Source organism: Rhodococcus sp. ACS1 (genome assembly GCF_002300155.1).
In the GTDB taxonomy this organism is placed as follows: domain Bacteria; phylum Actinomycetota; class Actinomycetes; order Mycobacteriales; family Mycobacteriaceae; genus Rhodococcus_F; species Rhodococcus_F koreensis.
Genome location: NZ_NSDZ01000007.1, coordinates 225,031 through 335,164, shown reverse-complemented (window position 1 = coordinate 335,164; position 110,134 = coordinate 225,031). Strand labels below are relative to the sequence as shown.

115 protein-coding genes and 6 pseudogenes (2 of these 121 running past the window's edge) are annotated in these 110,134 nt (G+C 67.5%); 51 read left to right on the top strand and 70 right to left on the bottom strand.

Annotation, left to right across the window (positions count from 1 at the left end; genetic code table 11):
* The 3 genes and pseudogenes from CJ179_RS32920 to CJ179_RS32910 all read left to right on the top strand — a co-directional run.
* Nucleotides 1–71: the final stretch of a site-specific integrase gene (locus CJ179_RS32920; protein ID WP_237724009.1), read on the top strand. 2,368 nt of this gene lie to the left of the window's left edge; only the last 71 of its 2,439 coding nucleotides appear in the window; the start codon falls outside the window, past its left edge; it ends in the stop codon at nucleotides 69–71.
* Between the two features lie 40 nt (nucleotides 72–111).
* Nucleotides 112–1,041 (top strand): annotated as a pseudogene (locus CJ179_RS32915) (IS21 family transposase); the annotation flags it as partial.
* 89 nt (nucleotides 1,042–1,130) lie between these two features.
* Nucleotides 1,131–1,721 carry an ATP-binding protein gene (locus tag CJ179_RS32910; RefSeq protein ID WP_095864206.1) on the top strand — a complete coding sequence of 197 codons (591 nt, stop codon included), beginning with the start codon at nucleotides 1,131–1,133 and terminating at the stop codon, nucleotides 1,719–1,721.
* A 542-nt stretch (nucleotides 1,722–2,263) separates the two neighbouring features.
* On the opposite strand, the gene CJ179_RS53040 is transcribed toward CJ179_RS32910, so the two are convergent.
* From CJ179_RS53040 to CJ179_RS54125, 10 genes and pseudogenes are all read right to left on the bottom strand, one after another.
* Nucleotides 2,264–2,542 carry a hypothetical protein gene (locus CJ179_RS53040; RefSeq protein WP_095864205.1) on the bottom strand — a complete coding sequence of 93 codons (279 nt, stop codon included), beginning with the start codon at nucleotides 2,540–2,542 and terminating at the stop codon, nucleotides 2,264–2,266.
* A 134-nt stretch (nucleotides 2,543–2,676) separates the two neighbouring features.
* Nucleotides 2,677–3,342: a ScbR family autoregulator-binding transcription factor gene (locus CJ179_RS32900; protein ID WP_095864204.1), complete on the bottom strand. Its 666-nt coding sequence runs from the start codon at nucleotides 3,340–3,342 to the stop codon at nucleotides 2,677–2,679.
* 425 nt (nucleotides 3,343–3,767) lie between these two features.
* Nucleotides 3,768–5,006: an IS110 family transposase gene (locus CJ179_RS32895; RefSeq protein ID WP_095864203.1), complete on the bottom strand. Its 1,239-nt coding sequence runs from the start codon at nucleotides 5,004–5,006 to the stop codon at nucleotides 3,768–3,770.
* Nucleotides 5,007–5,642: 636 nt separating this feature from the next.
* Complete coding sequence (gene ltrA / locus CJ179_RS32890; RefSeq protein WP_095864202.1) at nucleotides 5,643–6,908, bottom strand: group II intron reverse transcriptase/maturase; 1,266 nt, start codon at nucleotides 6,906–6,908, stop codon at nucleotides 5,643–5,645.
* Nucleotides 6,909–7,289: 381 nt separating this feature from the next.
* Entirely contained in the window at nucleotides 7,290–7,463 is a 174-nt protein-coding gene (locus CJ179_RS51540) for a hypothetical protein (protein ID WP_179377709.1), read from the bottom strand.
* Between the two features lie 251 nt (nucleotides 7,464–7,714).
* On the bottom strand, nucleotides 7,715–8,920 hold the full coding sequence (locus CJ179_RS32885; protein ID WP_095864201.1) for an IS4 family transposase: 1,206 nt from the start codon (nucleotides 8,918–8,920) through the stop codon (nucleotides 7,715–7,717).
* Nucleotides 8,921–9,533: 613 nt separating this feature from the next.
* Nucleotides 9,534–9,814, bottom strand: a pseudogene (locus CJ179_RS53035) (hypothetical protein).
* Nucleotides 9,815–9,980: 166 nt separating this feature from the next.
* Nucleotides 9,981–10,121 (bottom strand): hypothetical protein, encoded by a 141-nt coding sequence (locus tag CJ179_RS51535; protein ID WP_179377708.1) that lies wholly within the window; start codon nucleotides 10,119–10,121, stop codon nucleotides 9,981–9,983.
* A gap of 466 nt (nucleotides 10,122–10,587) precedes the next feature.
* Nucleotides 10,588–11,253, bottom strand: a pseudogene (locus CJ179_RS32875) (IS3 family transposase); the annotation flags it as partial.
* Nucleotides 11,254–11,373: 120 nt separating this feature from the next.
* The gene (locus CJ179_RS54125) at nucleotides 11,374–11,739 is read right to left on the bottom strand and encodes a monooxygenase family protein (RefSeq protein WP_072947482.1); all 366 of its coding nucleotides are present in this window, start codon (nucleotides 11,737–11,739) and stop codon (nucleotides 11,374–11,376) included.
* Between the two features lie 477 nt (nucleotides 11,740–12,216).
* On the opposite strand from CJ179_RS54125, the gene CJ179_RS50740 reads away from it, so the two are divergent.
* Entirely contained in the window at nucleotides 12,217–12,438 is a 222-nt protein-coding gene (locus tag CJ179_RS50740) for a hypothetical protein (RefSeq protein WP_143548936.1), read from the top strand.
* Nucleotides 12,439–12,930: 492 nt separating this feature from the next.
* The gene (locus CJ179_RS32870; RefSeq protein WP_095864200.1) at nucleotides 12,931–13,920 is read left to right on the top strand and encodes a hypothetical protein; all 990 of its coding nucleotides are present in this window, start codon (nucleotides 12,931–12,933) and stop codon (nucleotides 13,918–13,920) included.
* A 23-nt stretch (nucleotides 13,921–13,943) separates the two neighbouring features.
* Here CJ179_RS32870 and CJ179_RS32865 read toward each other — a convergent pair whose 3' ends face one another.
* Nucleotides 13,944–14,225: a DUF1876 domain-containing protein gene (locus CJ179_RS32865; RefSeq protein WP_072951674.1), complete on the bottom strand. Its 282-nt coding sequence runs from the start codon at nucleotides 14,223–14,225 to the stop codon at nucleotides 13,944–13,946.
* Between the two features lie 267 nt (nucleotides 14,226–14,492).
* On the opposite strand from CJ179_RS32865, the gene rox reads away from it, so the two are divergent.
* The 4 genes from rox to CJ179_RS32845 all read left to right on the top strand — a co-directional run bounded on the left by rox (nucleotide 14,493) and on the right by CJ179_RS32845 (nucleotide 18,810).
* The gene (gene rox / locus CJ179_RS32860; protein WP_095864199.1) at nucleotides 14,493–15,926 is read left to right on the top strand and encodes a rifampin monooxygenase; all 1,434 of its coding nucleotides are present in this window, start codon (nucleotides 14,493–14,495) and stop codon (nucleotides 15,924–15,926) included.
* A 104-nt stretch (nucleotides 15,927–16,030) separates the two neighbouring features.
* On the top strand, nucleotides 16,031–16,315 hold the full coding sequence (locus tag CJ179_RS32855; protein ID WP_179377707.1) for a hypothetical protein: 285 nt from the start codon (nucleotides 16,031–16,033) through the stop codon (nucleotides 16,313–16,315).
* Nucleotides 16,316–16,383: 68 nt separating this feature from the next.
* Nucleotides 16,384–17,031, top strand: a complete 648-nt coding sequence (locus tag CJ179_RS32850) for a response regulator transcription factor (RefSeq protein ID WP_072951667.1) — start codon at nucleotides 16,384–16,386, stop codon at nucleotides 17,029–17,031.
* Between the two features lie 48 nt (nucleotides 17,032–17,079).
* A complete protein-coding gene (locus CJ179_RS32845) occupies nucleotides 17,080–18,810 on the top strand; it encodes a GAF domain-containing sensor histidine kinase (protein WP_095864197.1) in 1,731 nt (576 codons plus the stop codon).
* Nucleotides 18,811–18,823: 13 nt separating this feature from the next.
* Here the strand turns inward: CJ179_RS32845 and CJ179_RS32840 are convergent, their stop codons facing one another.
* A complete protein-coding gene (locus CJ179_RS32840) occupies nucleotides 18,824–19,363 on the bottom strand; it encodes a TetR/AcrR family transcriptional regulator (RefSeq protein WP_095864196.1) in 540 nt (179 codons plus the stop codon).
* Between the two features lie 53 nt (nucleotides 19,364–19,416).
* On the opposite strand from CJ179_RS32840, the gene CJ179_RS32835 reads away from it, so the two are divergent.
* Nucleotides 19,417–20,352 carry an alpha/beta fold hydrolase gene (locus CJ179_RS32835; RefSeq protein WP_095864195.1) on the top strand — a complete coding sequence of 312 codons (936 nt, stop codon included), beginning with the start codon at nucleotides 19,417–19,419 and terminating at the stop codon, nucleotides 20,350–20,352.
* A gap of 97 nt (nucleotides 20,353–20,449) precedes the next feature.
* On the opposite strand, the gene CJ179_RS32830 is transcribed toward CJ179_RS32835, so the two are convergent.
* Nucleotides 20,450–21,196 carry a response regulator transcription factor gene (locus CJ179_RS32830; protein ID WP_095864194.1) on the bottom strand — a complete coding sequence of 249 codons (747 nt, stop codon included), beginning with the start codon at nucleotides 21,194–21,196 and terminating at the stop codon, nucleotides 20,450–20,452.
* 158 nt (nucleotides 21,197–21,354) lie between these two features.
* Between CJ179_RS32830 and CJ179_RS32825 the strand changes: the two genes are divergently transcribed.
* Entirely contained in the window at nucleotides 21,355–22,203 is an 849-nt protein-coding gene (locus CJ179_RS32825) for an alpha/beta fold hydrolase (RefSeq protein ID WP_095864193.1), read from the top strand.
* A gap of 22 nt (nucleotides 22,204–22,225) precedes the next feature.
* Here the strand turns inward: CJ179_RS32825 and CJ179_RS32820 are convergent, their stop codons facing one another.
* On the bottom strand, nucleotides 22,226–22,909 hold the full coding sequence (locus tag CJ179_RS32820; protein ID WP_095864192.1) for a hypothetical protein: 684 nt from the start codon (nucleotides 22,907–22,909) through the stop codon (nucleotides 22,226–22,228).
* A 334-nt stretch (nucleotides 22,910–23,243) separates the two neighbouring features.
* Between CJ179_RS32820 and CJ179_RS32815 the strand changes: the two genes are divergently transcribed.
* Together CJ179_RS32815 and CJ179_RS32810 are read left to right on the top strand one after the other, a co-directional pair.
* Entirely contained in the window at nucleotides 23,244–24,749 is a 1,506-nt protein-coding gene (locus CJ179_RS32815) for an MFS transporter (RefSeq protein WP_095864350.1), read from the top strand.
* A 156-nt stretch (nucleotides 24,750–24,905) separates the two neighbouring features.
* On the top strand, nucleotides 24,906–25,331 hold the full coding sequence (locus CJ179_RS32810; protein ID WP_072946288.1) for a hypothetical protein: 426 nt from the start codon (nucleotides 24,906–24,908) through the stop codon (nucleotides 25,329–25,331).
* 28 nt (nucleotides 25,332–25,359) lie between these two features.
* Here the strand turns inward: CJ179_RS32810 and CJ179_RS32805 are convergent, their stop codons facing one another.
* Nucleotides 25,360–25,896, bottom strand: coding sequence for a carboxymuconolactone decarboxylase family protein (locus CJ179_RS32805; protein WP_072946287.1), 537 nt, complete (start codon nucleotides 25,894–25,896; stop codon nucleotides 25,360–25,362).
* A gap of 128 nt (nucleotides 25,897–26,024) precedes the next feature.
* On the opposite strand from CJ179_RS32805, the gene CJ179_RS32800 reads away from it, so the two are divergent.
* Both CJ179_RS32800 and CJ179_RS32795 read left to right on the top strand, forming a co-directional pair.
* Nucleotides 26,025–27,185, top strand: a complete 1,161-nt coding sequence (locus tag CJ179_RS32800; RefSeq protein WP_095864191.1) for a zinc-binding dehydrogenase — start codon at nucleotides 26,025–26,027, stop codon at nucleotides 27,183–27,185.
* Nucleotides 27,186–27,198: 13 nt separating this feature from the next.
* Complete coding sequence (locus tag CJ179_RS32795; RefSeq protein WP_072946285.1) at nucleotides 27,199–28,071, top strand: DUF4436 family protein; 873 nt, start codon at nucleotides 27,199–27,201, stop codon at nucleotides 28,069–28,071.
* Between the two features lie 37 nt (nucleotides 28,072–28,108).
* Here the strand turns inward: CJ179_RS32795 and CJ179_RS32790 are convergent, their stop codons facing one another.
* The 7 genes from CJ179_RS32790 to CJ179_RS32760 all read right to left on the bottom strand — a co-directional run bounded on the left by CJ179_RS32790 (nucleotide 28,109) and on the right by CJ179_RS32760 (nucleotide 33,978).
* Entirely contained in the window at nucleotides 28,109–28,516 is a 408-nt protein-coding gene (locus CJ179_RS32790) for a DUF302 domain-containing protein (RefSeq protein WP_072946302.1), read from the bottom strand.
* A 109-nt stretch (nucleotides 28,517–28,625) separates the two neighbouring features.
* On the bottom strand, nucleotides 28,626–28,895 hold the full coding sequence (locus CJ179_RS32785; RefSeq protein WP_095864190.1) for a metal-sensitive transcriptional regulator: 270 nt from the start codon (nucleotides 28,893–28,895) through the stop codon (nucleotides 28,626–28,628).
* 132 nt (nucleotides 28,896–29,027) lie between these two features.
* Nucleotides 29,028–29,669, bottom strand: a complete 642-nt coding sequence (locus CJ179_RS32780) for a hypothetical protein (protein WP_143548935.1) — start codon at nucleotides 29,667–29,669, stop codon at nucleotides 29,028–29,030.
* Complete coding sequence (locus CJ179_RS32775) at nucleotides 29,669–30,673, bottom strand: inorganic phosphate transporter (protein WP_072946282.1); 1,005 nt, start codon at nucleotides 30,671–30,673, stop codon at nucleotides 29,669–29,671. The genes CJ179_RS32780 and CJ179_RS32775 overlap by 1 nt, the downstream gene beginning before the upstream one ends.
* 125 nt (nucleotides 30,674–30,798) lie before the next feature.
* Complete coding sequence (locus CJ179_RS32770; protein WP_095864188.1) at nucleotides 30,799–31,791, bottom strand: nitroreductase family protein; 993 nt, start codon at nucleotides 31,789–31,791, stop codon at nucleotides 30,799–30,801.
* Between the two features lie 169 nt (nucleotides 31,792–31,960).
* Complete coding sequence (locus CJ179_RS32765) at nucleotides 31,961–33,373, bottom strand: wax ester/triacylglycerol synthase family O-acyltransferase (protein WP_095864187.1); 1,413 nt, start codon at nucleotides 33,371–33,373, stop codon at nucleotides 31,961–31,963.
* Between the two features lie 62 nt (nucleotides 33,374–33,435).
* A complete protein-coding gene (locus CJ179_RS32760) occupies nucleotides 33,436–33,978 on the bottom strand; it encodes a hypothetical protein (RefSeq protein ID WP_241031206.1) in 543 nt (180 codons plus the stop codon).
* Nucleotides 33,979–34,265: 287 nt separating this feature from the next.
* Between CJ179_RS32760 and CJ179_RS32755 the strand changes: the two genes are divergently transcribed.
* The gene (locus tag CJ179_RS32755; protein ID WP_095864186.1) at nucleotides 34,266–35,150 is read left to right on the top strand and encodes a universal stress protein; all 885 of its coding nucleotides are present in this window, start codon (nucleotides 34,266–34,268) and stop codon (nucleotides 35,148–35,150) included.
* An 86-nt stretch (nucleotides 35,151–35,236) separates the two neighbouring features.
* Here the strand turns inward: CJ179_RS32755 and CJ179_RS32750 are convergent, their stop codons facing one another.
* Genes CJ179_RS32750 through CJ179_RS32735 form a run of 4 tightly spaced genes read right to left on the bottom strand, consistent with a single transcriptional unit; the run spans nucleotide 35,237 to nucleotide 37,528 of the window.
* The gene (locus CJ179_RS32750) at nucleotides 35,237–35,485 is read right to left on the bottom strand and encodes a PLD nuclease N-terminal domain-containing protein (RefSeq protein ID WP_072946278.1); all 249 of its coding nucleotides are present in this window, start codon (nucleotides 35,483–35,485) and stop codon (nucleotides 35,237–35,239) included.
* Nucleotides 35,486–35,538: 53 nt separating this feature from the next.
* The gene (locus tag CJ179_RS32745) at nucleotides 35,539–36,405 is read right to left on the bottom strand and encodes a universal stress protein (protein ID WP_095864185.1); all 867 of its coding nucleotides are present in this window, start codon (nucleotides 36,403–36,405) and stop codon (nucleotides 35,539–35,541) included.
* On the bottom strand, nucleotides 36,402–37,340 hold the full coding sequence (locus CJ179_RS32740) for a universal stress protein (RefSeq protein WP_072946276.1): 939 nt from the start codon (nucleotides 37,338–37,340) through the stop codon (nucleotides 36,402–36,404). The genes CJ179_RS32745 and CJ179_RS32740 overlap by 4 nt, the downstream gene beginning before the upstream one ends.
* A gap of 2 nt (nucleotides 37,341–37,342) precedes the next feature.
* A complete protein-coding gene (locus CJ179_RS32735) occupies nucleotides 37,343–37,528 on the bottom strand; it encodes a hypothetical protein (protein ID WP_095864184.1) in 186 nt (61 codons plus the stop codon).
* Nucleotides 37,529–37,683: 155 nt separating this feature from the next.
* On the opposite strand from CJ179_RS32735, the gene CJ179_RS32730 reads away from it, so the two are divergent.
* From CJ179_RS32730 to CJ179_RS32720, 3 genes are all read left to right on the top strand, one after another.
* Entirely contained in the window at nucleotides 37,684–38,724 is a 1,041-nt protein-coding gene (locus CJ179_RS32730; protein ID WP_095864348.1) for a hypothetical protein, read from the top strand.
* Between the two features lie 94 nt (nucleotides 38,725–38,818).
* Nucleotides 38,819–39,460, top strand: a complete 642-nt coding sequence (locus CJ179_RS32725; protein ID WP_095864183.1) for a response regulator transcription factor — start codon at nucleotides 38,819–38,821, stop codon at nucleotides 39,458–39,460.
* A gap of 345 nt (nucleotides 39,461–39,805) precedes the next feature.
* The gene (locus CJ179_RS32720) at nucleotides 39,806–40,681 is read left to right on the top strand and encodes a universal stress protein (RefSeq protein ID WP_095864182.1); all 876 of its coding nucleotides are present in this window, start codon (nucleotides 39,806–39,808) and stop codon (nucleotides 40,679–40,681) included.
* On the opposite strand, the gene CJ179_RS32715 is transcribed toward CJ179_RS32720, so the two are convergent.
* The 6 genes from CJ179_RS32715 to CJ179_RS32690 are packed head-to-tail and all read right to left on the bottom strand — an operon-like array spanning nucleotide 40,605 to nucleotide 45,636.
* The gene (locus CJ179_RS32715) at nucleotides 40,605–41,129 is read right to left on the bottom strand and encodes a hydrogenase maturation protease (RefSeq protein WP_095864181.1); all 525 of its coding nucleotides are present in this window, start codon (nucleotides 41,127–41,129) and stop codon (nucleotides 40,605–40,607) included. The two genes, CJ179_RS32720 and CJ179_RS32715, sit on opposite strands and share 77 nt — an antisense overlap.
* On the bottom strand, nucleotides 41,126–42,418 hold the full coding sequence (locus CJ179_RS32710) for a Ni/Fe hydrogenase subunit alpha (RefSeq protein WP_072946269.1): 1,293 nt from the start codon (nucleotides 42,416–42,418) through the stop codon (nucleotides 41,126–41,128). The genes CJ179_RS32715 and CJ179_RS32710 overlap by 4 nt, the downstream gene beginning before the upstream one ends.
* Nucleotides 42,415–43,194, bottom strand: a complete 780-nt coding sequence (locus tag CJ179_RS32705; RefSeq protein ID WP_095864180.1) for an oxidoreductase — start codon at nucleotides 43,192–43,194, stop codon at nucleotides 42,415–42,417. The genes CJ179_RS32710 and CJ179_RS32705 overlap by 4 nt, the downstream gene beginning before the upstream one ends.
* Nucleotides 43,194–44,036, bottom strand: a complete 843-nt coding sequence (locus CJ179_RS32700) for an FAD/NAD(P)-binding protein (RefSeq protein ID WP_095864179.1) — start codon at nucleotides 44,034–44,036, stop codon at nucleotides 43,194–43,196. The genes CJ179_RS32705 and CJ179_RS32700 overlap by 1 nt, the downstream gene beginning before the upstream one ends.
* Complete coding sequence (locus tag CJ179_RS32695; RefSeq protein ID WP_241031207.1) at nucleotides 44,033–44,494, bottom strand: cyclic nucleotide-binding domain-containing protein; 462 nt, start codon at nucleotides 44,492–44,494, stop codon at nucleotides 44,033–44,035. The genes CJ179_RS32700 and CJ179_RS32695 overlap by 4 nt, the downstream gene beginning before the upstream one ends.
* Nucleotides 44,491–45,636 carry a 4Fe-4S dicluster domain-containing protein gene (locus tag CJ179_RS32690; protein WP_095864177.1) on the bottom strand — a complete coding sequence of 382 codons (1,146 nt, stop codon included), beginning with the start codon at nucleotides 45,634–45,636 and terminating at the stop codon, nucleotides 44,491–44,493. The genes CJ179_RS32695 and CJ179_RS32690 overlap by 4 nt, the downstream gene beginning before the upstream one ends.
* A gap of 294 nt (nucleotides 45,637–45,930) precedes the next feature.
* Between CJ179_RS32690 and CJ179_RS32685 the strand changes: the two genes are divergently transcribed.
* A complete protein-coding gene (locus CJ179_RS32685) occupies nucleotides 45,931–46,242 on the top strand; it encodes a dsRBD fold-containing protein (RefSeq protein ID WP_095864176.1) in 312 nt (103 codons plus the stop codon).
* Here the strand turns inward: CJ179_RS32685 and CJ179_RS53030 are convergent.
* The 3 genes from CJ179_RS53030 to CJ179_RS32670 all read right to left on the bottom strand — a co-directional run bounded on the left by CJ179_RS53030 (nucleotide 46,216) and on the right by CJ179_RS32670 (nucleotide 47,359).
* Complete coding sequence (locus tag CJ179_RS53030) at nucleotides 46,216–46,503, bottom strand: acyl carrier protein (protein WP_072946264.1); 288 nt, start codon at nucleotides 46,501–46,503, stop codon at nucleotides 46,216–46,218. The genes CJ179_RS32685 and CJ179_RS53030 overlap by 27 nt on opposite strands.
* A gap of 210 nt (nucleotides 46,504–46,713) precedes the next feature.
* Complete coding sequence (locus tag CJ179_RS32675; protein WP_072946263.1) at nucleotides 46,714–47,001, bottom strand: DUF1876 domain-containing protein; 288 nt, start codon at nucleotides 46,999–47,001, stop codon at nucleotides 46,714–46,716.
* A gap of 94 nt (nucleotides 47,002–47,095) precedes the next feature.
* Entirely contained in the window at nucleotides 47,096–47,359 is a 264-nt protein-coding gene (locus CJ179_RS32670) for a three-helix bundle dimerization domain-containing protein (RefSeq protein ID WP_072946262.1), read from the bottom strand.
* Nucleotides 47,360–47,564: 205 nt separating this feature from the next.
* On the opposite strand from CJ179_RS32670, the gene CJ179_RS32665 reads away from it, so the two are divergent.
* Genes CJ179_RS32665 through CJ179_RS32655 form a run of 3 tightly spaced genes read left to right on the top strand, consistent with a single transcriptional unit; the run spans nucleotide 47,565 to nucleotide 49,308 of the window.
* Entirely contained in the window at nucleotides 47,565–48,056 is a 492-nt protein-coding gene (locus CJ179_RS32665) for a GNAT family N-acetyltransferase (RefSeq protein ID WP_241031208.1), read from the top strand.
* A complete protein-coding gene (locus tag CJ179_RS50735; protein ID WP_143548934.1) occupies nucleotides 48,053–48,358 on the top strand; it encodes a hypothetical protein in 306 nt (101 codons plus the stop codon). The genes CJ179_RS32665 and CJ179_RS50735 overlap by 4 nt, the downstream gene beginning before the upstream one ends.
* A complete protein-coding gene (locus tag CJ179_RS32655) occupies nucleotides 48,355–49,308 on the top strand; it encodes a 1-phosphofructokinase family hexose kinase (RefSeq protein ID WP_095864174.1) in 954 nt (317 codons plus the stop codon). The genes CJ179_RS50735 and CJ179_RS32655 overlap by 4 nt, the downstream gene beginning before the upstream one ends.
* A gap of 131 nt (nucleotides 49,309–49,439) precedes the next feature.
* On the opposite strand, the gene ppsA is transcribed toward CJ179_RS32655, so the two are convergent.
* Nucleotides 49,440–51,779, bottom strand: coding sequence for a phosphoenolpyruvate synthase (gene ppsA, locus CJ179_RS32650; RefSeq protein WP_095864173.1), 2,340 nt, complete (start codon nucleotides 51,777–51,779; stop codon nucleotides 49,440–49,442).
* A gap of 138 nt (nucleotides 51,780–51,917) precedes the next feature.
* Between ppsA and CJ179_RS32645 the strand changes: the two genes are divergently transcribed.
* Nucleotides 51,918–52,604 carry a hypothetical protein gene (locus CJ179_RS32645; protein ID WP_241031209.1) on the top strand — a complete coding sequence of 229 codons (687 nt, stop codon included), beginning with the start codon at nucleotides 51,918–51,920 and terminating at the stop codon, nucleotides 52,602–52,604.
* Nucleotides 52,605–52,642: 38 nt separating this feature from the next.
* Here CJ179_RS32645 and CJ179_RS32640 read toward each other — a convergent pair whose 3' ends face one another.
* Nucleotides 52,643–53,545, bottom strand: coding sequence for a 3-oxoacyl-[acyl-carrier-protein] synthase III C-terminal domain-containing protein (locus tag CJ179_RS32640; RefSeq protein WP_095864172.1), 903 nt, complete (start codon nucleotides 53,543–53,545; stop codon nucleotides 52,643–52,645).
* A complete protein-coding gene (locus CJ179_RS32635; RefSeq protein WP_095864171.1) occupies nucleotides 53,529–54,632 on the bottom strand; it encodes a 3-oxoacyl-ACP synthase III family protein in 1,104 nt (367 codons plus the stop codon). Before CJ179_RS32635 ends, CJ179_RS32640 begins: the two co-directional genes overlap by 17 nt.
* A 199-nt stretch (nucleotides 54,633–54,831) precedes the next feature.
* On the opposite strand from CJ179_RS32635, the gene CJ179_RS32630 reads away from it, so the two are divergent.
* Nucleotides 54,832–55,395, top strand: coding sequence for an HPP family protein (locus CJ179_RS32630; RefSeq protein WP_072946254.1), 564 nt, complete (start codon nucleotides 54,832–54,834; stop codon nucleotides 55,393–55,395).
* Here CJ179_RS32630 and CJ179_RS32625 read toward each other — a convergent pair.
* From CJ179_RS32625 to CJ179_RS32610, 4 genes are all read right to left on the bottom strand, one after another.
* Nucleotides 55,377–56,768 carry a wax ester/triacylglycerol synthase domain-containing protein gene (locus tag CJ179_RS32625; RefSeq protein WP_095864170.1) on the bottom strand — a complete coding sequence of 464 codons (1,392 nt, stop codon included), beginning with the start codon at nucleotides 56,766–56,768 and terminating at the stop codon, nucleotides 55,377–55,379. The two genes, CJ179_RS32630 and CJ179_RS32625, sit on opposite strands and share 19 nt — an antisense overlap.
* A gap of 534 nt (nucleotides 56,769–57,302) precedes the next feature.
* Nucleotides 57,303–57,563: an SHOCT domain-containing protein gene (locus tag CJ179_RS32620; RefSeq protein ID WP_095864169.1), complete on the bottom strand. Its 261-nt coding sequence runs from the start codon at nucleotides 57,561–57,563 to the stop codon at nucleotides 57,303–57,305.
* Nucleotides 57,564–57,900: 337 nt separating this feature from the next.
* The gene (locus tag CJ179_RS32615) at nucleotides 57,901–58,797 is read right to left on the bottom strand and encodes a universal stress protein (RefSeq protein WP_095864168.1); all 897 of its coding nucleotides are present in this window, start codon (nucleotides 58,795–58,797) and stop codon (nucleotides 57,901–57,903) included.
* A gap of 28 nt (nucleotides 58,798–58,825) precedes the next feature.
* Complete coding sequence (locus CJ179_RS32610) at nucleotides 58,826–59,101, bottom strand: DUF1918 domain-containing protein (protein ID WP_072946300.1); 276 nt, start codon at nucleotides 59,099–59,101, stop codon at nucleotides 58,826–58,828.
* Nucleotides 59,102–59,324: 223 nt separating this feature from the next.
* Between CJ179_RS32610 and CJ179_RS50730 the strand changes: the two genes are divergently transcribed.
* The 5 genes from CJ179_RS50730 to CJ179_RS54110 all read left to right on the top strand — a co-directional run bounded on the left by CJ179_RS50730 (nucleotide 59,325) and on the right by CJ179_RS54110 (nucleotide 61,645).
* Nucleotides 59,325–59,513 (top strand): hypothetical protein, encoded by a 189-nt coding sequence (locus CJ179_RS50730; protein ID WP_143548933.1) that lies wholly within the window; start codon nucleotides 59,325–59,327, stop codon nucleotides 59,511–59,513.
* A gap of 170 nt (nucleotides 59,514–59,683) precedes the next feature.
* On the top strand, nucleotides 59,684–60,202 hold the full coding sequence (locus CJ179_RS32605; protein WP_072946250.1) for a flavodoxin domain-containing protein: 519 nt from the start codon (nucleotides 59,684–59,686) through the stop codon (nucleotides 60,200–60,202).
* 129 nt (nucleotides 60,203–60,331) lie between these two features.
* Nucleotides 60,332–60,637, top strand: coding sequence for an MBL fold metallo-hydrolase (locus CJ179_RS54120; protein ID WP_373560167.1), 306 nt, complete (start codon nucleotides 60,332–60,334; stop codon nucleotides 60,635–60,637).
* A gap of 13 nt (nucleotides 60,638–60,650) precedes the next feature.
* Nucleotides 60,651–61,268, top strand: coding sequence for a hypothetical protein (locus tag CJ179_RS54115; RefSeq protein ID WP_373560166.1), 618 nt, complete (start codon nucleotides 60,651–60,653; stop codon nucleotides 61,266–61,268).
* Nucleotides 61,178–61,645, top strand: coding sequence for an MBL fold metallo-hydrolase RNA specificity domain-containing protein (locus CJ179_RS54110; RefSeq protein ID WP_373560165.1), 468 nt, complete (start codon nucleotides 61,178–61,180; stop codon nucleotides 61,643–61,645). Before CJ179_RS54115 ends, CJ179_RS54110 begins: the two co-directional genes overlap by 91 nt.
* A gap of 97 nt (nucleotides 61,646–61,742) precedes the next feature.
* On the opposite strand, the pseudogene CJ179_RS32595 reads toward CJ179_RS54110, so the two are convergent.
* Nucleotides 61,743–62,323: pseudogene (locus tag CJ179_RS32595) on the bottom strand (phosphoribosyltransferase); the annotation flags it as partial.
* A 533-nt stretch (nucleotides 62,324–62,856) separates the two neighbouring features.
* Between CJ179_RS32595 and otsB the strand changes: the two are divergent.
* A complete protein-coding gene (otsB, locus tag CJ179_RS32590) occupies nucleotides 62,857–66,786 on the top strand; it encodes a trehalose-phosphatase (protein ID WP_095864167.1) in 3,930 nt (1,309 codons plus the stop codon).
* 330 nt (nucleotides 66,787–67,116) lie between these two features.
* Here otsB and CJ179_RS53025 read toward each other — a convergent pair whose 3' ends face one another.
* Nucleotides 67,117–67,536 carry a hypothetical protein gene (locus tag CJ179_RS53025; RefSeq protein WP_257015897.1) on the bottom strand — a complete coding sequence of 140 codons (420 nt, stop codon included), beginning with the start codon at nucleotides 67,534–67,536 and terminating at the stop codon, nucleotides 67,117–67,119.
* A gap of 35 nt (nucleotides 67,537–67,571) precedes the next feature.
* Nucleotides 67,572–68,036: a GyrI-like domain-containing protein gene (locus CJ179_RS32580; protein WP_095864166.1), complete on the bottom strand. Its 465-nt coding sequence runs from the start codon at nucleotides 68,034–68,036 to the stop codon at nucleotides 67,572–67,574.
* Nucleotides 68,037–68,233: 197 nt separating this feature from the next.
* On the opposite strand from CJ179_RS32580, the gene CJ179_RS32575 reads away from it, so the two are divergent.
* Nucleotides 68,234–68,686 (top strand): nitroreductase/quinone reductase family protein, encoded by a 453-nt coding sequence (locus tag CJ179_RS32575; protein ID WP_072946245.1) that lies wholly within the window; start codon nucleotides 68,234–68,236, stop codon nucleotides 68,684–68,686.
* Between the two features lie 6 nt (nucleotides 68,687–68,692).
* Here CJ179_RS32575 and CJ179_RS32570 read toward each other — a convergent pair whose 3' ends face one another.
* Nucleotides 68,693–69,103, bottom strand: coding sequence for a cupredoxin domain-containing protein (locus tag CJ179_RS32570; protein WP_072946244.1), 411 nt, complete (start codon nucleotides 69,101–69,103; stop codon nucleotides 68,693–68,695).
* 108 nt (nucleotides 69,104–69,211) lie between these two features.
* Entirely contained in the window at nucleotides 69,212–69,922 is a 711-nt protein-coding gene (locus CJ179_RS32565) for an enoyl-CoA hydratase/isomerase family protein (RefSeq protein ID WP_072946243.1), read from the bottom strand.
* Between the two features lie 117 nt (nucleotides 69,923–70,039).
* Here CJ179_RS32565 and CJ179_RS32560 point away from each other — a divergent pair, with 117 nt between their 5' ends.
* From CJ179_RS32560 to CJ179_RS32550, 3 genes are all read left to right on the top strand, one after another.
* Entirely contained in the window at nucleotides 70,040–70,489 is a 450-nt protein-coding gene (locus tag CJ179_RS32560; protein ID WP_095864346.1) for a DUF6292 family protein, read from the top strand.
* On the top strand, nucleotides 70,486–71,652 hold the full coding sequence (locus tag CJ179_RS32555; protein ID WP_095864165.1) for an AI-2E family transporter: 1,167 nt from the start codon (nucleotides 70,486–70,488) through the stop codon (nucleotides 71,650–71,652). Before CJ179_RS32560 ends, CJ179_RS32555 begins: the two co-directional genes overlap by 4 nt.
* Nucleotides 71,653–71,772: 120 nt before the next feature.
* On the top strand, nucleotides 71,773–73,158 hold the full coding sequence (locus CJ179_RS32550) for a wax ester/triacylglycerol synthase family O-acyltransferase (protein WP_095864164.1): 1,386 nt from the start codon (nucleotides 71,773–71,775) through the stop codon (nucleotides 73,156–73,158).
* 3 nt (nucleotides 73,159–73,161) lie between these two features.
* On the opposite strand, the gene CJ179_RS32545 is transcribed toward CJ179_RS32550, so the two are convergent.
* Complete coding sequence (locus tag CJ179_RS32545; protein ID WP_095864163.1) at nucleotides 73,162–74,232, bottom strand: iron-containing redox enzyme family protein; 1,071 nt, start codon at nucleotides 74,230–74,232, stop codon at nucleotides 73,162–73,164.
* On the opposite strand from CJ179_RS32545, the gene CJ179_RS32540 reads away from it, so the two are divergent.
* The 3 genes from CJ179_RS32540 (at nucleotide 74,233) to CJ179_RS32530 (ending at nucleotide 76,560) form a co-directional block, all read left to right on the top strand.
* The gene (locus CJ179_RS32540) at nucleotides 74,233–74,451 is read left to right on the top strand and encodes a CDGSH iron-sulfur domain-containing protein (protein ID WP_072946239.1); all 219 of its coding nucleotides are present in this window, start codon (nucleotides 74,233–74,235) and stop codon (nucleotides 74,449–74,451) included.
* 214 nt (nucleotides 74,452–74,665) lie between these two features.
* Nucleotides 74,666–75,121: an STAS domain-containing protein gene (locus CJ179_RS32535; RefSeq protein WP_072946238.1), complete on the top strand. Its 456-nt coding sequence runs from the start codon at nucleotides 74,666–74,668 to the stop codon at nucleotides 75,119–75,121.
* On the top strand, nucleotides 75,118–76,560 hold the full coding sequence (locus CJ179_RS32530; RefSeq protein ID WP_095864162.1) for a trehalose-6-phosphate synthase: 1,443 nt from the start codon (nucleotides 75,118–75,120) through the stop codon (nucleotides 76,558–76,560). The genes CJ179_RS32535 and CJ179_RS32530 overlap by 4 nt, the downstream gene beginning before the upstream one ends.
* A 17-nt stretch (nucleotides 76,561–76,577) precedes the next feature.
* Here the strand turns inward: CJ179_RS32530 and CJ179_RS32525 are convergent, their stop codons facing one another.
* The 4 genes from CJ179_RS32525 to CJ179_RS32510 all read right to left on the bottom strand — a co-directional run bounded on the left by CJ179_RS32525 (nucleotide 76,578) and on the right by CJ179_RS32510 (nucleotide 79,146).
* Complete coding sequence (locus CJ179_RS32525) at nucleotides 76,578–77,348, bottom strand: GAF and ANTAR domain-containing protein (RefSeq protein ID WP_072946236.1); 771 nt, start codon at nucleotides 77,346–77,348, stop codon at nucleotides 76,578–76,580.
* 177 nt (nucleotides 77,349–77,525) lie between these two features.
* Nucleotides 77,526–78,323, bottom strand: coding sequence for a SigB/SigF/SigG family RNA polymerase sigma factor (locus tag CJ179_RS32520; RefSeq protein ID WP_072946235.1), 798 nt, complete (start codon nucleotides 78,321–78,323; stop codon nucleotides 77,526–77,528).
* Complete coding sequence (locus CJ179_RS32515) at nucleotides 78,323–78,754, bottom strand: ATP-binding protein (RefSeq protein ID WP_072946234.1); 432 nt, start codon at nucleotides 78,752–78,754, stop codon at nucleotides 78,323–78,325. The genes CJ179_RS32520 and CJ179_RS32515 overlap by 1 nt, the downstream gene beginning before the upstream one ends.
* Nucleotides 78,755–78,900: 146 nt before the next feature.
* Nucleotides 78,901–79,146, bottom strand: coding sequence for a cold shock domain-containing protein (locus CJ179_RS32510; RefSeq protein WP_072946233.1), 246 nt, complete (start codon nucleotides 79,144–79,146; stop codon nucleotides 78,901–78,903).
* Between the two features lie 481 nt (nucleotides 79,147–79,627).
* Between CJ179_RS32510 and CJ179_RS32505 the strand changes: the two genes are divergently transcribed.
* From CJ179_RS32505 to CJ179_RS32490, 5 genes are all read left to right on the top strand, one after another.
* The gene (locus tag CJ179_RS32505) at nucleotides 79,628–80,167 is read left to right on the top strand and encodes a Dps family protein (protein ID WP_095864161.1); all 540 of its coding nucleotides are present in this window, start codon (nucleotides 79,628–79,630) and stop codon (nucleotides 80,165–80,167) included.
* A gap of 38 nt (nucleotides 80,168–80,205) precedes the next feature.
* Nucleotides 80,206–80,442 (top strand): hypothetical protein, encoded by a 237-nt coding sequence (locus tag CJ179_RS32500; RefSeq protein ID WP_005570747.1) that lies wholly within the window; start codon nucleotides 80,206–80,208, stop codon nucleotides 80,440–80,442.
* 100 nt (nucleotides 80,443–80,542) lie between these two features.
* The gene (locus tag CJ179_RS32495; protein WP_095864160.1) at nucleotides 80,543–80,806 is read left to right on the top strand and encodes a GlsB/YeaQ/YmgE family stress response membrane protein; all 264 of its coding nucleotides are present in this window, start codon (nucleotides 80,543–80,545) and stop codon (nucleotides 80,804–80,806) included.
* 204 nt (nucleotides 80,807–81,010) lie between these two features.
* A complete protein-coding gene (locus CJ179_RS51525; protein WP_179377704.1) occupies nucleotides 81,011–81,154 on the top strand; it encodes a hypothetical protein in 144 nt (47 codons plus the stop codon).
* Between the two features lie 36 nt (nucleotides 81,155–81,190).
* Nucleotides 81,191–81,772, top strand: coding sequence for a DinB family protein (locus CJ179_RS32490; RefSeq protein ID WP_072946229.1), 582 nt, complete (start codon nucleotides 81,191–81,193; stop codon nucleotides 81,770–81,772).
* Nucleotides 81,773–81,778: 6 nt separating this feature from the next.
* Here the strand turns inward: CJ179_RS32490 and CJ179_RS32485 are convergent, their stop codons facing one another.
* Both CJ179_RS32485 and CJ179_RS53020 read right to left on the bottom strand, forming a co-directional pair.
* Nucleotides 81,779–83,497 (bottom strand): cutinase family protein, encoded by a 1,719-nt coding sequence (locus CJ179_RS32485; RefSeq protein WP_072946228.1) that lies wholly within the window; start codon nucleotides 83,495–83,497, stop codon nucleotides 81,779–81,781.
* A 114-nt stretch (nucleotides 83,498–83,611) separates the two neighbouring features.
* Nucleotides 83,612–84,876, bottom strand: a pseudogene (locus tag CJ179_RS53020) (HNH endonuclease).
* 209 nt (nucleotides 84,877–85,085) lie between these two features.
* Here CJ179_RS53020 and CJ179_RS32475 point away from each other — a divergent pair.
* Together CJ179_RS32475 and CJ179_RS32470 are read left to right on the top strand one after the other, a co-directional pair.
* Nucleotides 85,086–85,811, top strand: coding sequence for a GAF and ANTAR domain-containing protein (locus CJ179_RS32475; RefSeq protein WP_095864345.1), 726 nt, complete (start codon nucleotides 85,086–85,088; stop codon nucleotides 85,809–85,811).
* Between the two features lie 289 nt (nucleotides 85,812–86,100).
* Nucleotides 86,101–86,478 carry an STAS domain-containing protein gene (locus tag CJ179_RS32470; protein ID WP_241031212.1) on the top strand — a complete coding sequence of 126 codons (378 nt, stop codon included), beginning with the start codon at nucleotides 86,101–86,103 and terminating at the stop codon, nucleotides 86,476–86,478.
* Between the two features lie 212 nt (nucleotides 86,479–86,690).
* Here the strand turns inward: CJ179_RS32470 and CJ179_RS51520 are convergent, their stop codons facing one another.
* The 3 genes from CJ179_RS51520 to CJ179_RS32455 form a co-directional block, all read right to left on the bottom strand.
* Nucleotides 86,691–86,837 carry a hypothetical protein gene (locus CJ179_RS51520; RefSeq protein WP_179377706.1) on the bottom strand — a complete coding sequence of 49 codons (147 nt, stop codon included), beginning with the start codon at nucleotides 86,835–86,837 and terminating at the stop codon, nucleotides 86,691–86,693.
* 76 nt (nucleotides 86,838–86,913) lie between these two features.
* Complete coding sequence (locus CJ179_RS32460; protein ID WP_095864159.1) at nucleotides 86,914–87,138, bottom strand: hypothetical protein; 225 nt, start codon at nucleotides 87,136–87,138, stop codon at nucleotides 86,914–86,916.
* Between the two features lie 335 nt (nucleotides 87,139–87,473).
* Complete coding sequence (locus CJ179_RS32455; RefSeq protein WP_095864344.1) at nucleotides 87,474–88,457, bottom strand: magnesium transporter CorA family protein; 984 nt, start codon at nucleotides 88,455–88,457, stop codon at nucleotides 87,474–87,476.
* A 106-nt stretch (nucleotides 88,458–88,563) separates the two neighbouring features.
* Between CJ179_RS32455 and CJ179_RS32450 the strand changes: the two genes are divergently transcribed.
* Nucleotides 88,564–88,977 (top strand): NYN domain-containing protein, encoded by a 414-nt coding sequence (locus tag CJ179_RS32450; RefSeq protein ID WP_095864343.1) that lies wholly within the window; start codon nucleotides 88,564–88,566, stop codon nucleotides 88,975–88,977.
* Here CJ179_RS32450 and CJ179_RS53015 read toward each other — a convergent pair.
* From CJ179_RS53015 to CJ179_RS32435, 3 genes and pseudogenes are all read right to left on the bottom strand, one after another.
* A pseudogene (locus CJ179_RS53015) lies at nucleotides 88,974–89,633 on the bottom strand (phytoene desaturase family protein); the annotation flags it as partial. The gene CJ179_RS32450 and the pseudogene CJ179_RS53015 overlap by 4 nt on opposite strands.
* Before the next feature lie 6 nt (nucleotides 89,634–89,639).
* Nucleotides 89,640–90,083, bottom strand: a complete 444-nt coding sequence (locus CJ179_RS32440; protein WP_072946225.1) for an SRPBCC family protein — start codon at nucleotides 90,081–90,083, stop codon at nucleotides 89,640–89,642.
* Between the two features lie 90 nt (nucleotides 90,084–90,173).
* Nucleotides 90,174–91,496, bottom strand: coding sequence for an NAD(P)/FAD-dependent oxidoreductase (locus CJ179_RS32435; protein WP_095864342.1), 1,323 nt, complete (start codon nucleotides 91,494–91,496; stop codon nucleotides 90,174–90,176).
* A gap of 133 nt (nucleotides 91,497–91,629) precedes the next feature.
* On the opposite strand from CJ179_RS32435, the gene CJ179_RS32430 reads away from it, so the two are divergent.
* Complete coding sequence (locus tag CJ179_RS32430) at nucleotides 91,630–91,899, top strand: DUF4235 domain-containing protein (RefSeq protein ID WP_095864158.1); 270 nt, start codon at nucleotides 91,630–91,632, stop codon at nucleotides 91,897–91,899.
* Nucleotides 91,900–91,938: 39 nt separating this feature from the next.
* Nucleotides 91,939–92,586: a phosphate signaling complex protein PhoU gene (gene phoU, locus CJ179_RS32425; protein ID WP_072946223.1), complete on the top strand. Its 648-nt coding sequence runs from the start codon at nucleotides 91,939–91,941 to the stop codon at nucleotides 92,584–92,586.
* A 13-nt stretch (nucleotides 92,587–92,599) separates the two neighbouring features.
* On the opposite strand, the gene CJ179_RS32420 is transcribed toward phoU, so the two are convergent.
* From CJ179_RS32420 to CJ179_RS32405, 4 genes are read right to left on the bottom strand one after another with little or no spacing between them, the layout of a single operon-like run.
* Nucleotides 92,600–93,217, bottom strand: a complete 618-nt coding sequence (locus CJ179_RS32420; protein WP_095864157.1) for a trans-aconitate 2-methyltransferase — start codon at nucleotides 93,215–93,217, stop codon at nucleotides 92,600–92,602.
* The gene (locus tag CJ179_RS32415; protein WP_095864156.1) at nucleotides 93,211–93,984 is read right to left on the bottom strand and encodes a PIG-L deacetylase family protein; all 774 of its coding nucleotides are present in this window, start codon (nucleotides 93,982–93,984) and stop codon (nucleotides 93,211–93,213) included. Before CJ179_RS32415 ends, CJ179_RS32420 begins: the two co-directional genes overlap by 7 nt.
* Nucleotides 93,985–93,986: 2 nt before the next feature.
* Nucleotides 93,987–94,952, bottom strand: a complete 966-nt coding sequence (locus CJ179_RS32410) for an acyl-CoA dehydrogenase family protein (RefSeq protein WP_095864155.1) — start codon at nucleotides 94,950–94,952, stop codon at nucleotides 93,987–93,989.
* The gene (locus tag CJ179_RS32405; protein WP_095864154.1) at nucleotides 94,949–95,614 is read right to left on the bottom strand and encodes a glycosyltransferase family 2 protein; all 666 of its coding nucleotides are present in this window, start codon (nucleotides 95,612–95,614) and stop codon (nucleotides 94,949–94,951) included. Before CJ179_RS32405 ends, CJ179_RS32410 begins: the two co-directional genes overlap by 4 nt.
* Nucleotides 95,615–95,728: 114 nt before the next feature.
* On the opposite strand from CJ179_RS32405, the gene CJ179_RS32400 reads away from it, so the two are divergent.
* Genes CJ179_RS32400 through CJ179_RS32390 form a run of 3 tightly spaced genes read left to right on the top strand, consistent with a single transcriptional unit; the run spans nucleotide 95,729 to nucleotide 99,338 of the window.
* Nucleotides 95,729–96,256 carry a 2Fe-2S iron-sulfur cluster-binding protein gene (locus tag CJ179_RS32400; protein WP_012687505.1) on the top strand — a complete coding sequence of 176 codons (528 nt, stop codon included), beginning with the start codon at nucleotides 95,729–95,731 and terminating at the stop codon, nucleotides 96,254–96,256.
* A complete protein-coding gene (locus CJ179_RS32395) occupies nucleotides 96,253–97,245 on the top strand; it encodes a xanthine dehydrogenase family protein subunit M (RefSeq protein ID WP_095864153.1) in 993 nt (330 codons plus the stop codon). The genes CJ179_RS32400 and CJ179_RS32395 overlap by 4 nt, the downstream gene beginning before the upstream one ends.
* Nucleotides 97,242–99,338: a xanthine dehydrogenase family protein molybdopterin-binding subunit gene (locus CJ179_RS32390; protein WP_095864152.1), complete on the top strand. Its 2,097-nt coding sequence runs from the start codon at nucleotides 97,242–97,244 to the stop codon at nucleotides 99,336–99,338. Before CJ179_RS32395 ends, CJ179_RS32390 begins: the two co-directional genes overlap by 4 nt.
* Before the next feature lie 10 nt (nucleotides 99,339–99,348).
* Here CJ179_RS32390 and CJ179_RS32385 read toward each other — a convergent pair whose 3' ends face one another.
* The 6 genes from CJ179_RS32385 to CJ179_RS32360 all read right to left on the bottom strand — a co-directional run.
* Nucleotides 99,349–99,678: a hypothetical protein gene (locus tag CJ179_RS32385; protein ID WP_072946216.1), complete on the bottom strand. Its 330-nt coding sequence runs from the start codon at nucleotides 99,676–99,678 to the stop codon at nucleotides 99,349–99,351.
* The gene (locus CJ179_RS32380; protein ID WP_072946215.1) at nucleotides 99,675–100,064 is read right to left on the bottom strand and encodes a Zn-ribbon domain-containing OB-fold protein; all 390 of its coding nucleotides are present in this window, start codon (nucleotides 100,062–100,064) and stop codon (nucleotides 99,675–99,677) included. The genes CJ179_RS32385 and CJ179_RS32380 overlap by 4 nt, the downstream gene beginning before the upstream one ends.
* A 276-nt stretch (nucleotides 100,065–100,340) precedes the next feature.
* A complete protein-coding gene (locus CJ179_RS32375) occupies nucleotides 100,341–102,698 on the bottom strand; it encodes a LuxR C-terminal-related transcriptional regulator (RefSeq protein WP_072946214.1) in 2,358 nt (785 codons plus the stop codon).
* Nucleotides 102,699–102,795: 97 nt separating this feature from the next.
* Entirely contained in the window at nucleotides 102,796–103,482 is a 687-nt protein-coding gene (locus CJ179_RS32370; protein ID WP_072946213.1) for an SDR family NAD(P)-dependent oxidoreductase, read from the bottom strand.
* Between the two features lie 119 nt (nucleotides 103,483–103,601).
* Complete coding sequence (locus tag CJ179_RS32365; protein WP_095864151.1) at nucleotides 103,602–104,822, bottom strand: lipase family protein; 1,221 nt, start codon at nucleotides 104,820–104,822, stop codon at nucleotides 103,602–103,604.
* Between the two features lie 118 nt (nucleotides 104,823–104,940).
* Nucleotides 104,941–110,134, bottom strand: partial view of a non-ribosomal peptide synthase/polyketide synthase gene (locus CJ179_RS32360; RefSeq protein WP_095864150.1) — the 3' portion only. Its footprint extends 21,590 nt past the window's final position; the window shows 5,194 of its 26,784 coding nt (coding positions 21,591–26,784); the start codon falls outside the window, past its right edge; the stop codon is at nucleotides 104,941–104,943.

The following is a 110,134-nucleotide window of genomic DNA, read 5'->3' as shown; positions in this document are numbered from 1 at the left end:
AAATCGACAAACGCACCCTCAACACCGGGACCGTCGAACTCGGAAACCCGACCCTCCCCAAGGATTCCTGACTCAGGGCGAGACGGCCAACTAGCCGTCCCCGTCAAGTTCAGAGAATACGGCCTGGTCGTCAAGACCTGCCTGCCCGCCGACCCGGCCACCAAGGGCGGGGTGGAGAACACCGTCAAACTCGCCAAGGCCGACCTGGTGCCCACCGACCACAATCTCGCCGCCCAGTACGACAGTTTCGACGACCTCGAGGCCGCCTGCACGCAGTTCTGCCACCAGGTCAACACCCGCATCCACCGCACCACCCGCCGCATCCCGGCGGAGATGCTCGCCGAAGAACGGCTTCACCTGCACCCGGTCCCGGCCGCCCCGCACACCGCGACCTGGGGTGTGACCCGCACGGTCCCGGACAACACACCGATGGTGTCCTTCGAGAACGGCCAGTACTCGGTGCCGCACACCCTGCGCGGGCAGACGGTGTGGGTCCGCGCGCACGGCGCCGGTGTCTCCGAGCGGATCGTCTTCGTCCACCACGGCGAGGGTGGCCCGGTCGAGGTCGCCCGTCACCGGCGGGCCCGCCCCGGCTCCCCGCAGATCTGCGACGAGCACTTCCCGCCGCCTCCTGCCGGGGTCCTCGACCGTCACCCGATCCCACGGACCGACGCCGAACGCGCCTTCTGCGACATCGGTGCCGGTGCCCGGCTGTGGTTGTGTGAGGCCGCCGAGGCCGGCACCGGGAAGATCCGCGTGAAGATGGGCAACGCGGTCACCCTGGCCAAGCTGCTCGGCGCCGAACGGGTCGACTGGGCGCTCGGACACGCCGCCGCCTACGGCCGCTTCGCCGAAGGCGACCTGATGGCGATCCTCGACGCCCACCCCACCGGCGCCGCCTCGGACACCACCCACCGCGCCGACGAATCGCGGTCCCTGGCCCAGGGCACCGCCGGGTGGGCCCGGTTCGGCGCTGCCCCGATCCTGACCGAACTCGCCGACCCCGACGGCACCGGCGACACCGGCGACACCGAACCCTAACGCCGACCACACGCAGGGCTATCTAAATCCACTGTGCTGCAACAGCATCAGAACGTCATGCAAACACCGACCACAGGAAGGTTGTTCTCGTGAGCACTGCACCACCGTCGGCGCCGCCGTTGCCGGCCGACCTGGAAACACTGCTGCACCGGCTGCGGCTGCCGCACATCCGCCGCGCCGCCCCCGACGTGCTGGCCACCGCCAGCGCCCAACGGTGGGAACCGGCCGAGGTCCTCAAGGCGTTGCTCACCGAGGAGGCCGCCGGGCGGGAACGCTCGGCGCTGGCCACCCGCCGCGCCGCCGCGGCGTTTCCCACCGGCAAGACCTTCGACGCGTGGAAACCGGAACTGTCGTCCATCCCGGCGCCGACCCAGCAGGCGCTACGGACCCTGGAATGGATCGACCGGCGGGAGAACCTCGTGGTCTGCGGCCCGTCCGGCACGGGCAAGACATTCTTCCTCGAGGCCCTCGGCCAACACGCCGTCGAACACGGACGAAAGGTGTTGTGGTTCACCCTCGAAGACCTAGCATTCCTTCGTGTGGGAGCCGATTTCCATCGTCGGCGCGCCCGGACGTGGGCGTTGGCCGCCTGCGAGGCGTGGTCGAGTTCGGCGACCTTGTCGATCGTGACCGCGAGACCCTTCGCCGCCACGAGGCACGGGTCGCTACGTCGGGCGTGAGGCCGCCGCGTTCGGCGTCGCGACACCTTTGGCGAGCAGCCACGCGCCGAGATGCACCTCCCGCTGGGGGCGGACCCTTGTTTCCCCAACTCGACGACACACATAATTCGGCTCTCAAAGTTTCGAGTTACCGAATCGAGATAGGTCAGCATCCAGACCAGCAAATGATCTTGAACTGTCAGACCATCCACGCGGAAAATGACATTCACGGCACTGCCAGTGAGGAACCGACGCGGCGCAGACACGACCGGAAGATCCAAGTACAGCGAGAAGGGTCCGCAGGTAAAGGACGGGCCCCCTCTCTGCCGCCACAGAGCCAGTTCAGTTACTGGCCAGCGTTACTAGCCGCTGAGCGACCCAGCAGAACCCGAGAAGAAATCGAGAACGCCGAGAAGAGTGGAGACGTTCGAGAAAAAGTCGGCCAAGAAAGCGAGGTCCATCGTTGCAACTCCAGTTCGATTGTTCAGAGAATCGTGACACACAGCACACGATGTGAATATTTATACCGGCCAGATAACAATTCCGCAACGACAAATTTGCGGTCAACCAGCAAGAGTGAAATCTGGCCCCGCACCGAGAAGAGGGCACATCGCAGTCCGGGTCCGCGATGGGGTGGTGGAACTCGGATCGATGGTCAAGACCTCGGTGTCGGCAAAGACCAGCCGCCCATCATCGACCGCGACCGCCCACCGATGCACCGGCGCCCACTGGTGACCACCACCCCCGGTCCGGCTCACTGCCGCGTTGTCCTCGATGATCTCCCCGATGACATCGGCCGCGGCGCTCCCGCGGACCAGCACCCGGCACCCGGCACCCGGCACGCTAGCGGACCTGCACGAACACCGGCCCCGGCGATCATCCCATCGTTGTTCCGATCGCGTCGCCGGCGGAGTGCGGATGGCGCACTTATCGGTCTGCAGCAAGCATGCGCGATCGTCCCGGTAGGTTGAGCGCACTAATCCTTACGGTCGGGCGGTCCGGTGACGGGAACGTCGGTGCGGGCCGCCCGGATCCGCATCATGCCGGAGTGCCGGGTGGTCGGCATAATCCCCGGCAGCAGGAACCCCCACATCTCGTCGACCCGCTGCTCGAGATCCACGCGATGGGTCAGAACCTGGGACACGGTCTGGACCCCGGTGAACGCGCCGATGACGAACCGCGCGAACGTCGGCGGGTCGATGGTCTCGACAAGATCGCCCTCGGCGACCGCACGGGCCGCCAACCCTTGACAGGCGGCGATCCAATCCAGATACGGGCCCGCGGGGCCACGGTCGTCGGCGCTGAGCTCGAGGGTGATGCGGATCCCGGCCCGCACAATCGGGTCCTGCACGATCTGCCGGGCCATCTCATGACACAGCATCACGATCTGCTCGATCGCCGACGCCTCCTGCGCGGCGATCGCCTGCACCGCGGAGATCGAGATCCGGTGCTGCTCGGCGATGATGTGCCGGGCCAAATCCTTCTTGGACCGGAAATGAAAATACAACGCCCCCTTCGTCATGCCCGCCGCCTCGAGGATCTCGACGAGACTGGCACCCTCGAACCCGGACCTGTCGAACATTTCCGCCGCCCCGCGGACGATCTGCGCGCGGGTCACCGCCGCCCGTTGCTGTTGAACCATCTACCGCACCTTCCGTGCCATTCGCCACTGCAGCCCGGTACCTTTCGCTCGCACCCCTGCAGCCTGCGCGACGCTACCACCGGCACCGGTGCGCCTCACCTCAGGAAAAACCCGCGTCCACACGCGCGGGCGCCGACACCGGCTCACACGAAAACAGACCACCGGGGCGCTTTTTCGGTGAACTCCGCCCGCCCTCTCGGGGCGTCGCAGCTCCCACGTGTCGTCATCGGTGGTCGCGGCACTGCCCGGCGATCTCGTCAACTCCCCACCGACGTATCCCCGGGCAAGAGCAGATCCGCCCACCGGCACTGCGGCCCAAGGACACACACACCAACGCCAACCCGGAATCGGACAACGTCTGCCACAGCTGCTCACCCACAGGCGACCCCATACCACACCCTCTGTGTCAACCTCAGCGCCTGAATTCAGGCCGCTTCGACGGTGTCACGGTGTCGTTGCGCGCCGGCATGCAGAGCTGAGTCGTAAGGCGTGCCGCTTTGCCAGCAGCGCCAGATGACGCGGACCCAGGCGCGAGCGAGGATCCGCACCGCATGCGGGTGGTCCTTGCCGGACGCGCGGGCACGGCGGTAGATCTCGGCGGCCCAATCGCTTTGGTGGCGACTGTTGTCGGCGAAGGTCGTCAGTGCGACACGGAAGCGTTTGTTGCAGGCCCAGCGGAAACCGACGCCGCGGTGTTTGCCGGAAGCGCGGGTGACCGGCACCAATCCGGCGAGCGCGGCGACGGCCTCGGGACCGTCGTAGGCGTCGCGGGCGTCGCCCCACTCAGCGAGGATCTGGGCGGCGTTGACGACCCCGGCGCGGGGCAGCGACGCGAACACCTGCCCGTCGGGATGGTCGGTCAGGTGCGCGGCCACGGACCGGTCGAGGTCTCTGATCGCCGTGTTGAGCGCGGTCAACACCCGGATGTGTGCGGTCACCGCGTCGCGCAGCGCCTCGGTCTGTGCCGGGCCGGTGATGCCGGCCGGAGCGGCCCGCAGCCGCTCGAGCAACTCCTCGGGGCTGCGCCGTCCGCTGTAGCGGTGCTTGGTGCAGAATGCGGCCATCCGCTTGACGCCGAGGTGCGCCGCCGAGGCCGGGGTCGGGTACCGGGTCAAGAAGGCCAGGCTGCTCTGGGAGGCGACGTCGGAGAAGACCTCTTTGGCGCCGGGCCATTGTGCATCGAGCAACGCGGCGAGCTGGTTACTCGCGGCCACCCGCGCCTCGACCAGATCGGTGCGGGTCCGCGAGACCGTGCGCACCGCCCTCGTGTCGTCGCTGTAGGGCACCGCCGGACGCAGCCGATGTGCCCGCAAGCGCAGGTACTCCGCGATCACCTCCGCGTCGCCGGCGTCGGACTTCGCCCCGGAGATGACCTCGCCCTCGCGCCAGGCCTTGATCGCGTTCGGCTTGACCGGCACCATCGGGTGCCCTGCCTCCAACAGCGCGTCGACCAGCCGACCGTCCGGCCGCTCGATCGCGATCGGCACCGACTCTGGGTCATCGGCGAGCCGGGCCAGTCGAGCCGCCAACCGCGCGAACCCTGCCGCGGTGTGCTCGACGGTGAACGCGGCGACCCCACGTCCCGCGGCGTCCAGGATGCAAACCGCGTGTGTCTTTGCAGCCCAATCGATCCCGACAAAGAACATCGCTTCGGTCAATGCCATACAACCATCCTTCCTACCTCGCCTCCTGGGCAGGGTCATCGGGTGAAGGGACCGGCCGCCGAGTGGTCACTCACCGGCGCTTTGCCAGCGGCATCCCTCTGTCGTCGGTCAGCGGGTCCCGAGGGAGCCGGGGGCGGCTGTGTGATATTGGCCCTCGAAGGGCGACCAAACAGGGCCGTCACCCCGACTCCAACCTCCTCCCTACCACGGACGGCGTCTGCTGTCCGTGACAGGAAGGGTGCACGAGTGACCCATTCAACCGCACCACACCGCACCACACCGCACTGACACGAGGTCCATACCAACCAGTCCGACCTCAAACACCCGCACCCACCACCGGGCGCCGTGCACCACACGCCGACCATCTCTCTACGTCCGGACGAGCGGAGTTCGGGGATCGCTGCCGGCCAAATCGATCGGTCAGGCACCAAATCCGCCCCGTTAGAACCAACGCCCACACTTGAATGCGTCATTTCGAATCGGCGATTCTGCGCCGACGGCCGCCAGCCGTGTATCGGACAACCCGAGAAATCTATGTGGCGTGGATCACACTTAGGCCGCCGGGTGGCCCGGGGGAATCTCACCCCCGGGCTCCCACAGAACCGTGCTTAACAGTCTCCCGTTACACGGCTCGTCTCATCTGATCCGTTCGAACTCGGTCATCCATGCCCAGTGAGCGAACAGTCGGGGTTGCCGTTTCAGCAGCCCGTTCCACCACCGTAGAGCCCGTTTGAACGACCTCAACCGTTTGAACTTCCGTCGCGCCCATCGCACCAGGTAGGTGTTGATACGTCGCAGCAGAGGATAGAGCGCGGTCCGGTAGAACTTGCCGTAGTAGGTCATCCACCCACGAACGATGGGGTTGATCCACCCGGCCAGTTCCGCCAGATCCGTCGTGTTGCGCAGGTGTATGCGCCAGTCCCGGATCGTGTCGCCCATCTTCTTGAGCGCGTCCCGACTGACCGCGGGGAGGAACGCATTGAACGCGCTCGTCCCGTCCCTGGTCGGGGCTTGTCTGACACGGAACGTGTACCCCAGAAACGTGAACGACGTGTTCTCACACTCTCCACGCCGATTACGATCCTTGCAATACACAATTTTGGTCTTGGCCGGATGCAGCCGCAACCCGACCTCCTCCATCCGCATCTCCAATGCGGACAACACCTTCCGAGCCTGATACTCACTCACACAATGCACAACAGCATCATCGGCATAACGCTCGAATTCCACCGTCGGGAACTCTCGAGTCAGCCACGAATCGAACGCGTAATGCATGAACAGATTCGCCAACACCGGCGACACCGCAGAACCCTGCGGCGTTCCCCGATCCCGGTCCACCATGACCCCGGCGGTAAGAATAGGCGCGGCCAACCAGCGCTTCACATACAGCATAATCCAGCGCTGCTCGTGAGTCGTATTGACCTCCACAGCCTTGACCATGAGGTCGTGGTCAACTGAATCGAAGAACTTTTCGACATCGAGGTCGATGACCCAGCTCTTGCTCCAGCACCGCTCCCGACATGCCGCCACCGCGTCCAACGCGCCACGCTTGGGTCGATACCCATAGGAGTCATCGTGAAAGATCGCCTCCGTCCGAGGTTCCAACGCCAGCGCGGCCACCGTCTGCGCCACCCGATCCGCCACAGTAGGAACCCCTAAAATCCGGGTCCCACCAGCAGATTTGGGTATCTCAACCGCCCGCACCGGAGGCGGAAAGTACGTCCCGGACGACATCCGATTCCAAATCTTGTAGAGATTGTTCCCCACATCGGCATCGAAATCGTCGATGGACTGCCCATCCACTCCGGCGGCACCCTTGTTCGCCTTGACCCGCTCCCACGCCCGCCACACCAAACGCTTCGGTATGTCGAACGGTTTCCTGTTTGGACCTGTCTGATCCACACGTCTCCTCCCAAAGCTCGCGCTCCGGTTGCTCGATGAACTTCGACGAGATGAGCCGGCCCCTTCGCTCCACCCCCATTACAGGGACTTCAACGCTCCTACGGGCCGGTCCGCCGGCGCGCGCCGCCCCGGTACTCAGCACCTCCGGTTTCAGCCGTTCGGTGCGCTCCCTCTCGCCCCACCCGCCGGGGAACCCGACATCGGGGCAGTATCGACACGCGCCTTCCCCAGTTCCACACAGCAGCCGCAGACCGGGCTCACGCCACCTGCACGCCGGACACCACCTGGCCAATACTCGGGCACCCGCCAGACTCATCCCGGGATTGTATTGAGACCCCGGTTTCGATGCCGTTTCCTAAATCTCGACGCTTCAGCAGTGGTTCACTCGCGTTCGTCTTCCCGGTCCCCACCTGACGACTCACCGGCCGCCTTTTCCTCGACGCTCACCACGACGGTCTTCAGCCAACGCAGCTCGAGGTGGTTTGACGCCATCCCCCGAAGGACGACGCCGAAGGGCCACAAAACCTTCATCTCCTGTGCAGCATTACTTTTCACGAGTCGCTCCTACCGATACGACTCCTTTCCGTGGTCTGGGCGCAACAATACCGTTCAGTTAGTGAACAAGGATGGTGCATTTCGGCGGCTGGGTGGGTTGTGGATGGTGTTGATGGTGTGCGCGTTTGGCTGCCCACTTGAGGACTTTGCGTTTGACGACCCGGGGGTTGGCGCGGTGGCGGCGTGCGGGGTTGATTCGGCGCAATAGTTTGTCGATGCCGTGGTTCCACAATCTCGTGGCAGCGTTGTGGTTATGAGGGGGAAAAAGAGCTGTGGGACAGGGATCGTCGGGCGATCCGCAAGGCGGCGACGAAGGAGACCCGGTCGGGGTCGTGACCGCCGGCGGTCGCGGCATCGAGCATGAGCGTGCGGATGGCGTAGTGGCAGCACAGGTGCCCCCAGATTTCCTGCTGCACCAATGGTGGGGATTTCGACCGCAGCACGGCGCGTGGTCCGCGCTGATGGGTTTTCAGTTCGTCGAGGGTGTTCTCGATTTCCCAGCGTTGGGCGTAGGCGAGGGCCAACTCTTCGGCAGGTGCATCGGAGGGGTCGAGGATCGTGGTCAGCAGCCGGTACTGCTCGGGGTTCTCCCGCCCGTCGTCGAGGGTGTAGTCGATGACGCGCACCGTGAGCGGTGTTCGTTGCCGCCGATTCTTTCCGGAGGTGGGGATGATCTGCGCCAGCCAGGATCCGTCGTCGAGGGTCTCGAGGTGCCGAGGCGAGAGGGTCGATTTGACCCTCCACAGCAGGTCGGCGCCGGTGGCGGCGGCCCGGGTCCACATGTCGAATCCGTACAGGCCGCGGTCGGCGAGCAGCAGCATCCCGGGTTCGAGGGTGTCCATCAGATCGTGCGCCAGCTCCCGCTCGGAGGTGCGGCACGATCCGATCGCGGCGTCGAAGACCGCGTGGGTGCCGCACTCGGCGACCGCCACCAACCGCGCCTGCGGGAACGCGGACTGCTCGCCGCGACTCGATCCCGGCCGCCCGAAATGCTCGGCGTTGGCCGGGGTGTCGGGCAGGTCGAGGCAGGTCCCGTCGAGGGCCACCAACCGGCGCCCGGCGAGCCAGGATCCTGGTGTACCCGTGTCGGCGAGAGGTCGTGCGACACGGCGGAACAGCTCCCGCACCGGTTCGTATCCCAGACGTGAACGGGCCTGAAATATGGCCGATTTCGTCGGCGACGACCAGGACTGTGACCATCCCGACGACCACGACAAACCGTCGGTGAGCTGCTCGAAGACCTCCTCGTAGGAGCCTTGCGAATTCAATGCCATGCCGATCGAGAAGTACGCCGTCACGCGAGCGGTCAACGTGCGACTTCGCTGCTCCCTGCGACCGCATTCCGCGATCACCTCATCGACCAAGGACGCGGGAAACACCCTGGTCAGCAACCCCACCGACACCACATCCGACAACCGCCGATCCGAGACCGGCTTCACCCATCCACTCCGAGGCACACCTCATCGTATCGCAACCATCACTAACTGAACGGTATTGCACTTAGGCCACCGGGACAGACGGCGGATCTACCATTTCCTCGCACCGGAACACGAAGCAGCAGGTGAACAAACGGATACCGCGGCCGCCAAACCCCCACTGGCTAGCAGGGATTGATGCACTGCGCCGCCGAAAACGTCCCTTGCCGCCAGACGATATGCCTTCCTGTAGATCCGGTCGAAAACCTCACACCCAGCAAACGTCCGAGGAGACATCAGCGACGCCAATCATCCAGGTACACCGACGCGGAACCCCCGCCGCTCCAACGGAGCGGGTCGCCTCACGGACGCACACTGCGTGACGAGCGCGGTCAGGATTGATGCGGCGGGTACCTGTTACATGTCCCGGCGAGGCCCGGTCGGAGCGGACGATACTCCGACCGGGTCGCTTCGGCTCACCTGGATGCCATCGCATCTCGGGCGACCACTGATGCGCGTATACCATTGGGGCCGAAATAGTTTCATGTTCCGGTGATTACTCTATCCGCGCGGGGGCAATTTCGTTTGTGCAGCCGGCCCCCGGCGGCAGGTGCGAACCGCCAAAATTGCACACTTTCGGCACATGCCGTCACCGTCACCCGACACAGATCAGTACACCCACGACCGCTACTGCGACCAGCGAGTCGCCGCCGCAGATCAGCACGCTCGGGTTGCCAACTGCCGCCACCGATCACACCGCACATTTACATCCGCAACAGCGACCGCGCCCACCGGATTCGGATACGATGCCCGGGACTCCGCAGGGCGGCGGACCTTCGCGTCCGCTCGTGCCGCCACACCAAACGAGACGGGCACCACCAGAAGCGCCACCACCAGCAGACCAACCATGAGAGCTACGCCCGTCCCGAACAACATCGCCCCTTCCCCAGCATCAGGGCCCGTCACGGGTATCGCGCGCTGATTTGCCGGCCACGCTGAGCCACGGGCAGAACCACGCCCCTGTCGCTCTATCGCCGAACTGCCACCACGTGTTTCACTCTGCAACGCCAGGCGCCGGCGCAGGACCACAGACGCCGCGGGCCTACACGCCGGGCATCGGGAACTTCCACACAGCCACCACAACGACGCCCATGATCAGACCGGCGTACAGAACAGTGCCAACCACACCGACCCGCAACGTATTCAGCACACTTGCACCCATGCTCTCGGTATTTCGTGCCATGACAACTCTTCTCTCACGTGCAGATATTCTCGATTGCCACGTCGACGGCGGCGTACCAGCTACCTTGGACCGACGTCGACACCTGCACATCGGCCGAACTACGTACACCCATACCCGAAATCGGGTCCGAAGGATTGGGTCTGGGCACAGCACAAGACCACTCGAGATCCCACTTACTGGTCGGTTATTGAGTGATGCGAAAATAGTGCAATGGCGTGGATCACACTCTCTGGACTTCCAGGCTCCGGCTCACGAAGATCAGTGATGCGCTGCTCGTTACGACGTTCAGGTTGTCCGTGTAGCGCCCCTGCCAGCTGATGTACATCGTTGGCGGGGGCTGCGCTTGGCCGCTAAACCACACATAAACCGGTGCCGCCGCCCCATGGGCCCTTCGACGTGGCACCCTCGGCTGACGTGTCACCCACGAAGCGAGTCACTCCTCCCCCATCCCCTTCGCCTCCTTCTGTGCACGCTGGTCCGCGATGGTCGTGCGCTTGGTGCGGCGCAGGTGCCGGCCGACGACGTGGTTGATCCGCGTCAGCCGGGTCACCCGCTTGCGGTTGATCCTGCGTCCGCGGGACCGGAGTTCGGCCTGCGCGCGCGGGGCCGCCGTAGGCGCTGCGGTGCTCGGCATGGATCGCGCGGATCTCGGCGACCGTCGTGGCCTCCTCGGCCTGGCGCTCGACCCGGGCCGGCTCGGTGGCCGGGTGCTTGTAGTAGCCGGAGCGGGAGGTCCCGAGCACCCGGCACAGCCGCTGCACGCCGAACTTGGCGCGATGAGCGGAGATGAAGTCCCAGCGGCGGGTCTTCACTTCACCTCCTTGGCGAAATACGCTGCTGCCCGACGCAGAATCTCGCGTTCGAGCTGCCATTCCTTCTCCGCACCGCGCAGCCGAGCATTCTCCGCGCGCAGCCGCGCGAGCTCGTCCGCCTCGGTCCCGTCGGCGCCGGTACTGCGGTCCTGCGACCGCCCGTTCCGGGCGGTGTCCTTACGGACCCACGTCCGTAGCGTCTCGCCGCTGATGCCCACATCCGCGGCCACCGCCGCGTACGTGCGTTTGCCGTCGGCCGCGCGGTACAGCGCGACCGCGTCTTTCCGGAATTCCTCCGTGTACAGAGACTGGCGTCCCACCTCGACATCCCTCCTGGCTCTCCTGGAACCATTGTCCGGGGTGTCCACTCCCAGGGGCCACCTCAGACTGCCCGCGATGGCATCTTCCGTCGTGCCGACCTCCACGGTCCGCCGCAGTTCTTACCGAGCGGGGTCAACAACCCCTCGAACGGTGTCCGGTAGCGCGGTGTCAGGATGGTGGCTTGGCTCGGTGGCAGTGCGTCCGATCCGGACGGCGGCCAAGTCATGTCGCGAAGCGGGTCGGGTCTTCGAACGAACGCCAGTACTGCACGATGATCGGCGACGGCAAAAGGGCCTGCTCGTATCCCAACAACCCGTTCTCCGGGTGGGCAAGTATGTCAGTATCTTCGGCATCGCGGCGAAGACCGGCCACCAGGTCCGGAACTTCCAGGGCTTGTTGATTCGCGCTCCGATCAGATACACGACAATCTCGTCGCCGAGGACGGAAACGTCGGCCGTGAAGCGGCCGCGGTGGATGTCGGCCATGGGCGGTACCTCCTGCGGGTGCGAGCGACATGGTCGGTCGCGGGTGCGTTGCCGGTTCGGGATCGTCTCCGCCCGCGTTGTGTCGCGAAGCGATCGGGTGTTCCCCGCCATCCCGAGGTCCCGGCGACGGAAAGGGGGCTCCCACGGTTCAGGCCGTGGTGGGGCATGTGCCCTCCGGTGAATGCGTGGACCCGAGCTGAGAGTGGGCTGCTTCCGTCCGGTCCTGTAGTGAGTATGCGACGGCAGACCGTGGTCCCGATATCCCCCCGAGTGTGGGATGGTTTCCGGCCCGGCCCAAGGCTGACACTGGCGGTAATCACCAGTCATGCCGACACGGGCGCGACGGGCACGGCAATCGCAGTCACGCCGGTGCCGCAGCGCCGCGCCGGCCCGGAATCGCTCACGCCGACACGGCAAGGGCCAAGCGCATCTCGGCGTGTCGCATCCGACACCAACCTCGGAAGAAGGGGCCAGAACATGCGAGATCACCGTTTGCGCCGCGCCGTGGGACTGATACTCGCGGTCTGTGTGACCGTGGCCGGGTGCAGCGCCGCCGCCGCCGGACCGGAGGGCAGCCGCACATATTTCGAGTCGGCTGCGCGCGTCGGCGAGGGGGCGATGCGGACGTTCGACAACAAAGCACGAGTGGGTATGACGTGGCAGGCACGCCAGAGAGTACTGCTGACTTCACCAGCGTAAATGTCACACTGCCGACCATCGGCAAAGGTGGCGTCCTATCGCCGCAGTTCAGAGACCCGGATTTGGCTCGCCCCTCTACACCCAGTCGGTCCTGCGCCCGCCGGCATCCACGGCCGTCGCCCCTCGATCTCGTACCCGCCGGTTCGGTGCGTCGTTGTCGAACGTCGCGGCGCAATGCGTTCGTTCGCGCGTGCTGAATAATATTCACGCCACCGGATGTGCCGCGCCGGGCCGGTGAGGCCACTTCGGCGTCGACCCCGGAGTGGCCCGGACACCCGCCGTTTCCGAATGAACGTTCAGTGTCCCCCGCCCCGGCCATGACCTCATGTTTCGTCACTCTGACGTAATAGGGTGCCCGACCCGCACGTGAATCGTCGCCCGGGCGGTGACCATCGGCCCTTATCTCGCGCCGATGGACGGCGAACACTGGGATACAGGCACCGGCGTTCCGCGCCGGGTGGGGGCGGAACGCGATTCACCGAGGAGGCGATCGTGAACAGCACCATTCCCGACGAGAACGTTGTTCGCATTGCCGTGGACCTTGCCTGCCGGGCGCCGTCGGTACACAACAGCCAGCCGTGGCAGTGGACGTACGCCGACGGCCAACTCGACCTCTACACCGAACACGGCCGCGTCCTGGCGTCGACCGACCCGACGGGCCGGCAGTTGGTCGTCAGTTGTGGTGCGGCGCTGAATCATCTTCAGACGGCGCTGACCGCACTCAGATGGGCGGCGGACGTCCAGCGTGTCCCGGACGGGCCCCGATCCGGTCACCTGGCGACGATTCGGTTCCGTCACGACGCCCGGCCGCAGTCGCACGACTTCGATCTGCTCGCGGCGATCCGGCACCGGCACTCCGACCGCAGGCCCTTCGGTCCCGTCAGCTTGAAGACGCCGCTGCCCGCCGCGTTGGACGACGTGGTGCGCCGTCAGGACGTCCACCTGACCGTGCTGAGGCAGGAGGCGCGTCCGGCACTCGCGAGGGCAACCGAAACGACCGCGGCCGCGAGGAAATACGACTCCGCCTATCAGGCCGAGCTGCACTGGTGGGCCGGTCATTCCACCGCGCAGGGCGGAATCCCCGCCGAGGCGCTGGCCACCGCGGACAACCGGGACCGCGTCGACATCGGGCGCCGCTTCCCCGCCGGCCGGGACGCCGGCGCGACCACGGAGACGGACCGCTCGACGGTGCTGGTGTTGAGCACCGCCACCGACGGTCGCGGTGAGTGGCTCCGCGCCGGTGAGGCCCTGTCCGCGGTGCTGCTGGAGGCCACCGTCGGCGGATTGTCGACGTGTCCGCTGACCCACATGACCGAACTCCGCCAGGGCCGGGAGATCATCCGCGAACTGCTTCCCGACCGCGGGTTCCCGCAGGCGCTGATCAGGGTGGGCACCACCGAGAAGAAGTCGGCGCCGCGGCAGACTCCGAGACGGCCGGTCGAATCGGTCTTCTCGGTCGGCCGGCGTCGTATCCCCCGCTGACGGGTTCGCGTCGGCGAGGGCAATTATCCGGTGAGATGGACGCGGCTGTGCGTGGCCGTCTCCACGTCGGCCGCGGTGGCCTCGATCAGTTGGTGGGCGAGGTCGGACAACGCGCGTGCGGTGGCCAGTTCCTCTCCGATCTCGGGGATTTCGGTGTCGTCCGGGTTTCGGCGGGCGAGTCCGGACCCGACGAACGTGCGGGTGTCGCGGGTGCGGAGCCGGGCCTGTGCGCGGGTTCTGGAGCCGCCTTCGTCCGAGTCGTGTTCGTCGATGACGATCTCCACCAACCATGTCGTCTCGTTCATGTCCGGTGGCCTCCGTTCGGTGTGAGTGCGGGACCGAGGTGGTCCTATTACCCAGTGTCCTACGGTGCCGGCGATCAATGAACCGTGAGAATGACGGAACGGCATAGGAAAGGGCAGGGAGTCGTCCGCTCCGTGCCCCTTTCAACGTATAGCGCACCGGGGGCCTTGCGGCAAGACCCTGGTCGTGCCGCAGAATCTCCCGTCGAAGCCAGAACCTGCAGAAAGCGCAGCAGCTGGCCGAACGCAACCGTGTCGAATGGGGTTTTCATGATCGACGTGATCGTTGCCGGCGGCGGACCGACCGGCTTGATGCTCGCCGCCGAGTTGCGGCTGCACGGCGTGGACGTGCTCATGCTGGACAGGGAACCGGAGCCGACGAAAGTGGTCCGCTCGCTCGGCCTGCACGTGCGCAGCATCGAACTGATGGATCAGCGCGGCCTCCTGGACCGCTTCCTCGCGGAGGGCACACGATACGAGGTCGGTGGCTTCTTCGCCGGCATCGACACACCGTGGCCCGACCGGATGGACACCGCACACGGGTACGTCCTCGGCATCCCACAGACCGTCACCGAGCGCCTGCTGGCCGAGCACGCCACAGAACTCGGTGTCGAGATCCGGCGCGGCTGTGAACTGGTCGGGCTGAGTCAGGACGAGGACGGGGTGAGCGTCGAACTGGCAGCGGCGGGAGACACCCGGTTGCGCGCCCGGTATCTCGTCGGCTGCGACGGCGGCCGCAGCACGGTCCGCAAGCTGCTCGGCGTCGGCTTCCCCGGCGAGCCGTCGAGGGTCGAGACGCTGCTGGCGGAGGTGGAGCTGACGGCGCCGCCGGAGGAACTGGCCGCCGTGGTGGCCGAGGTCCGCAAGACGCAGAAGCGGTTCGGCGCCATGCCCCTCGGGGACGGGGTGTACCGCCTGGTCGCGCCCGCCGACGGGGTCGCCGAGGACCGGATGGTCCCGCCGACCCTGGACGAACTCAAGCGGCAGGTGCGGGCTCTCGCAGGCACCGACTTCGGCGCGCACTCGGCGCGCTGGCTGTCCCGCTTCGGCGACGCCACCCGGCTGGCGGACCGCTACCGGACCGGACGTGTGCTGCTGGCCGGCGACGCGGCGCACATCCACCCGCCGACCGGTGGGCAGGGCCTCAACCTCGGCCTCCAGGACGCGTTCAACCTCGGATGGAAACTGGCCGCCCAGATCGGCGGCTGGGCCCCGGGCGGGCTGCTGGACAGCTACCAGACCGAACGGCGCCCGGTGGCCGCCGACGTGCTGGACAACACCCGCGCGCAGATGGAGTTGATGTCCACCGAGCCGGGTCCCCAGGCGGTGCGCAGGCTGCTGTCGGAGCTGATGGACTTCGAGGAGGTGAACCGGTATCTGATCGAGAAGATCACCGCGGTCGGCGTCCGCTACGACTTCGGCGCCGGCCACGCACTGCTCGGCCGACGGATGCGGGACGTCGCACTGAAACGCGGTCGCCTGTACGGGCTGATGCACGACGGCCGCGGACTGCTGCTCGACCAGACGGGCAGGCTGTCCGTGGCGGGCTGGGCGGATCGGATCGACCACGTCGTCGACGTCAGCGAAGAACTGGACGTGCCCGCGGCGTTGCTGCGTCCGGACGGTCACGTGGCGTGGGTCGGTGACGATCAGCGGGATCTGCTCGAGGTGCTGCCCACGTGGTTCGGCGCCGCCGACGCCTGAGGACGGACGTGTGACCTTCGGCCCTGTCATTGTGCTCGCCGTTATCGCACCGTTGTACGAGGGCCGGCGCACGACATCGGAGCCGGCGAAGGAACGAGGACACCATGTTCGAACACTCCACCGCATCGCCGCGCGAGGATCGTCACCGGCGGGAGGACGAGCCCGGCGAGTTCCTGTACGTGCATCCCGCGGGGTTCGCGCTTGCGGTGGTGGCGGGAGCGGTGACCGCGGGCCTGATGGTCCTGCTCGGTGCCTGGCTCGCGACTCCCCTCGTCGGAGTCGGCGCCGCGGCGACGCTCGTCGCGACCGTGGGGTTGGCGGCGGCGATGTTGATGCCGCACCGGCCGCGGCGTCGCGGATCCGGGCCGTTTCGTCCGGCCGCGCGCTGACCGGCCCGGTGCTCACCGGCGTAATCTGAATTCTCCGAGGGTGACGCGGCCAGGTCTGGAGGGTGCCCATGATCAGGGTTTTCCTGGTGGACGACCATGAGGTCGTCCGGCGAGGGATCGCGGATCTCCTCACCTCCGATCCCGCTCTGACGGTGGTCGGTGAGGCCGCCTCCTACGCGCAGGCGATGGCGCGGGTGCCTGCCCTGAAACCGGATGTCGCCGTCCTGGACGTGCGTTTGCCCGACGGCAACGGAATCGAGCTGTGCCGGGAACTGCACTCGCTGATGCCGGAGTTGCATTGCCTCATCCTGACGTCGTTCACGGACGAGCAGGCGATGCTCGACGCGATTCTCGCCGGGGCCAGCGGATACGTCGTGAAGGACATCCGGGGCATGGAGCTGGCTCAGGCAGTCCACGACGTGGGGGCGGGCAAATCGCTGCTCGACAGTCGTGCCGCCGGCGTTCTGATGGACAAGGTGCGTGCGGACGCCGATGGGAAGGACGGCATCTTCGCGCACCTGACCAATCAGGAGCGGACCTTGCTCGCCCTGCTCGGTGAGGGGCTCACCAACCGGCAGATCGCCGCACGCATGTTCCTCGCGGAGAAGACCGTCAAGAATTACGTGTCCCGGCTGCTGACCAAACTGGGTGTGGAGCGAAGGACGCAGGCGGCGGTGCTGGCCACGAAGTTGCCGTCGAAACCGCCCGGCACCTGACGGGACCTATGGTTGTTCCGGCTCCTCGTGAGGTCACCGGGTGGGACAATGCGTCGTGTGACCCGTCAACCGGACGAACACGACCGTGGGCCCCTCCTCGGTAGCCTGTCCGAGCTGAGGCTGCGTGAGCTCCTGACCGAGGTGCAGGACCGCATCGCGCAGATCGTCGATGCGCGCGATCACGTCGACGGCCTTCTCGAGGCGATGCTCGCCGTCACGTCGGGACTCGACCTCGACAACACGCTCCGCACCATCGTGCACGCGGCGATCGATCTCGTCGACGCCCGGTACGGTGCGCTGGGGGTGCTCGCTCCGACCGAGGGGCTGAGCGAGTTCGTCTACGAGGGCATCGACGAGGAGACGCGGGAGCGTATCGGCGACCTGCCTCGTGGTCGCGGCGTCCTCGGTTTCCTCATCACGGATCCGAAGCCGGTCCGGTTGGAGGACCTGTCTCATCACGCGGCGTCGGTGGGGTTCCCGGACCACCATCCGCCGATGAAAACCTTTCTGGGAGTTCCCATTCAGATCCGAGATAAGGTGTTCGGGAATCTGTATCTCACGGAGAAGGCCAACGGTGCGCAGTTCACCGAGGACGACGAGGTGCTTCTCCGTGCGCTGGCGGCGGCCGCCGGTATCGCGATCGAGAACGCCCGCCTGTACGAGGAGTCCCGGACGCGGCAGGCGTGGCTGGAGGCGACACGGGAGATCGCGACCGAGTTGCTCGCCGGCAGTGACACCGCGGAGGTGCTGCAGGTGATCGCCGACGACGCGCTGGCCCTGACCGCCGCCGACAGTGCCTTTCTCGCGGTGCCGGACGATCCTGACCTCCCGTCGGACGAGGTGACCGAGCTCGTGGTCACCGCGTCGGCCGGGACGGTGCCGGATCGGATCATCGGCCGGGCGATCCCGGTCGAGCGGTCGACGTCCGGTGAGGCGTTCCGGGAGCGGACCCCGCTTCGTGTCACCGCGCTGGCGTTCGATCCCGGGTTCGAGACGGGGGCCCGGTTCGGTCCTGCGCTGGCGCTGCCCCTGCGTGCCGCGCAATCGGTGTCCGGGGTGCTGGTGACACTCCGCACCGCCGACGCGCCGCCGTTCACGGACGACCAGCTGGCGTTGATGTCGGGATTCGCGGATCAGGCGGCCGTCGCGTTGCAGCTGGCCAACAGTCAACGCCGGATGCGTGAGCTCGACGTCCTGTCCGATCGCGACCGGATCGCGCGTGACCTCCACGACCACGTCATCCAACGGCTGTTCGCGGTCGGCCTGTCGCTGCAGAGCACCCTGCAGCGGGCGAAGGCTCCCGTCGTCAAGGACCGGCTCGAACAGTCGATCGACGACCTGCACGACATCGTGCGGGACATCCGCACGGCCATCTTCGACCTGCACGGCGGTTCGGGCGGCATGACGCAGTTCCGGCGGCGTCTGCACGAGATCGTGGCCGAGACCACCGCGGATTCCGGGTTGCGCACGACGGTGCACATGTCGGGGCCACTGTCCGTCATCGACGCCTCGCTCGCCGAGCATGCCGAGGCGGTTCTGCGTGAGGCGTTGAGCAACGCGGTCCGGCACGCCGGAGCCGAGACGGTGACGGTGAGCATCTCGGTCTACGACGATCTCGCGATCGAGGTCGCGGACGACGGCAAGGGATTCGAGGAGAACGTCGCCACCAGCGGGCTGGACAATCTGGCCGCCCGGGCGCGGGAAGTCAACGGGCACTGCGCCGTCGACTCGACTCTCGGCGGTGGAACCACGCTCCGGTGGTCCGCTCCCCTTCCGTGAGTCCGGGTGCGCGTCAGCTCAACGCCGCCCGCACCACCAGTTCGAAGGCCGGCCGCGGATCGGTGGTGTCCTCGCGGGCGATGCGGTGCAGGATCAGTCCCTCCGCGCAGGCCATGAGTGCGGTGGCGGCGGTCCGCGGGTCCCGCGCACCGAGGTGGGCGAATGCCGAGACGACGGACGCCTCCATGGCGGTGCGCCCGCGTGCCAGCGCATCCCGGAGAACGGGGTCGTGGCTGGCCTCGAGGAACAGGACCAGCCGCGCCGCGGTGACGGTTCGGTTGGCGACGGTCGTGTAGTCGATCAGGCCGCAGACCGCGTCGACGAGGTCTGCGGCAGACGCCGGTGCCAGCATGCCGACCTCGGACAGTTCGCGGTCCACGATCGCGTCGACCGTCCCGGTGAGCAGCGCGGCCCGGGTGCGGAAGTAGTTGGACGTCGACCCCTTCGGGAGGCCGGCGCGGTCGTCGACCCGGGCGTGGGTGAGCGATCGCAGACCCTCGGTTCCGAGCAGGTCGATCGCCGCGTCGAGTGCACTCGTTCTCGTGGACGTCACCTGGCTACTATAAACATAGTGACGTAGCACTATGATCGTAGTAACGTGAGGTCATGAGACGCGAGGCTCCCGGCGACGCCAGAACATCCGGCCCGAACGGTGCGCCGGACAACACCTTTCCCGCACTGGGCGAGGTCCGGCACCGCTACGTCCGGCTCCCCGGCCTGCGCGTCCACGTGGCCGAGGCCGGTCACGGCGAACCGGTGGTGCTGCTCCACGGCTTCCCCCAGCACTGGTGGGAGTGGCGCGGGGTCGTCCCGGGACTCGCCGAGCACTACCGGGTGATCTGCCCGGATCTGCGCGGCGCCGGCTGGACCGACGCCCCGCCCACCGGATACACCCGCGCGCAGTTGCTCGCCGACGTCGAGGCACTGCTGGACGCGCTCGAACTCGACCGGGTCTGCCTGATCGCGCACGACTGGGGCGCACTTCTCGGATACGAGCTGTGCCTGAGCGCACCCCCCCGGGTCCGGAAGCAGATCAGCCTCGGTGTCCCCCACCCCTTCATCCGGTTCGACCCACGGTTGCTGACGACGATCGCACGGCACGGCTGGTTCCAGCCCGTGATCGCCGCGCCGTTCCTCGGTCCGTTCCTGCTCGGCCGCGGGCGTCAACGGCTGACGGACCACCTGCTGCGAGGCTTCACGACGGACCGGAACACGTGGTCGGAGCGCGACGTCGAACTGTTCGCCGGACGGCTGCGCGAACCGGCCCGCGCCCATGCGGCGTCGGCCCTGTACCGCTGCTTCATCATGCGTCAGGCGGCGCGGATCATGACGGGCGCGTACCGGCACACCCGTCTCGCCACTCCCACCCGGGTGCTCGTCGGCGCCGAGGACGCCATCGTGCGCAAGGAATTCCTCGGCGGCTTCGAGGGGCACACCGACGACTTCGGTGTGGAGTTCGTCGACGGCGCCTCGCATTTCCTCGTCGACGAACGGCCCGATGTGGTGCTCGAACGCGCGCTCGCATTCTTCGCAGCGGCCTGACGGGGCCGGGCATCACGGGGTTCCCCGGTCAGGCAGTGCCCAGCGGGTGTGCGCCGGCGTCGGGGTGGATGTAGGTGACCATTCCCGCGGGCCGGTGTCACGACACGGCGACGGACACCTGACGGGCGGGGTCGATGGTCCCCGGGCGTACGTCCTCGCCGAGGGCGAAACCCACACCGCGCACGGTGTGGACGACATACGGCGATCCGACGGCCACCAGCTTCCGCCGGAGGGAGCAGACGTAGGCGTTGAGGACGTTCGTCTTCGATTCGACGGTCACACCCCACACCATCAGCATGAGGTCGCGGCGGGTGACGACCCTGCCGACGTTCTGCGCGAGCACGGTGAAGAGGACGAATTCCGTCCTGGTCAGCGTGGTGCGCAACCCGTCGTAGTCGGTGTCGTGCCGCTCCTCGCACAGGCACAGGTCCTGGCTGCCCGCGGGCGCCGGCGCGGTCACCTCGGGTTTCACACGGCGGAGGATCGCACGGAGCCGGGCGACGAGTTCGTCCGCGCCGACTGGCATCTCCAGCACGTCGTCGGCGCCGGCCTCGAGGAGGTCGCTGCGACGGTTGCCGGAACGGAAGGTGCCGATCACCACGATGGCGAGGGCGAATCGCATCGCCTTCAATCCCCGCACGGTGGTGTCGGCGTCGAGGTGGGGTGATCGCGCGTCGACGATCACCACGTCGGGGGGTTCGATCCGCGACCGCACCGGTTCCGCGTAGGTTCGGGTGACGAAGAATCCTCCGTCCCGGAGGCGTTCGACGAGGGAGCTTGCCACGTCGGCGTCGATGAGCAGGACACGCGGCCGGGCGGCGGCCGGGCTCGACACAGAGTTCATGCGGATTCCTCCTGTTTTCGAGCCTCACGTCGGTGTGCCGTGTAGATCAACCCGGCGCCGAAGATCAAGTTCCCACGCCGCAGTTGATGACGATATCGAGCGGAACTCCCCTATCGTTACCGTGAGACCGCTGCATCACCCGATCGGGAGGTCGCTGTATGTCGGAACTGCGACACATCGCACTGCACGGGGACGACGTCGCCTACCGGCTGAGCGGTGAGGGCGAGACGCTTCTGCTCGTGCATGGGATGGCCGGAAGTTCGGCGACGTGGCGCGCGGTCCTCCCGCAGTTGGCGCAGCGCTACCGGGTGCTGGCCCCGGATCTGCCCGGTCACGGCGATTCGGCCAAACCGCGCGGCGACTACTCGCTGGGCGCGTTCGCCGCGTGGCTGCGCGACCTGTTGCACGAGCTGGACATCGAACGGGTGACCGTGGTCGGGCAATCCCTCGGCGGCGGGGTGGCGATGCAGTTCAGCTATCAGCATCCCGAACGGTGTGAGCGCCTGGTCCTCATCGGCAGCGGCGGACTGGGACCGGACGTGAACTGGACCCTGCGGTTGCTGGCGGCGCCCGGGTCCGAGTTCCTGCTTCCCCTGATGGCGCCCGCCGCGATACGCGACGCCGGCAACAAGGTTCGCAGCTGGCTGGCGGCGATCGGGGTTCAGTCGGTTCGCGGCGACGAGATGTGGCACGCCTATTCGTCGCTGTCCGATCCGGAGACCCGGCAGGCGTTCCTGCGGACTCTCCGCGCGGTCGTCGACCATCGGGGGCAGGCGGTGAGCGCGCTGAGCCGGCTGTACCTGAACGCGGGTCTGCCCACCCAACTGATCTGGGGCGATTCCGACGGCATCATCCCGGTCTCGCACGGTTACGCGGCGCACGAGGCGATGCCCGGCAGCCGGCTCGCCGTCCTCGACGGTATCGGCCACTACCCGCACCTCGAGGATCCGGCCGCGGTGGTCGGCATCATCGACGACTTCGTTTCCACCACGCCCGCACGCAGGTGAACTCTTGGGTGGTGTCGACGCATCACGCCTGACGCAGGGGAGACTCGGATCGGGCGGCGCGCATGCGTCGTCCGGTGACCAGGATGTAGATGCTGACCAGCAGCACCCAGGCGGGGAACGCCAGCGTCGTCCACAGGCTGACGCTGACCACCAGCAGCAGGGCCAGGGCGAGCAGGTACGTCGTCACGACGAGGAATCGCGGCATCAGTCCGGTCCGGAGCCAGATCGTTCCCAGCGAGATCATGAACACCGCTGCCATGCGCAGCGCGTAGACGTGGTTGATCTGCAGCATGATCTCGCGGCCGAAGTAGACGATCTCGTCCGCGGAACTGCCCGAGTGCCGGGCAATCGCGAGGACGCCGCCCGCCACGCCCATCGAGATGAAGCCCATCGCGAGGAACAGCAGGCCACTGCCCAGGAATACCGTCGCGAAGAAACGGTCCTCGAGGTCGCCGAGACGGTCGCGGATGACGCCGATGAACCAGAGGAACGCGATGCCCGCGAACGGGGCGAGCACGAGGGCCGTCTTGATCCGTGTCTCACCGCTTCCCACCCAGGGGGTTTCGTCGAACGGGTCGGCAGGCAGCGCGGTGTGCAGCAGGACGAGGCTGGCGGAGAAGAACGCGGCGAACACGATTCCCGCGACGGCCGCCGAGCGTGGCGTTCTCAGCCGGCGGAACTGTTTCTCGCGCTGCATGGCGGCCATGGGTCAATCCTCGCTCGAGCGGTGAGCGGGAATCACCGATTCGCGCCAACCGGCCCCGTGCCCGACGAAGAAACCGACCGCCGCGCCTGCTACGCCCGATTCGGCGGCGCGAACTGGCCTTTCCCGGGCGATGGTGCAGACCGGGCGTGTCGGCCTCCCGCTGGGCGGAACGCCGCATGGCGTGCCGCATTCCCGAGAACTGTGATGTCAATTACACATTCGCGAGACTTCGACCACCGAATGTGACCACCCACCCCTACCGCCCGGCTCGGGCGCGCCGCACTGCCGCGGCACCGCCACGAGTTCCCGTGCAGGTATTCGAAAGGACCCGATGATGGTCACCCATGCGCCAGACGGCGGATCGGCTCGGACGCGACAGCAGGACGCGACCGACGAGCGATGGACGCCCCAACTGATCTTCTCGCTCGCCTCGATCGTGTTGCTGCTGGAGATGCTCGCGGTCAGCTACATGATGATCTCGATCGCGTTGCCGCAGATCGTCACCCACTACCGGACGACGCAGGGTGCGTGGTTGCTCACGTCGTTCCTGCTGGTGGGGGCGATCACCTGCCCGCTGATCGGCAAGCTCGCCGACACCCACGGCAAGCGCAAGATGCTGCTGACGGCCGTCGGCCTGTCGGCGCTCGGGTCGCTGATCTCGGCGATCGCACCGACGTACGCGGTGCTGATCGCCGGCCGCTCCCTGACCGGGCTGCTCGTGCCGTGCCTGTTCCTCAGCTATTCGCTGATCCGCGACGTCTTCCCCGCCCGGACGGTGGCGTTGGCGGTCAGCATCGCCACGAGCGGTATGGGGCTCATCGCGATCCCCGCGCCGTTCTTCACCGGCTGGCTGATCGACAATTTCGGCTTCCGGAGCATCTTCTGGTTCTTCCTGGCCGGTCTCGTGGTCCTCAGCATTCTGATCCGGGCGACGACCGGCGAATCGACCGTCCGTCTGCGGTCGCGCATCGACCTGATCGGCGCCGCGCTCCTCGGCGCGGGACTCGCCGGCATCCTCGTCGGAGTGAGCTTCGGGCCGTCGTGGGGCTGGACGTCGGGGTCGACCCTCGGGTTCATCGCCGGCGGTGTCGCCCTGCTGGTGGCGTGGATCGTGTCCGCACTTCTGCTGCCGGACCCGCTGATCGACATCCGGTTCTTCGGTAAGCGGCCCGTATTCCTGACGGCACTCGGCGCCGGATTCTGCTACGGCACGTCCTCGGTCTTCACGATCATGCTCCCGATGATGTGCATGACCCCGGCGATCCTGGGGCTCGGCTACGGATTCGGCATCAGCGCAGAGGGATTCGCGATCTTCCAGGCTCCGTTGGGTGGTGCGGTGGTGATCGGCGGACTGATCGTCGGAACCCTGGTTCCCCGGAACGTGAGGCCGCGGATCCTGATGGTCGTGGGCATGCTGCTGATGGCCGCGGCCTGCCTGCTCACGGCGACGATCCACGACGACAAGGCGCTGCTGATCGGCTTCGCCGCCCTCCTGGGAGTGGGAATGGGCATGGGGTACGCCTCCATCCCGAACCTGCTCATCGCCACGGTGCCGCCGCAATTGCAGGCGACGACGGCGAGCATGGTGGCGGTGTTCCAGAGCATTCTGCCCGCCATCCTTCCGGTCATCGCGTTCACCGTGTTGAACTCGCACATCGCGACCGTCGTGCAGGGCGCCGTCTTCTACACGGACACCGGCATCACCATCGCATTCGTGATCGGCGCGATCTCGGCGCTGCTGGGCGCGGTGGTGGCCGTCGCGCTGCCCCGCAGGATTTCGCAGCTGAGCGCACCCGGTGCCGAGTCCACCTCGGCGACCGACGTGGTTCTCGCCCACTGAGCGGCTGGTCATGACGTCGTCGCCGCGTCCCCGAGCGGGCGCGGCGACGACCACCGGGCGGCCCGCTCCGTCGAAACCGCTCCCGGCCGTCTGCCGAGTGGGAGGCTGAGGTGGGGAAACAGTTCTCTGGTTCGACCCGGACGACAGGAGACCACCATGCGACTGACCACACTCGGCGACCTTCCCGGACGCATCGCGACCGGGGGCTTCATCCTCCATACGGGATTGCAGAAATGGTCGGCGGACGAGCAGACCGCCCAGGGCGTTCACGGTATGGCGGCGGGCGCGTTCCCGTTCCTGAACGCGATTCCGCCGGAACGATTCATCAAGTTGCTGTCGATCGCCGAGATCGGCACGGGCGCAGCGTTGCTCGCACCGTTCGTGCCCACCGTTGTCGCGGGGGCCGCGCTCACCGGGTTCTCCGGGGGGCTCGTGGCGATGTACGCGAGGACCCCCGCTCTGCGGAACCCCGGCAGCATCTGGCCGAACGAGAACGGCACCGCCGTCGCGAAGGACACGTGGATGCTCGGGATGGGGCTCGGTTACGTGCTCACCGGGTGGACGCGGCTCCGCAACCGCTGACGGTCCGGCGGTGGCGTCGACGCTGTCGTCACTGTTCGGGCACGGCGCAGAAGTCGCTGTCGGAGAATCCGGAAGGGCGCACACCGAGCGCCTGGTTGAGACGTCCGCGGTGATTCTCCCAGGCGATGGCCGCGGCGAGTTCGGTCACCTGGGACTCGGAGAAGGCGGCGAGCAGCGAACGCCGCAGGTCGTCGCCGATGTGGGCGGGGGTGCGTGTCATCGCGTCGGCGAACTCCAGGACCAGCTTCTCGGTGTCGTCGAACGCGGAGCTCTCGCGGAACGCCGGCAGGGCGCGCAACTGGGCGTCGCTGACCCCGAGCGCACGGCTGAACGCCGATCCGATGTCGAGGCAGTACTCGCAGTTGGTCAGCGCGGCCGCCTTGATCTCGGCGAGCGCCTTCAACCGGGGGTCGACCCGGGCGCTCGCCGCCAGCGCGACCTCGTGGAATCCGACGGCCGCGAGCAGCTGCGGCCGGCGTCGCAACCAGCGAAACAGGTCTGCCCGGTTGCGGCGGGCGGTGGGAAAGACGCGGCGAAACGAGTCCATCTGACCGAGGACGCTCATGCTGTCGGTTTACACCCGCCGCCGGACCGAGACAACCCCTGGGCCATTCGGCAATCGCCGTGTCCCGGCGGCGGGAGTGTTCTACGTTCGGAGCTGAGGCCGACCCCGCCGCACCCCGAGGAGTCACCATGAAGGCAGTCGTCTGCACCGAGACTCGCCTGGAGTTCGGTGACGTCCCGGCTCCGGTCCCGGCCAGGGGTCAGGTGCTGATCGACGTGTCCCGGTGCGGGATCTGCGGCTCGGACCTGCACGCCCGCGTGCACGCCGACGAGATGGCGGAACTGGCCGCCGAGACCGGCTACCGCGACTTCATGCGTTCACACCAGCGGGTCGTGCTGGGTCACGAGTTCAGCGGCACCGTTGCCGGTTACGGGCCCGGCTGCCGGAAGCGGTGGCCGGTGGGTACCGCGGTGGTGGCGTTGCCGATCGTCCGCACCGGCGCCGGGATTCACCTGACCGGCCTGTCTGCCTCGGCGCCCGGTGGCTACGCCGAACAGGTGGTGGTGCAGGAGTCGATGACGCTGCCGGTCCCGAACGGTCTGACGGCGGAGAAGGCGGCCCTGACCGAGCCGATGTCGGTGGCGTGGCACGCGGTGCGCAAGGGTGACGTCGGCAAGCGCCGGAACGCGGTCGTCATCGGGTGCGGCCCGATCGGTCTCGCGGTGATCAGCATGCTGAAGGCGACTGGTGTCCGTACCGTGGTGGCCGCCGACTTCTCCACCCGCCGCCGCGAACTCGCCCGGCAGTGCGGTGCCGACGTCGTCGTCGACCCTGCCGCGGCGTCGCCCTGGACGTCGTATCCGCGACGTCGGGAAACGACCTCGATCACGGATGTGCTCGGTCTCGGGCTGGACACCATGGAGAAACTGCGCCGAATCCCGAGGCTGCCGTGGTGGCATGCGTTCGCCCTCGCCGACACGGTGGGCGCGACACCGTCCGGGCCGGTCGTCTTCGAGTGCGTCGGCATGCCCGGCGTCATCGACGGCATCCTGGCCGGGGCCCAGCTGCGGTCCCGCGTCGTCGTGGTCGGGGTGTGCATGGAGACCGACACGTTCCGGCCGGCGCTCGCGGTCAACAAGGAGATCGAACTCCGCTTCGCCGTCGCCTACGACCCCCGCGAATTCCGCGACACCCTCCACATGCTGGCCGACGGAAAGGTCGATCCGACACCGCTGATCACCGGCACGGTCGGCCTGCCCGGGGTCGAATCCGCGTTCGCCGCGCTGGGTGACCCCGAGGTGCACGCGAAGATCCTGATCGACCCCGAGATCAGCACCGCTTCCCTGTGATCCGCCGCCGATCATGAACTCTCACCATCCCCGCCTCCGATGGGTCGCCCCGGCGCTGCTCCTCGCGTTGATCTACGCGGCGTCGCTCACCGTGTACGGGTTGAGCAGCCGCACCGGCGAGGACGAGGGACCGTTCGAGGGCAGCAACGACGAGGTCGTGGTCCTGGTGACGGCGAAGTCCCTGCAGCCGACGACCGACCGGGTGCAGGCCGAGGTGACGATCGCCGTCGGCGAGGAGTACCTGCACGCCAACGGCGACACCCTGAATCGGGACATCACCCTGCTGCTCTTCCCGAGCACCAGTCACGAAGAGATCGTGTTCCGGGCGGGCGCCGCACCGACGACGTTCGACACCGAGTTCATCGCCACCGGCAACGCGGCGTACTGGCCGTTCGACCGGTTCGAGGTGAACCCGATGGTCGTGGAGGCGTACGAGGGCGCCGGCGCCGACCGTGAACTGCTGCCCACGGGTCTCCTCGTGGACGGCAGAGTCGACGGGTGGAAGGCGCGGGCCGAAGCGGTGACAGTCGACACGGACCTCTCGCGGAACGGCACCGGCGCCGCGCTGTTGTTCGCGCGCACGGGCGGGAACCTGATCTACGCCGGCATCCTCTTGCTGATGATGACGATCCTCGCGGGGCTCGCCGCGTTCGTCGCGCTGCAGACGTTCCGGCGCAAGCGGGCCGTCAACACGGACATGCTCGGATGGATGGCGGCGATGCTGTTCGCGGTCGTGCCGTTGCGCGGAATCCTGCCGGGAAGCCCGCCGATCGGGTCGTGGGTCGACATCGCCCTCACGGTGTGGGTGGTGTCCACCCTCGTCGCGTCGCTGGCGTTGTTCGTCTTCTGCTGGTGGAGGGACAGCGAGCAGCCCGCTCAGCCCTGATCAGCTGGGGCGCGTAACGGCGCCAGCCGTGTGGGTGTCAGGCGCGGTGTGCGGTGAGGGAGTCGATCGCGGCCCGCAGTTTGGTGGTGGCGTCGTCGGCGACGTCGTTCAGTCCCGGTTCGCCGGTGACTTCGACCATCAGGGCTGGGTTCATCGCGTCGACGATGACGCTGTTCTCGGTGGCGGTGTCGGCGCGCACGACGACATTGCAGGGCAGCAGCAGCCCGATCTGCCGGTCCACGTTGACTGCGCGGTGGGCCAGAGGCGGGTTGCACGCGCCGAGGATCAGATAGTCCTCCATGTCCTCGCCTAGTTTCGCCTTCAAGGTGGCTTTCATGTCGATCTCTGTGAGAATTCCGAAACCCTGCTCGGACAGGGCCTTCCGAGTGCGTTCCACGGCATCGGCGAACGTTGTGTGAAGTGTTGTCGACAATGCGAGATTCATGACCATTCGGCCTTCTTTCGGTGTTCGTGGGATCTGGTGTTCGGCATTCGCTGTGTGATCGTCGATGCGTTGAATCGGAGCGGCCCTGGGCCATGCGGGTGAATGACGATCAGGCGAGCGCAAGGAAGAGCTTCTCCAGTTCAGCCTCAGTCATGGGTTCGGCACCCTCCGCAGCGTCGCCGGTCAGGCATTCACGCAACCCGGTTGCGACGATCTTGAACCCGGCCCGATCCAGAGCGCGAGAGACCGCAGCGAGCTGGGTGACGACGTCTTTGCAGTCACGTCCCTGCTCGATCATCGAGATCACCCCGGCCAGCTGCCCGTGCGCGCGGCGGAGCCGATTGAGTACCAACGCAAAGCTGTCGTCGTCGCCGACCACGAGTGTCCCCTTCCTGAAATCTGACCCCAATAATACCCCTGGGGGTATCGTGTCGGGGTAGGTGAGTCCAGTGTCACCTCACTCGCGCCGCGCCTGCTCCTTGGACCTCCCGAGTGGCTGAGCGGGCCGTGCTCACCGCGACTTGTACACCGAATACCAGGTCCGCCGTGCAACACGCATCATCGCGGCGTGCAGATGTTCAGCGCGGCGATACAGTTCCCGTCTACGCAGCTCCCGTCGGACGTCGGGCTCGGTTTCGAGATCGGCGATCGCAGCGCGGTAGGCGTGCTCGACCGCGGACAATTCTTCGATAGCGTGATCGGCGCACGTTGCCGCGTCCCCACTCGGCAGCGCCCGCAGCCCCTGTGCGAGGGGGACCATCGCTTTCGCGAGCCTGTCTATCAACTCGACGAGGTAAGGATCAGGCGGGGCGCAGGTCGGGCCGGAACACGACAGCTCGGACTCCCGGATCAAGGCGTACCCGGCCTCGGTGATCTCGCCGAGACGCTCCCCCAGTTCGAAGAGGTCTTCCGCCTCGACGGGGGTGCTGAAACTATCGCGCACGGCGTCGTTGAGAGTGCGGCGGGCACGATGCTCGTTCCCTGCGGCGACCCGCAGCTCCGCGACGGCATCATGGGTCGGGATCTTGCCGTGTCCCCAGTCGTTCAACACGTGTATGCACTGCTCGACGATGTCGAGCTGTTGGCGCAGCATGCCCAGCACGTCGAACGAGCGTGGCAGGAACCACGCATTGGACAGTCGCGGCCGATGCATCAGATCGCCCCCCACACCGGAAACAGCATCGCCCCCAGCAGTGCGGTCATCGGTAGCGTGACGACCCAGGCCACGCCCATCTCTGTGACTACCTTCCAGTGCACATGCCGCGCGCGGTGTTGTGCTCCCGTGCCCACCACACCGGCGGCAACTACATGTGTGGTGCTGACCGGTGCACCCACGAGGGATGCGCCGAGGATCACGCCGGCGGCGCCGGCCTGACTGACCAGCCCGTCGAGCGGAGTCATCCGAAACACCCCACGCCCCACCGTCCGCACGATACGCCACCCGCCGAACGCGGTTCCGACCGTCAGACTCGTCGCAGCTGCCAGCTTGACCCACAGGGGCACGGTGAACTCGGTGAGATGGCCACCCGCTATGAGCAGCAGCGTGATCACGCCCATGGATTTCTGCGCATCGTTGCCACCGTGGCTCAGTGCGAGTGTGGCGGCCGTGACCCATTCGGCGCGGCGCACCGGGCCGAGTGCGCGTCGACGGGCACGTCGCATCAGTCTCCAGGCGATGGTCGCGAGCAACGCACACGCGACCGCGCCGAGAAGTGGGGAGATTGCCAGACCGACCAGGATCCCCACCACGCCGGAAGGTCGGCCGTCGGTGAATCCGCCCCAGTGCACACCACTCGGGCCCGCAGCGATCAGGGATGCACCGACCAGTCCGCCGACCAGGGCGTGCGATGAACTCGATGGCAGCCCGAACCACCAGGTGACAAGGTTCCATGCGATCGCTGCAGTCAGTGCGGCGCCGACCGCTGTGACCGTCGCGCTCGCGGGCAGTGCGACGACTCCTCCGACGGTGTCGGCCACGGCCGTTCCCACGATCAATGGGCCGACGAAGTTCCCGGCAGCAGCCAGGATGAGCGCGTGTTCGGGGCGAGCGGCCCGGGTGGCGACGAGCGCGGCGATCGAGTTCGCGGAGTCGTGGAAGCCGTTGGTGAGGTCGAACGCGAGCGCTGTCGCGATGGCCAGGAGGACAGCGACCTCCACGGCTCAGTACACGCGATCGGTGTGTGGGCTCTCTGCGGCCGGCATCGAACAGGCCATCACGGCCGCACGAGACGGCCTGGTGAACATCTGCAGCGCCGTGACGGCGCGATCAGTCCCGTGCACGGTCAGGCCTCCGATCGGTCGCGGAAGAGAACCTCGGAGAGCGGTCGTCTCGGCGTTGTCGAGAGCGGTTCGGCCCGTGGCCCGATGCCGACCCGGATGAGGACTTGAGGCAGGCCATCGCCCTCGAGCAGCTCACCCACACGGGTTCGCGTCTCCCCCAGCTCGGTCATGTGCGTGACCGGGCACGTACCGAAGCCTCGCGCTGTGCAGGCCAACAGGAGCGCCGAGAGCGCCTCGCCGCATCGCAACCAGTTCAGCCTCGAGTCCGAGCCGGTGGTGAGCACGAGTATCGCTGCACGGTCCTCCAGGTCGCCGGGGTCACACGTGGCAGTGCCTGGAGGGAACTCTCGTCCGACCGGGACAGTTCCCGGTGGCGCGGCTGGTAGCGCCGCCGACGGAATCCCGTCGGGATACAGTGCGTGCCCGGCCCACCAGCGCAGCTCGGCTTGGTACACCGGGTTCTCGCGGCGTAGACCTCGGAGGCGAAGTGACATTGCCTCGAGTGCGGGTCGTGCGCGGTCTCCGATGTCTTCCACCTGTGTTCCTGCGCGTTCGGCGAGTTCGGTGACCTGCGCCAGGGTGTCGTCCCATGAGGTAGGTGCAGACATCGGTAGCCGCTCGGTGTACCGGCGTGCGATCGCCGTTGCCATGGAGATCTCGGATTCGGACACGTCCGCCGTGGGGGTGAATGCAACAGTTGCCAGACACTCGCGGTTCGCCGAATGCGGCATGCGTTCGATCACCGAATCCCAATGGTGCTCGAGTAGAGCGTATTTCAGATGGTTGAGCGCCGCACCGCAGGACACCACCATTTGACGTCCGAATGAATCGGTGGCAGGCAGGATGCGGTCGGGGTCACTGGACAGTGTCAGACCCTCCGGCTCGAGGACCCACCGCCACGGTTGACTGTTGTGAAGAGATGGCGCCCGGCAGGCCGACGCGACCACCGACTCGATCGTGCGCCAACTCGGCATCGTCTCCGCAGCTGTGCCCATCACCCACCTCATTACTCGTAGCCAGGTGCGCCGCTTGGTGCCATCGTGGTGATGTCGAGTCTCGCGTACCGGGCCCTCGCACCGGTAGGGCCGGAGGTCATCGCGACATTCTGCCGTCACCCACCCGAGGGCTGGACCGACATGCGACTGTGGGATGGCGGGTCCCCGATCAGCTCTGGCTGCCCGCGGTCTCCAACCGGGCTGCCGTCAGTAGCGAGGACACGCCCTGTTCGATCGCCGTTCCCAGGTCGGCGAGGTCCGGGGTGGTGTCGTAGTCACCGGTCAACCCGAACGTCAGATTGTCGGCGTAGCTGAGGATTGCGATGCCGACGCGCAATCGCAGTGCGATGGGTACGTACGGGAAGATGTCGACGATTCTTCGGCTGAGGAGGTGACGAGTCTGTTGGGGTCCGGGGATGTTGGTGGCCACTGCCACCACGCTGTGCTGGGGGAATCGGGTGGCCAGACGCAATGCCCAGGCGAGCGGCATGAACGGCCCGGATTGCGCCAAAGTGGTGAACACCTTTCCGCCCTGCGCTTCCTTGCCTGCCTTGTGCGCGGACATCCGCCGATGCACTGCGGTGAGCTGTTCGACGTGATCTTCGATGTCGACCGGCAGGAACGGCAGCATGAGCGATACCTGGTTGTGGAGAGATTCCGCGTCGTCGTTCGCGGACCGCGCCGAGACCGGAACCAGTGTGCGCACCGTGTGTGCGTCGGGGTGTTCACCGCGCCGGAGGAGCAGTGTCCGTAATCCGCCGGTGATGGCCGCGAGGGCGACGTCATTGACCGTGACGCCGTATGCCGCACAGATCTCCCGGACATCCGCCATCCGGGTGCGGGCACCGCGGTAGCGCCGTTGCTTTCCTATCGGACCGATCAGTGAAGTGTCGGACGACGACGTCAGCATCTCGGTCAGGAGCCGGGCAAGTCCCCGGCCCGCTCCGAGTCCCGCTCGAGCGATCGTGAGAGGAGCGCGCAGGATTGTCTCGAGTAGTTCGCACTGGTGGCTCGGGGAGAGCAGCGTGGAGATCGACGGTGCCGGCGGTGGTTGATGCGCGGGGCGATCCGGACCCGACGAGTCGGCGGCGGGGTCGATTGTCGGCTCCACCTCATCGCACATAGCCTCGAACAGTCGTGTTCCGGTGATCCCGTCGGCCATGCAGTGATGGAGTTTGGCGAGCATCGCCCAGCGGTCGCCGCTGAGTCCTTCCACTACCCAGCATTCCCACAGCGGGTGGTCCCGGTCGAGCCGGTGCCCCATGACTCGGGCAACGAATCCGAACAGTGCCTCCTCCTCGCCCGGGTTCGGGATGGCGACCCGTCGCAGGTGTCGGTCGAGGTCGAAGTTCGAATCTTCCGTCCACGACGGGGCACTGACATCGAGTGGAGCCGTGCGGAGTTTGTCGCGTGCGTGTGGAAGGTCGAGGAGACGTTCCGCGACGGCGTCGCGGAACTCCTTCTGATCGGGCGGGGGTCCTTCGATGACTGCCAGCGCTCCGATGGTCAGGCTCGCATGCCGGTCGGAGTCTTCAGTTTCCAGGAAGCCGGCGTCGAGGAAACTCAGCGTGTCATTGCCCATGGTCGACCTCATCGCCTTCCAGTGCGGTGTTCCTGAGGTCCGGATTCACGGCCGTGTCGACTTCAGCTCACGGGCCATCCGGGTGCCTTTCCGATCCCGGCCCATTCCCGGTTCCATTGCGCGAGGCGGTGCCTCGACGCGCTCCAGTGAACACCCAGAAGGAGCAGCACTCCCGCGATGATGCTCGTTGCCCACACTGCGATGGCGGCGATGACCGCGGCGACCGCGCTCTCCCCGCCGGTCATCGGCGCCGCACTGAGATTCCCGTTCGTGTCGACCCAGATGCTCACAGCGTCGCCCGCTTTCGCCCCGGAATCGACGTCGATCATTTTCGTGTGCCCCGTCCCGCCAACGGACCAGTGCACCCGCGCCCGACCAAGATCGGACCCTCCAGTTCCGCGCACCGCATCCTCGCTGTATACGCGCGCCGCATCCTCGACGAGCACGGCGGTCACCTCGCTACGGGTCGCCTGTTCGACTCGTGCTTGGTCGCTCAACCTGGTGTAGGTGGCGGTTCCGAACGCCCCGGCGACCGGAAGCAGGAGTACGACCACCGCGACTACAACGATGACGATGACGGATTCGAGGCGGTCGCTCGGACGCATCAGCCCGTTGTGGCTCCATGGCACCAACCGCCAGATTCGAACTGGTGTAGTCAGTTCCCCAGCCACCACGACCTCCTGCGTTCCGCACTCTCAGTCTTCCGGCTCGTGTCACAGGTCTGTAGAGACCAAGGTCATCTCGCGTCCCTCGGTCGGTGACTGGTGACTTCGGTTGTCGTCAATGCACGGCGGCCCTTCCGGAAGGCGGGACCTTCGGCTCTATGAGGCGTTTGTACCAGCGAAGACGATTGTTGAATCGGGCGAACGCACACTCAGTCGAGGAGACCATCATGACCGCCCACAAGCCGATCGTCGTCGGAGTAGACGGGCAGTCGGCACTGCAGGCCGTGACCTGGGCCGCACGAGAGGCCGTCTACCACGACGCCCCGTTGGTCCTGGTCACCGTCACCTCCGCGTTCGGCGACCCCGGGGTCCCTGCCGGGATACCCGCCAGGTTCTTCGACGACAAGGAACTCGATGCGAGGAAACGCCTGGCAAAGGCCGAGGAATTTGCTCGGGCGGCCGCCGACGGTCACGACATCGACATCGACATCGAGATCGCGCGCGACACGGGCTCACCGGCTCACGAATTGCTCGAGCGGTCGAAGACGGCACGCATGGTGGTGATCGGCAGCAACCGGTACGGCCCGGTGGAGAGGGCACTGCTCGGTTCGGTCAGTACCGCAGTCGTCACCCACGCCCAATGTCCCGTCGCGGTGGTCCGCGACCTCCCCCATACCGAGGTGACCGAGATAGTCGGACCGGTCGTCGTCGGGGTGGACGGGACAGCCAACAGCGAACCTGCGATCTCCGTGGCGTTCGAGGAAGCTGCGCAGCGGCACGTCGGGCTGGTGGCCGTGCACGCCTGGTCCGATATCGACCTCGATCTCGCGGGCTGGCGCGGTAGCGGATTCGAATGGGAGAAGCAGCACACCCGCGAGATGGCACTGCTGGCCGAAAGTCTGGCCGGTCGCGCTGAGGACTACCCGGACGTCAAGGTCCAGCCGGTGGCGGTGATAGATCGTCCTGTCCACAATTTGCGCGCACAAGCCGAACGCGCACAACTTCTGATTGTGGGCAGCCGCGGTCGTGGTGGATTCGCGAGCATGTTGCTGGGATCGACCAGCCGGGCCCTGCTGCACTCCGTCACCTGCCCGCTGATCGTCGCCCGCTGAGTTCGTCGCCCTCGCGCGGACAGGGTCATGCACCCGTGCCCGGGGACATCCCTGTCGTCGGGTGTTGCAGCCGCGGTGCGGAGGGCCTACGCGGTGTGCGGTGAGGTCTCGTCGCGGCGACCGCGTGTGAAGTAAGCGATCGGGCCGATGAAATTGACCGCGATAAATGCGGCCCACATCTTCTTGCTGCCGTTGATCTGCCACGGATCGCGGCGAGCGAGATCGGTCCACGCGGCGATCGCGAGTGCCATTTGTACTGCCGCTGACATGGCGACGGCGGTGCGCTGGCGGTGCGTCAGATCAGACCACGACTTGCGGCTTCGTCTGCTGTGCATTATTCGTCCCCTCCTCTCTCTCACCGAAGATATCTCTTTCAGGGGAAAAGGCGTCAGCCCTCCGAGTGCGGGCGCACGATCAGCAGCGGGCACGTGGTGATATGCAACAGGGCCTCGCTGGTCGAACCGAGTGTCATACCGGCGAATCCGCCGCGGCCGTGGCTTCCGACCACGATCAGCTGAGCTTCCTCCGCCTCGGCCAGCAGGTGACGCACCGGACGATCTCTGACCACGACGACCCGCACGGCGATGTCGGGATACTGCTCCTTGCGCCCCGCGAGGCATTCGGCCAGCAGGGACCGCTCTGACTGTTCTGCGGCCGTCCACTGTTGCGGATCGATGTGGATCTGCGACAGGTTCTGATCGGACCAGGCGTGCAGCGCAACCAGTTCAGCACCACGCAGTGCACATTCTTCGAACGCGACGTCGATGGCGGCGGCGCTGTTGGCGGATCCGTCGACTCCGACGACGACCGGCCCCGCGCCGTCCTCGATCCGAGACCACCCCTCGATCACCGCGACCGGGCAGCGTGCGTGGCGGGCGACGATCGAGCTGACGGAACCGAGCAAGCCGCCCGTGAATTCACCGAGACCGCGCCGGCCGACAACGATCATCCTCGCGGAGTCCGAGCAATCGACGAGCGCCGCGGGCGCGTACTGCGCATGTACCTCGGTGCGGATCTCGACTCCGCCCCCGCGGTTCTGGGTTTGCGCAATCCCGACCGCGGCGGCCAGGTCTCGTTCGGCGCGGGCGCGCAGTTCGGTTCCGATGCAGGGGACGGCCTCGGCGCCGCGATAGCTGACGCACGACAGGATCAGGAGTGGAGCGTGGCACATTCCGGCCTCACGCGTAGCCCATCGCACGGCGTCCGACGACGACGGGGATCCGTCGACGCCCACGACTATCGGTGCGTTCGTCACGGTGTTCTCCTCGAATCCGTCGGGACGGATGGGGCATCGGTGTGGGGCGGTGCCGGAATCGTGTCCGGACGGCAGATCGTGACGGGGCAGGGAGCGCGATGCAGCATGTCTTGACTGGTCGATCCGAGCAGCGCCCGTCCCAGCGCTCCTCGCCCGTGGCTTCCGACGACCAGGAGTTGCGCCTGACGACACCGCGCGAGCAGGGCATCCGCCGGGGTGCCGCGTTCGGTGACCTGTTCGATCGTCACGTCGGGGTACTCGGTCCGGCAGCCGGCGACGCTTTCGGCGAGTAGTACGCTCTCTGCCGCCTCGACCGGATACTCGTGGCGATGCGAATCCCCTTGGGGCGCTACGCCCGTCCAGGTGTGAACGGCCACGACGGGCACCGCGAACGACTCCGCGAACGAACACGCCCACCGCACCGCCGCGATGCTGATCTCGCTTCCGTCGACGCCGACGATCACCGGCCAGCGGTCGGGCACGGCGGGACCCGTGGCCTGCCGCCACACAGTGACCGGGCATTCGGCGTGGTGCGCCAGCCGTAGGGCCGTGGCGTTCAGATATCCCTCGACGGGCCCGGCACACGACGATCCGATCGCCACCATCGAGGCCGACGATGCCACATCCAGCAGGACATCGGCGGGAGTCGGCCCCGTCATGGTTGTGCATTCGATCGCGGCGGCTGGTTGTTCGCCGCGGATGATGTCGGCGGCACGCGCGAGCGCGGCGTCGCCGAGCACACGGTGCGCCTCGATGTCCCGGACCGGTGCCGGCACCCCATAGAAGACAGGTGCCTGTGGTAGGACGTGAACCAGTCGGAGCGGCACGTTCCACTGCGCGGCGACAGCGGCGGCCCAGCGTGCCGCCGCCTCCGCCACGGCCGAGCCGTCGACCCCGGCGACGATCTGCCGGCCGCCCGTGCCGTGCCCGGTCACCGCTACCTCACCATGTCCCACCGGTTGCATCCCACGACGACGATCAGCGCCGATATCGTGGCCGGCGGGGCGGTGATGGAGAACCTGCGCCGAAGGGGATCGAGTCTTCCGGTGGGTTCGTCGAGGGCGGGGACGGAACCGTACGATTTCGTGAGCCCCGCGGTGCGGACGTCGAGCGGAGTGGCCATGTGCCCAGGCTCTCAGCTGTCGGGACGATGTCAGTAGGGTCTTCGGTCCCCGAATGACGGTCGCGCGGACGGACCGCAGTGCTGCCGACGGTGCGCCCTGTCACCGATGACAATCGGCCCTAACCCGCAGACCCCGCGCGATGGACACTGTTGTCATGCACCAGATCTCCGGCACGAATCGTGACGTAGCGTGGACTGAAGTGGAGACGATCGTGGACACCACAATTCCTGAGGTGAACGTGGTTCGAATCGCGGTGGACCTTGCGTGTCGTGCACCCTCGGTGCACAACAGCCAGCCGTGGCAGTGGACCTATTCCGACGGTCGCCTGGACCTGCACACCGACCGCGGCCGGCTCCTGGCGTCGACCGATCCGAAGGGTCGGCAACTGGTGGTCAGCTGTGGCGCTGCACTGCATCACCTGGAAACTGCGCTGACCGCTCTGCGATGGACGGCAGAGATCGAGCGACTTCCCGACGGGCTTCGTTCCGGGCATCTGGCGACGATCAGGTTCCAACATGACGCGCACCCGCAGTCACACGACTTCGATCTCCTCTCCGCGATCCGCCACCGGTATTCGGATCGGCGTCCGTTTGGTCCGTTGAGTGTGAAGTCGCCGCTTCCGCGCACTCTGCCGGATGTTATCCGCGCCCCGGGGGTGCATCTGACGGTCCTGCCACCCGAAGCTCGCGCGACCCTCGCGGCAGCCACCGAGATCACGGCCGCAGCACGAAGGTACGACACCGCATATCACACCGAGTTACACTGGTGGGCAGGTCATTCCATTCTATCCGGTGGGATTCCCCCGAATGCTCTGGCAACAGCGGAGAACCTCTCCCGGGTGGACATCGGGCGCGGTTTTCCCGCCGGTCGCGACAATGATTCCGCCGAGGAGATCGATCGGTCCACGGTGCTCGTGATAAGCACCGATGCGGATGGGCGGCCGGACTGGCTCCGCGCCGGCGAGGCGCTGTCGGCGGTGCTCCTGGAGGCGACGGTGGAGGGCCTTGCGACCTGCCCCCTGACCCATATGACCGAACTTCGGCAGAGCCGTGAGTCGATCCGTGAACTGCTCCCCGACCGAGGATTTCCTCAGGCCCTGATTCGGCTGGGTGTGACGGACAAGAAGCTCACTCCGCGGCAGACACCGCGGCGCCCCACAGACTCGGTGTTGTCGGTCGTATCGCATCCGCGGTAATCGCGACGGCATTCCCGCCGAGATCTCGTGCACTCGTCCGCTGCCGTCACCTGTGGGAAGTGGCGGCACCGACCTGTAGAGCGGAGGTTGCCGAATGATCAGCATCTTTCTCGTGGACGATCACGAAGTCGTGCGCCGTGGCATCGCGGAACTTCTCACCGCGGACCCGGATCTCACCGTAGTCGGAGAGGCGGCGTCGTATTTCCAGGCGCTGGCCCGGATCCCCGCGCTCCGACCCGATGTCGCCGTGCTCGACGTCCGTCTACCCGATGGAAACGGAGTCGAGTTGTGTCGCGAACTGATGTCTCGGATGCCCGGCATCCGCTGCCTGATGCTCACCTCGTACACCGATGATCAGGCGATGCTCGATGCCGTCCTCGCCGGTGCGAGTGGGTACGTGGTCAAGGACATCCGCGGCATGGAACTCACCGAAGCGGTCCACGACGTGGGCGCAGGCAAGTCGCTGCTCGACAGTCGCGCGGCGGCAGCGCTGATGGCAAAACTGCGGTCGGACGCGAGCTCGGAGCGCGGAACCATCTCCCGCCTGACCAACCAGGAACGGACCCTTCTCGCCCTGCTGGGTGAGGGACTGACGAACCGGCAGATCGCGGAGCGGATGTTCCTCGCGGAGAAGACGGTCAAGAATTACGTGTCACGGCTGCTGACGAAGCTGGGGGTGGAGCGACGGACCCAGGCCGCCGTCATCGCCACGAACATGAGCCCACCCCCGACCTGACCCGCCCGGGTGTGCGCATCCTCTTTGCGCCCTGCCAGGCGCTCGCCGTGGAACAATGCCGAGGGTGATCCCACACGAGGATGAGCGGGATCCCCGATCTCTCCTCGGACCCCTGTCCGAGCTGCGGCTGCGGGAGTTGCTCGCCGAGACCACCGCCGACTCCGGCTTACAGACCACCGTGCACATGTCGGGCCCACTGTCGGTCATCGACTCACTGGTCCGCGCCGCTGCCCTGACCTTCGACCAGTGCCGCGAAGGTGAGGACCTTCTCCCCTACGGCGCCGGTTGCGGCGGCGGTGACGATGGTGTTGACGGGATCATTCACGCGAATTCGAGGAGACCATCATGACCGCGCAGCATCCGATTGTCGTCGGGTTAGACGGGTCGCAGTCGTCCCTGCAGGCTGTGTCGTGGGCTGCGCGGGAAGCTGCGTTGCGCAGCGCTCCATTGACGTTGGTCACCACCATGTTCGTGCCCGGTACCTATGGTGTGCCGATCGGGGTTCCCGTCAGCCTCTTCGAGGAAGAGGAACTCGCCACCAAGCAGCGACTCGCGCAGGCGGAAGAGGTGGTCGCCCAGGCCGCGGCGGGGCATACCCTCGACGTCGACACCGCGTTCTGCACCGGGGTGCCCTCGGGCGAGTTGATCGAGCGGTCGAAGTCCGCGCGGATGGTCGTGGTCGGCGCGCATCGGCACGGGTTCTTCGAACGTGCGGTCCTGGGGTCGGTCAGTGCCGCGGTCGTGGCCCACGCGCACGCACCGGTCGCCGTCGTACGCGGCCTCCCGCACACCGAGGTCAACGCCATTTCCGGTCCGGTCGTCGTCGGTGTCGACGGCTCCGAGCACAGCGAATCCGCGATCACGATGGCGTTCGAGGAGGCGGCGCTGCGCGGCGTCGATCTGGTGGCGGTGCACGCGTGGTCGGATATCGATCTGTACGCGCCGTTCCCCAGCGATGTCGACTGGTCGCAGGTCGAGAGCCGCGAGCGTGCACTGCTGTCCGAAAGCGTGGCCGGCCGTGCCGAGGAGTTCCCGGATGTGACGGTGCGACCGCTGGTGGTCATGGATCAGCCGGCTCGGAATCTGCGGGAGCAGGCCGAGCATGCACAGCTGATCGTGGTCGGCAGCCGTGGGCGGGGCGGGTTCACGAGCATGCTGCTGGGTTCGACCAGTCGGGCGCTGGCGCATTCGGTGACCTGCCCACTGATTGTTGTCCGGTAGTGCTCGCGAGTTCGGACAGCACCGCCCGTACCACCGGTTCGACTGCTCCCGCGGCCACGGGTGAGAGCCCGCGGCCGTATCCGAGGTCGACCACCTCGACAGCGTAGAGCACCCACCGGCGGGGCAGTCGGTCGAGCACGCGCCCCAGTTCGAGTGCCGTGGCCAGTCCGACACCGTGTGTGCTGGTGTTCGGGGTTGGCAGCTCGGCAACGGCGGTCGGGTCGAATCGATGAACGGTTCCGGGTCGTGGTGGCTCGGACACGACGGCATCGACCAGGACGGCCAGGTCCGCTCCGGCCCAGGCGTCCAGTATGCGGGTGGGGTCACCGTCCGAGGTCGACACCCGAATGTCCGCTGCCACGCGGGCAGCGACTTCACGTGCGACGGCGGGTCCGAGGCCGTCGTCGCGGCGGTAGTCGTTGCCCAGCCCGAGCACAACGGCGGTCATCGGCGGTCGATTGTGAGGGTGAGGAAATGAGTGGCGCATGAGATGCACGGATCGTAGTTGCGGATGATCCGCTCACACACCGCGGTCAGGTCGTCGTCGGCAAGCGTGAGATGTGCGTTCACGGCGGTGCGGAGGTCGTGTTCGATGGCCGCCTGGTTCTGTGAGGTGGGCGGGATGATGATAGCCGCCGTGAGGAGGCCGTCGGTATCGAGTTCGTAGCGGTGATACAGCAGTCCTCGCGGCGCTTCGCTGACGCCGTGTCCGACGGCGTATTTCGGTGCGGCGGCGGCGAAAGATGGCGCAGGCCGCTGGTAGCGGTCGATGATCCGCAGGGCTTCCTCGACCGCGTACACGACTTCGACGGCGCGGACGACGATGCTGCGATACGGATTGCGGCATTGCACGTCGAGTCCCGCTGCGGTGGCACTCGATGCGGCCTGCCCCGTCAACTGGGACGAATTGAGGGAGTACCGGGCGAGCGGGCCCGTGAGATAACGCCGACCGTCGAGTTCGGCGTGCAGAGCGGTGGAGTGCGGCACCTGGTGTTCGACGACGTGCCGGGGAAATTCCTCGGCCGGGCAACGCAGTCCGGTGGACGAGACGATCTCGCCGTCTTCGATGGCGTATCGGGATTCGTGCCGGAGTGCGAGGAGATCGTGGTCGAGTTCGATGTCGGGGTAGGTGAACGACGACACCCAGTCAACCGTGGCCACCGCGTACTCGAGCGCGGCGCCGAGTTGTTCGGCGAGCGGAGCCAGTTCGGTGCGGGTCGGTGCGCGATGGAAGCCGCCGACGCGGACGTTCACCGGATGGATGGGACGGCCGCCGATGGTGTCGAGGATGGCGTTGCCCGCCTTCTTCAGGGCGAGTCCCCGCTCGATTGCGGCGCGATCGGTGCGGGCGAGTGCGATCGAGTCCGGCAGACCCAGGAAGTCGGGGGCGTGCAGGAAGTAGATGTGCAGCACGTGGCTCGCGATCCACTCCCCGCAGTAGAGCAGGCGCCGCAGATCGAGAACGGCATCGTCGATCTTGAGCGCACAGGCTTGTTCGAGCGCATTGCAGGCGCTCACCTGATAGGCGACCGGGCAGATGCCGCAGATCCGGGAGGTGATGTCCGGTGGTTCCAGATAGTGCCGCCCACGCAGGAACGACTCGAAGAACCGGGGTGGCTCGTAGATCGCGAGGGCCACCCGGTCCGCGCGGCCGTCGCGGATGGTCACGTCGAGTCGGCCTTCCCCTTCGACACGGGCGAGGGCGCGGACGATCAGCTCCCTACGGGCGGATGTCATTCCGGACGTCCGCCGTTGCCGGTACCGTACGCCGCGACGTTGAAAGTCGCGAAGACACGGGCAATGGCGGAATCGGTCATTCCGCAGGTGCGCAGCCATCCCGTCATCGACGCGAGATTCGGGTCGGTCGTCGGGCCGAAACATCCGTAGCACCCTCGCGAGACCGCCGGACACAGTGCACCGCAGCCGGAATGGGTCACCGGACCGAGGCAGGGGGTGCCGTCCGCGACCATCACGCAGGTCAGGCCGCGACGTTTGCATTCGGTGCACACGCTGGTGTTCGGGATGTTCGGCCGCCGCCCCGCCAGGTACGCCGTGATCACTTCCAGGAGCTGGCGTCGGTCGATTGGGCAGCCGTGCAGTTCGAAGTCGACCGGAACGTGCGCCGAGATCGGGGTCGAGGTCGCGAGGGTGTCGATGTAGTCGGGGCTGGCGTAGACGACCGCCAGGAACTCATCGATGTCGGCGAAGTTGCGCAACGCCTGAATTCCGCCGGCGGTGGCGCAGGCCCCGATTGTGACGAGGAACCGCGACTGCTCGCGGATCGCGCGGATGCGGTCACGGTCGGCGGCCGTGGTGACCGATCCCTCGACGAGCGAGACGTCGTACGGTCCGCCCGTGACGGTGTCGGACAGCTCGAGGAAGTGCGCGATCGACACGGCCTCGGACAGTGCCAGTAGTTCGTCTTCGCAGTCGAGGAGCGTGAGCTGGCAGCCGTCGCACGAGGCGAACTTCCAGACAGCGAGCGTCGGAGTGGTCTTCGGGGGTGCACTCATCACAGCTCCGGTGTTCGTAGGAGGGGTTCGGCGACGGTGTAGTCGACGACCGGGCCGTCCCGGCACAGCAGAAGCTCACCGAGCTGGCAGTGACCGCAGACTCCGGCACCGCACTGCATGTTCCGTTCGAGGGACACCTGGATGTCGCCGGGGCGCACATCCCGATCGGTCAGGGCCCGGGCGCAGAACCGCATCATCGGTTCGGGTCCGCACAGCAACGCGGTGGTCCGGGCCGGATCGACCGGCACCCGGTGTAAGGCTTCGGTGACGAATCCGACCGCACCCGTCCAGCCGGAGACCGGTTGGTCGATCATCAGCTCGACGGCAAGGTCGTCGCGGGATTGCCAGGCGGACAGCTCGGATCGGAAGAGGATGTTCGACGGAGTCCGCGCGCCGACGACGAGGGTGATCCGCCGGAACCGGTCGCGGGCGGCGAGGGCGGCGAGGATCACCGGACGAAGCGGTGCCAGTCCCACGCCGCCGGCGACGATGATGAGGTCCCGGCCGGACTCGCTGCGCAGGTCCCACCCGCGTCCGAAGGGACCGCGGGCACCGAGCACGGTGCCGACCGGTGCGTCGTGGAGGGCCCGGCTCACGGCGCCCACATTCCGGATCGTGTGGACCAAGGTGTCGCGGTCCCGCGCCGGGTCGCCGCTGACCGAGATGGCCACCTCCCCGACACCGTGTGCGTACAGCATCATGAACTGACCTGGCGTGAACTGATTTTCGGGTAGGACGCCGATCGGATGCAGCGTCAGGGTGACGGTGTCGTGCGTTTCGACCGTGCGGGAGGCGACGCGGTAACCGAGCGGAAGCATGCAGTCCTGTGGCACGGGTGTCACTCCTGACGGTGGCCGGCGTAGAGGTCGAGCAGCCGCGCCCGGGTGGACTGGAGGCGGGCGATGAGCACCCCCGACAGCGCCCGGGTGACCGCGTAGGTGAAGGCCGGATCGTCGGCGGCTGTCGCCTGCAGGGCGATCACATCCAGTTCGGTGGCGTCGGTCGCGGTCACGGCGTGCGCTGTGAATTGCCAGCGTGGATTCGTGCCCAGCCAGGACCAGCCCAGGATGTCGCCGCCGTGCAGTGTCTCGAGGCTGACGGTGCCGTGCCCCGGCACCACCGTCGTCAGGACCACACTGCCGGTCTGCAGCAGCCAGCAGCGGGTCGCCGGGTCGTTCTCCCGGAAGACGACGGCGCCGGGAGCGAATCGGGTCGCCGTCGTGAATTCTGCGAGCCGGACACGCTGTTTCTCGGCGAGCGCTGCGAGCGCGGCCGGAAGGACCGGTTCGCCGGCGTTCACTGGTCGTCCTGCCCCCACACCGGGAGGAGTTGCGCCAGCCGCGCCGCCTCCTCGGTGATGTCGATGCCGACGGGACACCAGTCGATGCACCGTCCGCATCCCACGCAGCCGGAGCTGCCGAACTGGTCGAACCAGGTGCCGAGTTTGTGGGACATCCACTGTCGGTAGCGGCTCTCCCCCGAGGTACGCACATCGCCGCCGTGCAGGTGGCTGAAGTCGAGTTCGAAACAGGAAGACCAGTGCTGCCACCGCTCGGCGTGCTCGCCGGTCAGGTCGGTCATGTCCTCGGTGGTGGTGCAGAAGCAGGTGGGGCACACCATGGTGCAGTTGCCGCAGGTGAGGCACCGGTCGGCGACGTCCTCCCAGACGTCGGCGTCCCGCGAACGCTGCAACAGTCCTCGCAGGTCCGTCTCCGGCATGCGCCGGCCCATACGCTCGGTGGCGGTGGCGACCGCGGTGCGTGCGGCGTCGACGTCGCCGGGTTCGGCAACGCGGCATTCGACGTCGCCGAGGATCTCGGCGCCGGCTTCGGAGCCGACGTCGACCAGGAAACGGTGGGCGCGGTCGTCGAGGAGTTCGGTGAGCGCCAGATCGAACCCGGGACCGGCTGCGGGGCCGGTCCCCATGGAGGCGCAGAAGCACACCCCGCCGGGTTCGGTGCACTGCGCTGCGACGACGAACAGGTTCCGGAACCGGCGCGCGGTGGGTGTGTCCGCGTCCGGGTCCGGACACAGGACACGACGCAGGATCGCGATCGCCGCCAAGTCGCAACCGTGCACTCCGAGGAACGCATACGGTGTCTCGTCGTCGACGGGTGCCTCCCACCAGCCGTCCGGTTCGGTGGACCACAGTTGCCGCCGCGGCGGGTGCAGGAATTGTTTCCACGACTGCGGGCCCGACGAGTGCGCGAACACCGCGTCGTCGTCGCGGCGGTGCAGCCGGTACGTGCCGGGGCCGGTTTCCACGCCCCACCCCGTCGGCAGATCGGCGCCCGAATCCAGTTCTCCCAGAACGATGGCGCTGTCACGAACCGTCGGGCCGACCACCCGATATCCGTGGCCACGAAGCACCTCGATCAGAAGATCGAGGCCCGTGCGGTCGAGGATTCGTTCACCCGGTCGCTGGACACGTGCGCTGCCCATACGCTGACTCCTCCGCCGGCGGAATTGCCGTGACCACTCATCTCCCATTGAGCCAGCGCACACCCGGCGGTGATAAGGGCCGTTCGGCCTTTCCTCCGGCATAGTCGGAGCCGGGCGGCCGCACTCACGATCGCGGCACGCCGCCGGTGTAATCCTCTGATCGGGCGAGGAGCAGCGGGCACGGGTCGCGACGACGAAGGTCACCGCGCCCAGTGACCGGGTGCTCTACCTCGGCGCTCGCGGACCGAGGTTCGCTGAACACATGATCGAACGCACGCGACGAGGGAGCGCACAGTGAATGAGCAGCAATGGTCGGTGGATGTCCGTCTCGACGAGCACATGGCGGACGGCTCCGAGATGTCGGTGTCGGCGCGGGCGCGGCTGTTGGGGCTCGATGGTGTGACGCTCGAGGGCGCTGGGCGGGCACGGCTGTTCGCCCGCCACTCCACCGCGGTGACCATCAGCAAGAAGGTGGCGGTCGCGCGCGCGTTGGCGGACCTGTCACACAGACTGCTCCGCTCGGCGGCCGACGAGGAGGCGGTCGCCAGGCGCGCGAACCGCGCGGCGCAGGAAATCGGGTCACCCGCGCAACCCGATATCGGGTAGCACGCATCTCCCCTCCATCCGTGTGGACACGTCTTCGGTCGCGTCCCGCAGTGTGACGAGTTGGCGCTGGTCCGCCTCGGGGATGCCGATCCCGAATTTCGTGTGCAACCGCACGAGGAAGTTCAGCCAGTCCATCGAGTCGAGGTCGAACTGTTCACAAAATGGTGAGTCGTCGGCCAGATAGTAGTGCGCCAGATCTCGACGTCGTCGTCCCTCCCGGACTTTCGCGACCCGCCGCCGGTACAGCAGGGCCGTGGTCACCAGGACATGGGCGCCGCCGAGCCGGATCCGGGTGGCCGCCGGTCCCGGTCCCTTTCCCGCAGAACATTAGTGAAACACCCGACACGCCTGGCGAACTCGGAGAAGGTCAGGTTCTCCGTGGCAAGCGAACTGGTGTCGATGTCCGCGCCGACGAATCGGAACGCGGACCTCTCTTCTGTGGGCCGTCGGCATGCCGATCGACGGTCTGCCTTACGCGTCGAGGTGAACGGTCTTGCGCGTGGCCGCTTCGAGGTCCGCGACCGTGGTTTCGATCAGTTGGTGGGCGAGATCGGCGAGCGCGCGGGCGGTGGCCAACTCGTCTCCGATCTCAGGGATTTCGGTGTCGTGCGGATTGCGGCGGGCCATTCCGACGCCGACCAGCGACGTGGTGTCCTGTGTGCGTAGGCGCGCCTCGGCCCGAGTCCGGGATCCGCCTTCTTCCGAGTCGTGTTCGTCGATGACAATGTCCACCGACCATTTCTTCTCGTGCGAGCTCATGGCTGTCTCCTCCTGGTAGTGGTGGCACGTCGCGGTTCGACATGTTCGATGTGTGCGGGCATGATGTCACTGCTTCCCAGCGAACTGTGCCGGTTCAGCCGGACGTTCGCAGAAGGCCCCCGCGATCCCACGAGGCGGCCCGCTCCAGGGCGGCGAGGAGGCGTTGACGGGCGACGCGTTCGGACAGTTCCGGAATGTCTGCCGCCGGAACTCCGGCCAGGTCTCGAACGCTCGCCGCGACGACCCGGGAGATGGTGGATCGGGAGATCGAGTCGTCGAACTCCACTGCAAGACGCGCGACAACCGCGTGTGCTGGGTCCGCATCGGTGCTTTCGGTGGGCGTATCGGTGCTGGCCATCGAGTGTCGATTTCCTCTCTGTGTGGTGGAGGTTCCTTCAGCATCGCCGCCTCGACGCCGGGATCGATAGAGGCGAAGGACCGTAGTCGGTGACTTGTGGCTCTGACCCCTCGGGCCCTCTGCGGGGTTGAATTTACTGAGACGGCATCGACGGATCAGGTGAGTACGGATGGTGAGCACGTTTTCCCGGTCGCCTGCGGGCCTGGTGGTCCGCCCGCTGGACACCGCCGACCATGAGGCGGTCCGTCGGTTGCACGAACGGTTGAACGAGTACGACACGTACATGCGGTTCTTCACCGTCTACCCCGCGCACCTGGCCGCGCTGGCGGAGGCGATTTGTGTGGCCGATCCCAGCCATTACGCGCTCGGCGCATTTGTCGACGGCACGCTGGCGGGTGTTGCCAACTATGTGGCCCTCGATGTCGGCGACGCACCCGCGGAGGTCGAATTCGCTCTTGTCGTCGACGACGAATACAGGATGCACGGGATCGGGACATTGCTGCTGTCCCGCCTCACCGCGGCCGCGCGACAGCACGGCGTCACGCGTATGAGGGCTGAGATTCTGGCGCAGAACGCCATGGTGCTGAAAGTGATTCGAGATCTGGGCTGGTCCTCTGCGTTGCACCGCGATCGCGCCGAGATGCACCTTGATCTCGACCTGGATGACGTTCCTTCGCCTGCGGTTGCGGGCGGATGAACGGGGTCGGCGTGCACGGGTGGACCTCGTCGGAATCAGAGGACCGTTCGGTCGACATCTTCCCGACGGTGGTCCGGGAAACCCACACAGCGTATGTGGCAATGGTCGGCCACGGCGTCCTCCTGGCGGATGGCATCTTCTGCCTTCCGGACGACGCGCGCATCGTAGATTGCCTCGCCGTCGACGACCGTCTGCGCCACACGCAGGGTGCGGCAGGCGCGCGGTCCGAGGAACGCGGACATGTCCGTCTGGCGCCGCGGTACCTGCGCGCGGATCGGCTTCCACCGGGGAGCCCACCATGAACGACATCGTGACCCTGACGATGAACCCCGCTCTCGACATCACCACGGTCACCGGGCGGGTCATCCCCACGGACAAGATGCGCTGCGGTGCCCCTCGGCGCGACCCGGGGGGCGGCGGTATCAACGTCGCCCGGGTCCTGAATATGCTCGGCGAACGGGCGACAGCAGTATTCCCGTCCGGGGGACACAGCGGCCGGGAACTCGAGGATCTCGTGGCGACCGAAGGCGTGCCCAGTCGCACTGTCACGATCCGCGGATCGACACGGGAAAGCTTCACCGTCAACGAGGAACAGACGACATTGCAGTACCGGTTCGTCTTGCCCGGCCCGCGACTGACACCCCGGGAGGTCGATTCGTGCCTCCATCTGCTGTCCACCACCGCTGCGGATGCCCGGTTCGTGGTGGCGAGCGGAAGTCTCCCCCCGGGGGTTCCGGTGGATTTCTATCAGATCGTGGCGGACATCGTGTCCGACCTGGGCGCGCGCCTGTTTCTCGACACGTCGGGTCCGCCGTTGCGGGCGCTCCGTCGCGGCGTATATCTCCTCAAACCCAGCATTCGGGAGCTGCGTGAGTGCGTGGGGCGCGAGTTGCAGACCATCGACGACCAAGTCACTGCTGCAAGAGATCTCATCGCGTCTGGGGTGTGCGAGGTTGTGGTGCTGTCGCTCGGCGCGGCGGGCGCGGTACATGTGACGGCGAAGGAGGCGGAGCATTGCCCCTCCGTGGCGGTTCCCGTGGTCAGCGGTGTCGGAGCGGGCGACAGCATGGTCGCCGGCACTCTCTTCGGGCTGGCACGCGGCTGGGAACTGCGGGACTCGGTGCGTTTCGGAATTGCCGCGGGAGCGGCCATGCTCGGGACCCCCGGCACGGCACTGTGCTGCCGCGCCGACATCGACCGCTACTACGCACAACTCACCGACCACGCCCCGGTGGGTGGTCGCGACAGGTGACCGGTGCGCCAGCTATGCGGCGGTGTCGATTCAGGGTATGGCGGAGACGGTCTACGGGTCATATCGGTCACCGAGTTCGTCGCACTAGGCGCGCCGCAATCAGGTGACTCGGCGTGTGCTGGGCGCCCGGTTCAGCCTTCGGTACGGTGTTCGGACCGTGCACGATCGAGGAGGATCCGGCGTTCGGCGGCGGACACCATGCGCCGGGTGGCCGCCGCCGCATCCGGTGCCACCGACACCGAGGTGATCCCCTTCCGGACCACGTGTTCGGCGAGGGCCGGGTTCGTCGACACGGCCTGACCGCACAAGGACGCGGTGAGCCCCGCGCGGGTCGCCCGTTCGATGATCGAGTCGATGGCATCGAGCACCGCCGGATCCATCGTGTCGAACAGGTCCCGGCAGATCTCGGAGTCACGGTCGACGCCGAGGACGAGTTGGGTCAGGTCGTTGGTTCCGATGGAGATTCCGTCGATTCCGAGGGCCGCGTACTCGGGGATCCAGTAGACGACCGACGGGACCTCCGCCATGATCCACCGGTGCATCCGGCGATCGGAGCCGAGCGGATGCGCATCGAGATGGCGAAGGCAGCTCTCGAGCTCCCAGCGGGTCCGCACGAACGGGATCATCAGGTGCACGTTCGGATGGCGTGCCCGTACGCGGTGAACGACGTCGAGGTCCAGCCCGAACAATTCCGGTTCACGCACGTACCGGAAGCATCCGCGGTAGCCGATCATGGGATTGTCCTCCGCGGGTTCGACGTCGCCACCCGTGAGATTGGCGAATTCGTTGGTGCGCAGGTCGATCGCGCGGTAGATCACCGGCCGGGGCGCGAAGGCCGCGGCGATACGTTCGACACCAGCGGCCATTTTCGCGACGTAGTCGTCCCGCCGGCCCTCGGCCAGCACTGTGGCCGGGTGGGTCCCTTGCAGCGCGTCCATAATCATGAACTCTGCGCGCAGGAGCCCGACCCCATCGACATCGCTTGCCGCGACTGATTCGGCGGCGTCGGGTGTTGCGAGATTGACGTAGACCGCGGTCGCTGTCGGTTCCGTCCAGGCGTGCCCGCCACCGCGCGGAGGGGCCGAGATGCCGGGCGGGGTATCGACGGCGTGCGCGGTCACCGCTACGCCGCCTTCGGATATGGTGCCCGCGTCGCCGTCGACGGTGACGACGGTTCCGTCGATGAGTGTGGTGGTGGCATCCCTGGTTCCGACGACCACGGGTCGGCCCAGTTCCCGGCCGACGATCGCGGCGTGGCAGGTGATGCCGCCCCCGTCGGTGACGATCGCCGCGGCGCGTCGTAATACGGGCAGCCAGTCGGGTCGTGTCATCGGGGCAACCAGGATGTCGCCGTCCTGAAGTCGGTGGGCATCGGCGACCGACCGGAGAACACGCACCTGGCCCGATACCGTTCCGGGGCTCGCGCCGAGCCCCTGCGTGAGCACCCTGCCGGCGGACGCGATTCCCGATGCCGGTGGTGCAGCAGCGGCGATCGGACGGTCACCGAGCGTCGTGATGGGGCGGGTCTGAACTATCCAGAGTTTGTCGCCGGCGAATGCGAACTCGAGGTCCTGCGGCGCCTGGTAATGCTCCTCCACCGAGACCGCCAGCAGGGCGAGGCGCTCCGCCTGGGTGTCGGTGAGGACCCGGATACCGCGCTCGGTGACGGGGATCTCGGTTCTGTGTTCTCCGTCCGCGTCGGCTGTGATCGCGAAATCCTGTGCTCCGATGTGCACATCGAGGACGCGGAATCCGTCCTTGGAGACTGTGTAGGTGTCCGGCTCGACCTGCCCGCCTACCACCACTTCGCCGAGTCCTGTCGCGGCCTCGACGATGACATGATCACGTGCCCCGGTTCGCGGGTCGGCGGTGAACGCCACTCCGGAGCGGTCGGAATCGACCATCCTCTGCACGACGACCGCGGCCGCCGGCTCCTCCGAAACACTGTGGACGCTGCGGTAGGTGAGCGCTCGCTCGGACCACAGCGACGCCCAGCATTTGCGGACTGCCTCGACCAGAGCATCCAGCCCGGCGATATCGGTAAAGCTGTCGTGGATACCGGCGAATGACGTGTCAGCGGCGTCCTCAGCTGGTGCGGAGGAGCGCACCGCGACACGTACCGTCGGGCCGAGTTCGCGGTAGGCCTCGGCGATCTCGGCGCGCAGGGAATCGGGCACCGGCACCCCGAGGACGACGCCGCGCAGCTCCTGCGCGGCGTCCGTGAGCGCGGCCTCATCCGCCCCGGCAGGGGGCAGTGCCCGGTTGCGGAGGGTGGACCGCACCCCGGCCCCGTCCATCGCGTCCAGATAGGCGTCCTTGGTTACGACGAACCCCGGCGGGACGGGAAAACGGGCGTGGGTCAGCTCGCCCAAATTTGCGGCTTTCCCTCCGACGGAGGGAGCGTCGGGCAAGCGGACCTGATCGATCGGTCGTACCCATCGGTGCTCGACCGCCGCATGGGTGGCGTTCATGGGATCTCCTCACCGTCTCGCTCCAGACAACACCGCGCCTGCCGCGACCGCACAGGGTCGAAAGTCACCGTGACGGCGGCCCCGCGCCGCGACCGAAGACCCTGGTGCCGTGCCGGCGCCGAACCGAGGATGAAGGCTATGACGACGACACCGACCGGGCACGCTCTCGCGCTGCGCCGGGCCGCGGCCAGGATCGGGCAGGCCATCGCCGGCGCCGCCCTCATCGGCTTCCACGTGGCCTTCACGAAACCGCTGCGGCGGTGGCGGACCACCTGGGGCGCCACCGCCGCGGAGGCCGCGGCCACGCTCCCCGGAGACGAACTGGTCCCAGCGGCGCGCTGGGGATACACCCACGCCGTCACGATCGACGCACCGCCGGATCAGGTGTGGCCCTGGATTGTCCAACTCGGGCAGGGGCGGGGCGGATTCTACAGCTACGACGGACTCGAAAACCTCATCGGCTGTCGGGTACACAACACCGAGACGGTACTGCCCGACTACCAGATCCTGGCTGTCGGCGACGAGGTGTGGCTGCACCCGAAGGCTCCCCCGTTGACCGTTGCGATGGTCTCGGCAAACTCCGGACTGGTCCTGCACGGACACGACCCGCAGACCGCCGACGCGACCATCTGGGCATTTTACCTGGACCCCGTCGGCGACCATCAGACCCGGCTGGTGGAGAGAGGGCGCGGCAGCTATGGTCCCGGCCTCGCCAGTCGTCTCGCGTTCGGTCCCACTCTCATGGAGCCCGTCAGCTTCGTCATGAGCCGGAAGATGCTGCTGACGATCCGCCGCCTCGCCGGCCCCGCACCCGAACACAGCTGATCGGGAGACCTCCCGGGTCATCTCGCGGGTGCGTTGAGCTAGCTCGGGGTGGGTGTCCCGGGTGCCGGGGGTTCCTCGTAGAGTGCGGCACCTGCGGTCACCCCGGCACCCGCGGCGACGATCAACGTCCGTGTTCCCGCCGGCACGTGGTGGCTGCCGCCGTCCAGTCCGGCCACCAGGGCAGCGGTGTGCATGCGGTGATCCGCGGCGATCGTGATGCGCGATTCGCGTAGCCCCAGTCGCTGCGCGAGTTCGGCACGGAACTGCGGTCGAGCCGGTGCCGCCACGATGCGGTCGACATCCCCCAGTTGCAGGGATGCGTTGTTCAGGCACGCGGTGACGGCGGAGGCCGCCGCTGCCGCGTAGCGCGCATCCATCCATTCGGATCGATCGACGCGCAGCACGTTCCGGTCGTCGAGGTGCCCGACGGTCGCGCGGAACGCACCGCCGAGATCGTCGTCGGCGTTCGCCCAATGGACACGGCCCAGGCCGTATCGGCTGTCCGTCCAACTGCACAGCACGGCCCCGCCCGCAGCGGAGAAGGGGAAGTCCTCGCTCATCCCGTGGCCTGGGTCGGCGTCGCTGGCGACGACGAGCGCGTAATGAATGGTGCGCGAGCGGAGGAAGCCGTCCACGATCTGCAGTCCGGTCAGGACTCCACAGGTGCCGTTTGCGACGTCGAACGAGAACGTTCCGTGGGCGTCGGTGTGTGGGTCCTCCGGATGCGCGCCGATGTCTTCCTGAATCATCGCGGCGAGGGCCGGTTCGCCGAGATTGCGGTCCCGATAGATGCCCGCGTTGACGAGGAGGTCGAGATCGTCCGGGCTTCGGCCGGCTCGTTCGAGGCAAGTTGTCGCGGCGTTCACCGCAAGGCGGAGCGCGCTGTGCCGGGAGCGCCATCCCCCGTGCGCGACGTCTACCCGTTCAATGATCGTGCCCATAGCCGGCCACCAATTGTTCGTCTACTTGTACCAGGACGATGCCGATTTCCAGGCCGGATGCCAACGAGATCAAGGCAACGGTCTCCCCTGGCCGGATACGACCGGCCTCGAGCTCCTCGACCAACGCCACGGTATGGGTTGTCGAGGCGGTGTTCCCGTACCGGTCCACCGTGATGACTGCATCATGGCGGGGTGCGTCGCCGAAGGACTCGGTCAACTTGGCCATCCCTTTCCGGATCGCACGTGCGGAGGTCTGGTGCGTGATCACGTGGTCGATGTCGTGAACCGCCAGGCCGACGGTCTCGAGGACCTCGTGCAGCAACAACGGGGTGTCGGCGATCGCTGCCTTCTGGATGGCTCGCGAATCGGTGAACATGCGTGCGCCGGGATCGTCGCCCTTCGGATACGCGGTGCACAGTCGGCTGTAGTCGGCCACTGTCGTGAACCCGGCGAGCCGAATCCCTCCCGCTCCGGCCGGGGCCCGTTCCAGAACGAGCGCGGCACCCGCGTCGCCGAGCGTCAACGACGCCAGCTCCTTGCTCATGATGTTGTGTATGTGCTGCGCGGCATTCTGTCCGAGCTGGGAGATGTACTCGCCACTGACGATCAGGGCACGTTCGATGACACCCTGCCGAATCCAGTTGTTCGCGACCGTCACCCCGGTGAGCATTCCGGCGCAGGCATTGGCGAGGTCGAAGGTCATCGCGGTGACGGCACCGATGGCGTGGGCGACTGCACCACTCATCGTCGGTTCGAGCCACTGGGTCAGTCCTCCCCGGAATTTCGTGATACTGCAACTGATCACGACATCGATCGACGCCGCGGTATGCCCGGACCGGCGGAGCGCGTCCTGGGCTGCGGCGGTGGCAAGGGTGTAGGAATCCTCGTCGCCCACCGAGACCCGGCGCTCGCGGATGCCAGTCAACCGTTCCAGGTCGATGTGTGTCGTGTGACGTGTCGTCGCCATCAAATCGTCGGTGGTGAGCCGCGTCGACGGCAGATGCCGGCCCGCGCCCGCCACCCGGCTGCGATACGGCGCCCGGTCGCCGTCGTCCTCGGCCTCCATGACCAACCAGTGCTTGACCATCGAACGTGCCTCCTCCGTCCACCCACCATCTCGCAGGCGCGGGGGCCGCTACCAGAGCACTTCGGCCCCTGTCCGGGCCCCGGCCTCCCGACCCCTCGGTCGGGGCGCGTCGGGGTGGGTGAAGGCCAGGAGAGGCCCAATGGCCCTTTCTTCGAACATGTCCGACGGTGAGGCTGGATTTCGAGGGAAGGAGCCCGCCATGCATGCGCGGCACATCATGAGCAGCCCGGTCACCACCGTCACTGCGTCGACGCCGATCGACGAATGCCTCCGGATCGTCGAAGAATCCGGGTATACAGTCCTGCCCGTGGTCGACGAGGCGCACCATCTGGTCGGGATCGTCTCCGAAGGCGACCTTCTCCGCGAGAAATTCCGAACCTTGCCCCGGCCTGGCTCGGATATCGCAGAAACGATGACCAGTCCGGTGATCGCGATGACTCCGGACACCGACGTCAGTAGTCTCGCTTCCGCGATGCTGCGTTCGGGCCTGCGTGGCATTCCGATCGTCCACGACCGCGACGTCATCGGAATCGTCACGCGGCGCGACCTTCTCGGACTTCTGACGATGGACGACACACACATCGCGCACGAAGTGCAGCACCGCCTCGACGTGTATGCGGGATCACCGCGCTGGACGGTCACGGTGACGGAAGGCGAAGTCGCGATCGCGGGGCTACGCGGCGACGACCCGGAACGCGGGGTCGTCGAGGCCCTCGCCGAGACCGTGCCCGGCGTTGCCGACGTTCAGTTCGTCCAGACGTGAGTCGCCGCGACGTCCTGCGCGTCCGGGCACAGTGCGAGCACTTCCCGGAATCCGTCTGCGAGGCATGCGGTCAGAGCATCGAGATCGGGAACGGCGTCGGTGTCGGCGTCGATCCCGACGCAGCATTGCGACGTGTAGGACATCAGCGTCACGTTGAACGCCGATCCCAGGGTGGGGCTGAACGCGTAGTACCGGAGGACTTCCGATCCGGCGATGAACAGTGGCACCGGCGATCCCACCACGTTCGAGGCGACGAAGTCGACATGTTTGAGCATGTTGCCCAAGGTCGATGCCGGAAGCAGATTCAGGGCACCGGCAATGGTGGGCGACAGTGCCACCGCGGGTTCGTTGCGCCAGACGTCGACGGTGGCGTGGACGGTACGGATCAGCTCGGCGGGGTCACCGATGTCGGTGGGTAACCCGAACCGGGCGAGCGTGATGCGATTGCCTCCCAGCGAATGCTCCGCGGTCCGGAGACTGATGGGGAGCGTCAGGCGCAGCTCGTGGATGTCGACGCCGTGGAGACGGTGATACCGTGCCATTCCCCGCAGCACCGACGCCAGAAAAGCATCGTTGATCGAGCCCCCGCCGAGGCTGGCGGCCCGGCCCAGAGCTTCCACTGGGACGTCCAGCACGGCGAAGCGCCGTCGAGTGCTGCGCTTGGTCATCACCGGGGAGAGAGTGGTGACCACCGGGCGCGTGAGGCGCGTAATCGATCCCAGGACGGTGGCGGTGTTGCGCAACGTCTCACCCGGGTGCCGTGCCAGCTCCGCGCCGTGCCGGGCCACTGCTGTCGACGCCCGTCGCGCAAACTTGGTTGCGGTATCCCGGTACCAGGCAAGACCACCGGTCAGCGGACAGGACTCGGCCTCCTGAGGCTGCGCCGTCGCGGCGGGCTCTGCACGGGTGGTGCCCTCACGGGTGAAATCGACCATTTCCCGAGCGATTTGCATGCCGCCGACACCGTCGGTCAGGGAATGGTGCACCTTCATGACGAGGGCGGCCCGCCCCGAGTCGAGGCCGCTGAGCACCGTGAATTCCCACAGTGGGCGGTCCTTGTCGAAGGCTGTCATGCCCACGGTCCGGGCGAAGTCGAGGACGGCGGCCCAGCCTCCCGGGGCCGGCACCGTGAACCGACGCAGATGCCAGCTGAGGTCGAAGTCGGGGTCGTTCACCCATCGAGGCGGGGCCGGACTCATCGGGTCGGTGACGACCTTGCGCCGGAAGATCGGAATGTGTTGAGTCCCGCGACTCATCATGTCGATGAACCGCGACCAGTCGGGGCTCCGATCGAGGAGGGCCACGGCGACGATCGTCGAGCGCAGGATCGGGTCCTGCTCCATCCGCCACGACATGTAGTCCGTCTGTGTCATGTATCGGTGTCGTACCGCTCTCATCCTGATCACCTCGCTGCCCGCGGCCGCAGGCCTCGGAGGGAAAACACATGCGGTCGGGCACTTCTCGCCTCGGTCCTCGCTGCACGCTCCAGTATCTCGGGGAGTTTGTGACTGCTCCAGTGCCGAAATGCTCTTTTCCCGCCTGCCGCCGGCGACGGACGCTGAGGGGCGTCCGAATGTACCCACCGGGGAAAGAGCAACCATGTACCAGATCCATTCCGAGGTACCGAGACTCCGGTGGCCGTGGGTCGTCGTCTCTGCGCCGCCCGGACGACATTGGTAGGCGTCGGCCTGATGATCGCCGCCGTGCCGATGGTCGTCCTCCGGGGCGTCAATTCGTTGTGACTCCCCGATCTACTCGCGGTCCGCATGTCACATCGGCATCATGTTCATGGGCGGCAGTATGCCCATGCTGTGCAGCCACATCATGAACTGGTGCATCATCTGCATCGCATCCATCGCGGTCACCTCCTTCCACGCGGCAATCCCCGACGACGTCGCGGCCCAAGGTCATGGCGGTCCGTGTGTCCGCAACGTGGCGAGGCGTTCCCGGTACTCCGTCTCGTCGATTTCTCCTCGTGCGAAGCGTTCCGCCAGAAGCTTTTCGGCTCCGTGCAGGGCGGATGGTGAATGTGCCGGCGGCATCGACGCGGTGTGGCCGACGTAGTGGACGAGTACGCCGATGCCGAGTACGAGCAATCCCCAGAACAGTGCCATCCCAACGAACATCAGTGCATAACCCCAACCCCAGCCGGGTTCGTAGTCGTACATCACGGCGAGGCCTCCTACTCCTCGGTGGCGGCCGCTTCGGCTCGATCGGCAGGGCGGCGGCTCCCGTGCCTCCAGTGTCTCGCTCCGTCGACGACAGGCACAGAGTCTTTCGGCTCCTGCCCTGGTCGCCCTGCAGACCTCCGCCGTCGCTGAACGGCCGTTCGGCCCTCTGCGAATTCTGTACGCGTCCGGATCCGGGAGGGGTCATCGACTAACGCGTTCCCGATGCTGGGTCGGCGGCATGAACCGGCGCGTGCCGCCTGTAGGCCGGAACGACATCGACGTCTGTAAAGCTCCGCGTGTGTGCACCCATGGGGGATACGGCAGCGCACTCCGCTCAGACGTCGGTGCGGCAGATCATCACCGGGCACATCACGTGATGCAGAAGGTTCTGACTGGTCGATCCCATCAGAGAGCCGGCGAACCGATTATGGCCGTGACTTCCGACGACGACGAGTTGGGCATCGGCGGCATATTCGAGGAGAAGTTCCGCGGGATTCTGCTCCTCGATGATGGTCGTCAGCTGGAGGTCGGGGTACTTCTCTCGCCACCCGGCCAGACTCTCCGCCACCAGGACGGCCTGTTCCTCCGCCACGATTTTCCAATTCACCTTCTCGCCCGCGGGCCGCCGACCCACGATGTCACCGGCGCCCCACGCGTGCACTGCCAGGATCGGGACCTCGAACAATGTCGCGAACTCGACCGCGGACTCGATGGCCAGGGCGCTGAGTTCACTGCCGTCGACACCGACGATGACGGGGCTGTGGTCCGGCTCCGGGGATCGGCTCTGCGACCGGAAGACCGTGACAGGGCAATGCGCGTGGTTGACCACTCGCATGACAGTCGAGCCGGTGACGAGCGACTTCATTGTGCCGGCACCGGTGGCGCCGGCCACCACCAACTCCGCATGTTCGCTCATTGCGACAAGGGCCTGTCCCGCGGGCCCCGGATGGGTGCTGCGCGACAACCGGATATTCGGGAAGGCCTGCCGCACTCGGTGCGCGACCCCATCGAGGATCTCGTCCGCGGATCGTTCTACCTCCGCAGCGAATTCGTCCTGGAACAGCAGTGCCGCCTCGCTGAAGTGATATCCGGGGGTTGGCAGCGAGTGCGCCAGATGCAGAGGCGCGTTTTTCCGCTGGGCTACCGCCGCAGCCCACACCGCGGCCCGCAACGCGCGTTCCGAGCCGTCGATACCGACGACGATGGCTTGCCGGTTCGCGAGAGTGCTCATGGTCTACTCCATCTCCTGGGCACACGTGTCAGGCTCGGCGGGCTTGGGGCTGTCGGGCGATCGCCTGCTGAAGTTCGGCGATGCGGCTCTGCTCGTGACTGTCCGCCTTCAGCTTGTCGGCGGCCGTCACCACATGGGCGTCGGGTCCCGGAAAGAGGAGCGCCTCATGGTCGTTGCGCAGCCACCTGACGCGATACGGCGTCCCGCCGTCGGCCTGACGGACCTCGACAATCTGCCCGACGTCGTCCGGCGTGTCGACGATCGTGCCCTTGACCACCAGCCAATCCCCCGGTTCTGCATGCATTCCGATCTCTGTCCGCCACAACCCATATGGCCGATTGGTGCGTAGCGGTTTCGATTGTCGGTGGCGGGTGCTGCGGCGGGCAAGAGGCTTTCGGCACCTGTCCAGACCCAAGCGGCCGGGAGAAGACGGGCGGTGGCGGCCCAAAAGTGACGGTCGGCCCTAGTCGGGGGCCGGGCCGGGCGGGTTCGATGGCAGAAGGAATATCACCCCGGATGGAGTCGACATGAAGCCAGCACCCAGAGAACGCCGACTGCCTGCGGCCCGGCGAATCCCGCAGTCGAATGCCGGAGGCAGGCAGCAATGCGTTCCGGTGCCCGAACCGGACGTCGTGAGGTGGCCCGATCCGAGCCCGTTGGCCAACTGGTGGGTGCGCGTCATGTTCGACGCCGATTACGATCAACGCGCGTCGTGACTGTCCTCTGTCATCTGATACTGTACACGAAATCCCAACTGTCACAAATCTTTGCGCCCCCACGGGGCGGCTACAGCGGATGAAACGGTCGTGGATGAATCCTTCGGAGGACTGCACCTGTGGTCGATCCACTCGCCCCGACGGGGCACTCGTTACAGGAGGAATAGATCATGAGCACACTCGTCGTCTATGAGTCGATGTTCGGAAACACCCGTCACGTCGCCGAAGCGATCGCGCGTGGAGTGGCCACGACCGGTGCGGTGAAAACTGTTCCGGTGTCGCAGGCACGTGAGGAGGACCTGTCCGCGTACGACCTGTTGATCGTCGGCGGCCCGACGCACGTACACGGGATGAGCCGGGAGTCGACGCGCCGCGGTGCGGAAGAGACCGCTCACAAGCCTGACAGTACGGTGACGCTCGAGCCCGATGCCACCAGTGAGGGTCTTCGAGAATGGCTCTCGTCGCTTCCGCCCTCACATGGCAGGGCAGTCGCGTTCGACACCCGTGCGGATGCACCCGCCTTGTTGACCGGGAGGGCATCGAAAGGTATCGGAAAGAAGCTTCGCCACTTGGGGTTCGATCTCGTTGCGGAGTCGGAGAGTTTCCTTGTCGACAAGGAGTCGCATCTCGAGGACAACGAAGCGGCGCGGGCCGAACAGTGGGGGCGAGTGCTCGCGCAGCATCAGTGATGCGACCGCATCTGGTGCGTGCCCGCGCTCGTACGCCGATTTCGGCCAGAACCAAGCCGCCTCAGACGAGGCTCCCATGGCGAATCACGTGACCCTCACGGCGCCGCGAAGACGGTAACCGGCTCGTGCATGGAATTTACGTTCGAGGACCGGCGCATCCTGGTGGACTGCGGACTGTTCCAGGGATCACGCAGCCTCGCGACGCTGAACTGCGGGGCTTTCGCCTTCGCGCCGGACACCGTTGACGCCGTCGTCCTCATCCACGCCCATATCGATCATTGTGGACTGCTGCCCAAACTGGTGGCACAGAGCTACGAGGGACCGATATTTTGCACCGACCAATCCGCCGACCTCCTGGAATACATGCTCGCCGACGCCGGGCGGATCCAAGAGTTCGAGGCAGAGCGACGAAAAGGCGTTCCACGCAGATCCTGAGGGGCCTTCAGGGATGGACTACGTCGTCTGCGAATCGACCTACGGCAGCCGAACGCGGGCGCAACTCACCCTCGCCCAGCGACGCGACCTGTTCGAAGAAGAAATCAACACGGCCATCGCCCGCGGCGGCAATCTGGTGATCCCCGCCTTCGCACTCGAGCGCACCGAGGAACTCTTACTCGATATCGCGTATCTCGCCGACCAGAATCGCATCCCCCACGTGCCGGTCTCCGTCGACTCACCACTAGCCAACCGTGCGACCAGTGTCTTCGCCAGACATGCATCCGAACTCGAGGATCTCGGCGGCAAGGATGTCTTCCACCATCCCGCGATCCACTATGTAGATGACGCTTCCGCTTCCATGCGGATCAACAACATGTCGGGGGGGGCATCGTCGTTGCGGCCTCGGGCATGTGCGAGGCCGGACGCATTCGCCATCACCTCGAGCACAATCTGCATCGCCGGGATTCCACGATCCTGTTCGTCGGGTTCCAGGCACAAGGATCGCTTGGACGTGTGCTGCTCGAAGGCGCAGAGCGCGTGCGCATTTCGGGAACCGACCTCAATGTTCGAGCCCATGTCCGGCGGATCGACAGCTATTCCGCCCATGCCGACCAGACCGAACTTCTGACGTGGATCACGGAGCGGAAGCCGATCTCGGGCAGCTTGTTCCTGACGCACGGGGAGCCGGGGGCAGCGGCGGCGCCGGCCGAACTGGTCACAGAGCACGATCCTTCGCTTACCGTCATCATCCCGGCGATCGGAGAAAGTTACCAGCTGCAGTCCGGCACCCCGGCGAAGCTGGTCGGCACCGCGCGTTCGGATGCGGCTCAATTGGTCGGCCGCGACTGGCAGAACGACTACGCCGACTTTGCGGTCGGTCTCAAGCACCAACTCGCGCGGATCTCGGATTCCGAGAACCGTCGGAGGGCAATCGCGGCCATGCGCAAGGTTCTCGACGATTACGCCGAACCCCGCGACACTCGGCAGAAACGGGTCCGCGTCTGATCCGACGGGATCTGTCCTCCCTGTTGTTGCCGGAGCGAGCGGCGGCTCACGCTCCTCGACCGTGCCCGGCCCGGATGGCGATGCCCGAGATCGGCGCCTAGCGTGGATGAGGCCCCGCGTACCCGGCTGCCTGGGACGGCAGATAGGTCGTGAACCAGCCGCGAGCCACGGCCGCGACCTGTTCGAGAGTGCCCGGCTCCTCGAACTGGTGCGTGGCACCCGGAACGATCTCGATGCGGCTGTTGCCGGGGATCGCGGCCTGTGCCCGGCGATTGAGGTCGAGGAAACCGACGATCAACAGGGTGCAGGTCTGCACTTTCCTCAGGCACTCGCCCGCGAGGTCGGGTCGACCAGTCGCTCCGAGAGGAGGTCGATGTCGAACACCAGGGTTCGATCGCCTCCTTCGCCGACGCAGAGGAGGTCGAACAGGAGTGTGGCGAGTCCGGCTCGGTTCAGGATGTCGGCGACGTAGCGGTTGCGGGGGCTGTGTCGGCTGCTGCCGCTGCCGTGCGCGAACACGACCATCCCGATGGGGTCTTCCGGGATGGTCAGGTGTCCTGCAAGCCGGACCGTGCCCGTGTCGATTTCGATGTTCTTGTCGCACAATGGCGGATCATCAATGCCTTGGGCTGTGATGGCCGGTTCGCGGACGCCGTCGCGTGCGGCCTGCAGCAGCGCGGTCCGGCCTGCCAACGGGATCCGGTCGAGGCCGACGTGGAACCGTTCGCCGTGTCACCCTCGCCGCCAGGCTGATTTGGAGGAGTAACGCGAAGAAGTCCTCGGGTTCGCGCGCCGACCTGCGACTATGTACCGATTTGGCATCGATGCTTCGAGCGTTCGGAAGGTACGACTATGTCCGATTTGATGGTTGACCTCATGGCCTCGCCGCGGACCGCGCTCTGGCATGCGTGCACGCGGGTACCTGTCGGTCGGCGCTTTCCTGGCGGAGCGCACAGGCAGCCGAGAACGAGCGCGACGGTCCTGCCGGGTTTCACGGATCACCACTCCGGGTCTCGGTTGCCGGTCGGCGTGTTCGAGGACTGTGGACCCTAGTGCAAGGAGACGATGGTGGGGTCGAATCGAGGGGTACTGTCCGCACGATGTGGAAAGCGCCGTGACCGGTGTCCCGTTCTTCCCACGTGACCCCCGTTCGACGGTCGCTGTGCCCAACGCTGGTGTCAATGGAAAACAGGCGAACATGCTCGCGTGCGATGGAGGCTGAGACCGTGACCCGGCCGCTGATCGATCTGCGTCACCACGGCGCAGTCATCTTCGATCTCGACGTGGTCGTCGACACCGAGGCGGCGAGAACCGCAGCATGCGCTGACGTTCTCGACGCCTTCCTGTCCCGGCGCGCAGGCGAGGGCGGTGTGGACCGCGGTCCGTTCCGCGACCGCGACTACCACCGGTTCTTCGAGGGGCGGACGACAGCGGCGGGAATCACCGACTTCTTGACATCCCGGGGCGTATCCCTTTCGCGGGGGGTGCGCGGCGCGGCGGCGGATGAACATACCGTTGCAGGACTGTGCGCACGCGTAAGACAACACTTCCGGGCGCGCATCGCGCGTGACGGTGTGCCGTGCGTCGAATCGACTGTGGCTCTGGTGCGCCGGTTGCGGGGTCTCGGGGTCGGGACTGCGGTGTTCTCGGCGGGTGGCGATGTGAAGGACGTGCTCGCTGCCGTGGGAATCGATGACCTGTTTCCGATCGGGGTCGACGAGGCCGCTCCGCGGAACGCCGCGGCCCAGCTCGGTGCACCGCTCGCGAGTGCGGTGGTGGTCACCGCCTGCGAGGACTCTGTAGCGGACGCGAGCCGAGCCGGGTTCGCTCTGGTGGTCGCCGTCGGCCGGTCGGAACGGACCGATGTGTTGCGAAGTCGGGGCGCCGACGTGGTGGTCGGGAACCCGTCCGAGGTCGAACTCCGCGCGTGCGATCGCCGGCTCTCCGAGATTCCCGACGCGATGACCTCCCGTCACGAGCTCACCGCGCTCCTGCGTGTGCGCAGGCCGGCGATCTTTCTCGATTTCGACGGCACACTGGCGGACATCGTGCCCGATCCGGCCGCCGCTGCCCTCGTCGACGGAGCGGCAGCCGCACTGTCCCGATTGGCCGCCGAATGTCCCGTCGCCGTGATCAGCGGCCGTGACCTCGCGGATGTCCGGGAACGGGTCGGCATGTCCGGGATCTGGTACGCGGGCAGCCACGGCTTCGAACTCGCCGGGCCCGCGGGCCAGAGGTACGAGAATCCCGGCGCGCTCGCCGCCGTTCCTGTCCTCGACCGGGTGGCCCCGGTCCTGGTGGAGCGTCTGCAGCACATTCCGGGTGTGCTCGTCGAACGCAAGCGGTTCACCGTCGCGGTTCACTACCGGAACGTGCCGGCCGAGCACGTCGACGAGGTCGCGGCGGCGGTGTACGACGTCGGAGGCGGGGAAGTGGCGCTCCGGGTCACCGGTGGACGGAAGGTGATCGAACTGCGCCCCGACGTCGAGTGGGACAAGGGCCGGGCATTGCAATGGATACTCGAGCACGTCGTCGATGCTGGGTCGGCGCTGCCGATCTACATCGGCGACGACCTGACGGATGAGGACGCTTTCGACGCGGTGTCGGCCGAGGGGGTGGGCATTGTGGTCCGGAGCCGGGAGGCCGCAGATCGGCGATCCGCGGCGCAGTTCGCGGTGAACGCCCCGACACAGGTTCGGGAACTGCTCGAGCGACTGGCGGATCTGCTCGACCGAGACCCCGCGGACGCATCGCGGGCCGGGGGATGGATCCTCTTCTTCGACGGCTACTCCCCCGCGACCGAAAAACTTCGCGAGGCTGTCTGCACGGTGGGTAACGGATTCTTCGCCACGCGCGGCTGTGCACCCGAAGCTCCCGCCGGACCGGGCCACTATCCGGGCACCTACGTCGCGGGCGTCTACAACCGTTTGAGTGAGGAGCATTCGGGCACGGCCCTGGTGAACGAAAGCCTGGTGAATGTGCCGAACTGGCTGACGACGACGTTCCGCATCGACGGCGGACCGTGGTTCGATCTCGAAGCGGTCGAATTGCTCGACTACCGCCAGTATCTCGACCTCCGCCGGTCGGTGCTCACCCGCAGGTTGCGGTACCGCGATCGGGACGGGCGGACGACCTCGGTCGTCCAACGCCGTTTCGTCGCAATGCATCTCCCCCACGTCTGTGCGCTCCAGACGACGATCGTGGCCGAAGACTGGTCCGGCACGGTCGAATTCCGTTCGGCTCTAGACGGTTCGGTGCGGAACACCCTCGTCGACAGGTATCGAGACCTCGCCAGCGACCACCTCGAACGAGTACACGCCGCCGAGCTGCCGCCCGATGCGGTCCTACTGACCATGCAGACGAACCGCTCCCGCATCCCGGTGGCGATGGCGGCACGGACCACGGTGTGGTTCGACGGTAAGCCCTGCAACAGCCACGACCGGTTCTTCGACCGCGACGGAAGAACCGGACACGACATCACCGTCGACATCGCGACGGGGCGCCCAGTCACGATCGAGAAGACGGTGACCCTGTTCACCGGGCGCGATCACGCGATCTCCGACCCCGGCGACGAAGCTACCCGCTGGCTGCCTGGGTTGGGCAGATTCGACGAACTGCTCGACGGTCACGTGCTGGCGTGGGAGCACCTGTGGGACCGGGTGGGAATCGACCTCGCCGGCCACGAAGACGCATCGCGGATCGTGCGGTTCCACCTACTGCACCTGCTGCAGACGGTTTCCCGGAACACCGCAGACCTGGGCGTGGGTGTCCCGGCTCGTGGTTTGCACGGCGAGGCGTACCGGGGCCACATTTTCTGGGACGAACTCTTCGTCTTCCCCGTCTTGAATCTGCGAGTTCCCGCACTGACCCGGTCGCTGCTGCACTACCGGTACCGTCGCCTCCCCGAGGCCCGCCGCGCGGCGAGCGCCGCCGGGTACCGGGGTGCGATGTTCCCGTGGCAGTCGGGCAGCGACGGGCGTGAGGAAAGCCAGCAACTGCACCTCAATCCACGATCCGGGCGCTGGCTGCCCGACCCCAGCTGGCGCCAACACCACATCGGCATCGCGATCGCGTACAACGTGTGGCAGTACTACCAGGTCACCGGTGACCTGGAGTTCCTCGGGGATTTCGGCGCCGAGATGCTGGTGGAGATCGCCCGATTCTTCGCCAGCCTCGCATCGTACGATCGAGCGCGGTCCCGGTACATCATCCGCGGCGTCGTCGGACCGGACGAATTCCATTCCGGCTATCCCGACGCACCCTACGACGGTGTCGACAACAACGCATACACCAATGTCATGGCGGTGTGGGTGATTCTGCGCGCCATCGAAGCACTCGATGCCGTTCCGGCCCCGAACCGGGCAGACCTCGTCGACAGCCTCCACCTGGACTCGCAGGAGATTGCCCGGTGGTCGGACATCAGCCGCCGCATGTTCGTTCCCTTCCACGATCAGGTGATCAGCCAATTCGAGGGCTACGGCGATCTGACCGAACTCGACTGGGACCGCTACCGCGAGCGGTACGGCGACATCCAGCGGCTCGACCGCATACTCGAGGCCGAGGGCGACGACGTCAACCGGTACCGGGCCTCCAAGCAGGCCGATGTGCTGATGTTGTTCTACCTCCTCTCCGCCGACGAACTGCGGGATCTGTTCGGGCTCCTGAAGTATCGATTCGAACCGGACGCCATCCCGCGGACCATCGACTACTACCTCGCCCGAACCTCGCACGGCTCGACCTTGAGCGCGGTCGTGCACTCGTGGGTACTGGCCCGCGCCAACCGCGACAAGGCGATGGACTACTTCGAGAGGGTGCTCGCCTCCGATATCGCGGACATCCAGGGCGGTACGACCGCGGAGGGCATTCACCTGGCTGCCATGGCAGGCAGCATCGATCTACTTCAGCGGTGTTTCACCGGCCTCGAAACACGCGGCGATCGACTGGTTCTCGGCCCACAGTGGCCGGAGACGATGGGCGCGCTGGTGTTTCCGATCTCGTACCGTGGACACCAGCTGTGGTTGGAGGTCAGAGGGAGGCAGGTCGAGGTCAGCGCCGGCGCCGGAAACCAGCGACCGATCGAGATCATGTGCCGTGACCGGGTCGTCGAACTGCGGCCGGGCTGCACCGTCAGCCTGGGCTAGCCGGGTGGTGCGCCGATCATCTCCAGCCACTCGACGGCCCCGGCGGTGTGGGCGGAGTGGAGGTTCGTGCCTCATTCGACCTCGATCACGCGGGCGTGAAGTGCTCGCCGCCGTGTTGGGTCATCGCGATCGACTTCCCGTTCGGACCAGTCGCCACCAGGGCCCGCAGGTGGGGCCGGTGCTCGCGTCGGGTGCGGCGGAGTCTGCGAGGACCTCGTCGCGTCGTGTTCCGGGCAGCACGCGGTATCGGATCGAAGCGCGGTGGCTCACCAGGGCCAGGGGCCACCACAGCGCGCTCACGTAGTCGTCGGCGGCCCGGGCGCCGTCCCACTAATAGAAACCCCGGTATCTCTCGTCTTCGTCTGCCGTCAGCCACAGCTTGGAGACGAAGCCGGGGAATCCGGCGAACAGGGGGGTGTTGAGCACGCTTTCCGCCCGGAAGAGGGCGTGGCCACGGCCGTGGACTCCGCGCAGCCGGAAGGACACGACGAGGACTACCGGGTCGGCGAGAGGGGCACCGTCCGCAACGGTTTCCCGGTAGACGGTGCCGGTGGTGCCGTCGGCGAAGGTCATCCGCCGGCCCTTGTTTCGGGTTGGTTGGTGAAGGCGGCGGCGCGCGATCAGGTATGCCGTTCGTGCGGCGCAGCGGGCGAGTCGCGGGGCGGCCACCCTCAGCGGCAATGGTCGAGGTTCGGTATCGGCCGCGGCGCTCGGGGTGAGTGAATGCGGTGCAGGTTCGCGGGTTGTCATCGTTCGTCCTCGTCGGATGGTCTGTGCGGCGGCGGTCAGCGCTCGTTGCGGTCGCAGCAGGGGAAGAACACTTCCGTGTGGCGTGCCGCAGTCCGGGGACCGTCGAGGTAGCACTCCCAGGGGTCACCGGAGACGGCGTAGCCGTGGGCGGAGATCCAGTGCGCGGCCGCGCCGTAGGCGGCGCACACTCCTCGGTAGTCGCCCACGTGGACTGTCGTGGCGACGGTGCCGCCCTGCAGTGCCGTCGGTTCGACCTGTCCGCGGGCGGTGATGCGGCCACTGAGGGGGAATCCGGCTTCGATATCGCACTGTCCGTCCGCAGACTCGCGGTACCGCGCGAACGGGGCCCCGGAGATGCGCCGTCCCTGTTTGTCGGCGACCGCGACCACCTCACCGAATGCGGGCCCGAGAAAGTCGCCGAGGCGGTCCCAGTCGACATGGCCCCGGACCACGGCCGCCGGGGTTGCGTCGACTTCGACCAGTTCGACTTCGTAGCCCATGGTTCCACCATCTCGCTGCTTCGTCGGCGCGGGCAGGGCCGAAGGTCCCCCGTCGCCGGTCCTTGGGCATCGAATCCTGTGTGACCGCCTCCTCGCCCGTGCCCGGGCTGCTCGACACGCCTGGGCCGAGGTGCCTGGCTGGGAACATGTGCCCGAGGTGGTTGCCACGGCAGCGGCGGGTTCGGAATAGTCGAGGCATGGTGCGCCGGACCGGGAGAGTGCTGCCGCCGTGGTATCTCGCCCACGTCAACAGGGTGATCGTCGGCCTGCACCGGCTGGGGGTGCCGATGCCGATGCCGGCGCTCACCGTCCCGGGCCGGACGACGGGGGTGCCGCGGTCGACGCCGGTCTCGCCGTACGAGGTGGACGGCCACACCTACGTCGTCGCCGGGTACGCCGAATCGGATTGGGCGAAGAACGCCCGGGCGGCCGGGCGCGGGGAACTGACCCGCGGGCGCCACCGCGAGCGTGTTCGCCTGGTCGCGTTGCCGGTATCGGAGCGGGCCCGGATCCTTCGCGAGTTCCCGATCCGGGTGCCGCACGGGGTCACCATGTTCCTGAAGGCAGGGACGGTCGCGAACTCCTCTCCGGAGGCGTTCGCGGCCGCCGCCGACCGGTGCGAGGTGTTCCGCATCGAGCCGCTGGACTGACGGGGGTCACCGAACTTCGAGCGTCCCCACCATGTTCGGGTGGTAGGTGCAGTGGAAGGCGAAAGTGCCCGGCTGCCCGGGCACCGTGAACGTCGCGGTTGCACCCGGTTCGACCTCCACGTCGAACAGGTCGCCGGTGTCTGCGGTCACGGTGTGTTCGGCGGTGTCGTCGTTGCGGACGGTGACCTGCTCTCCCGGCGCGAACGTGCCGGGCAGCGTGTACTTGAAGTCGCTGATCACGATCTCCCGTGCACCCGCAGGCATGGACATCGGCATCGACGGCATGTCGGTCATCATGTGGTCCCCGCCGTGCTCCGATTCGGAGGAAGCGGACGAGTCGTCGCTGCCGTTTCCGCACGCGACCAGCGCGAAGGCGGCCAGTAGGATCGACAGGACAAGTGTCAGTACGCGTTTCATGGTGGTCGCCTCCGGGGTGCCGGTGGGAACGGATGCCCGACGCCCCGTTCCTCGCGGGAGTAGTACCCGTTTTCCCGGAAGACACCCCTCGAAGTGCGTGGTGACTCGTCAGCCGCCGTTCAACGCCTCCTGCGTCTCGAGGTTCACGACCGGGGTGCGGAGCGAGGCGACGGCGCCGGAGTAGAGGGAGGACTTGATTTCACCGAGCGTGCGCCCGCGCGTCGCGACGAGTCCCTGCGCGTGTGCGACGGCGTCGGCGAGCACCTGCTGTTCGGAGGCGACCTCGTCGACGAATCCGAGTTCCTTCGCCGCGATGCCGCCGTACCGCTGTCCGGTCACCAGGGCGGTGTGCACCGCCCGCGCGGGCAGGCGGGCTGCGAGCAGCGCGATGCTGCCGGGTGCGTAGCTCGCCCCGATGGTGATCCCCGGCAGGCAGAAGTAGCCGCGATCCTCCCGCATCACCCGGTGATCGTGGGCGGCCGCGAGGATGGCGCCGCCGCCGAAGGTGTGTCCGGTCAGCGCGGCCACGGTGGGCAGTGGAAAGGTGAGAATCCGCGCGAACAGGGCCTGCACACGGTCGATGTAGGAGTTCAGCTTGTCGGTGTTGGCGAGGACCCAGGCGGTGTCGAGACCGGTGGAGTAGAACTTTCCGACCGCGGTCGTCACCAGCGCGGCGGGGCCGTCGTGCTGCTCGACCCGATCGAGGAGACCGTCGACACTCGCGATCCAGTCCGGGTGGAAGGCGTTCTCGCTGTCCCGTTCCCCTTCCTCCCCGAAGTACAGGACGAACACATCACCCGAGCGTTCCAAGTACGGCATGCGGCGAGGCTACCCGCAGACCGGCGCGCTGCGCCCCTCGAGCACCCACCGGTGGGTGAAGTTTCAACTGTTGCGGGGCCGGGTATGTCGATCGTCAAACAGCTGAGGCGGTGGACGATGAAGAGCGGAACAGGCATTGCCGACACCCGCACCGTTCGGGACTACATCCACACGGTGGCCAGGAGCGTTCACGCCGATTCCATCGACTGGTGGGACTGCGACGGATTCGACGCCGTCCTCGTGCTGCCGTTCCGGTTGCACTATCTCCCCGGTCGCAACGCGGTGCTCGCGTGGAACCGGACCTTCGGCTGGTCACTCGGCGTCGAAGGACTGGGCCGCCGCAGTGTCATCGTGATCGACGGCCTCGGCCTCGGCCGGATGCCGTCGCCCGCCGTGTGCGCGGAACGTGCGGTGGAGTTGATCGACGACTACTGCCGCTCCACACCGGCACTGCCGGGCGCGCACGGTCCCGGCCCCGCCGTACCGGCTGCCGCGGATCGCTGTCCCCGCATCGGCAACGCCGCCGCCGGTGGCGGACGGCGGGACAGAGTCGTCAAACGACCGTGACCGGTGGCGGCGGGGGCCACGACGACAACGTGGCCCAACCGCATTCCTCCGCGCAGGAGCAGCCGATCGTCGCCGCGGAGCAGGGCGCGGCGCGGATCAGCACGGCGGCGCATCCGCTGGGCAAACCCGGCCCGCGGTTCGACCGCCGGTCTCCGTTCTTCATCGGCATGGCCGGGGCCGCCGGTGTCGCCGTCACGTACGCGCTGATCGAGGTCGTTCTCGCCGCCCGCGGGGTGCTGGTGCTCATCGCCGTCGCCGCCTTCCTGGCGATCGGTCTCGAACCGGCCGTGTCCTGGCTGGTGCGGCACGGATTTCCCCGATGGGCAGCCGTCACAACGGTTTTCGTCGTCGCGTTCGCGATACTGGCCGGTTTCCTCGCCGCGGCGATCCCGCCGATGGTGACGCAGGGCGGCGCTCTCGTCCACAACGCCCCCGACTACCTGGGCCACCTCGAGCAGCGTTACCCGGTGTTGGAGGAACTGAGCACCCGCTTCCATCTGCAGGACGAACTGCGCCGGGCGCTCGATGCGGGCAATGTGCCGGTGGTGCTCGGCGGGATCGTCGGCGCGGGCAGGTTCGTGTTCAGCGCCATCAGCGGCATGATGATCGTGGTCGTACTCACCGCGTACTTCCTCGCCGACTTCGGGCACATCCGGGCCTCCCTGTACCGCCTGGCCCCGAACTCGCGGCGACCGCGCACGATTCTGATCGGTGACGAAATCTTCGCGAAGGTCGGCGGCTACGTGCTCGGCAACCTCCTGATCTCGCTGATCACCGCCGTCCTCACGTTCGTGTGGCTGGTCGCCTTCGACGTCCCCTACCCGCTGTTGCTGGCCGTCCTCGTCGCCGTGCTGGATCTGATTCCTGTGGTCGGTTCCACCCTCGCCGGTGTCGTGGTGGCCCTGGTCGCCCTGACCGTGTCGCTGCCGGTGTCGCTGGCGACCATCGTCTTCTTCATCGCCCTCCGCCTGTTCGAGGACTATCTCCTCGTTCCCCGCATCATCGGCAGAACCGTCAAGGTGCCCCCGATGGTCACCGTCGTCGCCGTCCTCATCGGCGGGGCACTGCTGGGCATCGTCGGGGCGCTGCTCGCGATTCCCGTCGCCGCCGCCGTCCTGCTCCTCGCCCGCGAGACGGTGTTTCCGCAGCTCGATCGGGGTTGAGCAGGCGCGGCACGAAAACGGCCCTGTGGAAGAAGTTTCCATGTTCTGCTTACCCTGGAGACGTGGGATGCGCCGGGGCATGCTCGGGGTCGTGTCCCGAGCATGAGAAAGAGGCGCTGCATGTCGGTGATGAGTCCCACCGAGGCGATGTTCGTGCTGTTCGAAACACCCTCGCACCCCATGCACATGGGTGCGCTCGAACTGTTCGAACCGCCGCGCGAATCGGGACCAGATCACGCCCGGGTCATGTACGAGGCGCTGATCTCGCAGGAGGGTGCGTCCGACACGTTCCGCCGGCGCGCCGTCCGCCCCCTGCGGGGCGCCAGTTACCCGTGGTGGTCGTTCGACGACCGCATCGACCTCGGCTACCACGTGCGGCACACGGCGGTGCCGGGGCGGGGCCGCATGGAGGACCTGCTGTCGCTGGTGTCCCAGATGCACGGCATGCCGCTCGATCCGCAACACCCGATGTGGGAGATCCACGTCATCGAGGGGCTCGCGGACGGACGGACGGCCGTGTTCTCGAAGATCCACCTGTCGCTGATGGACGGACCGGCGGGGCTGCGGCTCCTCCACCACGCCCTGTCGACAGACCCCGACGCCCGCGACTGCCCCGCACCGTGGACACCCGGGGTGTCCGGCACGTCGCGGCGCGAATCCGCGCTGCCCGTCGCCGCGGTCCGGGCCGGGGTGCGGGCCGCCACCAGCATCGTCGGGGTGCTGCCCGCGCTCGCGAAAGTCGCGTACGACGGTGTCCGCGACCAGCATCTGACGCTTCCCCTGCAGTCACCGCCCACGATGCTCAACGTCCCCGTCGGCCGGGCCCGGAAACTCGCGGCCCGGTCGTGGCCGATCCGGCGTCTGGTGTCGGTGGCCGCCGCCGCCCGCACCACGATCAACGCGGTGGTGCTCGCGATGTGCTCGGGGGCGCTGCGTCACTATCTCGTCGAGCAGTACGCACTGCCCGAAGCGCCGTTGACTGCGATGCTGCCGGTCCCGCTCGACCTCGGCGGCACCATGATCGGACCACGCGGCCGCGACCACGGGGTCGGCGCGATGGTCGTCGGGCTGGCCACCGACGAAGCGGACCCGGCCGCCCGCCTCGCCCGCATCAGCGAGTCGGTCGAGCACACCAATCGTGTGTTCGGGGCGCTGAGCCACACCCAGTTCCAGGTGATGAGCGCACTGGCGATCAGCCCGATCCTGCTCGAACCGGTCCGCCGGTTCGTCGACGACACTCCCCCGCCGTTCAACGTCATGATCTCCTACATGCCGGGCCCGTCGCGGCCGCGGTACTGGAACGGCGCCCGCCTGGACGCGGTGTACCCGGCGCCGACGGTCCTTGGGGGTCAGGCGCTGAGCATCACCCTCACCAGCCGGTCCGGTCAGCTCGACGTCGGGGTGGTCGGTGATCGGCACGCCGTCCCGCACCTCCAGCGGATCATCACGCACCTGGAGACGTCGCTGACCGATCTGGAGAACGCGGTCGCCGCGTCCGGCACCTGACCGCTACCCGGCCGGTTGCCGCAGGGACGTGCGATTGCGTTCCCAGCACCGGGTGACGTGGTCGCCGACCAGGTCGTCGAACGCGAGACACGCCGCGGCCCCCAGCAGGACGTCGTCGGCCGCCGCGGGCCGGGCGGCGACCAACCCGCCGGCGAGGTCCCGGCACACGATCTGTTCGTGCACGGAGTCGGCCTCCACGTGCTCGTCGAAGAACCGGGTGGCCGCCGTCCCGAACCCGAGCCGGCGCAGTCCCGCGGCGTACTTCTTGCTCGGCAACGCGGACGTGGTCTCCACCGCGCACAGGTGCCCCACCAGGGCGCCGAGACGACTGCGGTGGAGGCCGAACAGGGACAGCGCGTTCAGCGACGCCAGCGTCACGGCGGGCACCGCGTCGACGTAGTGCGCGTACGCGTCGGACAGTCCGAGTTCGCGCATCGTCGTCGCGAACAACGCCGAGTGCATGCGGTCGGGTCTGCCGCCGCCGTATTCGTCGGACTGCACCTCCACCAGCGCCGCCTTCGGTGCGCCCGCGAGCCGCGGAATGCCGAGCGTGTGCACGTCCGCCTCGCGCAGCTGGTTGAGGGAGCGGTGGATCAGCAGTTCCCGGAACTGGGTGAGATCCGCGTCATGGGCCATATACCCGGACAGTCCCGGCGCGGTGCTGGGTGCGGTCATCTCCCACAACGCCGCCACCACGTCGTCGACGCCCGTCGGCGGACCCGCGAGCACGCCGATAGCGGCGTCGAACGGCACCTCCAGCGCCGACCGGGCGGCGATCAGGTCGCTGTCCCACTCCCACCGGTCGTCGACCCCGGCGATCCCCTGCAGGTGCAGTTCGTACAGGGCAGTCAGGCAGATCTGCGCGTCCTCGTCGAACAGGAACGCACGCGGGTCGCTCCGTTCCGCCGCGGCGAGAGCGCGCGCCGCCACCACGAACGGCTCGGCGTCGGCGGCGTCTCCGCGCAGAATGGGGAACAGGAGGCCGCTGACGGGACCGCGCGGCGCCGGACAGGGCATGGACGTTCCCGGTTGCGGCACCGTGCCCGACGCCGACCGAGAGTGCAAGGTGGTCATATGAACTCCATTCCCACATCCGGGGCCGGCGAATCCGACGTGACCATCACCGTCTGCCCCGACGGCCCGCTCCTGGTGCGTGGTGCGGCGCGGATCCTCGACACCGAAGGTAACCCGATCGGCGGCGATCGGGCCACCGTGGCGCTGTGCCGGTGCGGGCGGACGAGCATCGCCCCGTTCTGCGACAGTTCGCACAAGAAGCGTCGGCGCCGCACATAGAGCCGCCGCTGCCTGGCGAGAAACGCTGTGGCGCGGTCGAAAACAGAAACGGCGGAGTGCGGCGGCAATCCGATGCCGAAAAGCCTCCTGCCACCGTCGGCGGAATGAGGTAACGTCGGAGACCTGCACGGTTGAGCCCCCAGCCGCAACGGACGGGCACGGTTCCCGCGCCTCCCTGCCTGTCTCCTTCGTCGCTCGACCGTGAGGAAACAACATGAAATCCGTTCTCAGTGCGCCTCCGACACCCGACGACCCCGCCGCGAATACGCCGCTGTTCAGCTGGGCGGCCGAGCCGGAACACGGGCGGCTCGCCGTTGACAGCGCACCGGGCGCCGGCGGGATCCTGGTCGTCCGGATCTCCGGCGACATCGACGTCACCACCCTCCCATCGTTCGGGAGTCATCTCGAGGAAGCGATCGACGATCGGTTGCCGTTCGTGCTCGATCTCTCCGACGTCCAGTTTCTGTGTGCGTCGGCGCTGCCGATTCTGGAGATCATGTCCGCCCGCGCGCACCGGCTCACCGTGCCGTGGGCGGTCACCGGGAACAACGCTCTCCGCAGGCCGTTGACAGCGATGAACATGGCGGCGGTCATCCCGTTCTGCGCCGAGCTCGAGGACGCGTTCCGGCTGGTTGCCGGTGGAATGCAGCGGGGTGGGCGCTCGGCGTGACCGATTCCGCTCCGCACGGCACATCCGACTTCGTGGTGGTCGCCAACCGGCTGCCCGTGGACATGGAGACACTCGACGACGGAACGACACGCTGGAAGCGCAGCCCCGGAGGTCTCGTCACCGCCCTCGAGCCGATCCTGCTCGACCGGGAGCGCGGTTCCTGGGTGGGCTGGCCGGGGGTGCCCGACACGAAGGTCGAACCGATCGTCTCCGGTGGGATCGATCTGTACCCGGTGGAGTTGAGTTCGGACGAGGTGTCGCAGTACTACGAGGGCTTCTCGAACGCGACGCTGTGGCCGCTGTACCACGACGTGCTGGTGGCCCCGGTCTTCGACCGGGATTGGTGGCACACCTACCTGGAGGTGAATCGCCACTTCGCCGAGGAGACCGCGCGCACCGCGGCCGAGGGCGCCACCGTGTGGGTGCAGGACTATCAACTCCAGCTGGTGCCGCGCCTGCTCCGGGAGATGCGCCCCGATCTGACCATCGGATTCTTTCTGCACATCCCGTTCCCGCCGGTCGAGCTGTTCATGCAGCTGCCGTGGCGGAAAGAGATCATGGAGGGGCTTCTCGGGGCCGACCTCATCGGCTTCCATCTGCCCGGGGGCGCCCACAACTTCCTGTTCCTCGCCCGCAGGCTACTCGGACTCGACGCCACCGCGGCAGGCGTCGGCGTGCGCGGCGCGCTCGGCCGGGTGACGCTCGATGACCGTGTCGTCCAGGTCGGTGCGTTCCCCATCTCCGTCGACTCCCGGCAACTCGTCGAACAGGCCGCCGACCCTGCCGTCGTCGAACGGGCCGCGGAGATCCGCCGGGAGCTCGGAAACCCGCGGAAGATCCTCCTCGGCGTCGACCGGCTCGACTACACGAAGGGCATCGACCTGCGGTTGTCGGCGCTCGGCGAACTGCTCGACGAGGGTCGCCTCGACCCCTCCGACACCGTGATGGTGCAGCTCGCCACCCCGAGCCGTGAACGCGTCGACCACTACATGAAGATGCGCAGTTCCATCGAGGAGCAGGTCAGCCACATCAACGGCGATCACGGGCAGATCGGCCGTCCGGTGGTGCACTACCTCTACCAGCCGGTCGATCGCAGCGAGCTGATCGCGCTGTTCCTCGCCGCGGACATCATGCTCGTCACCCCGATGCGCGACGGAATGAATCTCGTGGCGAAGGAATACGTCGCCTGCCGGGCCGACCTGGGCGGTGCGCTGGTGCTCAGCGAATTCGCGGGTGCCGCCGCCGAACTCCGGGGCGCCTACCTGGTGAACCCGCACGACCTCGACGTCATGAAGAACACGATCGTGGCCGCACTCGGCCAGGAGCGGGAGCAAGGACGGCGCCGCATGTCGCGGCTGCACCGGCAGGTGCTCGATCACGACGTGCACCGGTGGGCGCAGTCCTTCCTCGGTGCCGTGGCCCCGGTCACCACCGACTGATCACCGTCACACAGGCCTCACTCCGGATTCGTCGTCACCGATTCGACGATGCGGCGCGCCACCTCCGCCAACTTCACGTGCTCCTGCTGCGACTGCGCGACGAGAATCTCGAACGCCTGGTCCGCGGACACACCCCGCAGCGCCATCACGATCCCCTTGGCCTGCTCGATGACGGCGCGGCTCTTCATGGCCCGCGTGAGGCCCGTCACCTCGTTCCTGGCCAACTCCACGCTGCGCGCGCTCCTGAGCAACCCCTCGATCGCCGTGGTGTAGACGAGGAGCACCACGGCGTCGAGTTCACTGAACCCGTGATCGCCCTGCCCGTAGATGTTGAGGGTCCCGGCGAGGGCCTCGTCGACGGCGAGCGGCGCGGACAGGAAACTGCGCATGCCGGCCTGGTCGAGGTTGTCGGCGAGGGACGGCCACCGCGTCGCGGCCTCCCCGAGTCTCGCCTTGACGACCTTCCGTGTGCCCGCGACACCGAAGTAGTCGCCATCGATGGCCTGGAAGTTCTCGATGTCGATCTGCCGGACCGCCTGGTCCGTGAAGGCGACGGTCTCCACGTGTCCGTCGCGCAGCAACGAAATTCCGGCCATGTCGGCGCCGGCGATCGCGTCCACCACCTGCTCGCAGACCCGTTGCAGCAGCAGGCCCATCTCCACCTGTGAGCCGGAGTTCCGATTGAACTCGTCCAACACGGTTGCCAACGAGCCCAATTGGGCGGCGATCGTCGCCCCGTCGAGATCAGGGGACATCGACTCAGGGCGCTCACCCGCAGTCTCGGCCATTCTCGGATACACCTCGGATTCCGGGTGTAACCGACAGGACACCCACTGAACGAACGCAGCAGTTGTCTCTACCGTCGAGAAGACTTTACTCGACCCGGGAACCGACTTCGTCCACCGATCCCGTCGCCGGGCGCGGCCGGTTCACCGGAAGCGGTCGAACGAGCCGATACGGTCCGCTCAGCCGCCGCCCAACTGCTCCCGCAGCGCGGACAGGGTGCGTGCCAGGATCCGCGAGACCTGCATCTGTGAGACGCCCACGCGCTGGGCGATTTCCGTCTGGGTCATCGATCCGAAGAAGCGCAACATCAGTACTCGCCGTTCGAGCGGCGGAAGTTTCTCCAGCGCCGGCCGCACCGAGGCGTGACTCTCCACGTTCGCGAGCTCCGGGTCCTCTTCGCCGAGTGTCTCGGCGAGGGGAAGGTCGTCGGGGTCATCTCCCATGGCCGCATCCATCGACAAGGTTTGGTAGGCGTTCTTCGCGAGCAGGCCCTCGGACACTTCCCGGACGTCGAGTTCGAGTTCGGCGGCGATCTCACTGGCCGACGGTGACCGCCCCAGTTCCTGCGACAGCTCGTCGACGGCCTTGGCAATCAACGCGTGGAGTTCCTGCATGCGCCGGGGCACCCGCATCGACCACCCGGTGTCGCGGAAGTACCGGCGAACCTCACCCATGATCGTGGGCACCGCGTAGGACACGAAGTCGAAGCCGCGGTCCGGATCGAAGCGGTCGACCGCCTTCACCAGCCCGAGCCGGGCGACCTGCAGCAGGTCCTCGTGCGCCTCGCCGCGACCGCCGAACCGGCGGGCGATGTGATCGGCCAGCGGAAGGCACCGTGTGATGATCTCGTCGCGCAGCGCGGACGCCTCCCCCGACGACTCCTCCAGGGTTCGCAGACGCGCCACCGCGGGCGCCACGTCCTTGTAGTCGTCTCTGCCGGGACGGTGCCGTTCGCTGCGTTCCGAAACCGGTGACACTAGATGGTGCCCCGGTATTTGACCAGTTCCACCGCCACGGTCCGCTCGACAGACCCGTTACCGACGGGTCCCTCCGACACCGACACCGCATTCATCAACGTCTCGAGCACGTGCCAACCGAAACTCTCCCGGTTGGGCACCCCGCGTCGAGCGAGGGGTGCACTGATCGTCACGTGCAACCCGGTTTCCGTCACCGCGAAGGAGCACGTCAGTTCGGCACCTCCCGGCGTCGCCGCGATCAGTTCCGAACACACCTCGTCCACGGCGAGTTTGATATCGGCGACGTCGTCGAGCGTGAAGTCACCCAGAACGGCGAGCGTTTCCGCCACGGCGCGCACCACGGGCAATTGTTCGAACTCCGCCGCCACACGAAGTTCCACGGGCACACCGGATCTCGTTTTCATTCGTCTAACCTCGTCGACCTCGGCCATCTGCACTCCACGTCTGTGTCGTCGGTTTCTGCGACTCTCGGCAGCGTACCCAGCTGCCGCGGCCCTCAACCCGCCGGCGAACGAAAGTGCGAACGTGTCCCGAATGTGTCCTGACGTGTGGTTCGACGAACCCGATTCGGTGGGTCTCAGGCGATCCGGACGTCGCGTGCCTGGTTGCCGGTGTCGGTGCGGCAGACGGTGAAGCTGACGCGCTGCCCGTCCACGAGGATGCGGTGACCGTCTCCAGCGATTTCGGAGACGTGGACGAAGACGTCGTCGGATCCGTCGGCCGGGGCGAGGAACCCGAAACCCTGTTCGGCGTTGAACCATCGCACCGTGCCGGTCTGCAGGTCCGTCGACGGGCGGGCAGGCAGTGTGTCGCCGGCGCTCATCGTGCCGCCCTCCGATCGGCCAGGCCGCGGAGCGCGGCGCCGCCCCCCAGGCTCGCAACGAGTAGAACCACAAGCAGAGCCACGTTGAGCATTGCTCCTCCTCGGCATGCGCACTTTCGACCCCCTGGCCGAATCAACCCGAAAATAGTGGGTCTCTTTCGAGTACGGGGCGGTTCGGCCGAGCGTTTGCACAATCGAGATCTGGCGGACACAACACATCCACGTCGGACGCCACAGAAGATCTGATTTGCTAGACATAGATTTTGTAGTACGGTCGAAGCGTCGGAACTTCAGCGATCGAGTCGAGAACGCGTGGCGACACGAACAGAAGTCGCCGGCGAGGTCAGGGCCCGTGATTCGAGACCTTCCGTCACGGGTACGCGGTGAGTTCGCCAGGCGCCGCCCCGACACGCAGGCGACCGAACGGGGCATCCACCCCGGGGTTCCGCAGGCAGTCAGTAAGCGAAAGAGAGGACCGAGAATGTCGAAGTTCACCGTGCCAGGTCTTTCCGACGATCAGGGAGCGCAAGTCGCCGGCATCCTGCAGAAGCGGCTCAGCGCGTACAACGATCTTCATCTGACGCTCAAGCACATTCACTGGAATGTGGTGGGTCCGAACTTCATCGGCGTGCACGAGATGATCGACCCGCAGGTGGAATTGGTGCGCGGCTACGCAGACGCGGTCGCCGAGCGCATCGCCGCCCTGGGGAAGTCGCCCGACGGCACACCGGCCGCCATCACCCGCGACCGCACGTGGGACGACTACTCGGTGCACCGCGACACGGCGCAGGCGCACCTCGGTGCCCTCGACCTCGTGTACAACGGCGTCGTCGAAGACAACCGCAAGGCGATCGCCGAAACGGGCGAACTCGACCCGATCACCGAGGACCTCCTCATCGGCCAGACCGGCGAACTCGAGAAGTTCCAGTGGTTCGTGCGCGCCCACCTCGAGAACTCCGGCGGCAGCCTCTCCACCAACGGCGCGCACTCCGAGAAGCAGGCCGCCTCGCAAGCGCGGTGAGTACGGACCGACCATCCCACTACCGAAAGGTGACGAACATGGCTGAGAACAACAGCGGACCGGCAGAGGCCGTCAAGGGCGTCGTCGAAGACGTCAAGGGCAAAGCGAAGGAAGCCGCGGGAGCGGTGTCCGGCCAGGACGACCTCACCCGCGAGGGCAAGGCGCAGCAGGACAAAGCCGCCGCTCAGCGCGAGGCAGCCGCGAAGGAAGCCGAAGCAGAGAAGGCTCGCGGCAAGGCCGAGGCGCAGGAAGCACGTCAGCGCGCCGAACAGTGACACGCTGCGGGCCGGAACCCTACCGGCCCGCAACGGGTGTCTCCTCTCCGAGTGGCACCGGCGACCGCCGGATGACGCTCACCCCTGAAAGGACTGATACGTGCTAGGACTGGGAATTCTGGGCTGGATCATCATCGGCGGTCTCGCCGGGTGGATCGGCAGCAAGATCATGAAGACCGACGCCCAGATGGGGATCATCCTCAACATCGTCGTCGGAGTCGTCGGCGGACTCCTCGGCGGCTTCATCCTCAGCCTCTTCGGCACAGACGTCGAAGGCGGCGGTCTCTGGTTCAGCTTCTTCACCTGCCTCCTCGGCGCGGTAATACTCCTGTTCCTGGTCAAACTCGTGACCGGGCGACGTTAGACGCCCACATTCCAGAACCGGGCCTGCCCATCACACGATGGGCAGGCCCGGTCTCTTCGTCGCCGCCGCTTTGCCGCGCTGGTGGTGTTCTGCGGACTCCGGGGTTTCGCCGCAGTCCTGCAGTCGCGGCATCGGTGAGCCTCGTGTTTTGGTCTCAATGCTTCCGGGTAGGCGAAGCGGGGGCAGCGGAAGGAGAGGGTGATCGTGTCCGAGAGCACGCACGACGAGAAGGACGAGCCGAAAGGCGGGCGCCCGGGCCCAGCCGATCACGGCAAGGACGGCGGCATGGCCACGAGAGAGAACGCGCCCGAGTTGACAGAGGACTCCGCCGTCGCCGAGAACGACTGACCATCTGGCACTGCCGCTGACCGATCAGGAGGGGCATTGACCGATCCGAAGGCAGACCTCCACGACTACCTCCAGGCCGCGCGCGACGCGCTGCTGTGGAAGCTGGACGGATTGTCCGAGTACGACATCCGCCGACCGTTGACCGCAACCGGCACGAACCTGCTGGGGCTGGTCAAACACCTGACCGGCGTCGAGATCGGCTACTTCGGGGAGCCCTTCGGCCGATCCGCAGACTTCCCACCGTGGGTGACCGACGACACCGAAGACAATGTGGACATGTGGGCGATGGCTGACGAGTCACGCGACTATGTCGTCGGCCTGTACCGCCGGGCGTGGGAGTACACGGACGCCACCGTCCGGACGCTGCCGCTCGACGCGCCCGGACGGATACCGCACTGGCCCGAAGACCGCCGCGACGTCACACTGCATTGGATTCTCGTGCACGGGATCGCCGAAACTCACCGGCACGCGGGCCACGCCGACATCGTCCGCGAACTCGTCGACGGAACCGCCGGGCTGAGGGCGGACAACGACAACCTGCCTACAGCAGAGCGCACATGGTGGGAGAACTACAGGTCCCGCGTCGAACGGGCGGCACGGGAAGCCGGCCGAGATTGACGGCTTTCACCCCGCCGCCGGTTGCGCAGTCGTCGTGGTGACGACCGGCGTGGTGGTGGTCACCGACTCCGCTGCGGTGGTCGTCGTGGGTTCCGCCGTGGTCGCCACTGCGGACGATTCCGAGACGGCCTGCGGCACAGACGGCGACGTCGTGGTTACTGCGGCCACCTCCACGGCGGTCGTGGGTTCCGGCGATGCCGTGGAGGCGACCGTCGTAGGTGCCGGTGAGCTGGTGGTCGTCGTGGTTGCACTCACCGTGTTGCCGGCCGGCGCGGACTTCTTCGCGGCGGACGTTGTGGTGGGTGCGACCTGCACCGCTTCTGCGTCCTTCGTCGAGGCGGCCGCGAGTTTCGCTGTCGACTGCTGCGGCGCAGCCGTGCGCGCCTCGCCCTTCTCCGCTTCCTGCGCAAGGTGCGTCAGCCAGGCCGCTGCGTACTGGGCAGACGTCAGCGGTTTCCCATTTCCGGCGTTCGCGTCACGCCAGTAGTCGAAGTGGTGGCCGGTCCCCTCCCCCAGCGTCTGCTGGTACGGATCACTCATCGCCACCTGGATCGTGTTCTGGTTGTCCGCGATGAACCCGATGATTTCGTTCCGCACCTTCGCGGGCAGGTAGACGAGGTCGACCGCCTGGTTGGACGAGATCGGACCGGCCGGCGTGTCGGACTGCGCCGCAACGGGATCGGCGGGCTTGTAGGCCGGATCCGACACCTTGACCAACACGTCGAGGAACGTCTCGTCGGACTGCATCCAATTGTCCTGCGACTGGATGTCCGCGAACGCGGCGAGAGCGATCTGCCCGATCACCACCGCGAGATCCTGTCCCGTCGCCGGGGTCAGCCCCTCCTTCTGCAACGCGTCGACATTCAACTGGCGTCCCACGTTGATCGCGAGTTGCAGCAGCGCAATGTTCTCGGGAGCGGAGCAGGTCAGATCGCCTTCCGAGCAGAACGATGCCACCTTGCCGTCCAACGCCCCGAAACTGCCGGACGTCCCGGGCAGAGCACCTCGCCCGGGTGTGCCGGTCTGACCTGACTGGTAGGCGAGATCGAAGCCGTCGGGATTACGGAATTCGTTCTCGGCGCCCGGAAATGCTCCTTCGCCGAGATTGCGGCCGGCATCCGCCAGGATGACGACGCCGACAACGGAAGTGGGATCGAGAATTTCGTACGAGCCGTCCTGGCCGTCCTGGTTCCCGACTTCCATCGCAACGCGTCTCGCGACGTCGGCGCCTTCGCTGTAGCCGACGATCGAGAACTTCGTGTCGGGGCACGACGCGTGAATGGAACGCATGACGGTTTCGGTGTTGTCGACGCCGGCGTTCACGGCGTCCTCATAGGAGTTCATGTTCGCCGGGTACTCGATGTACACCGCGGCGTACGAGCCTCCGCCGACGGATTGCTGCGGCGCGTTCACCACCTCATCGATCCAGGGACTGGTGTAGTTGCTGGAGTAGGACGCGGGAAGCGGAGTGCCGTCCGGTGCCACGAGCATCTGGTGGGTCCCCGGCCTCGGACTGTCGCCACGGCCGGCCACGGCGATGCTGACCATGTCGTAGCACGCATTCGAGGCCGCTGCGGTCAATGCTGTCGCCGTCGTGGCGGGTGACCCTGGGTTCGACCATGGTGTCGCGAGCAGTGCCGCCAGTCCCAGTGCACCAGGGGCGACCAGACTGCCTGCGATCCTCCGTCGATGCGCGACCTTGCGTGCTGAAACGCGACGTTTCATGGTCTACCCCATCCGTTCGTGGCGCGTGCCGAACACCCGAATAGGTGTCAACGCGTTAACAGACAAGTCGCGCAACGCCGCAGCGGTGTTACACGGTGCGCCGGCAGAGTCGCTTCATGACGCTCGCAGATGCGCGATGAGGATCGCCTCGATCTCCGACCGTCGCGCCGCGGACGGGAGGCGTGGGGCCGCGGACCGGTAGTGGTGCCCCGTCGGGGTGCCGAGGTCGAAGAGATGCGTTCGGCCATGCCTCCGGCCGGGGCGCGCGGTCCAGCCGTCGCCCTCCTTCGCGTAATTGCACGCCGCGCACAACCCGGCCCCATTATCTGCCGTGGTGCGCCCTTCTTGCGGCGCGAGAGAATGTGATCATGATGGCGGATCGGCGCATCACACCACGGCGTCCGGCACGTCCGGCCCCGCAGATCGATCAACTTCGCAAGACCCTTCGGAAACGAACGCGACTGCGCTTCCATCGCCGTCAACGACCCCGACAACGGACACGAGTACACGTTTCGTAGGGTCACCGCGGTATCGCTATCAAGGGCGTCGGCGACCAGTTGCCGGGCGATTGCAGCCGGCACCGGCCCGAACCCCGCCAGATCCGCCGCCTCACTCTCACCCGCCAATAGGGCCTCGTCGGATATCACCAAGTTCACCGCCACCGGCACCCCCGATGCCACCGATGCCCCGGTGCCGCGGTCGAACAACAGATCCGCCATCACCTGATTCCGGGTGCGGCCACCGCTGTCCCCGGTCGCGATGAGGCTGTCGGCGTCGCGACCCAATGTGGCGTGTAGGCAGACGGCCTGTTCCATCGGCATCAGCACACTCAGATACGCCATCGAATCCGGCGCCGGCCGCGTCGAGTTCCACCGCGAGCGCCTTCGCCTTCGCGACCAGGCCGCGGTCCCCGACCCCGTCGAGAATGTTCGGGTCCGAACACAACCGGTGGTCGACGATCTTCCGGTCCGCCGCCGACAGACCGGCTGTTTCCCCCACCAGGAGGGTGGCACGCCACTCGTTCAACCGACCGGACCGCAACAACACCAACGTGTGCGGCATCTCGTGCACCACCGCCCGAGCGAACCCCAGATGCCGGCCGCCGCGGTTCGGGGACTCCCTGCGCGCCAACGCGATCTGTGAGGCGATACCGCGGTCCCACTCCGCCGCGGCAACCCCCGAACATTGCGGTCCTCCCGCATGCAGGTGGCGGCATCATCGGCGACCACCGCCTGCACCGCGCACCCGACCGACTTCAGCGCCTCCACCGCGTCGAGCCACTCGATCCCCAACCCCGCCTCACCACACGGCCCGACGCACCGTAACCGTGCCGTGAATGCCCGCAACTCCTCCAGATCCGGTGCCACCACGTCCCCCACGACCAGCCTCCCCCGAGGTTATTCGAATATACGTTCGATAGTAACCCATCGGCCGCAGCGCCGGCAATAGTCGAACCGGGTCGGTCCCAGGTCGGCGACCGTCGGCTCGATCCACCGGCGGGTGTCGCCGTTCTGGCAGAATTGTGCGGACGTCGCTCGAACTGCGGCGCCCGGTTCACGCCGCGTTGTTGCACCTCGGGAGGCGAGTCATGCCGAATGATCCTTCGGGGACGGCACGCATGGGAGGCGACAGTCCCAGCGTCGTCTTCGCGAAGTTGGCAGAGATGGTGTACAACGGCGACGACTTCGATCACGTCTACCGGGCCATCTGCGATGCCGCAGCGACTCTGGTCCCCGGGTGTGCGCATGCCAGCCTCATGCTGAAGCAGGATGATCGTAATATCACCGTGGCGGCGAGCGACGAGGTCGCAGCGCACGTCGACTCACTCGAGCGAGCCGAGCAGGAAGGACCCTGCCTCGACGCGATCGAGAATGACGCACCGCAGGTAGAAACCGAACTCGCGAGTTCGAAGCAATGGCCGCGGCTCGCCCGGCGGACTATTGCCGAGACGCCCGTCCGAGGCGCCGCAGGGTTCCGGCTCATGATCCGTGGACGGAAGGTCGGCGCACTCAACCTGTTCGCGGACAACCCCGGAGAACTCACCGACGAATCGATCGACCAGGCGATTCTGATCACGGCCTTTGCGGCGGTGACGTTGACAGCGCTCCATGAACACCAGGAAGCGCAGACGCTTCGCGACGGCCTTGCCAGCAACCGCGAGATCGGGAAAGCCATCGGGCTGTTGATGGCCTTCCACGACATTTCGGAGGACCGGGCTTTCGATCTGTTGCGCAAGACGTCGCAGGACATGAACATCAAGCTCACCGGCGTCGCGCGGGAAGTCATCGCGCATCACAATTCGAAGTTCGACTGAGGTCGGAATGTGTCGACAATCGGTTGATGCCGACCTGGGCAGAGCCGTAGTGTTGATCGCGCGTGGTTGAGAACACAGCCGCAGATTGTTTGGAGGCCGCAGCAGTGCGCGGTAGACGGATTTGCGCGCACTATCAAGCCGCTGTGATCCTCCTGCCAGTGCGCTCCTTCCGCCGATAGCGCACTGGGACCGACAGGGTGCACGCGATCGGAGGGTCATGAAGACATCACGCACGTCATTCCACGCCACTCCCCCGTCTGCGTCTCCGCCCATCCATTGCTCACTGGATATGCCCACCCACGAACGCGGGCTGCGCATGACCGTCGAATTCGCACCGTACGCAGACGCCACCGTGGGACGAATCTCGGGCGACATCGATGTGCTCGCCGCACCGTCCTTCGCGCTTGCTCTCGCACATCTGACCGACGGAGGCTCATTCTCACGGGTCGTCGTCGACATGACCGCGGTCGACTTCGTCGGGACGTCGGGACTGTCAATTCTGTCCGAGTTCGCAGAATCTGCTCGGCGGCAGCATATTACGTGGGCGCTAGCGGGTAATCGGGCGGTCTTGCGCCCCATCGAGGCCATCGGGCTGAGCGCGACCATTCCCACGTGCAGCACGGTTCACGACGCGTTCGACAGGGTGGAGAAGGCCGCGCACAGGTGATCGGAGCCGGGCGATACCGTCGCACATCACCCTGAAACGACGCTCCTTTTCCAAGCGATCTGAGGCTCTACCGGACGATTCCGACGCACTGTCCGACCTCGCCCCGCGGGGGCCGGGTCGCGGAACTGGCAGCCGCCCTCGTGCGGGTCCCCCTCGACTCGCAACTTCGCGACGAAGTGCGTGGCGAAAGTTCGTGAGAACCGGCGTCGGCCCTACTCCGCCCGAACTGCAATCGACTCGCGTTCGTCGTCCTCGCGGAACATCGCTTCGATGCGGTTCTTGATCTCCGCAGTGCTCATCGAGCCTCGAGAAGGGGCGAAGCCACGATTGCGAGCCGAGGTGGGCGTGAAGGTGTTCATTGCCAGTGCTTTCTGTCTTCCGCGTCGGCGAGAGCCGCGGGGTGGTCGAAGGGTGCGTCCGCGATGCGGACGACGGTCAGATCAAGAGCGCGGCGAGTGCTACGGCAGCGAGCACTGACAGGGAAGTGGCCACCGCGACGAGAACGGAGCCCGTCACGACGATGGCGGGCGCGGTCGCTGTCGCGGCCGAGACGGAAGCGATGTATACGGTCGGGCGCAGTGTGTGCCGGGTCGACGGCTCCTCGGCGGAGGGCGGCGACATCTTGTGCAGATCGTGCTGTTGCACCGTGGTGCGGGTCATGTGCTGGCGTACCCCGTAATAGCGATCGAGTGACCTGAGTCACAAACTTACGAGTACGTTGTACATCACAACCGGCCTCTCGCGCCAGTGGCTGCCATCCCAATCGCCTCGATTGCGCTCCCCCGTCGCCGCCGGCGTCACTCCAGCCACACCAGCGATCCACGCGACGCGCTGTGGACTCGGCAGTGGTATCGACGGACGGCCACCCGACCTGTGCGCCCCCGCCCTGTGTGTCGTTGCTGGATGTGAACGTGGTTGATCGGATCCGGAAGTTGGGGTTTGTGGTGACGCCCCGAAATGCCACTACCTCGCAGAAAGGCGGTCACACGTTCGCGTCAGAACCAGCCTTTGCGCTTCGCCCAGACGAGCAGTGCCCCGGACATGGCGAGCATGACGAGCACGATCACGGCGACGGAGGGCCATTGCGTCCGTTCGTTCACGATCACGTTCATGCCGATGATCGAGGACAGGGCGGTAATTGGCAGCGTGACGGCCGCGATGACGGCGAGGCGTTCCGCGGCGACGGTCATCTTGGTGTTGGTGCGGGCCTGGTAGAACTCGATCGTGCCCTGGAGGTAATCCTTCTGTCCCCTGGCCATCACGGTCAGGTGCTGGAACTGATCGACCGCATCGAGCAGGAGGTCCTGCCCCTTGCCGGCGCCGAACGCCTCGATGGTGACCATCCTGCCGTACACCTCCCCGCTCAACGCGGCCATGGTGCCGACCGTCAGCAGACCGTGCCGGACCCGGAACATCTCGTCGAGAAACGTCTCCGGATCACCGAGGTGCCCGCCGGTGACCTGCTGCTCGAGCTTCCACACGTCCTTGGTCAGTTCGGCGGTGTAAGCCCGCATCCGTGCCGTCAATGCGGCGAGGAGGGCGAACGACAACTCGAATGCCGTGCCGGGCCGCAACTTGCCCGACTCCAGTCGGCCCAGCACCACCTTCACCTCGACCATCGCCGTCGAGGGATCGATCGCCGGATTCACGGGGCCGTGCACTGTCACCAGGTAGCGGGTACCGATGAACTGGTCCAGTTCGACGTAGTGCACGTGCCCGTGTGCGCCCGACTGCGGCGCGTGCAGAACCACGAAGAAGTGGTCCACATACCTGTGCACCTTCGGAACCTGATTGCGGTGCTCCGAATCACGCACGGCGAGAGGATGAAAACCGAAAACTGTGGTCAACGCGTCGTGTGCCTGTTCGTCCCAGGTCGGGATGTCCACCCAGACCAATCCGTCGGGCCGGTCGAGCAACTGTTTCAACTCGGTCGCCGCACACGAACGCACACCGTCGTCGGAGATGAAGCGGACGTCCATTTCGGCCTCCTCGCCCTGACGCACCGTCACCACTGTCTTAGCACCCACAGCTGCCCGGTTCGGGAGACCCGGTGAATCCGGTCTCCGGAGAGGGGAAACTGTGGAAATGACTGACGACAGGACTGCACTGATCGTGGTGGATGCGGCGAACGTCGTCGGCTCGCGGCCCGACGGCTGGTGGCGTGATCGTGCCGGTGCGGCCCGGCGATTGCTCGTCCAACTGGGCGCCCTGGACCAGCATCTGGACCCACCGGCCGAGGTGGTGGTCGTGATCGAGGGTGCGGCGAAGGCCGCGGTTGCCGGGGAGCAGGATCGGAAATTCGACGGTCTGCGGGTGGTGTCGGCGGACGGTTCGGGCGATGACACGATCGTCGACGTTGTGGCCGCCGAGAAAGACGGCGACCGGGCGATCACCGTCGTTACCGCCGACCGTGGGCTCCGGGCCCGAGTCGAGGCACTCGGGGCCGTCACGGTCGGCCCGCGGTGGCTCTTTGCCCGCATCGACGGAGAGAGTTCCTGACCGTCGTCGTCCAGGGCGGCGTCGGCTGCGTTGTGTCCACACATCCCGTGAACACCGCCGCCCGGATGGGTGACGGAACTGGCCAGGTACAGCCGGTCGATCGACGTGTAGGGCCCGGACGAACCAGGGGTCGGACGGAAGACGAGCTGCTGATACAACTGAGCGGTGCCGCCGTTGACGGCCCCACCGTGCAGGTTCGCGTTGCTCGCCTCGAGGTCGCGGGGACGCTGCACGTTGCGCCCGACCACGCGCTCCGCGAATCCCGGCGCGTGCGATTCGAGCATCGCGTCCGCTCGGTGCGCCGGCAGCTCCGCCGATTCGTCGTCGGCAATCACCCGGGGCAGATGCGTATAGGCCCAGGCACTTTCGATTCCTTCCGGGAAACGGCTGGGGTCCGACGTCGTCATCTGACCGAACAGCAGGAACGGGCGTTCCGGGACGACCCCCGTCGTCGCCGGCGCCCAGATGCACTGTTCCGGCGGATTCGAGGGTTTAAGACGGCCACGGAATCTTGCGGTCGAGTGCGTAGTTCACCTTCACGACGGGGGTGTCCCATTCGAACTTCTCGAGGTCACCTCTTCGCCGCAGCAGACTCGAGCGCCGTCTCGTCTCGCCCGCTCCGTCATCGCGGCGGAGAGTGTGCCGGCACCACCGACATGACGTCAGGGGTTCGTATTTCGCTCGGCGAGGAACGAAAGTCGGCGCAGGCATTCGAGATTGCGTGGGAGCACCGCCAGGTCCTGCGCCATCCGCGGAACCCAGGACAACGGGACGGAGGCCGCCACCTCCGACATCTGGAGGTGGCAACCGGATCCACGCGGCTCCAGCCGCAGCCGCACGATCGCTTTCGTGGGGGTCACCTGTGCCAGCAGTCGGAGTTCACGGTTCTCTTCGGCGAGGAGCACCTCGGTGGAGTCGTCGATCAGTGCGGGCCAGGCACCGACGGAATGGTGCAGGCGGCTTCCCACCGCGGGCCAGTCCGCGGAGACGGCACGCATCCGGGACGCGCCGACCACCCACGACGGGTACAGCCACCCGTTGGCGAGGACGGACCACACATCCGAAGCCGACGCCGACGTGTCGCGATGTGCCTCGATGACGACCACTCCCTCGAATCGGTACCTGACGACTCTCCGCGCTTACCCTCCCCGACCGCATCGAAAACGTGAGCCGCGTCGCGCTCGCCTCCCGACAGTTCAGGTCTGCGCTCCGATTTCCACGCCGGCCGCGAACCGTGATTCCGAATCGGTGACCAGCCCGATCGACACGAGTGGACGCGGGAAGATCAGATCGGTGAGGTAGGCGAACGCGACCGCCCAGCGATTGGCGGCGTTCGGCATGGCGTAGAGGTGATATGCCCGGGTGACCACCTTCGCGAGGAACCCCGACAGCCGGATGCCGAGGGGGTTGGCGACGGCGAACCCCGGGCCGAGATCCACGACCAGACCCATGTCGCGGTGGGTGTACGGCTTCGCGTCGCCGACGCCCAGGCTCGCCGCCACGTTGCGGGCGAGGGCCCGCCCCTGCCGGACGGCGTGCTGCGCGGTGGGCGGGGTGATCGATCCGCTGTTCTTCGGATCGGGAACGGCCGCGGCGTCGCCGCCCGCGAAGACGTCGGGATGCCCGTCGACCGAGAGGTCGGGGCGCACCGTCAATCTGCCCTTCTCGGTGGGCAATCCGAGCGTGTCGACGAGGGGGCCGGCGGTCACACCCGTCACCCAGGCGACCGTGCGGGTGGGAACGACGGTTCCGTCGTCGAGAGTGACGTGTTCGGATCCGAGTTCCGTCAGGGTGGTGCCGAGTCGCACCTCGATGCCGCGGGAGCGCAGCACCTCCAGCACCTTGTCACCCAGCTTCTCCCCCACCTCGGGCATCACCTTGTCGGCGGCGTCGAGCAGCAGGAACCGGATCTTCGCGGGGTCGAGGTTGCGACGGGACGCTGCTTCGTCGGCCAGGGCGCGGAGTTGGGCCGTGAGTTCCGTGCCCGCGTAGGACGCACCGACCACGACGACCGTCCGTCGGGCGTCGGCGACCCGGGGGTCGGTGTCCCGCTCGGCGAGTTCGATCTGGGTGAGCAGCTGGTCGCGGAAGTACAGTGCCTCGGCCGGCGATTTCAGTCCCCTGGCGTGCTCGGCGAGTCCGGGAATGTCGAACAGCCGGGTCACCGATCCGGGGGTGAGCACCACCCGGTCCCACGCCACCTCCTCGACACCCTGCTCGCAGTCGGTAACGTGCACGGTGCGGGCGTCGAAGTCGACGGCGTCGACTCTGCCCGTCACGAGCTCGACGTCCGACAGCGCCTCGGACAGTGGAATGGTGACGAACCGCGCGTCCAGGATTCCGCCCGCCACCTCGGGCAGGAGCGGTGTGTAGAGCATGTAGTCGCGGGGCGAGATCATGATGACGCGGGCGTCGGTTCCCCGGAGGCGCCGCGTCAGAGCGCGTGCGCATTCGAATCCGGCGAAGCCGCTGCCCACGACGACGATGCGCGTCGGCTCTCCGGCTGATTCGTAGGTCATACGGAACGCATTCCCCAACCACGCGCCGAACGAAACAATCCCCCGGTCACGACCGCGGCGGTGTGAGGGCGTCGAATCCGGGTACTCGACCAGCGGAGATCGATCGACGGGATCGAATGCGAAGGGCGGGAACATGAGCGCCGCATCGAAGGCGATGTACAAAACGTTGGCGCTCGCTGCGAGTGTCGCCGGTGGAATAGCGGCGAGTGCCGTGTTCGGTCAGGTGTGGAAGCGTATCGCAGGCGAATCCGAGGCTCCCGACCCCAAGGATCTGTCCCGCAGCACCCGCGAAGTGCTGATCGCGGCCGCCGTGCAGGGCACCGCCTTCGGCCTGGTCAAGGCGGCGGTCGATCGGGCGGGTGCCCAGGGGTACCGGAAGCTGGCCCACGCCGACCCCCGATAGAGCGAGGCACTTGTCCCAGAACACCCCTAGGCTGAGCCGATGCGTACTCGTTTCGCGGAAAATCTCGACAGCCTGTCCGGCGATCTCGCCGCCATGTGCCGGCTGTCCGTCACCGCGATGTCGGAGGCGAGCGACGCACTGCTGCAGGCAGACCTCGAGCTCGCCGAACACGTCATCGACGTGAGCGGCGAGCTCGACGATGCCGCGGCGCACTGGGAGAAGCGTGCGTTCGCGCTCCTCGCGCTGCAGGCTCCGGTGGCCCACGATCTCCGATTCATGGTCGGTGGCCTCCACATCTCCGCGGATCTGCACCGGATGGGCGGTCTCGCGGTGCACATCGCGAAGATCGCCCGCCGGCGGCATCCCGACCACGTGGTCCCCGACGAGGTGCGGGACGTGTTCACGGAGATGGGCACCGTCGCCGTCGCGCAGGCGAGGGAGACCGAGCAGGTGCTGCAGCACCGCGACCCCGAGCGCGCCCGCGGATTGCTGACGGCGGACGAGGCGATGGACGACCTCCACCGCAGCCTGTTCACGATCACCCAGAACGAGGACTGGCCGCACGGTGTCCAATCGGCCGTCGACATCACCCTGCTCGGCCGCTTCTACGAGCGTTTCTGCGACCACACCGTGGAAATCGGCAGGCGCGTCATCTTCTTGGAGACCGGCAGTCTGCCCGAACAGTGAGAGAGCCGACCGGTCAGCTCAGCCCTTCCGCCGCGGCGACCGAGCGCGTCGCACCGCGGGTGTAGACGTCCAGGTGGAAGTCCGTGTCGCGGTACGACCCGACGCGGTGGAGGCCCTCGAACGCCGCGACCGCATCGTGCACCGCGCGGCCGGTCTGCGGGTATTCGGGCACCGGATGCTGCCAGTGCACGGCCACGAGGGTGCCGCCCTCCTCCAGGGCGTCGACGGCCCGCCCCAGCACGATGCCCAGGTCTGCGGGCGTCAGGTAGTACAGCACCTCGCTGAGCACCACGAGGTCGAAGGTGCCTGCCGGCCACGGATCGAGGAGCGATGCCCGGCCCAGCTCCACGCGGTCGGCCAGTCCCTCGCGGCATATGCGGTCCCGTGCGCTCGCCAAGGCACGAGGCACCACGTCCGTTGCGACGACCCGGTCGCAGCGTCTCGCCAACTGCGCCGTCAGTACCCCGATCGAGCATCCCGGTTCGAACGCCCGCCGATAGTGCGGACGGGGCAGGGCGGCGAGCGTGAGCGCGTACTTGCGGTGTTCGTACCACCGTTCGTCGAATCCCCACGGGTCCGCCGATTCCGCATACATCGACTCGAAGTAGCCGGGATCCATCGCGCTCACCACAGCACCCGTTCCGTCGTCCGCATCAGTCGCGCCAGCACCCACGGCGGGAGGATCGTGGCGTCCCGGGGGTCCTCGGACAACGGGCGGATCTGGGTACGGAATTCGTCGACGGCCCGGCGTTTGCGCGCCAGGACGTCGACGGTGGGTGCGAGTACTCGCATCCGGTTCCACGGCACCGACGGGTCGGCGGGTCGCGCCCAGTGCCACATCCAGACCGGATACTCCACCAATCGGTGGCCGGTGACCGAACACGCCTCCGCGGCGGCCCGTCCGGTGGCTTCGTGGTCGGGGTGACCGTCGCCTCGCCAGGTCGCGAGCACCCACACCCTCTCCCCGGCCCGGGACGTCGCGGTGAGCACGTCGACGAGGCGCGTAGTGAGTTCGCGTTCGTGCGCGCACACACCGCCGTCCGGCAATCCGAGACGGAGTGGTTCGCCGACGCCCAACAGCGCTGTCGCCCGGTTCGATTCGGCGATCCGCGCGGCCGCCAGCGCGGCGGGTGACAGGGTCGGCGACTGCGGATGCGACGCCGCGCCGTCGGTGACCGCGACGACCTGGACGGAAACACCGGCGGTGGCCGCGGTGGCCATCAGCGCGCCCACGCCGAGCACCTCGTCGTCGGGATGCGGGGCGACGACGACCATGCGGTCGCATTCCGTGAGCGGTATCGGCGGACACCGGACGGAGGCCAGCCACCGCTGCCACACGTCCTCCGGGGTGCCCCGGCCGGCCACGGGTGTCTCCCTGAATCTGGTGGCGTTGTCCACGGTCAGTCCTCCCCCGCGACGAGTTCGCCGAGTGTCGCGAGATCCCGCTCGGCGTGGGATTGCCGGATGTAGACGAGCAAATCCGCGACGTTGCGGGCGTGGTCCGCGTCGCCCGCGAGCGGCGCGGCGCCCAGCGCGCGGCCGACGCGGTCGATCACCTCGCTCGCGGTGCGCTCGACGAGGCCCCGCACCCGGAACGCGCGCACCTGCGCGGACGTCCGATCGAAGGGATCCGAGTCCACCTCCGCGGCCGCGGACGCGAGTGCCCATCGAGTCGCGCTGACGGCGACGTCGATCGCGCCGAGGTGTGCGAGCTGGTGACTGTCCGCCCGGCCATCTCGTGCGCGAGCCCGCAGCGGTTCCGCCACAGCGAGCGTGCCACCGAACCAGCACGCCGCCACCCCGATGCCGCCGTGCCAGAACCCAGCCCGGTCGAGGTACCGGTCCGCGGCGCCGACAGCTCGCACGGGAACGCCGTCGAACGTCACTGCTTCGGTGTCCGTCGCCGCCATCCCCGGATTGCGCCAGCCCCCGCGTCCCGGCGTGACCCCGGGTTCCCGCAGATCGACGGCGAACAGCCGGGGTTGCCCGTCGACACGTGCCGTGACCAGTGCGTGCGTGCACATCGACGCCCCGGAGCACCACGCCTTCGCTCCCCGCAGTCGCCATCCGCTCGCATCGTGGGCGGCGTCCAGGACCGGGCGTGGTGGTTCGCTGGCCCAGACTCCCCACCACTCGTTCCGGCCGGCGCGGGTGCCGTCGATCTCGGCGAGGATCGCGTCCGCGTCGGCGTGTGCCTCGAGCAGCCGGCCGACCGAGAGGTCGCGGCGGCACCATTCCGTGAGTTGCGCCCACCGGGCGGCGGTGGACCCGTGGCCGGGCAGCGGCAGTTCCGCATCGCCCGAACGGATGATCGCCCGCACGGCGGCATGGGTGGGACTGCTGTCGTGGGTGACGTCGGTGATCATCGGTCCTGCAGTCCCTCCAGGTGGGTGGCGAAGCCCTGCGGCGCGCGGGCGTCGGCCCGTGCGGACGTCTCCACCGGCGCGTCGATGCTCCACACCACGTGCGCTCCGCGTTCGACCATCCGCTGCACCACGTCCACGTCCTCGTGCGCGGGCAGGGCGGCGAACCCGCCCACCGCCCGGTACAGGTCCGCCGAGAATCCGAGGGACGCGCCGTGCACGTGCCCGTGGGCGGCGCCGGAGCGGTAGGCGCTGCCGTACCGCGACCGCACGTGGTCGGGCCACCCCGACCAGTCGGTGACCGTCACCGTCCCCGCCACCAACTGCGCGCCGCGGCTCGCGTGCTGCAGGTGGGAGGACAGCCAGTGCGCGGGGACGAGCGAGTCCGCATCCGTGGTGGCGAACCACTCGTGCGGGCGCAGGGCGACCGAGTCGAAGCCCGCACGCCGAGCGGCGCCGACGTTCCGCGCACCCAGCACCACGACGTCGACGTCCGCCGCGCGGGCGACGGCCTCGCTGCCGTCGGTGCATCCGTCGAGCACCACGACGATCGTCACCGGCACCGACACTTCCCGCGCGGCGGTCTGCACCCCGTCGAGGCATCGCGGCAGCAGCGCCTCCTCGTCGTGGGCGGGCACGACCACCGTGATGTGTTCGACGCGCATGACGTCCCTTCCCGATCATCCACTGTGTCCGGGTTCAGCAAGTACCCAGTCCTTCGCCGGCGGAACCACCGCGGACACCGATTCGGGATCGCTCACCGCGGGTAACCTCCCGCCATGAATGCCGCGGACAGCCCCCGCTACCGGAAGATCGTGCTCACCGTCGACGGCGAGGAACGCACCCTCGACGTGGACACCCGCACCACCCTGCTCGACGCGCTCCGCGACCACCTCGGGGTCACCGCGCCGAAGAAGGGCTGCGACCACGGCCAGTGCGGTTCGTGCACCGTCCTCCTCGACGGCAGGCGCGCCACGTCCTGCCTGACGTTCGCCGTCGCCCACGACGGTGCACGCGTCGTCACCGCGCACGGACTGGCCGACGGCGACGTGCTGCATTCCGTTCAGCAGGCGTTCGTCGAGCAGGACGGACTGCAGTGCGGCTACTGCACGCCCGGTCAGATCTGTTCGGCGATCGGGATGTTCGACGAGTTCCTGGCCCTGCAGCCGAGTGCCGTCACCGAGAACCTGACCGCTCCGCCCGAACTCACCGACGACGAGATCCGGGAACGGATGAGCGGGAACCTCTGCCGGTGCGGCGCCTACCCGAACATCCTCGCGGCGATCCGGCAGGCGGCGGAAGCGTGATTCCCTTCGACTACGAACGGGCCACCGACGTCGACAGCGCCGTCGCCACCGTCACGGCAGATCCGCGGGCGGCGTTCCTCGCCGGTGGCACCAACCTCGTCGACCACATGAAACTCGGGGTGGCGGCGCCGCATCTCCTCGTCGATGTGAGCCGTCTCCCCCTCGACGGCGTCGAGGCACTTCCCGACGGCGGGCTCCGGATCGGGGCGGCCGTCCGCAACAGCGACCTCGCCGCGCACGACGTGGTGCGGGCCCGGTACCCGATGCTGTCGCGCGCGCTCCTGTCCGGTGCGTCGGGACAGCTGCGCAACCTCGCGACGACCGCGGGAAACCTGCTTCAGCGGACCCGCTGCGTGTACTTCCAGGACGTCACGACGCCGTGCAACAAACGCGAGCCCGGTACGGGGTGTTCCGCGCTCGGTGGTTACGCCCGCTACCACGCCATTCTCGGTGCCTCGGAGCACTGCGTCGCCGTGCATCCGTCCGACATGGCCGTCGCGATGACGGCCCTCGATGCGGTCGTGGTGGTGCGCGATACCGGCGGGGAACGGCGGATTCCGGTGCGCGATTTCTACCGGCTTCCCGGGGACCGGCCCGACCGCGACACCGTCCTGCGGCACGGCGACCTCGTGACCGCCGTGGAGTTGCCCGAGCCGCCCGCCGGGAACCGGTCCGCGTACCGGAAGGTGCGGGACCGGGCGTCCTTCGCGTTCGCGGTGGTGTCGGTGGCCGCCGAGCTGACCATCGACGACGCGTCGATCACGTCGGCGCGAGTCGCGCTCGGTGGTGTCGCGCACCGGCCGTGGCGTGCCACACGCGCCGAGGAGGTCCTGCTCGGGTCGCCGCCCACGGGGGACACGTTCACGGCGGCGGCCGAGTCGGAACTCGCCGCCGCACAGCCGCTTCCGGGCAACGAGTTCAAGGTCGTGCTGACCCGCCGGGTCCTCGTGTCGGTACTCCGGTCACTCGCCGAGGAGGCGCGCCCATGACGCTCGTCGAGCCGAAGGTGATCGGAACCCCCGCCGAGCGCCTCGACGCCCACGACAAGGTGACCGGGACGGCGCCGTACGCGTTCGAGCACGCGGTGGACGATCCGGCGTACCTGTACCCGATCCTGTCGACGATCGGCCGCGGCCGGGTCACCGCGATGCACACGGCGGACGCGGAAGCCCTGGACGGGGTGCTCGCGGTCCTGACGGTGTTCGACGCGCCCCGTCTCGCGGACACCTCGGACGGGGAACTCACGATCCTGCAGGACCCTGAGGTTCACTTCCGCGGCCAGTTCGTGGGCGCGGTGGTCGCGGAATCACCGGAAGTCGCCCGGCACGGCGAGGGCCTCGTCCGCGTCGACTACGACGAGGCATCCCACGACACCGACTTCCGTTCCGGCCGGGACGATCTGTACGTGCCCGACGACGTCAACGCCGGGTTCCCGACCGACACCGACGACGGCGACGTGGAGGCCGCGCTCGCCGCCTCGGCGGTCACGGTCGATCAGGTGTACTCGACCGCGATGGAACACAACAATCCGATGGAACCGCACGCCACCATCGCCCGGTGGACCCCGGGTGGCAGCGGACCGGTTCTGACGCTGCACGATTCGACGCAGGGCGTCCATTCCGTTCGGCAGACCCTGGCACCGCTGTTCGGACTCGAAGTCGAGCAGGTGCGGGTGATCGCCCCGTACGTCGGCGGCGGGTTCGGGTCCAAGGGACTGCCGCACGCGCACAACGTGCTGGCGGTGCTGGCGGCCCAGCGGGCGGCGGGCAGGCCGGTGAAGTTCGCGCTGACCCGGCAGCAGATGTTCGCCCTCTCCGCGTACCGCACCGCGACGGTGCAGCGCATCCGGCTCGGCGCGGACGCCGACGGACGCCTGACCGCGCTCTCCCACGAGGCGATCGAACAGTCCGCGAAGATCAAGGAGTTCGCCGAACAGTCGGCGGTCCCGTCGCGGATGATGTATTCCACACCGAACCGGCACACCACCCACCGTCTCGCGGCCCTCGACGTGCCTGCCCCCTCCTGGATGCGTGCGCCCGGCGAGACGCCGGGGATGTTCGCGGCCGAGGTGGCGATGGACGAACTGGCCGCGGCCTGCGGACTCGACCCGATCGAACTGCGGATCCGCAACGAGCCCGACGCCGACCCGAGTACGGGCCGCCCGTGGTCGGGGCGGCGCCTCACCGACTGCCTGCGGGAGGGCGCCCGACGGTTCGGGTGGGCGGACCGTGACGCGACGGCGCGGGCGCGGTCGGACTCGGAGTGGCAGGTGGGATTGGGCGTCGCCTCCGCGACGTACCCCGCGAACACCATGCCGGGATCGGTGGCCCGGATCGTGTACCAGTCCGACGGCACCTACACCGTGCAGATCGGCTCGGTCGACATCGGCACCGGCGCGTGGACGGCGCTCACCCAGATCGCCGCCGACGCGCTGGGGTGCCCCCTGGACTCGGTCGTCCTGCAGATCGGTGACACGAACCTTCCGCCGGCGACCGTCGCCGGGGGTTCCACGGGAACCACGTCCTGGGGCAGCGCGATCGTCGCGGCGGCCCGCGCGTTCCGGGACGAGCACGGCAGCACCCCGGTTCCGGGGGCGGAGGCCAGCGCGGGGACCCTCGACAATCCGGACGCCGAGAAGTTCGCGCTCCATTCGTTCGGCGCCCATTTCGCGGAGGCGCACGTCCGCCGTGACTCCTGCGAGATCCGCGTCGAACGCATGCTCGGCGTGTTCGCGATCGGCCGGGTCGTGAACGCCCGGACCGTGCGGTCGCAGCTCATCGGCGGCATGACGATGGGGGTGTCGATGGCGTTGCACGAGAGCAGCGTGAACGACCCCCGGTTCGGCCACGTCGTGACGCAGGACCTGGCCTCCTATCACGTCAGCACTCACGCCGACATCAGGTATCTGGACGCGGTGTGCCTCGACGACGTCGACGCGCACGCCGGCCCGATGGGGTCGAAGGGGGCAGGTGAGATCGGCATCGTCGGGGCCGCGGCCGCGGTGGCGAACGCGGTGCATCACGCCACCGGGGTCCGGGTGCGGAAGGTGCCGATCCACCTGGACGATCTGCTGCCGGGGTGACCGGCCGGGCCTACTGCACGCCCCACGCCTGCGCGAGGGAGGTCCGCAGCTGACCTTTCATCGCTCGGATCTTCTGGATGTCGGTGGCCTTCGGCGCGAGTCCGTCGAGCACGAGTTCCATGAAACGGCGGCGGTTGACGCCGAATGTTTCCAGCAGTTCGGCCGCGCTCGCACCGCCGAACGGCGCCCACTGGATCGCGAAACTGATCATCCAGCGCGCATCGGAGCTCACCGAGTGCATCTGTGCGAGCAACTCGCACCGGCGCAGCGCCAGGCGCAGCCATTCGGTGCCGAACGCTTCTTTCGGTTCGCCGTCGGTCTCGGTCGCCACGGCGGTCATCGCGGATCACCGGAGCGGACGGCGAACACCGGCAGCTGTTCGGCCGTCGACGCGGGACGGAACTCGACCCGGACCGGGCAGTCGGACGGTGCAGGGACGTCGCCGTCGATCCAGGTGTACACCCACGGACCTTCGTCGAGTTCGACGATCGCGATCGTGCAGGGGGCGCGGCCACGGTCGCCGCCGCTGTGCCCTCGGTCGACCACTTTCGAGGACACGATCGAGCCGACACCGCACGACGGGACCCGCTCGAGGTTCGAACCCTGACAGGCGGAGCACGTGGCCATCAACGGCGCGAGCAGGGTCGTGCAGTTGAGGCACCGCTGGATCATCAGTTCGCACTTCTGGGCGATTCCTTGCCAGCGGGTCATACCGTCCGTGGTCACGCCGCCACCCCCGCGAGTTCCTGCCCCACCGCGTCGTGTGCCACTAGCTTTCCCCCGGTCCACACAAGACACCGGTCGACGGTGTGCACCCGACGGAGAGGCGGGGGCAGTGGAAGTTGGGGGTCGGGCTTTCGGTGCATTCGGGGATCAGTGGACATCGGGGGCCTCGGTCTGGAGCCGGAGTGGGGGACGTGTATGAGCATCCCGTCCGCAGCGCGGAAGTACAGCGGCTGAACGACCCGGGGACATACCTATTTCGCCCCGTGCGGGGCCCGGTCAGGGGTGCGGGTCCTGTGCGTGTTCGACGATCCACGCCGCGATCTGGGTGCGTGAGGTGAAACCCAGTTTCGCGAGAATGTGCTCGACGTGCCCCTGCGCCGTGCGCTGGGAGATCACCAGCCGCGCCGCGATCGCCTTGTTGGTCAGCCCGTCGGCGACCAGTTCGGCCACCTGCGATTCGCGTCGGGTCAGGTGCGTCGTCCCGTTCGACGACGCCGTCGCGTCGGGTCGCCTCTCGTCCAGTGCAAGTGCGACCGCGTCGTCGAAGGACGTGTGCATGCCGTGGTCGAACGCCGCATCGAACGCGCGGTCCCCGATCACGGCGCGTGCCTGCTGTTCACATTCCGCATGATGGACGAGCAGGTTGGGGTAGACGGTGCTCGGGTTGCCGACGGCCTGTGCGACGGCCTCCGCGGCACCCATCAGTTCGGCGGCGTTCCGGGCCCGGCCGGAGCCGACGGCCACCCACGCGAGCACCTCGAGCGCCCCACACGCGCTGATCCGGTCGTCCACCAGGTGCGACAGCCGCAGTCCCTGCTTGACGTAGTCGTCGGCGAGGGCGAGGTGCCCGCGCTGCCACGCCGCCATTCCCGCAGCCCACAGCGACCAGCCGCGATACACGGATTCGCCGTGGGCCTCGGTGAGCGCGAAGATCTCGGATCCGCACATCTTCGCCACCGCCCCGTCACCCTGCATGCCGCTGACCAGTGCCACCCCGAGCAGTCCCCACGTCAGTTGGAGCAGGCTGCCCCGGTCGCGGAACACGGGCAGGGCCTCCTCGAAGCACGCCCGCGCACGCGGCAGGTCGCCGGCGAACATGGCGCAGCACCCGGCGGCGTGGACCACCAGGGCGCCGAGCAGTGTGTCACCGTTCCGCTCGGCGAGAACGGCCCCCTCGTCGACCAGCGCCTTCGCGGCCTCCCGGTCGCCGTGCATGCCCGCGAGCACACTGTCGACGTACAGCGCCTCGATCCGTTCCCGGCTCCCTCCTCCTGGGTGCCGCCCCAGCAGCTGCCCGAGCCAGCGGCGCCCCTCGCGGAGCAGTCCCCGGGCACGCCAGTACGGGTACAGTGCGGCGGCGATCCGCAGTCCCGGTTCGGCCTCCCCCGGCTCGGTCAGGCAGAAATGCAGGGCGGCCCGCACGTTCAGCTTCTCCGCGTCGAGCCGGCCGATCCACATCACCTGCCGGGGTCCGATCCACTCGGCCTCGCACCGCACCACCAACTGTTCGTACCAGTCACGGTGCCGCCTCCGCAGCGACACGAGCTCGCCGGTCTCCTGCAATTTCTCCCGGCCGTAGTCGCGCACCGTCTCGAGCAGGTGATACCGCACCGAAGGCCCGACCTCTTCCCGGATCAGGATCGACTTGTCGATCAACGACGCCACCACGTCGAGGACGTTCTCGACGGGCAGGTCGCCGGCGCAGATTCCCTCCACCGCGTCCAGTTCGAAGCCGCCCGCGAACACCGACAGTCGCGCCCACAGTTCGCGTTCCTCGTCGGTGCACAGTTCGTGACTCCAGTCGACGCACAAGCGCAGGGTCTGCTGGCGGCTCGGCGCGCCCCGCGACCCCACCGTCAGCAACCGGTAGCGGTCCGTCAGGCGCTGCAGGATCTGCTCCGCCGACATCACCCGCAGCCGCACCGCCGCCAGCTCGATCGCCAACGGCAACCCGTCCAGCTGGCGGCAGATCCGGGCCACCGCCACATGGTTCTCCTCGGTGAGTTCGAACTCCGGCACCGCGGTGGCCGCCCGTTCGACGAACAACGTCACCGCCTCGTATTGCGGCAGGCCCTGCAGGGAGGTGCGTTCGGGTTCGGGCACCGTCAGCGGCGGCACCCGGAGCACCGCCTCCCCGCCGATCGCCAGGGGTTCGCGGGTCGTCGCGAGGATCCGCAGTTCCGGACAGCTCCGTAGCAACGTCTCCGACAGCGCCGCGGCCGCGGCGACCACGTGCTCGCAGTTGTCGAGCACCAGCAGCAGTTGCCGGTCGGCGAGGTACTCGGTCAGCAGTACTTCCGGGTTCCCGGTGCGCTGCTCCCGCAGTCGCAGCGCCGACGACACGGCGTCGACGAGCGTGGTGTCGTCGTCGAGTTCTCCCAACTCGACCAGCCACACACCGTCCTCGAACGCGCGGCTCGCGTCGGCGGCCACCCGCAACGCGAGCCGGGTCTTCCCCACACCCCCGATACCGGCGAGAGTCACCAGACGGGACACGGACAGCAGGCGTCGCGCCTCGGTCACCTCACGGCGACGGCCGACGAAACTCGTCAGTTCGTGGGGCAGGTTTCCCACTGTGCCCTTCACTGCCGCCGGCATCACACCGTCACTCTCGACTCGCAGCCCCCTGCGCACACGGTACTCCCGGTGTGCGGGGGCAACGACGCTTTCGGCTCCGCGTCCGCGTTTTCGGCTGCGCGTCCGCGGGTTTCGCATGGACCCGTGGACGGGATCACCGCGTCCAGCGGGTGGGCGCCCAGCGGCCGGTGTAGGACCGGATGCGGCCGGCCCGGCGGGGCGGACGCAACGCACCGGCCTCGGTCAGGCTGTGCGGGATCATCGCGATCCTCGTGCCGTCGACGACGTACGCGGCACCGGTCACGAACATTCCGGCCGGCGCACACAGATACGACGCCACGTCGGCGACTTCCCGATCGTCGGGGCCGGGCGCCGCGAAGTCCGGTTCGACCGCGGGCACCACCACCGAATTGACGGTGATCGAGTACCGCGCCAGTTCGGCGGCGAGCAGACCCGTCAGCCCGCCGAGACCGGACGCGGAGGTGGTGACGTTGACGATCCGTCCGCCCCCGCCACCGGCGATCATGTACCGCACGGCGCGCTGGATGCACTCGACCGCGGTGCTGCCGGGGCAGCTGACGAGGACGCCGATTCCGCCCAGGTCCCGGGCGAACTCGTCGACGGCGGCAGCGGAGCCGGGCAGGTCGGCCAGGTCCATGCGCTGCACGGCCGCGCGCACCGATCTGGATTCGACGTCGGCGGCCGTGGCTTCGGCGCTTTCCCGGTCCGCGGCATAGGCGAGGCCCACGTCGAAACCGTCTCCCGCGAGTGCCAGGGCGACGGCGCGGCCCATCGGCGAATCAGATCCCGTCACGACTGCGGTGCGTGTGCTGGGGTGCATGGGTTCGGAATACCCCCTGGTAGATCTGCTCAAACGCTCAACATTTTCGGACTGCGCACGGGCAGAACACAATCCGGCGACGAGCCTGGGTGGCCCGCCGCCGATCGGCACCTACCGGGTCAGCAGTTGGACGGCGCCGGGTCGCCGCGGAAGCGAGCGTCCAGGTAATCCAGGGCGGTCGGCAGACCCAGAACGGCCGTGGTCAGGTGATCGGGACTCGGGAACAGGTCCGACTGCACCTTGGCGCCCGCGGCGCAGTACCGGGCGATGGTCGCCTCGATCGAATCGACCGGGATGAGCACATCGGTCGGGCTGTGCCATTCGAAGATCGGTGCAGTCGGAACGCCCGGGTACAACTCGACGCTGTTCTCGTTCAGCACCTCCCAGGCCTGCGGACTGCTCATCAGGTCCGTGGTCTTGGCGACCTCGGTGGCGCTGCGGCCGGCGCCTGCCGCGAGAATGCCGTTGGTGCAGGCGTTGACCATTTCGTCGCGCATCGCCAGTCCGCGGTCGTTGAGCTGCTCGCTGATCGGAAGCTTGTCCGGGTACTCCCGCTCGAGTCCGAGCGCCGCCGCCATCGCGAGACCGAACGCCGGATGCGGTTGCATGCCGAGACCGTTGGCCATCTTGCCGATGTTCATGGGCACACCGCCCTCGGCGACGCCGACGATGTTCAGTTCCGGGGCGTAGGTCGGTGCGAGTGCCGCGGCCCACGCCGAGGCCATGCCGCCGCCGGAGTACCCGGCCAGCGCGACCGGGCTCTCCGCCACCGCCAGTTCCGGTACCCGCTGCACCGCGCGGATGCCGTCGAGCGTGATGGTTCCGCCGAGCCGGGCGGCGCCGTAGGCACTGTTCGGGCCGAGGTGGTCGGGCAGCGCGACGGTCCAGCCGCGCTGCAACGCGAGGTTCAGTGCCGGTGCCTCCTTGATCTGGAGGTCGGGATCGTTCGAGTACAGCGTCCGCGACGGCGCGCACCGCGGCCCGAGCGCGTTGATGATGTGCTGATACGACAGCAACGGCCCGTTCACCGGCCGGTTGCGGGGTACCAGCACGGTGGAGACCGACGAGATCGGATGGTCCTCCGAGTTGGTGGTGCGGTACTTCACCTGCCAGACGTCGGTGTCGGGGAAGGCCAGCAGCGGCGGCATCGGACGGACCGCGAGCGGCTCACCGACCGCGGCCTCCGCCAGACCCTGCGGCTGCCCGTAGAAGGGATCGGGGTCGGAGGCGGGATAGATCGGCAGGGCGGCGGCAACTCCGGCGTTCGCGACCGCGGTGCAGGCGACGAATGCGGCACACAGAGCGCTCGCGGTGAGGCTCGTGATACGTGAGCGCTTCATGTCGCCTCCTGGTGTGGGTAGAGATCGATTGTTACCGAGTTCGCAGGAGATATCGCGATTCGGGCCCGCCCGTTACTGCACTGCAATCGACGGCGGGCCCGCCCGCAACGTAAACGGGTCAGTGCGTGCCCAGATAGTCCTCGAGGACGGGCCCCACCACGGCCAGGACCTCGGGTTCGATCATCTGGTTGTGCTCGCACTCGATCTTGACTTCCCGGATGCCGCCGGTGACCGAATCGCGCCATTCCTCCGGTGAATGCTCGCCCGTCGCCGCCGACCCGGCGGCGGTGAAGAACAGCAGGTCCCCGTCGAACACCTGGGGCCGGAAGTTGTTCATGATCCGCGAGGAGTTCGTGAACCCGGCGCTGATCCGCTCGAGGTGCCGAGGAGTCAGTCCGGTCTTCTGCCCGAACGCGTCGTCCAGCAACTCGACCGCCCGCTCGTACGTGAGTTCCTCCCCGGACACGGACTCGAGGTCCAGCCCGAGACCGTGCAGCAACTCGGGCACGGTGAGGCTCTCCGGGCCCTGATCGGTCCCGTTCGCCACGTAGCTGTCCATGAGGGCGAGGGTGTCGACGGCCTCCCCCTCCCGCCGCAGTTCGACGGCCATGGCGTGCGCGATGACGCCGCCGAGCGACCAGCCCAGCAGGTGGTACGGCCCGTGCGCCTGGACCTTGCGCATCTCCAGCACGTACTGGTGCGCCAGCTGCTCGATCGAGTCGACGGCCGGGCCGCCGCTGATGATCGGCAACTGCAGGCCGAACGCCGGACGGTCCTGCGAGAGGTGCTGCAGCAGTCCCGCATACCCCCATGACAGACCGATCCCGGGATGGATGCAGAACAGCGGCGGCTTCTCCCCCGTCGGGCGCAGCGGGATGACGACGCCGAGCGCCTCGTCCACCGGCGACCCGGCGGCGTTCTCGGTGTCGACCCGGAGCGCCAGCCCCGCGGGCGTGGGATCCAGGAACATGGACTGCAACGGGATCTGCCGTCCGAGGCGCTCCTGCAGCACCGTGATCACCCGGGTAGCGACGATCGAGTTACCCCCGAGGTCGAAGAAGCTGTCGGCGGTGCCGACCCGGTCCACGCCCAGCACCTCGGCGAAGGCCTCGACGATGATCCGCTCGGTCGCCGTCGTCGGGGCCCGGAAGGCCGCGCCGGTGGTGCCGAACTCGGGCGCGGGCAGCGCCTTGCGGTCGAGCTTGCCGACCGGGGTCATCGGGATCTGGTCGAGAACCACCACCGCTGACGGGACCATGTGCGCGGGCAGGCGGTCGGACGCGTGGGTGCGCAGTTCCGCCGGCTCGAGGTCGTGGCCCTCGGCGGCCCGCACGTACGACGCGAGGAGCGTGTCGCCGGACGGACCGGTGTGACCGATGGTGGCCGCGAACGCGACCGCGGGGTGGCGGGCGAGGACGGCGTCGATCTCACCGAGTTCGATGCGGAAGCCGCGGACCTTCACCTGGAAGTCGGTGCGGCCGATGTACTCGATGATGTGGTCGCCGCGCCAGCGCACGACGTCGCCGGTGCGGTACATCCGGCGGCCGGGCTCCCCGTACGGGCAGGCGACGAACCGTTCCGAGGTGAGCGCCGACCTGTTGTGGTACCCGCGTGCCAGTCCGGGGCCGGTGATGTACAGCTCGCCGGGCACGCCGGCCGGGACGGGCTGCAGGCGTTCGTCGAGGACCAGCGAACCGAAGCCCAGTGCGGGGGCGCCGATGTTCACGACCCCGCCCGGACGCATCGGGGCGCTGACACTCGCCTGGATGGTCGTCTCGGTGGGCCCGTACCCGTTGTGCATGTTGCGGTGCTTGCCCCAGATCTCCACCAGTTCCGGCGGGCAGGCCTCGCCGGCCACCGCGAGGACCCGCAGCGACTCGAGCCCCACATCCTCGATGGACGACAGCGCGGTGGGCGTGATGAACGCGTGCGTGACCTCGTTGCGCCGGAACAGGTCCGCCAACTCGGCGCCACCGAAGACGGTGGGCGGCACGATCACGACCCGCGCCGAGGCGCCGAACGCCATCATCAGCTCGAAGATCGACGCGTCGAAGCTCGGGGACGCCAGATGCGAGACCCGCGAATCGTGCGTGACCTGGAACCGTTCATGTTCCTCCGCGGTGAGGTTGGCCATGCCGCGGTGAGTGACGATGACCCCCTTCGGTTTCCCGGTCGACCCCGACGTGTAGATCAGGTACGCCGGGTGCGCCAGATGGAGCGGGATCACGCGGTCGGCGTCGGTGACCGGCGCCGAGGACATGCCCGCGACCTGCTCGGCGAAAGTCTCGTCGTCGAGCACCAGCCACGGCACCGTGTCCGGCAGGTTGTCGCGCCTGCCGGCGACGGTCAGGCCGACCGAAGCCCGGCAGTCGGTGAGCATGTAGTCGATGCGGTCCCGCGGGTACGTCGGATCGACTGGCACGAACGCGGCACCCGACTTGGCCACCGACCAGATCGACACCACTTCCTCGATCGACCGCGGCATACCGATGGCCACGAACGTCTCCGGTCCGACACCCTGAGCGCACAGCACCCGCGCCAGCCGGTTGGACCATTCGTCGAGTTCCCGGTACGTGACCTGCCGATCCTCGAACGACAGTGCCACCGAGTCGGGGTCGAGGGCCGCGGCGGCCGTCAGCAGGTCCGGCCACACCTCGGGCTGCACGTCGGGCTTGCCGCGGGCCGGGACCATCTCGTCGATCTCCGCCTCGTCGAGCAGCGGGACGGTGCCGATCGGCCGGTCCGGGTCGGCGACGACGGCCGCGAGGACCCGCACGAACCGGTCCGCGATCGAACGCGCCGTGTCGGGGTCGAACAGGGAGACGGCGAAGTCCAGGCCGCCGGCGACACCCGCGGGCGCGCCGTCCTGGTCGAACCGCTCGGCCAGGATCACCTCGAGGTCTTCCTTCACCACCCGGGTCTCGAGGTCCACGTTCTCGACCCGCAGGTCCGGCAGTTCCAGCGTCGGGTTCTCGTTGTTCTGGAACTCGAGGGCCACCTGGAACAGCGGCGAGTACGACGTGGACCGGGTCGGGTTGAGTTCCTCGACGAGCCGCTCGAACGGCAGATCCGCGTGCTGGAACGCGGCCAGGTCGGATTCCCGGATCTGCTGCACCAGTTCGGTGAACGTCGCGGACGGATCGATCCGGTTCCGCAGGACCAGCGTGTTGACGAACATGCCGACCATCTCGTCGAGCGCCTCTTCACCGCGCCCGGCGACCGGGGTGCCGATGACCACGTCGTCTGTGCTGCCGAGCCGCGACAGCAGCACGGCCAGCGCGGCGTGGACGGCCATGAACATGGTGGCGTTGTTGGTCCGGGCCAGTGCTGTCAGCCGCTGATGGAGATCGGCGTCGATCGCGAACTCGACCCGATCACCCTCGAACGTCTGCTGGATCGGCCGCGGCCGATCGGTCGGCAACTGGATGACGTCCGGCAACCCGGCCAGCGTCTCCGACCAGAACCGCAACTGCCGGTTGATCATCGACTCGGGATCGTTCTCCGACCCGAGTCCGGCATGCTGCCACAGGGTGTAGTCGGCGTACTGCACGTGCAGCGGAGCCCACTGCGGGCCGTCGCCGTCGAGCCGCGACGTGTAGGCCACCATGACGTCGCGGGCGAGCGGCGCCAGGGAGAATCCGTCCGCGCAGATGTGGTGCACCACGATCGTCAGCACGTGATGGTCGGGCGCCGTCCGGAACAGGGCCGCCCGCACCGGGACGTCGGTGCTGACGTCGAACCCGCGGGACACCAGGTCCATGATGTGCCGCGGCAGGTCCGCCGCGTCCACCTCGACCGTGTCGACGTCCGGTTGGGCGTCGGCGGCGGCCAGGATCCGCTGGGTCGGTTCGTTGCCGACCGTCGGGAAGACGGTGCGCAGCGTCTCGTGCCGTTCGAGGACGTCGGCCATCGCCAGGCGCAAGGCGTCCTCGTCCAGGGTTCCGGTCAGCCGCACCGCCAGCGGAATGTTGTAGGCGGGTGAGGACGTGTCGAACTGGTTGAGGAACCACATCCGCTTCTGCGCCAGCGACAACGGGATCCGATCGGGGCGTTCGACCGGGGCGAGAGCGGGTCGGGCGCCGCCGCTGACGCTGTCGGCGACGCGTTCGGCCAGCGACCGGGCGTCGGGGGCCTCGAACAGCGCCCGCACACCGATGTCGGTGTCCAGGGCGTCCCGCAGCCGCGCGGTGACACGCGTCGCGACCAGCGAGTTGCCGCCGAGATCGAAGAAGTTGTCGTCGATGCCGATCCGTTCGAGACCGAGGACGTCGGTGAAGATGTCCACGATCTTGCGTTCGAGGTCGTTGGTCGGTGGCTGGAACTCCGCGGTGGTGACGTGGAACTCCGGCGCGGGCAGCGCCGACCGGTCCAGTTTGCCCACCGGGGTCAACGGGATCTCGTCGAGGAACATGATGCTCGTCGGCACCATGTGCGCGGGCAGCCGCGTCGACAGGTGCGCGGTCAGCTCGGCGGGGTCGACGCCCCCTTCCGTGACGGGCAGCAGGTACGTCACGAGCACCGTGTCCCCGGACGGGCCGGGGGCACCGAGGGTCGCGGCGAAGCTGACCCCGGGGAACGTGGCGATCTCGTTGTCGATCTCGCCGAGTTCGATGCGGAACCCGCGGATCTTCACCTGGAAGTCGCTGCGGCCCACGTACTCGACGGTGTGATCGGCGCGCCACCGGACGATGTCGCCGGTGCGGTACATCCGCTCCCCCGCCTCCCCGAATGGGTTGGCGACGAACCGCTGGCTGCTCAGTTCGGGGCGCCGGTGGTAGCCGCGGGCGAGACCCGCGCCGGTGATGTACAGCTCGCCAGGAACGCCGACAGGCACCGGCTGGAGCCGCGAATCGAGCACGAGTTCGCCGACGCCGCGGATCGGGCCGCCGAGGGTGATGGGGTCGCCCACCGTCATCGGGTCGCTGATGTTGGCCATCACCGTGGTCTCGGTGGGGCCGTACGCGTTGGACAACTGCCTGCCGGGCGCCCAGCGGGTCACCAGTTCTGGCGGGCACGCCTCGCCGCCGAACACCACGTGCTGGAACTCGTCGAGCCCCTCCGGGTCCACCGTCGACAGCGCCGCGGTGGTGACGAAGGCGTGGGTGACGTGTTCCGACCGGATCAGTTCGGCCAGTTCCGCTCCGCCGTACACCGTGGGCGGCGCGATGACCATGGTGGCGCCGACCCCGAACGCCTGCAGGTACTCGAACACCGACCCGTCGAAGCTCGGTGTCGAGAAGTGCAGTGTGCGGGACGTCTGCGCGGCCGCGAAGCGCTGCCGCTGGTCCTCGGCGAAGTTGTCGAGGCCCTCG

What these genes read in the sequence shown, in the direction of transcription:
- CJ179_RS32370 (WP_072946213.1), bottom strand. Translation starts at nt 103,482, where the DNA reads ATGCACCCCAGCACACGCACCGCAGTCGTGACGGGATCTGATTCGCCG.
- CJ179_RS32720 (WP_095864182.1), top strand. Translation starts at nt 39,806, where the DNA reads ATGACCGCGCAGCATCCGATTGTCGTCGGGTTAGACGGGTCGCAGTCG.
- CJ179_RS32810 (WP_072946288.1), top strand. Translation starts at nt 24,906, where the DNA reads ATGCGACTGACCACACTCGGCGACCTTCCCGGACGCATCGCGACCGGG.
- CJ179_RS32580 (WP_095864166.1), bottom strand. Translation starts at nt 68,036, where the DNA reads ATGGGCTACGAAGTCGAACTGGTCGAAGTCGACGCAACCCCGGCGGCC.
- CJ179_RS50730 (WP_143548933.1), top strand. Translation starts at nt 59,325, where the DNA reads ATGAAGCCAGCACCCAGAGAACGCCGACTGCCTGCGGCCCGGCGAATC.
- CJ179_RS32725 (WP_095864183.1), top strand. Translation starts at nt 38,819, where the DNA reads ATGATCAGCATCTTTCTCGTGGACGATCACGAAGTCGTGCGCCGTGGC.
- CJ179_RS32635 (WP_095864171.1), bottom strand. Translation starts at nt 54,632, where the DNA reads ATGGTCAAGCACTGGTTGGTCATGGAGGCCGAGGACGACGGCGACCGG.
- CJ179_RS32805 (WP_072946287.1), bottom strand. Translation starts at nt 25,896, where the DNA reads ATGAGCGTCCTCGGTCAGATGGACTCGTTTCGCCGCGTCTTTCCCACC.
- CJ179_RS32790 (WP_072946302.1), bottom strand. Translation starts at nt 28,516, where the DNA reads ATGAATCTCGCATTGTCGACAACACTTCACACAACGTTCGCCGATGCC.
- CJ179_RS32525 (WP_072946236.1), bottom strand. Translation starts at nt 77,348, where the DNA reads ATGGCCGAGACTGCGGGTGAGCGCCCTGAGTCGATGTCCCCTGATCTC.
- CJ179_RS32640 (WP_095864172.1), bottom strand. Translation starts at nt 53,545, where the DNA reads ATGGGCACGATCATTGAACGGGTAGACGTCGCGCACGGGGGATGGCGC.
- CJ179_RS32800 (WP_095864191.1), top strand. Translation starts at nt 26,025, where the DNA reads ATGAAGGCAGTCGTCTGCACCGAGACTCGCCTGGAGTTCGGTGACGTC.
- CJ179_RS32385 (WP_072946216.1), bottom strand. Translation starts at nt 99,678, where the DNA reads ATGACCGCCGTGGCGACCGAGACCGACGGCGAACCGAAAGAAGCGTTC.
- CJ179_RS50735 (WP_143548934.1), top strand. Translation starts at nt 48,053, where the DNA reads ATGAACGGGGTCGGCGTGCACGGGTGGACCTCGTCGGAATCAGAGGAC.
- CJ179_RS32485 (WP_072946228.1), bottom strand. Translation starts at nt 83,497, where the DNA reads ATGAAACGTCGCGTTTCAGCACGCAAGGTCGCGCATCGACGGAGGATC.
- CJ179_RS32515 (WP_072946234.1), bottom strand. Translation starts at nt 78,754, where the DNA reads ATGGCCGAGGTCGACGAGGTTAGACGAATGAAAACGAGATCCGGTGTG.
- CJ179_RS32400 (WP_012687505.1), top strand. Translation starts at nt 95,729, where the DNA reads ATGAATGCCGCGGACAGCCCCCGCTACCGGAAGATCGTGCTCACCGTC.
- CJ179_RS32865 (WP_072951674.1), bottom strand. Translation starts at nt 14,225, where the DNA reads ATGAACGAGACGACATGGTTGGTGGAGATCGTCATCGACGAACACGAC.
- CJ179_RS32365 (WP_095864151.1), bottom strand. Translation starts at nt 104,822, where the DNA reads ATGAAGCGCTCACGTATCACGAGCCTCACCGCGAGCGCTCTGTGTGCC.
- CJ179_RS32470 (WP_241031212.1), top strand. Translation starts at nt 86,101, where the DNA reads ATGCCCACCCACGAACGCGGGCTGCGCATGACCGTCGAATTCGCACCG.
- CJ179_RS32620 (WP_095864169.1), bottom strand. Translation starts at nt 57,563, where the DNA reads ATGTACGACTACGAACCCGGCTGGGGTTGGGGTTATGCACTGATGTTC.
- CJ179_RS32535 (WP_072946238.1), top strand. Translation starts at nt 74,666, where the DNA reads ATGAAATCCGTTCTCAGTGCGCCTCCGACACCCGACGACCCCGCCGCG.
- CJ179_RS32900 (WP_095864204.1), bottom strand. Translation starts at nt 3,342, where the DNA reads ATGGTTCAACAGCAACGGGCGGCGGTGACCCGCGCGCAGATCGTCCGC.
- CJ179_RS32615 (WP_095864168.1), bottom strand. Translation starts at nt 58,797, where the DNA reads ATGAGCACTCTCGCGAACCGGCAAGCCATCGTCGTCGGTATCGACGGC.
- CJ179_RS32830 (WP_095864194.1), bottom strand. Translation starts at nt 21,196, where the DNA reads ATGAACTCTGTGTCGAGCCCGGCCGCCGCCCGGCCGCGTGTCCTGCTC.
- CJ179_RS32460 (WP_095864159.1), bottom strand. Translation starts at nt 87,138, where the DNA reads ATGACCCGCACCACGGTGCAACAGCACGATCTGCACAAGATGTCGCCG.
- CJ179_RS32715 (WP_095864181.1), bottom strand. Translation starts at nt 41,129, where the DNA reads ATGACCGCCGTTGTGCTCGGGCTGGGCAACGACTACCGCCGCGACGAC.
- CJ179_RS32570 (WP_072946244.1), bottom strand. Translation starts at nt 69,103, where the DNA reads ATGAAACGCGTACTGACACTTGTCCTGTCGATCCTACTGGCCGCCTTC.
- CJ179_RS51535 (WP_179377708.1), bottom strand. Translation starts at nt 10,121, where the DNA reads ATGGCACGAAATACCGAGAGCATGGGTGCAAGTGTGCTGAATACGTTG.
- CJ179_RS32895 (WP_095864203.1), bottom strand. Translation starts at nt 5,006, where the DNA reads ATGGCATTGACCGAAGCGATGTTCTTTGTCGGGATCGATTGGGCTGCA.
- CJ179_RS32455 (WP_095864344.1), bottom strand. Translation starts at nt 88,457, where the DNA reads ATGGACGTCCGCTTCATCTCCGACGACGGTGTGCGTTCGTGTGCGGCG.
- CJ179_RS32510 (WP_072946233.1), bottom strand. Translation starts at nt 79,146, where the DNA reads ATGAGCGCCGGCGACACACTGCCTGCCCGCCCGTCGACGGACCTGCAG.
- CJ179_RS32710 (WP_072946269.1), bottom strand. Translation starts at nt 42,418, where the DNA reads ATGACATCCGCCCGTAGGGAGCTGATCGTCCGCGCCCTCGCCCGTGTC.
- CJ179_RS32845 (WP_095864197.1), top strand. Translation starts at nt 17,080, where the DNA reads ATGCGTCGTGTGACCCGTCAACCGGACGAACACGACCGTGGGCCCCTC.
- CJ179_RS32780 (WP_143548935.1), bottom strand. Translation starts at nt 29,669, where the DNA reads ATGCATCGGCCGCGACTGTCCAATGCGTGGTTCCTGCCACGCTCGTTC.
- CJ179_RS32675 (WP_072946263.1), bottom strand. Translation starts at nt 47,001, where the DNA reads ATGAGCTCGCACGAGAAGAAATGGTCGGTGGACATTGTCATCGACGAA.
- CJ179_RS32705 (WP_095864180.1), bottom strand. Translation starts at nt 43,194, where the DNA reads ATGAGTGCACCCCCGAAGACCACTCCGACGCTCGCTGTCTGGAAGTTC.
- CJ179_RS32825 (WP_095864193.1), top strand. Translation starts at nt 21,355, where the DNA reads ATGTCGGAACTGCGACACATCGCACTGCACGGGGACGACGTCGCCTAC.
- CJ179_RS32575 (WP_072946245.1), top strand. Translation starts at nt 68,234, where the DNA reads ATGGTGCGCCGGACCGGGAGAGTGCTGCCGCCGTGGTATCTCGCCCAC.
- CJ179_RS32565 (WP_072946243.1), bottom strand. Translation starts at nt 69,922, where the DNA reads ATGCCGTACTTGGAACGCTCGGGTGATGTGTTCGTCCTGTACTTCGGG.
- CJ179_RS32405 (WP_095864154.1), bottom strand. Translation starts at nt 95,614, where the DNA reads ATGCGCGTCGAACACATCACGGTGGTCGTGCCCGCCCACGACGAGGAG.
- CJ179_RS32760 (WP_241031206.1), bottom strand. Translation starts at nt 33,978, where the DNA reads ATGCGTCCGAGCGACCGCCTCGAATCCGTCATCGTCATCGTTGTAGTC.
- CJ179_RS32855 (WP_179377707.1), top strand. Translation starts at nt 16,031, where the DNA reads ATGTTCGAACACTCCACCGCATCGCCGCGCGAGGATCGTCACCGGCGG.
- CJ179_RS32505 (WP_095864161.1), top strand. Translation starts at nt 79,628, where the DNA reads ATGTCGAAGTTCACCGTGCCAGGTCTTTCCGACGATCAGGGAGCGCAA.
- CJ179_RS32655 (WP_095864174.1), top strand. Translation starts at nt 48,355, where the DNA reads ATGAACGACATCGTGACCCTGACGATGAACCCCGCTCTCGACATCACC.
- CJ179_RS32550 (WP_095864164.1), top strand. Translation starts at nt 71,773, where the DNA reads ATGTCGGTGATGAGTCCCACCGAGGCGATGTTCGTGCTGTTCGAAACA.
- CJ179_RS32765 (WP_095864187.1), bottom strand. Translation starts at nt 33,373, where the DNA reads ATGGGCAATGACACGCTGAGTTTCCTCGACGCCGGCTTCCTGGAAACT.
- ppsA (WP_095864173.1), bottom strand. Translation starts at nt 51,779, where the DNA reads ATGAACGCCACCCATGCGGCGGTCGAGCACCGATGGGTACGACCGATC.
- CJ179_RS32750 (WP_072946278.1), bottom strand. Translation starts at nt 35,485, where the DNA reads ATGCACAGCAGACGAAGCCGCAAGTCGTGGTCTGATCTGACGCACCGC.
- otsB (WP_095864167.1), top strand. Translation starts at nt 62,857, where the DNA reads ATGGAGGCTGAGACCGTGACCCGGCCGCTGATCGATCTGCGTCACCAC.
- CJ179_RS32815 (WP_095864350.1), top strand. Translation starts at nt 23,244, where the DNA reads ATGGTCACCCATGCGCCAGACGGCGGATCGGCTCGGACGCGACAGCAG.
- CJ179_RS32820 (WP_095864192.1), bottom strand. Translation starts at nt 22,909, where the DNA reads ATGGCCGCCATGCAGCGCGAGAAACAGTTCCGCCGGCTGAGAACGCCA.
- rox (WP_095864199.1), top strand. Translation starts at nt 14,493, where the DNA reads ATGATCGACGTGATCGTTGCCGGCGGCGGACCGACCGGCTTGATGCTC.
- CJ179_RS32560 (WP_095864346.1), top strand. Translation starts at nt 70,040, where the DNA reads ATGAAGAGCGGAACAGGCATTGCCGACACCCGCACCGTTCGGGACTAC.
- CJ179_RS32690 (WP_095864177.1), bottom strand. Translation starts at nt 45,636, where the DNA reads ATGGGCAGCGCACGTGTCCAGCGACCGGGTGAACGAATCCTCGACCGC.
- CJ179_RS32500 (WP_005570747.1), top strand. Translation starts at nt 80,206, where the DNA reads ATGGCTGAGAACAACAGCGGACCGGCAGAGGCCGTCAAGGGCGTCGTC.
- CJ179_RS53025 (WP_257015897.1), bottom strand. Translation starts at nt 67,536, where the DNA reads ATGACAACCCGCGAACCTGCACCGCATTCACTCACCCCGAGCGCCGCG.
- CJ179_RS54125 (WP_072947482.1), bottom strand. Translation starts at nt 11,739, where the DNA reads ATGGCCGACATCCACCGCGGCCGCTTCACGGCCGACGTTTCCGTCCTC.
- CJ179_RS54115 (WP_373560166.1), top strand. Translation starts at nt 60,651, where the DNA reads ATGGACTACGTCGTCTGCGAATCGACCTACGGCAGCCGAACGCGGGCG.
- CJ179_RS32410 (WP_095864155.1), bottom strand. Translation starts at nt 94,952, where the DNA reads ATGATCACCGACGTCACCCACGACAGCAGTCCCACCCATGCCGCCGTG.
- CJ179_RS32390 (WP_095864152.1), top strand. Translation starts at nt 97,242, where the DNA reads ATGACGCTCGTCGAGCCGAAGGTGATCGGAACCCCCGCCGAGCGCCTC.
- CJ179_RS32625 (WP_095864170.1), bottom strand. Translation starts at nt 56,768, where the DNA reads ATGACACAGACGGACTACATGTCGTGGCGGATGGAGCAGGACCCGATC.
- CJ179_RS50740 (WP_143548936.1), top strand. Translation starts at nt 12,217, where the DNA reads ATGCGAGATCACCGTTTGCGCCGCGCCGTGGGACTGATACTCGCGGTC.
- CJ179_RS32850 (WP_072951667.1), top strand. Translation starts at nt 16,384, where the DNA reads ATGATCAGGGTTTTCCTGGTGGACGACCATGAGGTCGTCCGGCGAGGG.
- CJ179_RS51520 (WP_179377706.1), bottom strand. Translation starts at nt 86,837, where the DNA reads ATGAACACCTTCACGCCCACCTCGGCTCGCAATCGTGGCTTCGCCCCT.
- CJ179_RS32475 (WP_095864345.1), top strand. Translation starts at nt 85,086, where the DNA reads ATGCCGAATGATCCTTCGGGGACGGCACGCATGGGAGGCGACAGTCCC.
- CJ179_RS32630 (WP_072946254.1), top strand. Translation starts at nt 54,832, where the DNA reads ATGCATGCGCGGCACATCATGAGCAGCCCGGTCACCACCGTCACTGCG.
- CJ179_RS32735 (WP_095864184.1), bottom strand. Translation starts at nt 37,528, where the DNA reads ATGGCCACTCCGCTCGACGTCCGCACCGCGGGGCTCACGAAATCGTAC.
- CJ179_RS32645 (WP_241031209.1), top strand. Translation starts at nt 51,918, where the DNA reads ATGACGACGACACCGACCGGGCACGCTCTCGCGCTGCGCCGGGCCGCG.
- CJ179_RS32755 (WP_095864186.1), top strand. Translation starts at nt 34,266, where the DNA reads ATGACCGCCCACAAGCCGATCGTCGTCGGAGTAGACGGGCAGTCGGCA.
- phoU (WP_072946223.1), top strand. Translation starts at nt 91,939, where the DNA reads ATGCGTACTCGTTTCGCGGAAAATCTCGACAGCCTGTCCGGCGATCTC.
- CJ179_RS32670 (WP_072946262.1), bottom strand. Translation starts at nt 47,359, where the DNA reads ATGGCCAGCACCGATACGCCCACCGAAAGCACCGATGCGGACCCAGCA.
- CJ179_RS32770 (WP_095864188.1), bottom strand. Translation starts at nt 31,791, where the DNA reads ATGGGCACAGCTGCGGAGACGATGCCGAGTTGGCGCACGATCGAGTCG.
- CJ179_RS32430 (WP_095864158.1), top strand. Translation starts at nt 91,630, where the DNA reads ATGAGCGCCGCATCGAAGGCGATGTACAAAACGTTGGCGCTCGCTGCG.
- CJ179_RS32540 (WP_072946239.1), top strand. Translation starts at nt 74,233, where the DNA reads ATGAACTCCATTCCCACATCCGGGGCCGGCGAATCCGACGTGACCATC.
- CJ179_RS32545 (WP_095864163.1), bottom strand. Translation starts at nt 74,232, where the DNA reads ATGACCACCTTGCACTCTCGGTCGGCGTCGGGCACGGTGCCGCAACCG.
- CJ179_RS32435 (WP_095864342.1), bottom strand. Translation starts at nt 91,496, where the DNA reads ATGACCTACGAATCAGCCGGAGAGCCGACGCGCATCGTCGTCGTGGGC.
- CJ179_RS32605 (WP_072946250.1), top strand. Translation starts at nt 59,684, where the DNA reads ATGAGCACACTCGTCGTCTATGAGTCGATGTTCGGAAACACCCGTCAC.
- CJ179_RS32795 (WP_072946285.1), top strand. Translation starts at nt 27,199, where the DNA reads ATGAACTCTCACCATCCCCGCCTCCGATGGGTCGCCCCGGCGCTGCTC.
- CJ179_RS32835 (WP_095864195.1), top strand. Translation starts at nt 19,417, where the DNA reads ATGAGACGCGAGGCTCCCGGCGACGCCAGAACATCCGGCCCGAACGGT.
- CJ179_RS32730 (WP_095864348.1), top strand. Translation starts at nt 37,684, where the DNA reads ATGCACCAGATCTCCGGCACGAATCGTGACGTAGCGTGGACTGAAGTG.
- CJ179_RS32610 (WP_072946300.1), bottom strand. Translation starts at nt 59,101, where the DNA reads ATGCATGCAGAACCGGGGGATTGGCTGGTGGTCAAGGGCACGATCGTC.
- CJ179_RS32450 (WP_095864343.1), top strand. Translation starts at nt 88,564, where the DNA reads ATGACTGACGACAGGACTGCACTGATCGTGGTGGATGCGGCGAACGTC.
- CJ179_RS54120 (WP_373560167.1), top strand. Translation starts at nt 60,332, where the DNA reads ATGGAATTTACGTTCGAGGACCGGCGCATCCTGGTGGACTGCGGACTG.